Source organism: Cryptosporangium sp. NPDC048952, assembly GCF_043197895.1.
Taxonomy (GTDB): Bacteria; Actinomycetota; Actinomycetes; order Mycobacteriales; family Cryptosporangiaceae; genus Cryptosporangium.
Map to the genome: position 1 here is coordinate 1,373,647 of NZ_JBICTY010000002.1, position 113,222 is coordinate 1,486,868.

At 68.9% G+C, this 113,222-nt stretch carries 99 protein-coding genes and 6 pseudogenes (2 of these 105 only partly in view); 45 read left to right on the plus strand and 60 right to left on the minus strand.

The window, feature by feature from the left end; all coding sequences use genetic code 11:
- Together ACGFY5_RS14700 and ACGFY5_RS14705 are read right to left on the minus strand one after the other, a co-directional pair.
- Positions 1-627, minus strand: the 5' portion of a protein-coding gene (locus ACGFY5_RS14700; RefSeq protein WP_392720126.1) for a hypothetical protein. Its footprint begins 630 nt before the window's first position; the window shows 627 of its 1,257 coding nt (coding positions 1-627); the start codon lies at positions 625-627; its stop codon lies off the left edge, out of view.
- Complete coding sequence (locus ACGFY5_RS14705) at positions 624-1,208, minus strand: TetR/AcrR family transcriptional regulator (RefSeq protein WP_392720127.1); 585 nt, start codon at positions 1,206-1,208, stop codon at positions 624-626. The genes ACGFY5_RS14700 and ACGFY5_RS14705 overlap by 4 nt, the downstream gene beginning before the upstream one ends.
- Positions 1,209-1,290: 82 nt before the next feature.
- Here ACGFY5_RS14705 and ACGFY5_RS14710 point away from each other — a divergent pair, with 82 nt between their 5' ends.
- Together ACGFY5_RS14710 and ACGFY5_RS14715 are read left to right on the plus strand one after the other, a co-directional pair.
- Entirely contained in the window at positions 1,291-1,725 is a 435-nt protein-coding gene (locus tag ACGFY5_RS14710) for an anthrone oxygenase family protein (RefSeq protein WP_392720128.1), read from the plus strand.
- 68 nt (positions 1,726-1,793) lie between these two features.
- On the plus strand, positions 1,794-1,985 hold the full coding sequence (locus ACGFY5_RS14715; protein WP_392720129.1) for a hypothetical protein: 192 nt from the start codon (positions 1,794-1,796) through the stop codon (positions 1,983-1,985).
- A 12-nt stretch (positions 1,986-1,997) separates the two neighbouring features.
- Here the strand turns inward: ACGFY5_RS14715 and ACGFY5_RS14720 are convergent, their stop codons facing one another.
- Positions 1,998-2,471, minus strand: a complete 474-nt coding sequence (locus ACGFY5_RS14720) for a GNAT family N-acetyltransferase (RefSeq protein ID WP_392720130.1) — start codon at positions 2,469-2,471, stop codon at positions 1,998-2,000.
- 65 nt (positions 2,472-2,536) lie between these two features.
- Here ACGFY5_RS14720 and ACGFY5_RS14725 point away from each other — a divergent pair, with 65 nt between their 5' ends.
- Positions 2,537-3,142 carry a TetR/AcrR family transcriptional regulator gene (locus ACGFY5_RS14725; RefSeq protein WP_392720131.1) on the plus strand — a complete coding sequence of 202 codons (606 nt, stop codon included), beginning with the start codon at positions 2,537-2,539 and terminating at the stop codon, positions 3,140-3,142.
- 24 nt (positions 3,143-3,166) lie between these two features.
- Here ACGFY5_RS14725 and ACGFY5_RS14730 read toward each other — a convergent pair whose 3' ends face one another.
- Positions 3,167-4,060 (minus strand): N-acetylglucosamine kinase, encoded by an 894-nt coding sequence (locus ACGFY5_RS14730; protein ID WP_392720132.1) that lies wholly within the window; start codon positions 4,058-4,060, stop codon positions 3,167-3,169.
- 94 nt (positions 4,061-4,154) lie between these two features.
- Here ACGFY5_RS14730 and ACGFY5_RS14735 point away from each other — a divergent pair, with 94 nt between their 5' ends.
- The 8 genes and pseudogenes from ACGFY5_RS14735 to ACGFY5_RS14770 all read left to right on the plus strand — a co-directional run.
- Positions 4,155-5,066, plus strand: coding sequence for a MurR/RpiR family transcriptional regulator (locus tag ACGFY5_RS14735; protein WP_392720133.1), 912 nt, complete (start codon positions 4,155-4,157; stop codon positions 5,064-5,066).
- A 23-nt stretch (positions 5,067-5,089) separates the two neighbouring features.
- Positions 5,090-6,397, plus strand: a complete 1,308-nt coding sequence (locus ACGFY5_RS14740; RefSeq protein ID WP_392720134.1) for an ABC transporter substrate-binding protein — start codon at positions 5,090-5,092, stop codon at positions 6,395-6,397.
- Positions 6,394-7,284, plus strand: a complete 891-nt coding sequence (locus ACGFY5_RS14745; protein ID WP_392720135.1) for a carbohydrate ABC transporter permease — start codon at positions 6,394-6,396, stop codon at positions 7,282-7,284. The genes ACGFY5_RS14740 and ACGFY5_RS14745 overlap by 4 nt, the downstream gene beginning before the upstream one ends.
- Positions 7,281-8,099, plus strand: coding sequence for a carbohydrate ABC transporter permease (locus ACGFY5_RS14750; RefSeq protein WP_392720136.1), 819 nt, complete (start codon positions 7,281-7,283; stop codon positions 8,097-8,099). The genes ACGFY5_RS14745 and ACGFY5_RS14750 overlap by 4 nt, the downstream gene beginning before the upstream one ends.
- A gap of 5 nt (positions 8,100-8,104) precedes the next feature.
- Positions 8,105-9,703: a beta-N-acetylhexosaminidase gene (locus ACGFY5_RS14755; protein WP_392720137.1), complete on the plus strand. Its 1,599-nt coding sequence runs from the start codon at positions 8,105-8,107 to the stop codon at positions 9,701-9,703.
- Positions 9,704-10,037: 334 nt separating this feature from the next.
- A pseudogene (locus tag ACGFY5_RS14760) lies at positions 10,038-10,319 on the plus strand (ATP-binding cassette domain-containing protein); the annotation flags it as partial.
- A 39-nt stretch (positions 10,320-10,358) separates the two neighbouring features.
- Positions 10,359-10,844 carry an NIL domain-containing protein gene (locus ACGFY5_RS14765; RefSeq protein ID WP_392720138.1) on the plus strand — a complete coding sequence of 162 codons (486 nt, stop codon included), beginning with the start codon at positions 10,359-10,361 and terminating at the stop codon, positions 10,842-10,844.
- A 7-nt stretch (positions 10,845-10,851) separates the two neighbouring features.
- Positions 10,852-11,268: pseudogene (locus tag ACGFY5_RS14770) on the plus strand (ABC transporter permease subunit); the annotation flags it as partial.
- A gap of 22 nt (positions 11,269-11,290) precedes the next feature.
- On the opposite strand, the gene ACGFY5_RS14775 reads toward ACGFY5_RS14770, so the two are convergent.
- On the minus strand, positions 11,291-11,854 hold the full coding sequence (locus ACGFY5_RS14775; RefSeq protein WP_392720139.1) for a YbhB/YbcL family Raf kinase inhibitor-like protein: 564 nt from the start codon (positions 11,852-11,854) through the stop codon (positions 11,291-11,293).
- Between the two features lie 179 nt (positions 11,855-12,033).
- Here ACGFY5_RS14775 and ACGFY5_RS14780 point away from each other — a divergent pair, with 179 nt between their 5' ends.
- Positions 12,034-12,477, plus strand: a complete 444-nt coding sequence (locus tag ACGFY5_RS14780; RefSeq protein ID WP_392720140.1) for a MarR family winged helix-turn-helix transcriptional regulator — start codon at positions 12,034-12,036, stop codon at positions 12,475-12,477.
- 169 nt (positions 12,478-12,646) lie between these two features.
- Here ACGFY5_RS14780 and ACGFY5_RS14785 read toward each other — a convergent pair whose 3' ends face one another.
- The 4 genes from ACGFY5_RS14785 to ACGFY5_RS14800 are packed head-to-tail and all read right to left on the minus strand — an operon-like array spanning position 12,647 to position 16,777.
- Positions 12,647-13,744: a LacI family DNA-binding transcriptional regulator gene (locus ACGFY5_RS14785; RefSeq protein WP_392720142.1), complete on the minus strand. Its 1,098-nt coding sequence runs from the start codon at positions 13,742-13,744 to the stop codon at positions 12,647-12,649.
- Positions 13,745-13,752: 8 nt separating this feature from the next.
- A complete protein-coding gene (locus ACGFY5_RS14790) occupies positions 13,753-14,580 on the minus strand; it encodes a carbohydrate ABC transporter permease (RefSeq protein WP_392720143.1) in 828 nt (275 codons plus the stop codon).
- A complete protein-coding gene (locus ACGFY5_RS14795; RefSeq protein ID WP_392720144.1) occupies positions 14,577-15,485 on the minus strand; it encodes a carbohydrate ABC transporter permease in 909 nt (302 codons plus the stop codon). Before ACGFY5_RS14795 ends, ACGFY5_RS14790 begins: the two co-directional genes overlap by 4 nt.
- Complete coding sequence (locus ACGFY5_RS14800) at positions 15,482-16,777, minus strand: extracellular solute-binding protein (protein ID WP_392720145.1); 1,296 nt, start codon at positions 16,775-16,777, stop codon at positions 15,482-15,484. Before ACGFY5_RS14800 ends, ACGFY5_RS14795 begins: the two co-directional genes overlap by 4 nt.
- Positions 16,778-16,875: 98 nt before the next feature.
- Here ACGFY5_RS14800 and ACGFY5_RS14805 point away from each other — a divergent pair, with 98 nt between their 5' ends.
- The gene (locus ACGFY5_RS14805) at positions 16,876-19,095 is read left to right on the plus strand and encodes a beta-galactosidase (protein ID WP_392720146.1); all 2,220 of its coding nucleotides are present in this window, start codon (positions 16,876-16,878) and stop codon (positions 19,093-19,095) included.
- Between the two features lie 5 nt (positions 19,096-19,100).
- On the opposite strand, the gene ACGFY5_RS14810 is transcribed toward ACGFY5_RS14805, so the two are convergent.
- The 3 genes and pseudogenes from ACGFY5_RS14810 to ACGFY5_RS14820 form a co-directional block, all read right to left on the minus strand.
- Positions 19,101-20,105: a molybdopterin-dependent oxidoreductase gene (locus ACGFY5_RS14810; RefSeq protein WP_392720147.1), complete on the minus strand. Its 1,005-nt coding sequence runs from the start codon at positions 20,103-20,105 to the stop codon at positions 19,101-19,103.
- Positions 20,106-20,352: 247 nt separating this feature from the next.
- Positions 20,353-20,730: pseudogene (locus tag ACGFY5_RS14815) on the minus strand (glutamate synthase-related protein); the annotation flags it as partial.
- 5 nt (positions 20,731-20,735) lie between these two features.
- Positions 20,736-21,917, minus strand: coding sequence for an FAD-dependent monooxygenase (locus tag ACGFY5_RS14820; protein WP_392720148.1), 1,182 nt, complete (start codon positions 21,915-21,917; stop codon positions 20,736-20,738).
- A 56-nt stretch (positions 21,918-21,973) separates the two neighbouring features.
- On the opposite strand from ACGFY5_RS14820, the gene ACGFY5_RS14825 reads away from it, so the two are divergent.
- Both ACGFY5_RS14825 and ACGFY5_RS14830 read left to right on the plus strand, forming a co-directional pair.
- Positions 21,974-22,465, plus strand: a complete 492-nt coding sequence (locus tag ACGFY5_RS14825) for a MarR family winged helix-turn-helix transcriptional regulator (RefSeq protein ID WP_392720149.1) — start codon at positions 21,974-21,976, stop codon at positions 22,463-22,465.
- 32 nt (positions 22,466-22,497) lie between these two features.
- Positions 22,498-23,457 carry an endo alpha-1,4 polygalactosaminidase gene (locus ACGFY5_RS14830; protein ID WP_392720150.1) on the plus strand — a complete coding sequence of 320 codons (960 nt, stop codon included), beginning with the start codon at positions 22,498-22,500 and terminating at the stop codon, positions 23,455-23,457.
- Positions 23,458-23,496: 39 nt separating this feature from the next.
- On the opposite strand, the gene ACGFY5_RS14835 is transcribed toward ACGFY5_RS14830, so the two are convergent.
- On the minus strand, positions 23,497-24,252 hold the full coding sequence (locus ACGFY5_RS14835) for an SDR family NAD(P)-dependent oxidoreductase (protein WP_392720151.1): 756 nt from the start codon (positions 24,250-24,252) through the stop codon (positions 23,497-23,499).
- A 51-nt stretch (positions 24,253-24,303) separates the two neighbouring features.
- On the opposite strand from ACGFY5_RS14835, the gene ACGFY5_RS14840 reads away from it, so the two are divergent.
- Positions 24,304-25,428 carry a glutamate--cysteine ligase gene (locus ACGFY5_RS14840; RefSeq protein WP_392720152.1) on the plus strand — a complete coding sequence of 375 codons (1,125 nt, stop codon included), beginning with the start codon at positions 24,304-24,306 and terminating at the stop codon, positions 25,426-25,428.
- Between the two features lie 123 nt (positions 25,429-25,551).
- On the plus strand, positions 25,552-26,937 hold the full coding sequence (locus ACGFY5_RS14845; RefSeq protein ID WP_392720513.1) for a hypothetical protein: 1,386 nt from the start codon (positions 25,552-25,554) through the stop codon (positions 26,935-26,937).
- Between the two features lie 5 nt (positions 26,938-26,942).
- On the opposite strand, the gene ACGFY5_RS14850 is transcribed toward ACGFY5_RS14845, so the two are convergent.
- Positions 26,943-29,294: a glycoside hydrolase family 2 protein gene (locus ACGFY5_RS14850; protein WP_392720154.1), complete on the minus strand. Its 2,352-nt coding sequence runs from the start codon at positions 29,292-29,294 to the stop codon at positions 26,943-26,945.
- 142 nt (positions 29,295-29,436) lie between these two features.
- Here ACGFY5_RS14850 and ACGFY5_RS14855 point away from each other — a divergent pair, with 142 nt between their 5' ends.
- From ACGFY5_RS14855 to ACGFY5_RS14895, 9 genes are all read left to right on the plus strand, one after another.
- Positions 29,437-30,597 carry a DUF418 domain-containing protein gene (locus ACGFY5_RS14855; RefSeq protein ID WP_392720155.1) on the plus strand — a complete coding sequence of 387 codons (1,161 nt, stop codon included), beginning with the start codon at positions 29,437-29,439 and terminating at the stop codon, positions 30,595-30,597.
- A 53-nt stretch (positions 30,598-30,650) separates the two neighbouring features.
- Positions 30,651-31,997, plus strand: coding sequence for a diaminopimelate decarboxylase (gene lysA / locus ACGFY5_RS14860; protein WP_392720156.1), 1,347 nt, complete (start codon positions 30,651-30,653; stop codon positions 31,995-31,997).
- A gap of 144 nt (positions 31,998-32,141) precedes the next feature.
- Positions 32,142-32,888 (plus strand): 4-hydroxy-tetrahydrodipicolinate reductase, encoded by a 747-nt coding sequence (gene dapB, locus ACGFY5_RS14865; protein ID WP_392720158.1) that lies wholly within the window; start codon positions 32,142-32,144, stop codon positions 32,886-32,888.
- 98 nt (positions 32,889-32,986) lie between these two features.
- Positions 32,987-33,193 (plus strand): hypothetical protein, encoded by a 207-nt coding sequence (locus tag ACGFY5_RS14870; protein WP_392720159.1) that lies wholly within the window; start codon positions 32,987-32,989, stop codon positions 33,191-33,193.
- Positions 33,190-33,441 carry a phosphopantetheine-binding protein gene (locus ACGFY5_RS14875; RefSeq protein ID WP_392720160.1) on the plus strand — a complete coding sequence of 84 codons (252 nt, stop codon included), beginning with the start codon at positions 33,190-33,192 and terminating at the stop codon, positions 33,439-33,441. Before ACGFY5_RS14870 ends, ACGFY5_RS14875 begins: the two co-directional genes overlap by 4 nt.
- Entirely contained in the window at positions 33,438-40,568 is a 7,131-nt protein-coding gene (locus tag ACGFY5_RS14880; RefSeq protein WP_392720162.1) for an amino acid adenylation domain-containing protein, read from the plus strand. Before ACGFY5_RS14875 ends, ACGFY5_RS14880 begins: the two co-directional genes overlap by 4 nt.
- Complete coding sequence (locus ACGFY5_RS14885; RefSeq protein ID WP_392720163.1) at positions 40,565-41,422, plus strand: class I SAM-dependent methyltransferase; 858 nt, start codon at positions 40,565-40,567, stop codon at positions 41,420-41,422. The genes ACGFY5_RS14880 and ACGFY5_RS14885 overlap by 4 nt, the downstream gene beginning before the upstream one ends.
- 31 nt (positions 41,423-41,453) lie before the next feature.
- Positions 41,454-43,079 (plus strand): (2,3-dihydroxybenzoyl)adenylate synthase, encoded by a 1,626-nt coding sequence (locus ACGFY5_RS14890; RefSeq protein ID WP_392720164.1) that lies wholly within the window; start codon positions 41,454-41,456, stop codon positions 43,077-43,079.
- A gap of 4 nt (positions 43,080-43,083) precedes the next feature.
- Entirely contained in the window at positions 43,084-44,292 is a 1,209-nt protein-coding gene (locus tag ACGFY5_RS14895; RefSeq protein ID WP_392720165.1) for an FAD-dependent oxidoreductase, read from the plus strand.
- Positions 44,293-44,335: 43 nt separating this feature from the next.
- On the opposite strand, the gene ACGFY5_RS14900 is transcribed toward ACGFY5_RS14895, so the two are convergent.
- The 9 genes and pseudogenes from ACGFY5_RS14900 to ACGFY5_RS14940 form a co-directional block, all read right to left on the minus strand.
- Positions 44,336-52,648 carry an amino acid adenylation domain-containing protein gene (locus ACGFY5_RS14900; RefSeq protein ID WP_392720514.1) on the minus strand — a complete coding sequence of 2,771 codons (8,313 nt, stop codon included), beginning with the start codon at positions 52,646-52,648 and terminating at the stop codon, positions 44,336-44,338.
- Between the two features lie 3 nt (positions 52,649-52,651).
- A pseudogene (locus ACGFY5_RS14905) lies at positions 52,652-53,554 on the minus strand (condensation domain-containing protein); the annotation flags it as partial.
- Positions 53,555-53,587: 33 nt separating this feature from the next.
- Positions 53,588-55,294, minus strand: a complete 1,707-nt coding sequence (locus ACGFY5_RS14910; protein ID WP_392720166.1) for an ABC transporter ATP-binding protein — start codon at positions 55,292-55,294, stop codon at positions 53,588-53,590.
- Positions 55,291-56,994 carry an ABC transporter transmembrane domain-containing protein gene (locus ACGFY5_RS14915; protein WP_392720167.1) on the minus strand — a complete coding sequence of 568 codons (1,704 nt, stop codon included), beginning with the start codon at positions 56,992-56,994 and terminating at the stop codon, positions 55,291-55,293. The genes ACGFY5_RS14910 and ACGFY5_RS14915 overlap by 4 nt, the downstream gene beginning before the upstream one ends.
- A complete protein-coding gene (locus ACGFY5_RS14920) occupies positions 56,991-57,788 on the minus strand; it encodes an ABC transporter ATP-binding protein (protein ID WP_392720515.1) in 798 nt (265 codons plus the stop codon). The genes ACGFY5_RS14915 and ACGFY5_RS14920 overlap by 4 nt, the downstream gene beginning before the upstream one ends.
- A gap of 50 nt (positions 57,789-57,838) precedes the next feature.
- Positions 57,839-58,921, minus strand: a complete 1,083-nt coding sequence (locus ACGFY5_RS14925) for a FecCD family ABC transporter permease (protein WP_392720168.1) — start codon at positions 58,919-58,921, stop codon at positions 57,839-57,841.
- Positions 58,918-59,961 carry a FecCD family ABC transporter permease gene (locus tag ACGFY5_RS14930; protein WP_392720169.1) on the minus strand — a complete coding sequence of 348 codons (1,044 nt, stop codon included), beginning with the start codon at positions 59,959-59,961 and terminating at the stop codon, positions 58,918-58,920. The genes ACGFY5_RS14925 and ACGFY5_RS14930 overlap by 4 nt, the downstream gene beginning before the upstream one ends.
- The gene (locus tag ACGFY5_RS14935) at positions 59,961-60,947 is read right to left on the minus strand and encodes an ABC transporter substrate-binding protein (protein ID WP_392720170.1); all 987 of its coding nucleotides are present in this window, start codon (positions 60,945-60,947) and stop codon (positions 59,961-59,963) included. The genes ACGFY5_RS14930 and ACGFY5_RS14935 overlap by 1 nt, the downstream gene beginning before the upstream one ends.
- 2 nt (positions 60,948-60,949) lie before the next feature.
- Entirely contained in the window at positions 60,950-62,824 is a 1,875-nt protein-coding gene (locus tag ACGFY5_RS14940) for an SIP domain-containing protein (RefSeq protein WP_392720171.1), read from the minus strand.
- A 65-nt stretch (positions 62,825-62,889) separates the two neighbouring features.
- Between ACGFY5_RS14940 and ACGFY5_RS14945 the strand changes: the two genes are divergently transcribed.
- Genes ACGFY5_RS14945 through panD form a run of 5 tightly spaced genes read left to right on the plus strand, consistent with a single transcriptional unit; the run spans position 62,890 to position 68,105 of the window.
- On the plus strand, positions 62,890-64,425 hold the full coding sequence (locus ACGFY5_RS14945) for a helix-turn-helix domain-containing protein (RefSeq protein ID WP_392720172.1): 1,536 nt from the start codon (positions 62,890-62,892) through the stop codon (positions 64,423-64,425).
- 45 nt (positions 64,426-64,470) lie between these two features.
- Complete coding sequence (locus ACGFY5_RS14950; protein WP_392720173.1) at positions 64,471-65,949, plus strand: helix-turn-helix domain-containing protein; 1,479 nt, start codon at positions 64,471-64,473, stop codon at positions 65,947-65,949.
- A gap of 3 nt (positions 65,950-65,952) precedes the next feature.
- Positions 65,953-67,401, plus strand: a complete 1,449-nt coding sequence (gene tcuA, locus ACGFY5_RS14955; protein WP_392720174.1) for an FAD-dependent tricarballylate dehydrogenase TcuA — start codon at positions 65,953-65,955, stop codon at positions 67,399-67,401.
- Between the two features lie 57 nt (positions 67,402-67,458).
- Positions 67,459-67,680: an MbtH family protein gene (locus tag ACGFY5_RS14960; RefSeq protein ID WP_392720175.1), complete on the plus strand. Its 222-nt coding sequence runs from the start codon at positions 67,459-67,461 to the stop codon at positions 67,678-67,680.
- A gap of 11 nt (positions 67,681-67,691) precedes the next feature.
- Positions 67,692-68,105, plus strand: coding sequence for an aspartate 1-decarboxylase (gene panD / locus ACGFY5_RS14965; protein WP_392720176.1), 414 nt, complete (start codon positions 67,692-67,694; stop codon positions 68,103-68,105).
- An 8-nt stretch (positions 68,106-68,113) separates the two neighbouring features.
- Here panD and ACGFY5_RS14970 read toward each other — a convergent pair whose 3' ends face one another.
- Together ACGFY5_RS14970 and ACGFY5_RS14975 are read right to left on the minus strand one after the other, a co-directional pair.
- Positions 68,114-69,781: a Na+/H+ antiporter gene (locus ACGFY5_RS14970; protein ID WP_392720178.1), complete on the minus strand. Its 1,668-nt coding sequence runs from the start codon at positions 69,779-69,781 to the stop codon at positions 68,114-68,116.
- A 67-nt stretch (positions 69,782-69,848) separates the two neighbouring features.
- Positions 69,849-70,844, minus strand: a complete 996-nt coding sequence (locus ACGFY5_RS14975; protein ID WP_392720180.1) for an acyl-CoA desaturase — start codon at positions 70,842-70,844, stop codon at positions 69,849-69,851.
- A gap of 302 nt (positions 70,845-71,146) precedes the next feature.
- Here ACGFY5_RS14975 and ACGFY5_RS14980 point away from each other — a divergent pair, with 302 nt between their 5' ends.
- The gene (locus ACGFY5_RS14980) at positions 71,147-71,575 is read left to right on the plus strand and encodes a DUF5994 family protein (RefSeq protein WP_392720181.1); all 429 of its coding nucleotides are present in this window, start codon (positions 71,147-71,149) and stop codon (positions 71,573-71,575) included.
- Positions 71,576-71,595: 20 nt separating this feature from the next.
- On the opposite strand, the gene ACGFY5_RS14985 is transcribed toward ACGFY5_RS14980, so the two are convergent.
- The 11 genes from ACGFY5_RS14985 to ACGFY5_RS15035 form a co-directional block, all read right to left on the minus strand.
- Positions 71,596-72,039 carry a DUF5994 family protein gene (locus ACGFY5_RS14985; protein ID WP_392720182.1) on the minus strand — a complete coding sequence of 148 codons (444 nt, stop codon included), beginning with the start codon at positions 72,037-72,039 and terminating at the stop codon, positions 71,596-71,598.
- A gap of 87 nt (positions 72,040-72,126) precedes the next feature.
- Entirely contained in the window at positions 72,127-72,534 is a 408-nt protein-coding gene (locus ACGFY5_RS14990; protein ID WP_392720183.1) for a hypothetical protein, read from the minus strand.
- A 243-nt stretch (positions 72,535-72,777) separates the two neighbouring features.
- The gene (locus tag ACGFY5_RS14995) at positions 72,778-73,530 is read right to left on the minus strand and encodes a GAF and ANTAR domain-containing protein (RefSeq protein WP_392720184.1); all 753 of its coding nucleotides are present in this window, start codon (positions 73,528-73,530) and stop codon (positions 72,778-72,780) included.
- A gap of 66 nt (positions 73,531-73,596) precedes the next feature.
- Positions 73,597-74,226: a nuclear transport factor 2 family protein gene (locus ACGFY5_RS15000; RefSeq protein WP_392720185.1), complete on the minus strand. Its 630-nt coding sequence runs from the start codon at positions 74,224-74,226 to the stop codon at positions 73,597-73,599.
- Complete coding sequence (locus ACGFY5_RS15005) at positions 74,220-75,638, minus strand: aldehyde dehydrogenase family protein (protein WP_392720187.1); 1,419 nt, start codon at positions 75,636-75,638, stop codon at positions 74,220-74,222. The genes ACGFY5_RS15000 and ACGFY5_RS15005 overlap by 7 nt, the downstream gene beginning before the upstream one ends.
- Entirely contained in the window at positions 75,628-76,272 is a 645-nt protein-coding gene (locus ACGFY5_RS15010) for a 3-oxoacid CoA-transferase subunit B (protein ID WP_392720188.1), read from the minus strand. The genes ACGFY5_RS15005 and ACGFY5_RS15010 overlap by 11 nt, the downstream gene beginning before the upstream one ends.
- A complete protein-coding gene (locus tag ACGFY5_RS15015) occupies positions 76,269-76,931 on the minus strand; it encodes a 3-oxoacid CoA-transferase subunit A (RefSeq protein WP_392720190.1) in 663 nt (220 codons plus the stop codon). The genes ACGFY5_RS15010 and ACGFY5_RS15015 overlap by 4 nt, the downstream gene beginning before the upstream one ends.
- Positions 76,928-78,118 (minus strand): thiolase family protein, encoded by a 1,191-nt coding sequence (locus ACGFY5_RS15020; RefSeq protein ID WP_392720192.1) that lies wholly within the window; start codon positions 78,116-78,118, stop codon positions 76,928-76,930. The genes ACGFY5_RS15015 and ACGFY5_RS15020 overlap by 4 nt, the downstream gene beginning before the upstream one ends.
- Positions 78,115-79,161, minus strand: coding sequence for an ABC transporter substrate-binding protein (locus ACGFY5_RS15025; protein ID WP_392720193.1), 1,047 nt, complete (start codon positions 79,159-79,161; stop codon positions 78,115-78,117). Before ACGFY5_RS15025 ends, ACGFY5_RS15020 begins: the two co-directional genes overlap by 4 nt.
- 33 nt (positions 79,162-79,194) lie before the next feature.
- A complete protein-coding gene (locus ACGFY5_RS15030) occupies positions 79,195-80,046 on the minus strand; it encodes a hypothetical protein (RefSeq protein WP_392720194.1) in 852 nt (283 codons plus the stop codon).
- The gene (locus ACGFY5_RS15035; protein ID WP_392720195.1) at positions 80,043-80,939 is read right to left on the minus strand and encodes a DUF6282 family protein; all 897 of its coding nucleotides are present in this window, start codon (positions 80,937-80,939) and stop codon (positions 80,043-80,045) included. Before ACGFY5_RS15035 ends, ACGFY5_RS15030 begins: the two co-directional genes overlap by 4 nt.
- Positions 80,940-81,115: 176 nt before the next feature.
- Between ACGFY5_RS15035 and ACGFY5_RS15040 the strand changes: the two genes are divergently transcribed.
- From ACGFY5_RS15040 to ACGFY5_RS15060, 5 genes are read left to right on the plus strand one after another with little or no spacing between them, the layout of a single operon-like run.
- Positions 81,116-81,883, plus strand: coding sequence for an IclR family transcriptional regulator (locus tag ACGFY5_RS15040; RefSeq protein WP_392720196.1), 768 nt, complete (start codon positions 81,116-81,118; stop codon positions 81,881-81,883).
- A 5-nt stretch (positions 81,884-81,888) separates the two neighbouring features.
- Positions 81,889-82,671 (plus strand): ABC transporter ATP-binding protein, encoded by a 783-nt coding sequence (locus ACGFY5_RS15045; RefSeq protein ID WP_392720197.1) that lies wholly within the window; start codon positions 81,889-81,891, stop codon positions 82,669-82,671.
- Between the two features lie 8 nt (positions 82,672-82,679).
- Entirely contained in the window at positions 82,680-83,513 is an 834-nt protein-coding gene (locus ACGFY5_RS15050; protein WP_392720198.1) for an ABC transporter permease, read from the plus strand.
- Between the two features lie 3 nt (positions 83,514-83,516).
- Complete coding sequence (locus tag ACGFY5_RS15055; protein WP_392720200.1) at positions 83,517-84,278, plus strand: SDR family NAD(P)-dependent oxidoreductase; 762 nt, start codon at positions 83,517-83,519, stop codon at positions 84,276-84,278.
- Positions 84,279-84,329: 51 nt separating this feature from the next.
- Positions 84,330-84,716 (plus strand): RDD family protein, encoded by a 387-nt coding sequence (locus ACGFY5_RS15060; protein WP_392720517.1) that lies wholly within the window; start codon positions 84,330-84,332, stop codon positions 84,714-84,716.
- Positions 84,717-84,768: 52 nt separating this feature from the next.
- On the opposite strand, the gene ACGFY5_RS15065 is transcribed toward ACGFY5_RS15060, so the two are convergent.
- Positions 84,769-85,806: a LacI family DNA-binding transcriptional regulator gene (locus ACGFY5_RS15065; RefSeq protein WP_392720201.1), complete on the minus strand. Its 1,038-nt coding sequence runs from the start codon at positions 85,804-85,806 to the stop codon at positions 84,769-84,771.
- A gap of 139 nt (positions 85,807-85,945) precedes the next feature.
- On the opposite strand from ACGFY5_RS15065, the gene ACGFY5_RS15070 reads away from it, so the two are divergent.
- The 3 genes from ACGFY5_RS15070 to ACGFY5_RS15080 are packed head-to-tail and all read left to right on the plus strand — an operon-like array spanning position 85,946 to position 88,835.
- Complete coding sequence (locus ACGFY5_RS15070) at positions 85,946-87,001, plus strand: substrate-binding domain-containing protein (RefSeq protein ID WP_392720202.1); 1,056 nt, start codon at positions 85,946-85,948, stop codon at positions 86,999-87,001.
- The gene (locus ACGFY5_RS15075; RefSeq protein ID WP_392720203.1) at positions 86,998-88,020 is read left to right on the plus strand and encodes an ABC transporter permease; all 1,023 of its coding nucleotides are present in this window, start codon (positions 86,998-87,000) and stop codon (positions 88,018-88,020) included. Before ACGFY5_RS15070 ends, ACGFY5_RS15075 begins: the two co-directional genes overlap by 4 nt.
- Complete coding sequence (locus ACGFY5_RS15080) at positions 88,017-88,835, plus strand: ATP-binding cassette domain-containing protein (protein WP_392720204.1); 819 nt, start codon at positions 88,017-88,019, stop codon at positions 88,833-88,835. Before ACGFY5_RS15075 ends, ACGFY5_RS15080 begins: the two co-directional genes overlap by 4 nt.
- Before the next feature lie 60 nt (positions 88,836-88,895).
- Here ACGFY5_RS15080 and ACGFY5_RS15085 read toward each other — a convergent pair whose 3' ends face one another.
- On the minus strand, positions 88,896-89,336 hold the full coding sequence (locus ACGFY5_RS15085) for an ATP-binding protein (protein ID WP_392720205.1): 441 nt from the start codon (positions 89,334-89,336) through the stop codon (positions 88,896-88,898).
- Positions 89,337-89,521: 185 nt separating this feature from the next.
- Between ACGFY5_RS15085 and ACGFY5_RS15090 the strand changes: the two genes are divergently transcribed.
- Complete coding sequence (locus ACGFY5_RS15090) at positions 89,522-89,953, plus strand: hypothetical protein (RefSeq protein WP_392720206.1); 432 nt, start codon at positions 89,522-89,524, stop codon at positions 89,951-89,953.
- A gap of 10 nt (positions 89,954-89,963) precedes the next feature.
- Here ACGFY5_RS15090 and ACGFY5_RS15095 read toward each other — a convergent pair whose 3' ends face one another.
- The 8 genes from ACGFY5_RS15095 to ACGFY5_RS15130 all read right to left on the minus strand — a co-directional run bounded on the left by ACGFY5_RS15095 (position 89,964) and on the right by ACGFY5_RS15130 (position 98,626).
- Positions 89,964-90,392: a DUF6910 family protein gene (locus tag ACGFY5_RS15095; protein ID WP_392720207.1), complete on the minus strand. Its 429-nt coding sequence runs from the start codon at positions 90,390-90,392 to the stop codon at positions 89,964-89,966.
- Positions 90,393-90,807: 415 nt separating this feature from the next.
- Positions 90,808-92,034, minus strand: coding sequence for a TetR/AcrR family transcriptional regulator (locus ACGFY5_RS15100; protein ID WP_392720208.1), 1,227 nt, complete (start codon positions 92,032-92,034; stop codon positions 90,808-90,810).
- A gap of 81 nt (positions 92,035-92,115) precedes the next feature.
- On the minus strand, positions 92,116-92,988 hold the full coding sequence (locus tag ACGFY5_RS15105) for an SMP-30/gluconolactonase/LRE family protein (RefSeq protein WP_392720209.1): 873 nt from the start codon (positions 92,986-92,988) through the stop codon (positions 92,116-92,118).
- 17 nt (positions 92,989-93,005) lie between these two features.
- Positions 93,006-94,592, minus strand: coding sequence for an AMP-binding protein (locus ACGFY5_RS15110; RefSeq protein WP_392720210.1), 1,587 nt, complete (start codon positions 94,590-94,592; stop codon positions 93,006-93,008).
- On the minus strand, positions 94,589-95,680 hold the full coding sequence (locus ACGFY5_RS15115; protein WP_392720211.1) for an acyl-CoA dehydrogenase family protein: 1,092 nt from the start codon (positions 95,678-95,680) through the stop codon (positions 94,589-94,591). Before ACGFY5_RS15115 ends, ACGFY5_RS15110 begins: the two co-directional genes overlap by 4 nt.
- Positions 95,673-96,845: an acyl-CoA dehydrogenase family protein gene (locus tag ACGFY5_RS15120; RefSeq protein WP_392720212.1), complete on the minus strand. Its 1,173-nt coding sequence runs from the start codon at positions 96,843-96,845 to the stop codon at positions 95,673-95,675. Before ACGFY5_RS15120 ends, ACGFY5_RS15115 begins: the two co-directional genes overlap by 8 nt.
- A 9-nt stretch (positions 96,846-96,854) precedes the next feature.
- Positions 96,855-97,628 carry an enoyl-CoA hydratase-related protein gene (locus ACGFY5_RS15125; RefSeq protein ID WP_392720213.1) on the minus strand — a complete coding sequence of 258 codons (774 nt, stop codon included), beginning with the start codon at positions 97,626-97,628 and terminating at the stop codon, positions 96,855-96,857.
- Between the two features lie 26 nt (positions 97,629-97,654).
- Positions 97,655-98,626 carry an LLM class flavin-dependent oxidoreductase gene (locus ACGFY5_RS15130; protein WP_392720214.1) on the minus strand — a complete coding sequence of 324 codons (972 nt, stop codon included), beginning with the start codon at positions 98,624-98,626 and terminating at the stop codon, positions 97,655-97,657.
- 237 nt (positions 98,627-98,863) lie between these two features.
- Here ACGFY5_RS15130 and ACGFY5_RS15135 point away from each other — a divergent pair, with 237 nt between their 5' ends.
- Positions 98,864-99,157, plus strand: a complete 294-nt coding sequence (locus ACGFY5_RS15135; RefSeq protein ID WP_392720215.1) for a Dabb family protein — start codon at positions 98,864-98,866, stop codon at positions 99,155-99,157.
- 159 nt (positions 99,158-99,316) lie between these two features.
- On the opposite strand, the pseudogene ACGFY5_RS15140 reads toward ACGFY5_RS15135, so the two are convergent.
- The 5 genes and pseudogenes from ACGFY5_RS15140 to ACGFY5_RS15160 all read right to left on the minus strand — a co-directional run.
- Positions 99,317-99,577: pseudogene (locus ACGFY5_RS15140) on the minus strand (GGDEF domain-containing protein); the annotation flags it as partial.
- The gene (locus ACGFY5_RS15145; RefSeq protein ID WP_392720216.1) at positions 99,544-99,879 is read right to left on the minus strand and encodes a hypothetical protein; all 336 of its coding nucleotides are present in this window, start codon (positions 99,877-99,879) and stop codon (positions 99,544-99,546) included. The gene ACGFY5_RS15145 and the pseudogene ACGFY5_RS15140, both read right to left, overlap by 34 nt.
- Positions 99,880-100,003: 124 nt before the next feature.
- A pseudogene (locus ACGFY5_RS15150) lies at positions 100,004-100,174 on the minus strand (hypothetical protein); the annotation flags it as partial.
- Entirely contained in the window at positions 100,150-100,296 is a 147-nt protein-coding gene (locus ACGFY5_RS15155) for a hypothetical protein (protein WP_392720217.1), read from the minus strand. The gene ACGFY5_RS15155 and the pseudogene ACGFY5_RS15150, both read right to left, overlap by 25 nt.
- Before the next feature lie 92 nt (positions 100,297-100,388).
- Positions 100,389-101,039, minus strand: coding sequence for a TetR/AcrR family transcriptional regulator (locus ACGFY5_RS15160; protein WP_392720218.1), 651 nt, complete (start codon positions 101,037-101,039; stop codon positions 100,389-100,391).
- Between the two features lie 84 nt (positions 101,040-101,123).
- On the opposite strand from ACGFY5_RS15160, the gene ACGFY5_RS15165 reads away from it, so the two are divergent.
- Positions 101,124-101,810 carry a Crp/Fnr family transcriptional regulator gene (locus tag ACGFY5_RS15165; RefSeq protein WP_392720219.1) on the plus strand — a complete coding sequence of 229 codons (687 nt, stop codon included), beginning with the start codon at positions 101,124-101,126 and terminating at the stop codon, positions 101,808-101,810.
- Positions 101,811-101,891: 81 nt separating this feature from the next.
- Here ACGFY5_RS15165 and ACGFY5_RS15170 read toward each other — a convergent pair whose 3' ends face one another.
- The 9 genes from ACGFY5_RS15170 to ACGFY5_RS15210 all read right to left on the minus strand — a co-directional run bounded on the left by ACGFY5_RS15170 (position 101,892) and on the right by ACGFY5_RS15210 (position 111,245).
- On the minus strand, positions 101,892-102,491 hold the full coding sequence (locus ACGFY5_RS15170) for a TetR/AcrR family transcriptional regulator (protein ID WP_392720220.1): 600 nt from the start codon (positions 102,489-102,491) through the stop codon (positions 101,892-101,894).
- Positions 102,488-103,060, minus strand: a complete 573-nt coding sequence (locus tag ACGFY5_RS15175) for a TetR/AcrR family transcriptional regulator (RefSeq protein ID WP_392720221.1) — start codon at positions 103,058-103,060, stop codon at positions 102,488-102,490. The genes ACGFY5_RS15170 and ACGFY5_RS15175 overlap by 4 nt, the downstream gene beginning before the upstream one ends.
- Positions 103,057-104,748 (minus strand): purine-cytosine permease family protein, encoded by a 1,692-nt coding sequence (locus ACGFY5_RS15180; protein WP_392720222.1) that lies wholly within the window; start codon positions 104,746-104,748, stop codon positions 103,057-103,059. Before ACGFY5_RS15180 ends, ACGFY5_RS15175 begins: the two co-directional genes overlap by 4 nt.
- A 57-nt stretch (positions 104,749-104,805) precedes the next feature.
- Positions 104,806-105,489: an ATP-binding cassette domain-containing protein gene (locus ACGFY5_RS15185; protein WP_392720223.1), complete on the minus strand. Its 684-nt coding sequence runs from the start codon at positions 105,487-105,489 to the stop codon at positions 104,806-104,808.
- A 1-nt stretch (position 105,490) separates the two neighbouring features.
- The gene (urtD, locus tag ACGFY5_RS15190) at positions 105,491-106,264 is read right to left on the minus strand and encodes an urea ABC transporter ATP-binding protein UrtD (protein WP_392720224.1); all 774 of its coding nucleotides are present in this window, start codon (positions 106,262-106,264) and stop codon (positions 105,491-105,493) included.
- Positions 106,261-107,328 (minus strand): urea ABC transporter permease subunit UrtC, encoded by a 1,068-nt coding sequence (gene urtC / locus ACGFY5_RS15195; RefSeq protein WP_392720225.1) that lies wholly within the window; start codon positions 107,326-107,328, stop codon positions 106,261-106,263. Before urtC ends, urtD begins: the two co-directional genes overlap by 4 nt.
- On the minus strand, positions 107,325-108,209 hold the full coding sequence (gene urtB, locus ACGFY5_RS15200) for an urea ABC transporter permease subunit UrtB (RefSeq protein WP_392720227.1): 885 nt from the start codon (positions 108,207-108,209) through the stop codon (positions 107,325-107,327). The genes urtC and urtB overlap by 4 nt, the downstream gene beginning before the upstream one ends.
- Positions 108,209-109,495 carry an urea ABC transporter substrate-binding protein gene (urtA, locus tag ACGFY5_RS15205; protein ID WP_392720228.1) on the minus strand — a complete coding sequence of 429 codons (1,287 nt, stop codon included), beginning with the start codon at positions 109,493-109,495 and terminating at the stop codon, positions 108,209-108,211. Before urtA ends, urtB begins: the two co-directional genes overlap by 1 nt.
- Positions 109,496-109,787: 292 nt before the next feature.
- A complete protein-coding gene (locus tag ACGFY5_RS15210) occupies positions 109,788-111,245 on the minus strand; it encodes a hypothetical protein (protein ID WP_392720229.1) in 1,458 nt (485 codons plus the stop codon).
- Between the two features lie 194 nt (positions 111,246-111,439).
- On the opposite strand from ACGFY5_RS15210, the gene ACGFY5_RS15215 reads away from it, so the two are divergent.
- Complete coding sequence (locus ACGFY5_RS15215) at positions 111,440-112,339, plus strand: ABC transporter substrate-binding protein (protein WP_392720230.1); 900 nt, start codon at positions 111,440-111,442, stop codon at positions 112,337-112,339.
- On the plus strand, positions 112,336-113,222 hold the 5' portion of the coding sequence (locus ACGFY5_RS15220) for an amino acid ABC transporter permease (protein WP_392720232.1). Its footprint extends 1 nt past the window's final position; only the first 887 of its 888 coding nucleotides appear in the window; its start codon is at positions 112,336-112,338; the stop codon is cut by the window's right edge — 2 of its three bases fall inside, at positions 113,221-113,222. Before ACGFY5_RS15215 ends, ACGFY5_RS15220 begins: the two co-directional genes overlap by 4 nt.

Below are 113,222 nucleotides of genomic sequence, written 5' to 3' on the forward strand. Positions count from 1 at the left end.
GAGGTCGTCGAGCGCGGCGACGATTCCCACGTCGGCGGCGTCAGCCTGGTACGTTCCACCGATTTCGACGGCCAGCGTGCGGACGTAATCAGTGCCGACGTACCGGCCCCGCGCCTCGAGCGGGACGACGAACGGCACCTGCTCAGCAGGTACGCGTTCGGCTAGCAGGTCGACCTGGGCGTCGCGGAACACCAGCGCCGACACCGCCCGGAAGGCCACCACCGCGCTCGCTGCCACAGCGGCGGGAGGCGCCTCGGTCAGACGCCAGGCCGCTCCTACGAGAGCGCCGACCACCGGGCCCAGCGCCACCTTCTGCGGGCGCAGCCCGAGCGCACCCGCTGCCGTACCGGCGGCCAGGCCGACCTGGACCGGACCGGCTCCGGTGAGGCGTCCGCCGAGCCAGCCGACCGGAGCCGCCAGCGCCCCGCTCATCGCCACCCGTGACCACCACGCCGGGATCTCACCGGGCTGCTGACGCGCCCGCGCCACCGCCTCGGTGGCGGCCAGCGCCGCCGCCCCGGTCAACGCACCGACCGCCGCACCGCGCCGGCTCAGGACCGCCGCTCCGGCGAGCGCGCCCACGGCCGCAGCGAAGAGGGTCCCACCGAGCCGGTCGCGCGTCGTCATGCGCGCACGCTAGCAATCCGGTCGACGAGCAACTCCATCCGCTGCTCGGCGTACTCCGGCGGCATCCGGCCCGCGCGGGTCAGCGTCACCAGCCCGTGCAGGGCGGCCCAGAACACCTCGGTGAACAGTCCCGGATGGACACCGTCCCCCGCGACGCCCTCGAGGCTCTCCAGCAGCGCGGCGAAGGCGTCCTTCAGTGGCTCCGGAGTGTCGTCCTCGGCGAACGGCAGGCCGGCGTCGAGTTGGAACATGGCGTCGTAGACCGCCGGATTGCGTGCCGCGAAGTCGAGGTAGGCGCGGGCCAGGGCGGCAACCCGGGCGCGAGGGCCGTCCGCCGCGGACGTGGCGGCACGCAACTCCGCGGCCAGCTCGGCAGCGCCTTGCAGAGCCACTGCGCCGATGATCTCGCGCTTGCCCCGGAAATGGCTGTAGAGGACGGGTTGGCTGTACTCGATGCGCTCGGCGAGCAGCCGGGTGGTGACCGCGTCCCACCCCTGCTGCTCGGCGAGTTCCCGCGCCGTCGCGACGATGAGGCGCTCGCGCTCCGCTCGTTCGCGTTGCTTGCGTTCCTGTACCGACATGAGTCGATCCTAGCGCCGCTAGACATCCGAGCGAAAGTAGGTCTAGCGTTGAGTCATCTGCTAGCAACACTAGGAGCTTCTGATGATGGTCTTCACGGTCGTGGTCGTCGGCCTCATGGTCGGCGTGGAGTTCGCCGTTTCGTTCGTGCTCAATCCGATCCTCGACGCACTTCCCGACGACGCCGGTCAGTTGGGTCGCGCCCACGGGGGCCGGATGCTCGGCGCCCTGATGCCGTTCTGGTACGTCGGCTCGCTCATCCTGAGCGCGATCTGGGCGGTCACCGCCTGGCACGAGCCCGGGACGGGCCTCGTCGTCGTCGCCGCCGCGTTACTGGTCGTCAGCGTCATCATGTCGGTCGTGCTGCTCGTCCCGATCAACAACCGCAGCAAGACGTGGACGCCGGAGAACCGGCCCGACGATTGGAAGGAGCAGGGGAAGCGCTGGGACCGCTACCACTACGTGCGCGTCGCCGTCATCATCGCCGCCTTCGCGCTCCTGACCACCGCCCTGGCCTGATGGACTCCGGGAATGCACGCTAATGTCCACGGTGGGGCATCCGAACAGTTCACCCGCAGGAGCGTGCAATGGCTGACGACATCGAGCCGCAGGACACGCCCGAAGAGGCGGAGACGGAACAGTTCCTGAACCGGGCCGCCCGCCGGGCGAAGAACAAGGGGGGCGCTCCCTCGAGCCAGCCGACGTCCGGCGGCAGCAAGGTCGGTAACCGTGGGCCGGTCGCCGGTCAACGGCAGTGGGCGAACCGCCGCAGCGGCTGACCCCTCCGAGAATCAGAGTCGGAGCGCCCAGCGGATCTCGCCGGGCTCCCGGAAGTCGGGCAGCGCACCGGCGCCGCGGAGAAGGCTGACCGCTCGCCGGTTGTCGGGCTCGACCCACGCGACGATGTCCGCGAACCCCAGTCGTCGCGCGTAGGACACCAGACGCCAGGACATGGCACGACCGACCCCGGCGTCCTGCCAGTCGTCGTGGAGGAGCAACGACACCTCCGCCGTGCTGTCGGACACGCGCACCACGTTCGCGAATCCCACCAGTAGGCCGTCCGGATCCGCGAGCAAAAGCGTGTGCCCCAGCACGGGGTCGACCATCCGTTCCCACTCGGCGGCGGTCAGCCGGTCGCGGCCGGCGTGGTAGCGGCTGCACAGCGTCCGCACCGAACATCTGCGGTGCAGGTCGTTGACGGCGGCCAGGTCGGCAGCGGCTGCCTCCCGGACGTGCAGTGCGGGTTCGACGGCTACAGCAGTCATGAGCGCAATTTAGCGTCCGATCGTTCGGACGTCAAAGGCGAACGATCGTGCGCTAAAGTGAGCCCATGACCGGACGACGAAGCGCAGTCGACGCGCTGGAGACCCGCGCCGCCATCCTCCGGACAGCTGCCGACGTGGCCTCCGTCGAAGGTCTGGAGAACCTGTCGATCGGCCGCCTGGCGACCGAGTTGTCGATGAGCAAGTCCGGCGTGCTCGGGCAGTTCGGCAGCAAGGAAGAGCTCCAACTCGAGACCGTGCGGCTCGTGCTCGCGAACTTCGTGGCCCGCGTCTGGCAGCCCGTCCGGCACCTCGAATGGGGCCTGCCGCGGCTCTCCGGCGTCTGCGAGGCGTGGGCCCGGTACGCGATGGAACCCGGCTACCCCGGTGGATGCTGCGTGGCGACGTTCTCCCACGAGTTCGACGGCAGGCCGGGCCGGGTGCGTGACGAGCTGGCCGACGGCGTCCGCCAGTGGCGCCGGACGCTCGTCCGCGAGATCACCACCGCGATCGACGCCGGTGACCTGCCGAAAGACCTCGATCCCCAGCAGGCGGCGTTCGCCCTCGACGCGATCGCCTCCGGTATCGGGCCGGCCCGGCTCCTGCACGGCGACACCGACGCCGGAGCCTGGGCCGTGCAGGCGATGCGCACCGCACTCCGGACATCCGGCTAGCCGCACGCCGCGCTCCGGATTCCGCTAGAGCCCCAGGGCCGCGTGCAGCGCGGCCGACGTGAGCGGACTCAGCGGCCGCGCTGCCAGCCACGCCGCGCCGGCCGCCGGATCCCGGGCGGTGGACGGCTGCACACCCCGTCGATGCAGCGCGTCGAGCACCCCCTCGCGCACCGGGGTGTCACCCACCAGCAGCCCACCGGCCAGCACGACCGGCCCCTCCGCGGGCAGGTCGTCGAGGGTGCGGACCAGGTGCGCAACGGCCTCCCGGACGATCGAGGCCGCAAACCGGTCGGACGCCCGGGCCGCCGCACACACCAGCGGCGCCAGGTCGGTGATCTCGCTCAGCGGTAACGCCTGCGCCCACCGCACCAGCTCGTCGGAGGTCGCCACTCCGGCACGCGCCGCCACCTCAGCGGCGAACGGCGTCGACCAGTGACGCACCGCGACCCGGACCGCCTGCAGCCCCAACCAGCGGCCGGAGCCCTCGTCGCCCAGGAGCCAGCCCAGACCGTCCACAGTGCGGACCACGGTGTCGGCGCGCACCGCGGCGGCGATCGCCCCGGTGCCGGCAACCAGCACCGACCCGGACGGAGCCGGGCTCCCCGCGGCGAACGCGGTCACCACGTCACCGACCACCGCGACCCGGCCGGCCACGCCCAGTGCAGCCAAAGCGGACCCGAACGGCCGCACGGTCGCCGGCCCGGCAATGCCCAACGTCGCCGCGCCGACCAGCGCACCGGGGTGCTCCCCCAGCGCGTCACGCACGGCAAGGGCCACTTGAGCAGCAGCCGCCCCGGCGCCGGCGGTGAGCGGATTACCGGGCCCAGCCCGACCTCGACCGAGGATCACACCGTCGACCGTGGCCAGCACGGCCTGCGACGAGGTCCCACCCGCGTCGACGCCCACCACCAATCGCATGGCGGTGATCAGAACATGGCGAAGAGTTATTGACTAGCTGTTCTTTCGGTCGTAATTTTCACCGTCAACACCATTCAATGAAAAGGATGACGACGTGGCCGGTGAGAGTGGCGGGTTGCTCGGGCGGCTGCGCATCGAGGGACCGGGCATGCCGGAGGCGCTCGCGAAGATCGCCGAGACGATCCTCGAGGACCCCGAGAACGCGGCCCATGCGAGCATCGTCGACCTGGCCGAACGCTCGGGGACGTCGACGGCGACCGTGACGCGGTTCAGCCGCACGCTCGGTTTCAAGGGCTACGCGAACCTGCGCGTCGCCGTGGCCACTGAGACCGGCCGGGCCGAACAGGCCCGCTGGGAGACCGACATCAGCGGCGACATCGCCCACGACAGTCCCCTGACCGACGTACTCGGGGTCGTGACGACCGCCAACACCCGATCCATCCAGGACACGGCCGCCGGCATCGACGTGGCGGCCGTCGATCAGGTCGCCACCGCGATCGCAGGCGCGCGTCGCGTCGAGATCTTCGGTCTGGGCAGCAGTGGCACCTCCGCGCGCGAGTTGGCGTTCCGCCTCGAACGGATCCGGGTGCCGGTCTGGCACCGCACCGACACGCACACCGCGCTCACCAACGCCGCGCTCCTGCTGCCCGGCGACGTCGCGATCGGCCTGTCGCACTCCGGGCGTACCCGCGAGGTCATCGAGACGCTGGCCGAAGCGGCCGACCAGGGCGCGCTCACCGTGGCCATCACCAGTTTCAGCCGCTCACCGCTCGCCGAGACGGCCGACGTCGTCTTCACGACCGCGGTGCAGGAGACGACGTTCCGGCTGGCCGCGCTCTCCGCCCTGCAGTCCCAGCTGCTCGTCCTCGACCTGATCTACGTCGCGGTGGCGCAGCGCACCTACGAACGGACGGCCGAGGCGCTCGAACTGACAGTGCGAGCCGTCGACGCCCACCGACTGCCGGAGAAGGTCCCGTCCCGCAAGCGCGGGCGGACGAAGGGATGACCCCCAACCCCCGAGGAGTTCCCATGCGATCCACGGCAGTCGCCGCCCTGGGCGTCACAGCGATCCTGGCCCTGAGTGCCTGCGGTGGCGGGTCCGGTTCGTCGACCAGCGACTCCCCCACGACGGTCCCCTCCACGCAAGGCGACGGCAAGACGCTGACCGTCTGGGTCATGGACGGCGACTACACCGACGCCACGCTCGACGCCATCAACACCAGCTTCACGAAAGCGACCGGCGCGAAGGTCGACATCCAGATCCAGCAGTGGGAGGGCATCACCACGAAGATCAGCACCGCGCTCTCCAGCAAGGACACTCCGGACATCCTCGACCTCGGCAACACGCAGGTGCCCGGTTTCGCCGCCAACGGTGGCCTGCTGGACCTGACGCCCTACCGCGACGACCTGAAGCAGGGCCGCACGTGGCTGCCCGGACTGGAGGAACCGGCGACGGTGGACGGATCGCTCTACGCCGTGCCGGGCTTCGCCGGGGCCCGGGCGGTCATCTACAACAAGAAGACGTGGGCCGCGGCCGGTGTCACGAAGGCTCCGACGACCTACGCCGAGCTCACCGCCGCACTGGACAAGGTCAAGGCCGCCAATCCGGCCGCGGACTTCTCGCCGTTCTACTTACCCGGCCAGTACTGGTTCGCCGGCATGCAGTGGATCTGGGACGCCGGCGGCGAGATCGCGACGAAGGACGGCGGCACCTGGAAGGGCGGATTCTCCAGCGCCGCCGCACAGAAGGGCCTGACGGGCTTCAAGACCTTCCAGAACACCTATTCGACGCCCGCCTCGCGCACGCTCGACGTCCTCGTGCCCGACCAGACCCAGCTGTTCGCCGACGGCAAGACGTCGGCCATCCTGGCGACCGCCGGCTCGATCGGCCTGATCCAGAAGGCCAACCCGAAGATCACCGACCTGGGCACCTTCCCCTTCCCCGGCACGTCCGGCAAGAGCCAGCCGGTCATGCTCGGCGGCTCCGACTGGGGCATCGCCACCAAGAGCGACACCCCCGAACTGGCCCTGCAGTGGACCAAGATCGCCGGTAGCCCCGACATCCAGGACCAGTACGTCTTCGGCAAGGACGGTTGGATCCCCAACAGCACCGAGGCCATCAAAGCGGCCCAGACCGCCGGCCTCACCGAGCAGCAAGAGGGCTTCTTCGCCGGCGCACTGACGTCCAAGGCGACGCCGGCCGCCGCGCAGTGGCCCACCGTCGAGGGCGACAAGAGCATCAACCAGGTGTTCTCCGCGGTGGTGTCCGGAGCCAAGTCACCGGCCGACGCCGCGAAGGACTTCGACGCCCACCTCGGTTCCACGCTGGCTTCGTGAGGCGGAACCTCGCGCCGCTCTGGTTGCTCGGCCCGGCGGGCCTGGTGCTCACCGGGGTGACGCTCGCGCCGATCGGCTTCCTGGTGTTCACCTCATTCACCGACTACGACCAGCGGACGCTCTTCACCGGCAGCTACTCCGGCGTCGGGCTCGAGCACTACTCGGCGCTGCTGGTCAGCGGCGCCTTCCGGGTGTCGCTGCTGCGGACCGTGCTGTTCACCGCGGCGATGGTGGCCGGCAGCGTGCTGCTCGGCCTGGGGGTCTCCCACCTGCTGACCCGGCTCGGTCGTGGCTGGCGGTACGCGGTCACGGTGGTGCTCATCGTCGCCTGGGCCATGCCGAACGTCGCGTCGTCGCTGGTGTGGAACTGGCTCTTCCAACCCGGCTACGGCGTCGTCAACTGGCTGTTGGAGCAGTTGCGGGTCTTCGGGAACACGACCGACCTGAACTGGGCGCAGGACCCGACGCTCGCGTACGTCTCGATCTGGCTGCTCATCGTCTGGCAGGCAGTGCCGTTCCTCGCCCTGACGCTCAACGCCGCCGAGACGCAGGTGCCGCCGGACCAGCTAGAGGCGGCCCGGTTGGACGGCGCCGGCGAGTTCGCCGTCTACCGCGTGGTCACGCTGAACCATCTGCGGCCGACGTTGCTGCTGGTCAGCATCCTGTCGGTGATCTGGGACTACAACGTGTTCAACCAGATCTGGCTGATCTCGCGGGGCGGCCCCGGTGACGCCACGTCGACGCTGGGGATCTTCACGTACAAGACCGCGTTCGTCGGCTTCCACATCGGCCAGGGAGCGGCGATCTCCGTCGTGACGACGCTGATCCTGCTGGCGTTGACCGGCGTCTACATCCGCAGACTGCTCATGTCGGGAGAGGACCTGTGAGGCGCTGGGGAGTCAACACTCTGGCCGGGATCTTCTGCCTGGTGTGGGCGTTCCCGGTCTACTGGATGGTCAACACGGCCTTCAAGCCACGACCGGACGTGATGACGCCGACGCCGCAATTCGTGCCGGCGCATCCCACCGTCGACAACTTCGTCAACGCGGTCACGCAGGAGCAGTTCCTGGTGAACCTGCGCAACAGCGTGATCGTCGTCGTCGCGACCGTGCTCACTTCGATCGTGCTGGGCATCTTCGCGGCCGCCGCGCTGTCCCGGTTCCGCTTCCCGGGGCGCCGCACGATCATGGTGGTGATCCTCGCCGTGCAGATGCTGCCGAGCACCGCGCTGCTCATCCCGATGTTCACGATGTTCAGCAGCGCGGACCTGCTCGGCACCTATGCCGCGCTGGTGCTCGCCTACGTCGCCACCGTGCTGCCGTTCTCGATCTGGGTGATGCGCGGCTTCTTCCTCGTGATCCCGGTCGAGATCGAGGAGGCGGCACAGATCGACGGCGCCGGTACCTGGCGCGTGCTGGTCAGCGTCCTGTTCCCGCTGGTCGCGCCGGGTGTGATCGCCACCGGCATCTTCGCGTTCATCGCGGCCTGGAACGACTATCTGTTCGCGTACACGTTCATGCAGGATCAGAGCCGCTACACGTTGCCGGTCTGGCTCGCCTCGTTCAGCAACCCCACCACCGGGACGGACTTCGGTGGGCAGATGGCCGCGTCGGTCATCTTCTCGGTGCCGGTGGTCGTCTTCTTCCTCGTCATCCAGCGCAACCTCGTCGTCGGCTTGTCCGCCGGTGCCGTGAAGGGCTAGGCGTCTTGTTCCTCCCGCGACCCCGAAGTCTCGTCCGTGACCAGGGCGAACTCGTCCTCGACCACAGCACCACCCTCGGCGCCCCGCCCGCGTTGGCTGGTGTCCTCGCGTGGCTCCAGGGAGCACTCCGGCCGGCGACCGGGCTGCCGTTCGCCACGGCGGAGGCGGCCACGATTCAACTTTCCCTCGCCGACGAACTCGAGCCCGAGGCCTATCAGTTGTCGGTCGGTTCTCACGTCACCATTTGCGGCGGCTCGCCGGCCGGTGTCTTTTACGGCTGTCAGGCGCTCCTGCAACTGCTGCCGCCCGCGATCTACCGCCGTGCGCCGGTGTCCGGCCAGCGGTGGTCGCTGCCCGCAGTCCAGGTCGACGACGCTCCGCGCTTCGGCTGGCGCGGGGTGATGCTCGACGTCGCCCGGCACTTCCTGCCGAAGCACGACGTCCTGCGCTTCCTGGACCTGATGGCCGCGCACCGCCTCAACACCCTGCACTGGCACCTCACCGACGACCAGGGATGGCGGTGCGAGATACGGCGCTACCCACGCCTCACCGAGGTCGGCGCGTGGCGGCGCGAGAGCCAGGTCGGTGCGGGGCGCGACGCATCGGGCGACGGTCGTCCGCACGGTGGCTACTACACGCAGGACGACGTCCGTGAGATCGTCGCGTACGCCGCCGAGCGCTTCATCACTATCGTTCCGGAGATCGAGTCACCCGGCCATGTCCAGGCAGCGCTGGCGGCCTACCCCTCGCTGGGCGTCACCGGGCAGGCGCTGGAGGTCTGGACGCGCTGGGGCATCAGCCGCGACGTCCTCAACATCGAGGAGTCGACCGTCGACTTCTTCACCGGCGTGCTCGACGAGGTGCTGGAGCTGTTCCCCTCCCGCTACATCGGCGTCGGCGGCGACGAATGCCCCCGCGACCAGTGGCGCGCCGACCCGCGCACCCGGGAACGCATGGCCGAGCTCGGGACCGACGATCCGCAGTCGTGGTTCATCCGCCGCCTCGACGACCACCTCACCGCTGCCGGGCGCCGGTCGTTCGGCTGGGACGAACTGTTGGAGGGCTCACCGGGCCCGGGCACCGCGATCGCCTCCTGGCGCGGATCGACCGGAACGGTCGCCGCGGCACGCCGGGGTCACGACGTGGTGGCCTGCCCGGACGACCTCGTCTATCTCGACTACCGCCAGTCCGAGCTGCCGGACGAACCCATCCCGGTCTCGATCCCGCTGGCCGTGGCCGACGTCTACGCGTTCGACCCCGTGCCGGCGGAGCTGACGCCGGACGAGGCCCGCCACGTCCTGGGCGGCCAGGCGAACGTCTGGACCGAGCACGCCGACTCCCCCCGCACCATCGATTACCTCGTGTTTCCCCGTTTGTGCGCGGTGGCCGAGGCGCTGTGGAGCTCCGCCGAGCGGGACTTCCCGGACTTCGACCGTCGGCTGCGCCACCACCTGGCCCGGCTCGACGCCCTGGGCGTGGAGTACCGGCACGCGGACGGCCCGCGGCCCTGGCAGCGACGCCCCGGGATTCCGGGACGGCCGGAGAGCCGTGAGGAGCGGGCCGCCCACGTCGCCGGTCTGGTCGCGAACATCCAGGTTTCCTGACACGCTGACCACTGTGGAACTGGACATCGACACGTCCGTGGCACACCCCGCTCGGCGCTACAACTACTGGCTGGGCGGTAAGGGTCGTCGACCTCGGCGATGGCCTGTGCTTCCGGCCCGGGTTGCCGGACGAGGCGAATAGCATCGGCACGGAGTAGATCACCTCGACGGCGCGTGACCCCCGGCGGCGACCTGGCCTTCCGCCACCCCCGCTTCCCTAATTTTCGGCGCCTGGACACGCTGGACGCTTCGCAGACCGCCGGCGCGCTGCAGAGCCGGTTCGGGACGATCCGGCCAGCTCCAGTGCCGCGCCGTACGTCAACATCTTCACGGCCTGGAAGGCCGACGCGACGAACCAGACCTATCTGGACCTGGCTGCGCTCTACCACGACCCGACGGTGGAGAAGGGCGTGCAGAAGGCCAACAGCGGCACCGCGGTGTTCCGCACCACCCTGGCGGCCGAGCTGCAGAAGTAGCTGACGACCGTCGAACAGCAGGCCCACGACGCGAAGGCGAAGTAGTCCGTGCCGGTGCACGTGCGCTCTCCGGTGGCCAGAAGCAGCGGGTCGGGATCGCCCGCGCACTGGCGACCGAACCGTCGCTGCTGCTGGCGGACGAGGCGACCAGCGCGCTGGACCCGGAGACGACTGCGGAGGTGCTGGCGCTGCTGCGCCAGGTCAACCGCGACCTCGGCGTCACGATCGTGCTGATCACCCACGAGCTGGACGTCATCCGATCGGTCACCGATCGGGTGGCGGTCCTCGACCGTGGCCGCGTGGTGGAGAGCGGCAGCGCCTATGACGTGTTCGCGCGGCCGAAGTCCGAGGCCGCCGCGCAGTTCGTCCGTACGGCGCTACGCGATCGGCCGTCCCCGGAGACGCTGGCCCGGCTGCGCGCGCGCCACTCCGGGCGTCTTATCACGGTCCGGATCCGCGACCACGAGGGGTTCTCCACCCGGCTGGCCCGGACGTTCCTCGACCACGGTGTGGCCGCGGACATCGTCTTCGGCGGTATCAGCGAGCTGCAGGAACGGCCGTTCGGCAGCCTGACGTTCGAGCTCACCGGGGCAGATTCCTCGGTCGACGCTGCGGTGGCCGCGTTGCGCGCCGATGGCGCTGAGCTGACCGAGGAAGAGACCTAGATGGATGCTGCAGACGATCGGCACCACGATCGGCACCAACGCGGTGGCTTTCGCGCTCTCCCGGTCGGCGGCGTTCGCGATCAGCCGGATCGTCGAGCAGAACGTGCTCACCGTCGACCCCGGGGTGGTGGAGACGGCCCGAGCCGCCGGTGCCCGGCCGCTCGGGATCCTGGTCACGGTGCTGATTCCGGAGGCGCTCGGGCCGCTGATCCTCGGACACACGTTCATCTTCGTCGCGATCGTCGACATGTCCGCGCAGGCCGGGCTGTTCGGCGGTGGCGGCCTCGGCGACTACGCGATCACCTACGGATCACAGCGCTACAACTGGCCGGTCGTCTACCTCAGCGTCGCGACGATCATCGTCATCGTGCAGACCGGCCAGTTCCTGGGGAACTGGCTCGCACGGGCCGCCCTACGGCGCTAGCGCAGGAGCGGGCCGCTGATAGTTACTGGATTTCGTAGGTGCCGTCGAGGCGGGCGCGCGCGATGACATGGCCGGTCATGGCGTGGAGGGTGTCGGTGAGGGTGAACCTGTCGGGCAGCTGGAGACGCTGATCGAGGGCGAAGAGTTGGAAAACGTAGCTGTGGGGGCCGTGGGAGGCGATGGGCATGGGGCCGGCCCAGCCGCGGCGGCCGAGTGGGCCGTTCCCGTGTACGAGTCCGTTGATCGGGCTGGGCTGGACGAGAGCGTTCTCGGGGATTTCGTGTCGCCCCGGGTCGATGCCTCGGGTGAGCGCGTGGGTTGCCGGTTTCCCGAACGGTACGTCGGGGTCTTGCACGATGAGCACGAGTTCTGCGGTGTCGGCCGGCGGTGGTGTCCAGGCCAGGGCCGGCGAGATGTTGGCACCGAGCAGCCGGCCGCGGTGGCGTTCGGGGATCGGGGCGCCGTGGGCGAAGGTGGGACTGGTCAGGGTGAATGTCTCGGGTGCCTGCAGGTCGGGGTGGGCCCAGACGAGGGTGTGGTGCCCGGCGCGCCGATTGCGCAGCGCGCGTCCGAGTGGGTTGGGCATGCGTTCGGTTCCTTCGTTCAGGGTTGGCCGCGGAGTTTTCGGTCGCGGACGGAGAGAGGGGCCGCGCCACGAGAACGGTCCTTCCCTGCTCGCCTGACCGGCGATGACGGGTGATGGCACCGCGCCCCTTCGCGAACATTAGGCATACTGAAGACTTTGTTTAGGTACACTAAGCACCTATGGAGACGGAGGCAACTGACGCTCTCGACGGGGCCGCACTCGGCGGTCAGGTGCGATCAACGGTGGCGCGGCTCTATCGCCGGTTCCGCAGTGAACGCCCGGAGGGCGGCCTCGGAGACACGGCCCTCGACGTCCTCACCCGGCTCTACAAGCACGGCCCGCAGACCCTGACTCAGCTCAGCGAACACGACCACGTCGCCCCCGCCTCGATGAGTCAGAGCGTGAACCGGCTCACCTCGGCCGGCTACGCGATCCGCACGGCGGATCCGAACGACCGCCGCAAAGTGCTGTTCAGCGCCACGCCCGAAGGCGCCGAACTCGCCCACGCCGCCCGCACCCAACGCAACGCGTGGCTGGACGCCCAGTTGCACGCACTCAGCCCGGACGATCAGAAGGCGATCGCCCGGGCCTGCGTGCTGCTCGGCACCATCGCCGACTCCTAGCGCGGCCGACCGCGAGACACTCGCCGAGCCGATCGGGCTGACCCTGCTGGCGATCCTGCACTTCGTGCCCGACTCCGACCGGGCGCACGACCTGGTCGCCGAGCTGGTCGACGCGCGGTGACGGCGATCTGCCCTCGGTGTCTCTCTACGGTGCGGTCGCCCGAAAGCCCTAGCGGGTGTCGTCGAAATGGTGGCCGGTCTGCGGATCGACGCCGCGGACGGCGTCCCCAGCGCGACCTTCGGCCGGAGACGAGCTGCGCAGCACGAGCGTGGTGGGGATCGCGATCGACAGCGGTGACCGGCCGTCGATCAGCTCGACGAGAAGCCGCACCATCTCCTCGCTGATGCGCTCGTACGGCTGCCGAACGGTGCTCAGCGACGGCTCGGTGGTCGCGGCCAGCCCCGAGTCGTCGAAGCCGACCACCCGCACGTCGTCCGGCACCCGGTGCCCGGCCTCACGGAGCACCGGCAGCGCCGCCGCGGCGATGACGTCGGACGCGGCGAACACCGCGTCGATGCCGGCGCTCCGATCGAGCAGCGTGCGCATGCCGTTCGCGCCGCTGGTCCACGTCCAGTCGGCGTGCACGACGAGCTGGTCGTCCACCGCCAGGCCGTGCGTCTCGAGCGCGTCGGTGTACCCCGCCAGCCGGTCCACGCCCCCGGACGTGTCGGGAGGCCCGGTGATCGTCGCGATCCGGCGGCAGCCGACGCCGATCAGGTGCTCCACGGCCGCGCGCGCCCCGGCCCGGTCGTCCGCGGAGACCGAGCTGATCTGCGACTCCAGGCCGAGCACCCGGCCGCACGCCACGACCGGGATCTGCGCCTGCACCAGCTGCTCCATCAACGGGTCACCGGAGTGCGGCGAGACCAGCAGCACGCCGTCGACATGGCCCCCGTTGAGGTACGCGATCGTACGGGTGCGCTCCTCGGGGGTGGACGCGATCATCAGGATCAGCGTCAGCTCGCGGCCGGAGAGCGCCTCGGCGACCCCACGCAGCAGCACCGAGAAGTTGGGGTCCTCGAACAGCAGGTGCTGCGGCTCGGTGAGCAGGTACGCGATCGACCCCGACCGCCCGGTGGCCAGGGACCGGGCGGTCTGGTTGGTCGTGTAGCCGGTGCGGCTGATCGCCTCGCGGACCGCGCGCACCGACTCGGGGCTGACCCAGTCACTCCCGTTGAGTACCCGCGAGACGGTCGCGTAGGACACCCCGGCCTCGCGAGCGACGTCGCGGATGGTGGGGCGTTTGGTGCGCGACACGTTCGGCATCCTAATCGTCAGGCTTTGACGGCACCGGCAGCCAGGTCGACCTGCCAGTATCGCTGGAGCGAGAGGAAGAGCAGCACGAGCGGAACGATCGACACCAGCGCGCCGGTCACCACCGTGATGTACATGGCCGGCTGGCTGGCGCCCTGGTTGAGCAGGCTGTTCAGCCCCACGGTCAGCGGGTACAGCCGGTCGCTGCCGAGCATGATGTACGGCAGCATGAAGTTGTTCCAGATCGCCACGAACTGGAACAGGAACACGGTGACCAGCCCGGTCCGCATCATCGGCAGCGCCACCCGGAGGAACGTGCGCCAGTCGCTGGCACCGTCGATCCGGGACGCCTCGAGAATCTCGGTCGGTACCGCCGCGGCGGCGAAGATCCGGGCGAGGTAGATGCCGTACGGGCTGATGAAGCTGGGCAGCAGCACCGCCCAGTACGTGTTGGTCAGCCCCACCTTGGCCAGCAGCAGGTACTGCGGAATCGCCAGGATGACGCCGGGCACCAGCACTCCGGCCAGCATGACGTTGAAGATGAAGCTCTTGCCGGGGAAGTCGAACTTCGCCAGCGCGTACCCGAACATCGCCGAGACGAACGTGGAGACCGCGGCACCGACGCCGGCGTAGAGCACGGTGTTCGCCATCCACCGCCAGTACAGGCCACCGCGGTACGTGCTCAGGTCGACGAAATTGTCGAACAGGTGGGTGCTCGGCACCAGCGTCAGCGTGGAGAACAGCTCACCGGCGCTCTTGCTCGACGCGATCACCACCCACGCCACCGGGAACAGGCAGTACGCGGCGCCGAGCAACAGGATCGTCGTCGCCACCGGGCTACGCTTCATGACTCTTCCTGGCTGAAGGCGCGCCGTCCGACGAGCTTGAGGAAGCCGAAGGACAGCGCGAACGTGACGACCGCGATGACCACCGAGGTGGCCGCCGCGGCGTAGATGTCGTTGCGGATGAACGCGTCGCGGTAGACCTTCATCAGCGGGGTCCACGTGTACGTGATCGTGTTGCTCAGCGGCCGCAGCGTGATCGGCTCGGCGAACACCTGCAGGGTGGCGATCAGCGAGAAGACGAACGTCATGATCAGCGACGGCAGGACGATCGGGATCTTGATGCGCCAGGCGATCGCGAACTCCGACGCGCCGTCGATGCGCGCGGACTCGTACAGGCTGGTCGGAACGGCCCGCAGCGCGGTGTAGATGACGATCATGTTGAAGCCGGTGCCGCCCCAGACCGCGACGTTCGCCACCGCCCACAGCACCCACGACGACGACAGCAGCTCGGGCGCGGCGAGCCCGAACGGTTCCAGCGCGTCGGTGAGCGGGCTGACGCGGGGCAGGTACAGGAAGCCCCACAGCAGCGACGCGATGACCGCGGGGATCGCGTACGGCAGGAAGATCGAGATCCGGGCGAAGCGGGCGACCGACGGGCGGGTACGGCTCGAGTCGAGCAGCAACGCCATCAGCAGGGCCAGGCCGAGCATCGTGGGCACGACGATCAGGCTGTACCCCGCGATCCGGTAGACGCTGGGCAGGAAGTCCTGGTCGGTCAGCGAGCGCGTGTAGTTGCCCAGGCCCGCCCAGACCTCGGTTCGCGACTTCGAACCGAGGCCCAGGCCGCTGACCTTGACCTTGCGCAGGCTCAGATAGCCGGCGTAGCCGATCGGCGCCGCCAGGAACAGCGTGAACAGCACGAGTCCAGGAGCCAGAAAGCCGTACGGGGTCTTTCGTGAAGTACTCATTCGGCGACGGTGAACCCGCTGTTCTTCATGTCGTCCACAGTCGCCTTCTGCACGGTGGCGAGCGAGGACGTGAACGCAGCCGCCTTCCTCGACTCGGCGGCCTTGCCGAACGCGTCGTTGAACGCGCTGTAGGCGACGTTGACGTTCGGCCCGTACGTGAACGGCTTGGTGGCCTTCGCGGCCTCGGCGGCGAGGTCGTAGAAGTCCTTCTGGTCGGAGAAGAACGCCGGCGGCTGGTCGAGCACGGCGTCGTTCGCGGCCGGGTACACGTTGGCGGTACCGCTCAGCAGCTTGAGCGCAGCAGGATCGCTGTTGAGCCACGCGATGAACTCGGCGGCCTGCTTCTTGTGCTTGCTCTGGGCGGTGACGCTGGTCGCCGACCCACCCCAGTTGCCGGTCGCCGGGTTCGCGGCGTCCCACTGCGGCATCAGGGCGGCCTTCCACTTGCCCTTGGTGTCCTTCGCGCTGCCCTCGAGCACACCCGGCGCCCAGACCGCGGACACCCAACCGACCTGCGCACCGTCGTTCAGCGCGGTGTTCCACTCCGGCGTGTACATCGGCTTGTTGTCGATGACGCCCTTCTCGACCAGACCGCCCCAGAACGCGGCGACCTTCTGCGTGGCGGCGTCGTCGATGTCGACGGTCCAGGAGTCGCCCTTCACGCCCCACCAGGACGCACCGGCCTGTTGCACGAGTCCGACGAACAGACCGGCGTCGGTGGCCGAGAACGTGCCGAGGTACTGCTTCGGGTTCGCGCGGTGGATCTTCTCGGCGGCCGCGGCGTAGTCGTCCCACGTCTTCGGGGCCTGCAGGCCGTTCTTCTCGAAGATGTCGGCGCGGTAGTAGAACATCAGCGGCCCGGAGTCCTGCGGGACGCCGTAGAGCGCGTCACCGCCGAGCGTCACAGCGGTCCAGGCGGCTTCGGGGAACTTGCTCTCGAGATCGCCGGCCTCCGACGAGATGTCGGCGAGCGCGTCGGCGGAGACCAGCGTCGGGATCTTCTGGTACTCGGTCTGCATGACGTCCGGGGCGCCGCTGCCGGCCTTGACCGCGGTGAGCAGCTTCGTGACCGCCGGGTCCCCGCCGTCCTGCTTGTTGACCGTCACCTGGATCTTCGGATGCGTCGCGTTCCACTCGGCGACGACTTTGTCCATGTTCGGCGCCCAGGCCCAGTAGTTCAGCGAGACGTTCGCGTCGCTGGTGCTGTCGTCGTCGGAGCCACCGCTGCAGCCGGCGGTGGCCAGTAGGACTGCGGCGCTGAGAACCGCCAGTAGGCGGAGGGGCGTCTTCATTGATCCTCCCTGATGGGCCTGTGACCGGTTACAGTGACGCTCCCTCGCAGACGTGTCAAGATCTTGGATTTGATCCTGTGACCGGTTACAAATGGTCTGTGCTGGAACTGCGCCACGTGCCCTGGGAAGAACCGCTGCGCAGGCCGCGGATGAGCAACGACGAGGACGTCCGGCCCGGTGTGTCGCTGACGAGCCGGTACGTGGTCCGGCGCGGTGTCCCGGTCGTGCCCGTCTCCGGCGAGCTGCACTACAGCCGCGTGCCCCGGCGTCGCTGGGCGGAGCGCCTGCGCCAGTTGAAGGCCGGCGGCGTCACGGTGGTGTCCAGCTATCTGTTCTGGCTGCACCACTCCCCCGCGCCCGGCGAATACCACTTCGACGGCAACCTGGACGTCGCCGCGTTCGTCGACCTGGCCGACGAGACCGGTCTCGACGTGATGCTGCGGATCGGGCCGTGGGTGCACGGGGAGAGCCGCAACGGCGGTTTCCCCGACTGGGTCCGGGACGCCCCGGTCCGCCACCGCACCGACGACCCGGCGTACCTCCGGCTGGTCGAGGAGTGGTTCGCCGCGATCGGACCGCACTTCCGGCCGGTGCTGGGGATCCAGCTCGAGAACGAGCTGTACACCGAGCCCGAGCACCTGCGCACGCTCAAACGGCTCGCCCGGCAGGCCGGGATCTCCGCGCCGATCTGGGCCGCCACCGCGTGGGACAGCGCTGAACTGCCCGCCGAGGAGGTGCTCCCGCTCTACGGCGGATACGGCGACGGCTTCTGGGTCGACGCCGATGCACCCTGGGCGCCGAACTTCCGCGACCACTACTTCTTCTCGCACGTCTGGGACGACCCGGGCATCGGCGCCGACGTCCGGCGCGCGCAGAACATCGCGGCAGCCGCGTCCGGACCCCGCGCACCCTCCACCGACTTCCCACCGGTCACCTGCGAGCTCGCGGGCGGGATGGCCAGCGCGTACCACCGGCGGCCGCGGCCGACAGCGCTCGACACGGCCACGATCGCGCACTGCAAGATCGGCAACGGGTCAGCCTGGCAGGGCTACTACATGTACGCGGGCGGCACCAACCCCGGTGACGTGCAGGAATCCCACGCGACCGGCTACCCGAACGACCTGCCCCGACGGGGTTACGACTTCCGGGCCCCGATCGGCGAGGCCGGTGCGCTCGCCGAGAGCCACGCCCACCTGCGTCGGCAGCACGCGTTCCTGGCCGCGTTCGGCGACAAGCTCGCCGACATGCCGTCCAGCCTTCCCGACGTCCGGCCGGTCGACGTCGAGGACAGCACGACGCTGCGCTGGGCGCTGCGCAGCGACGGGCACAGCGGGTTCCTGTTCGTGGCCTGGCACCAGCCGCACTTCCCGCTCGACACGTTCGTCGGTGCCTGCTTCCGGTTGAGCCTCGACGACGAGCAACTGGAGTTCCCCTCCCGGCCGGTCGACGTCCCGGCGGGCACCCTGGCGCGCTGGCCGGTCAACCTGAGCCTCGGTGGCGTGCGGGTGAAGTGGGCGACCGCGTCCGCGCTCACCGTGCTGCCCGGCGAGGTCCCCACGCTCGTTCTGCTCGCCGAAGCCGGTATTCCGCCCGAGCTGGACGGTGTACCGGTCACGCCTGGGCTGACGCCGATCCGGCTCACGGCCGACGGCGGCACGCTGGACGTGCTCGTTCTCCCGGCCGACGTCGCCGACACGGTGTGGGTGCGCGAGGAGGGCGGCCGGCGGCTGCTGTTGAGCACCGACGAATTGCAGTGGAGCGCGACCGGCCCGGTCTCGGTGAAGACGACGTCGGCCGCATCGGTGCGGGAGTACCGCCCGGCGGATCGCGCCTTCGTCCACCTGCCGAGCAGTCCGCGTTCGTGCCTGACAGGTCATCCCACTCTGACCGAAATACGGTCCGCCGGTGCGGTACCCGCTGAATACGGCAAGCACGACGGCCGGGCGTCGGCCCCCGATCGGGCCGTGTTCGAGGAGCATGCCGCGGTATACCGCGTCGACCTACCGGCCTGGGCCGCCGACCCCGACGCCGACGCGCTGCTGGAGATCGACTGGGCCGGTGACGTCGGGGAACTGCGCGTCGACGGCGAGCTGGTCACCGACCGCTTCTGGGACGGCTCGCGCTGGACGGTCAACCTGGTGGACGCCGGGTACCGCCCCGGCGCCGAGGTGACGCTGCACCTGCTGCCGCTCGCCACGGTCTCCCGGATCTCGCTGCCGTCCGACGCTCGCGACCGCCTGCTCACCGCCGAAGCCCAACTGCTGGCGGTCGACGCGATCCGCGTGGTCGGACGCAGCACCGCGACGCTGCCCGGTTAGCACTGTCAGCTCAGCGGGAACACCGACTGCGCCCACGGCGGCCGGCTCGACGGCTGGATCGACGTCACCCACTTGACCCACCAGAACCCCCGCCGCCCCGGCGCCACGATCCGCACCGGAAACCCGTGCCCGGGGCTCAGATACCGACCGCCGACAGCTGTCGCCAGCCACACGTCGTCGAGCGTGTCGCCGCCGAACCACCGGGCATACCCCGTCACCGACCGCACCTCGACGCTCCGTCCGGGGTCCACACCGGCGAGGGCCAGCAGCGCGCTCAGCCGCACGCCCTCCCACTCCTGGGAGCTGTACCACCCGCTCGTGCAGTCCAGGATCGCGGTGAACCGCTCGTGCGGCAGTGCCAGGATCCGGTCCAGATCGAACTCCGTCTCACCGACCCGCAGGCTCCACTTCCCGGCGTCGACGCGCTGGATGCCGTCGTTGATCCACGACGTGACCTCCAGGTCCGCCGTGGGCACCGACCCGGTGTAACGCCGGCTCGTGGCCGCGAGTCCGTCCCACGCCGCCGTGGCCACCGCCGCACCGGCGCCCAGAACGGCCAACCGCAACAGCGCCCGCCGATCGACGTCGGTGCGCCGCGGACGCACCCAGTGACCGACGAAGTGCGCCGCCACCGCGAGAACCGCACCGACCGCCGCACCCACGTGGATCTGCATCAACGTCAGCGGGCCGACGTACTCCACCCGGCCCGTCGAGTGCAGCAACCCGCTGCCGATCGTCACCAGCACGAAGAACAGCAGCGCGAGTGACAGCGCCTTGGTCGGCCGCCGCTGCCGCGGGTTACGCAGACCCCGGCGGATCACCACGTACTTCCACGGCGCCAGCAGCAGGATCGCGAGCGCACCGGCCGCGTGCAGCTGGATGAGGTCGAGTGGCCAGTTCACCCCGATCGTGTTGGCGCCCAGCCCGGTGAGCACTCCCGCGACCAGGAGCAGACCGAGCACGAGGTCCACCCGCCGCCCGCCCTGCCTGGCCCGGAAGTCGATCCGCATGCGCCGAACGCTAATCCGCTGCCGCGTATGCTCCCAACCGTGATCCGTCGCCATGGCTGAACCAGCCTCCCGCCCGGACCACGAGGCGGCCTCCCGCCCCGACCACGGGCCGGCGGCGCGCGAGGTCGACGCGCCACGCACCGAGGTCGGCCGGCTCGAGCGGGCGATCGCCGCCGGGTCCGGCAGCTGCGCGCCGAGGCGGGCCTGACCCTCGCGGAGGCGGCGGCACGCATCGGCATGACGTCGATCCCGGGATCCAGCCGGTGCCGGCCAGCGGTACGCGCGCCATCGCGGCGGCCTCGATCGTCAGCGCACAGAGGTCCTCGGGTTCGAGGTGCTGGACGTGGGCCTTGCCGCAGGCACGGGCCAGCGTCTGCGCCTCCATCGTCAGGACGCGCAGGTAGTTGGCGAGCCGACGGCCGCCCTCCACCGGGTCGAGCCGGGCCGCCAGCGCGGGGTCCTGGGTGGTGATGCCGGCGGGGTCGCGGCCGTCCTGGAAGTCGTCGTAGAACCCTGCCGCCGACCCCAACTCCGCGTACTCGGCGGCGTAGCGCGGTGAGTTGTCGCCGAGCCCGATCAGCGCCGCGGTCCCGATCGCCACCGCGTCGGCGCCGGCGAGATGCGCTGACGCTAGGGGATCTCCGGGAGCGACCGGTCGGTCTCGGCCACCTGGGTGAGCTTCGCCGCGAGCGGCGCGAGGAGCTTGGACGTCATGACCTTGTCCGCCACCTCACGCACCGCCAGGCCGATCCGGGTCTGCGGGTACGCGAAGTGTTCGAACCCCGGCGGCAGCTTCTGCACGTCGTCGACGAGGGGACGCATCCACTCCTGGTAGCGGGCGAGCGCTGCGGCGAGGTCGTCCGGTTCCGTGGCGAGGTAGGCGGCGAGAACGTACCCGCTGGTGAGCGCGAGCGAGGCGCCACCGCCACCCATCGGGGTGACGCACCAGCCGGCGTCGCCGGCCAGGACGATCCGACCGCGGTGCCAGCTGTCCATCCGGATCTGGGTGAGGTGGTCGATGTAGACGTCGTCGGACGTGTCGAACGCGTCCAGGACCCGGTCGGCCTCCCACCCGGCGTCGGCGTACCGCTCCCGGACGCGGGCGAGGGCGTCGGCCTGGTCGAGACGGGTCAGGTCGTCGTCGCGTGCGTAGGAGAGGATCGCGCGGGTGGTGCCGTGGTTGTCGGGCCGCAGATGGATCTGGCGTCCGCCGACAGTGGTGTACCAGCGCCAGCGGTCGTCGTCGGTCGGTATGCGCGGGATCGTGCCGAACACCATGTTGATGCCCAGTTCGCGACGGTCGACCGCGTCGCCGAAGATCCGGTCGCGGGTCGTCGAGCGGACCCCCTCGGCGATGACCAGCAGGTCCGCGCGGAGTTCGCGGCCGGACCCCGTGGTGAGCGTGACGGCGTCCGGGCCGTCGTCGACGTCCTCGATCTCCTCGCCGTAGTGGATCTCGACGTGCGCGGGCAGGTGGTCGAGGATCGTGCGGGCGAAGTCGCCGCGGAGTACCTCGAGTTCGGCCGTGGCACCGTCCGGCCCGTCGGAGGGCAGCTCGGCGCGCACCGCTCCCTGCGCGTCGACGAGGACGGTTGCGGTCTCGGTCGTGTTCTGCGCCTTGACCGCGTCGAACAGCCCCATCCGGGTGAGGACGTCCCGGGCGACGCCACGCACGTCGACGTTCTGACCGCCGTCCCGGAAGCTCGGGGCGCGTTCGATCACCGTGACGGTCCAGCCGGTGCGCGCGAGCCAGTACCCGGCGGATAGCCCCGCGATGCTGGCCCCGGAAACCACTGCACGTCGTGAGCTCATGACATCCCTCTCCTAGTTGCTTTACAGTGAAGCTACTTCAGAGTGAAGGATGGCGCATGACGAGACTGGACCCCCTCACGGAGGAGTGGGCGCCGGAGCAGACCGCCGCGATGCAGGCGCTTCGCGATTGGGCGGTCCGGTTCGCGGAGCTCAACCAGCATCTGGCGGCCTGGACGAACCTGCCGGGCTCGGACGCGAATGCCCTCGGCCTCATCGTCTGGGCCGCGGAGGACGGCACGCCGTTGTCACCGGCCGAGCTGTCCCGGCAGATCGGCATGACGTCGGGCGCGGCCAGCGTGCTGCTGAACCGGCTCGAGGCGGCGGGACACATCCACCGCACCCGCGAACACACCGATCGGCGTCGCGTGACGCTCCGGCCGTCGCCGGACGCCCGGGAGCGGGCCCGCCAGTTCCTCGGCGTGGCCGGGGTCGAGGTGGCGCAGGTCCTCCAGGACACGAGCCTCGACGACCTCCGCGTCATCACCGCGTTCGTGTCCCGCCTCGCCGCAGCCGGCGCCGCCGCCAACGACCGCCTCCGCCGCCGCTGAGTCCTCTTGCGTCGCGGTCCTACCGTGCCGACATGCCTGCCGGTCGTCTCGTCCTTCGCCGCGCGGCGATGCTGTTCGCCGCCCTCGCGCTCGTCGCCGTCGGCGTGGCCGATGGCACCGGCTCGGCGGTGACGACGAAGCCGTTCCTGCCGGACGCGAAGTTCGACTACCAGATCGGCGGTGGCTATCCGCCCGCGAGCGGCGTGCGGGTCGTCAGCCGCGACGTGAAGGATGTTCCGGCCGGGCTCGGCTACGACATCTGTTACGTCAACGGATTCCAGACCCAGCCCGACGAGAACGGCGCTGACGGTCAGCCGCTCGAGGGCACCAGCACGTGGTTCGCCGCGGACGCGAGCAGGAAGCAGTTACTGCTCCCGAACCCGACGCCCGAGTACCCGACCTCCACGGAGAACCAGCGGTACTCCACGCCGTACTACGTCGATCCGGGATGGCCGGACGAGATCATCGTCGACCTCCGGACTCGCGCCAACCGCACGACCCTCGCCGCGATCGTCGGCAAGCAGATTCAGGCCTGCGCCGACAAGAAGTTCGACGCCGTCGAGGTCGACAATCTCGACAGCTTCACCCGTGCCTACGCGACCCTCGCGGACCGCACGTCGGCGCGGGAGGGCACGGAGCCCGAGGAAGGCGCTCCCACGCTGATGAGCAAGAACGACGCTCTCGCGTTCGCCGCCCTGCTCATCGCGAAGGCCCACAGCCTCGGTCTCGCGATCGCCCAGAAGAACACCGCCGAGTTGGAGGGCGAAGGCAAAGCCGCCGGCTTCGACCTGGCCGTCGTCGAGGAGTGCGGCGCGACCACGGAATGCGCCGACTACGCGGAGGTCTGGGGCGGCAACTGGGTCGACATCGAGTACACCGCGAGCGGCTTCAGCAAGGCCTGCACCAGCGTGAAGTCCACGATCTCCGTCGTCCGGCGCGACCAGGACGTGACGAAGCAGGGCTCCACCGGCTACGTCTACGCCGAGTGCTGACGCACTGAGGGGGAGCGCGATCTGGTGCCGGGTGAGGTGTCACCAGATCGTGTAGCCGCCGTCGATCACCAGGATCGAGCCGGTCATGAACGCCGACGCCGACGAGGCGAGGAACACCGCGGCGGGCGCCATCTCCTCCGGCAGTGCATACCGCTGCTGGGCGGCGTCCTCGATCCAGTACCGCCGCAGCTCGGGCCGGTCGACCGGTGCCATCTCGGTCTTCACGTACCCGGGTGCGAGCGCGTTGACCCGGATCCCGAGCGGCGCCCACTCCGCCGCCAACGACTTGGTCAGGTGGTGCACCGCGGCCTTGGATGCGTTGTAGGCAGCCTGCCACTGGGGCCGGTTCACGATGTACCCGGACATCGAGCCGACGTTGACGATCGTCCCGCCGGTGCCCTGCAGGTGCCGGGCGGCCTCCCGACTGCACCGCCACAGCGCCTTGACGTTGAGGTCGAACACGGCGTCCCACTCGTCGTCGGTGGCGTCGAGCGTGGGTTTGTGGATGCAGGCTCCGGCGTTGTTGACCAGAACGTCCAGCCCCCCGAGGACGTCCGCGGCGGCGTCGACGAGCCCCGGTCCGGACGTGAGATCCCCGGTGACCGCGGAGACGTCCAGCCCGTCGGCGCGTAGCTCCGCGACGGCCCGTTCGGCGACCGCGGCGTCCCGGCTGATGATCGCGACCGACGCCCCGGCCTCGGCCAGCCCCCGGGTCAGCGCCTTCCCGATGCCCCGACTACCCCCGGTGACGACAGCACGCTTACCGGTCAGCGAAAACGTGTCCAAAACTGCCATGGTGGGGCTCCTTCGCGCAGCGGCATCTGATCGGCTTCCTACACTCTGCCCATGGGCATCGATTTCGCCGGCTCCGAGAGATCGCGCCTGGGCATCGAGTGGGAGATCGCCTGCGTCGACCGACGCAGCGGCGAGCTGTCCCCCGCCGCGCCGGACCTCCTCGCCCGGCTCGGACCGGCCGACACGTTTCCGCACGTCACCAACGAGCTGCTCACGAACACCGTCGAGATCGTCAGCGCACCCCACCACGAGGTGGGGCACGCCGTCGCGGATCTGACCCGCCTGGTCGAGCGCGTGAGCGGCTTCGCCGAGCCGCTCGGCGTCGATCTGATGTCGTCGGGCACGCATCCGTTCAGCCAGTGGTTCCAGCAGCAGGTCACGCCGGAGAAGCCGCGCTACGACACCCTCATCGACCGCACCCGCTGGTGGGGGCGTCAGATGATGATCTGGGGCGTGCACGTCCACGTCGCCGTCGAGGACCGGCGCAAGGTGCTCCCGATCATCGACGGGTTGCTCACCTACCTCCCCCACTTCCAGGCGCTGAGCGCGTCGAGCCCGTTCTGGGCCGGGGAGAGCACCGGTTATGCGTCCAACCGCGCGTTGATGTTCCAGCAGCTGCCGACGGCCGGGCTGCCACCGCAGTTCACCGACTGGGCGCAGTACGAGGCGATGGTGGCCGACCTCCTGCACGTCGGCGTGATCGCCGAACTGAACGAACTGCGCTGGGACATCCGGCCGTCCCCCAAGTGGGGCACGATCGAGGTCCGCACGTTCGACGGCATCTCGACGGCACGCGAGATCGGCGCGATCGCCGCGCTGACCCAGTGCCTGGTCGAACACTTTTCCCGCGAACTCGACGCCGGCCGCGCGATCCCGACGATGCAGCCGTGGTTCGTCCGCGAGAACAAGTGGCGGGCCGCCCGCTACGGCATGGACGCGATCATCATCCAGAACGCCGACGGCGACGAGCGGCTCGTCACCAAGGACCTCGACGAACTGCTCCCCACGCTCGAGCCGGTCGCCGAGGCGCTCGGATGCCTGCCCGAGCTCTCCGGCGTCCGCCGCATCATCGACGAGGGGGCCAGCTACCAGCGGCAGCTCCGCGTCTCCGCGGCGAACGACGGCAGTCTGAAGGCGGTCGTCTCCGCACTGGTCCGCGAGCTGCGGGAGGGCTGATCGCGAACGGTATGAACACAATGGACGGGCCGGATGAGTGCTCCCTAGCCTCGGACCTCGCGGCGTAACGAGGCGCCGTTCAGCGCGAGGAGCCGCCCCGTGAACAAGTCCCCGCTGCGAAGGATCGTCTTCGCGATCGCGGTTGCCCTCGGAGTACTCGCGCCGGGCTCCGTGGCGCAGGCGGCCGCTCCGGCGACGGCGCCTTGCCCGACGAACCTGGCCGGTCGTGCCACCTGCTACACCGGGCAGGACGCCAACGGGGCGTACTACGCGATCGCGGTGCCCACCGGCTGGAACGGCTCCCTGGTGGTGCACGCGCACGGCGGCCCCGACCTGGGTGCCGCGTCGGATCCCGCTCGCAGCCTCGACGACCTGAACCGCTGGGCGGTACTCGTCGACCAGGGCTACGCCTGGGTCGGCTCCTCGTACCGCCGTGGCGGCTACGGCACGCGGATGGCCGCCGCCGACACCGAGAACGCGCGCCGGGTGTTCGTCGACCGGTTCGGCAAGCCGACGCGGACCCTCCTGCACGGACAGTCGTGGGGAGGCGACGTCGCCGCCAAGGTCCTGGAGACCTACGCCCACCGGCACGGCCCATACGACGGCGCGCTCCTGACCAACGGCGTCCTCGCCGGCGGCTCGCGCGGCTACGACTACCGCGTCGACCTGCGGGCCGTGTACCAGTACTACTGCCGGAACCACCCGCGGCCGAGCGAGCCCCAGTACCCGGTCTGGCAGGGACTGCGCGCGGACTCGACGATGACAGCGGCCGGACTGCGCGCGCGCCTGCGCGAATGCACCGGCTACGACGCCGCGCCGGCGAGTCGGACGGCCCTCCAGCAGCGCAACCTCACCGACATCCTTGCCGTGACCCGCGTGCCGGAGCGCACGCTGGAGTCGCATCTGACGTTCGCGACGTTCACTTTCCGCGACCTCGTCCACAACCGCCTCGGCGACCGCAATCCGTTCAGCAACCAGGGCGTGCAGTACTCCGGCTCCCACGACGACGCCGCACTGAACGCGGGAGTCGAACGGTTCGCCGCGGACCCGTCCGCGGTGCGCGACCTGTCCTACGACAGCGACCTGACCGGCCGGGTCTCCATTCCGGTACTCACCCTCCACGCGATCGACGACCCGACCGCTTTCGTCGAGCACGAGGCCGCCTACCGGGCGACGCTCGAGGGCGCCCACCGCGACCAGCATCTCGTGCAGACGTTCACCAGGGAGAGCGAGCACAGCGGGCTGAGCACCGCCGAGTACGCCAACTCCCTCACCGCCCTGGACACGTGGGTTCGTTCCGGACGGAAGCCGACTCCCCAGTCGATCGCGTCGTCGTGCGGCACGTTCGACGCCCGATACGGCACCGGCTGCTTCTACGAGCCGGGGTACCGGCCGGCGTCGTACGCCAGCCGGGTCGAGCCCAGGCCGGGCGGCCGACGCTGGCCGGCACTCAGTGCGGCCGACGAGGCTGCCGCCAGCCGCATCGAGGGCGTCGGCATCGCCCCCTGACCGGCTCAGAGCCGCAGCACCGACGCCAGATCGGTGAGAACCCACGGTGCCCTCACCGCACCGGCGTCCAGATCGATCGGCGCACGAACCCGGAACACGACGGACTCACCGGCCAGCAGCGTGACGAAACCCCGATCGGCCACCGCCTCCGGATGGATCCGATCAGCCTGCAGGAGCACGTCCCGGGCCAACCCCGCCGACTCGACGTGGACGTCGAGCCCGCCACGAACCGGCTCGACACTCACCGCCAGATCGACGTCCGGATAGGGAAAGTCTTTGTCCGGAACGCCGAACCACAACGCACGCTCACCGTCCAACCGGGCGACGAGAAAGTCGGAGGTGTCGGCGAACGGAATCGGCACCAGCTCCACCGACCGGGGCGCGACCGTGACCTCGAAGAACTGACGCTCGACGCTCAACCGGCCGCTCCACGGCTGGGCACTGTCGTTGAGTACGCCCACGACCAGCCCACCGTCGCGGGGCTGGATGGTCAGGGCCCGCTCGGCGAACAGCTCGCGCAGCGCGAAGTAGAGCGGCTTGTACCGGCCGGCGCCGTCGATCGCGGCCCAGGAGGTGACCGGCCACAAATCGTTGAGCTGCCACACGATGGAGCCGCCGGTGTGCGGCCAGTGCGAGCGCCAGTGCTCGACGCCGGTGCGAACGGCGCGGACCTGGTTGAGCTGGCTGAGGTAGTGCCAGGCTTCGACGCCGGCGGGCACCCCGAAGTGCGGAGCGAGTCCGCGCGCCAGCTTGCCGTTGCCGTCCTCGGCCTTCTGGTGGTGCAGCACACCGGGCGAGTCGGGCAGCAGCGGCTCGTCGGACACCGCGTCCCGCAGCGTGCGCCAGGCGGGAGGCGCCTGCCAGCCGAACTCGGCGACGAACCGCGGGGCCGAGTCGCGGTAGTTCCCGTAGTCCTCCCGGTTCCACACCTCCCACGAGTGGAACGTGCCGTGGTCGGGGTCGTTCGGCGGAAGGTCGCGGCTGCCGGGCCACGGGCTGCCGGCCTGGTACGGCCGGGACGGGTCGAGTTCGGCGGCGATGGCCGGCAGCGTCTCCAGGTAGTACTTCTCGCCCCAGCTCCGCTCGGACGACCAGCCCATGGCCTCGTGCAGCCACAGGTTCTCGTTGTTGCCGCTCCACGTGATCAGGCTCGGATGCGCGGCCAGCCGGACGACGTTCTCGCGCGCCTCGGCGACGACCTCGGAGGAGAGCGGCTCCTCCTCCGGGTAGCAGGCGCAGGCGAACAGGAAGTCCTGCCACACCAGCAGGCCCAGCTCGTCACAGACCTCGTAGAACGCGCGGTCCTCGTAGATGCCACCGCCCCACACCCGGATCAGGTTGACGCCGGCGTCGGCCGCTTCGCGCAGCCGCCGTTCGTAACGCGCGCGGGTCATCCGGGACGGGAAGATGTCGTCGGGGATCCAGTTGACGCCTTTGACGAGCACGGGCTCGCCGTTGATCCGGATCGTGAACCCGCCGCCGGTCCGGTCGATGTCCACCGTCCGGAAACCGGTGCGCCGGCTCCACCGGTCCAGCACGGCGTCGCCATCGAGCAGTTCGACGGTCAGCTCGTAGAGCGCCGGCTCTCCGTATCCGCGCGGACCCCACGGCGTGACATCGCCGGCGTCGACAGTGGCGCGGGCAGTGGTTTCCTCGCCGGGCAGGTCGAGGACGGCGATCTCCCGACCATCGAGCAGCACGCGGGCACGCAGGTCGCGCGCACGGGTGCGCTCCACGTCGAGGTTCAGGTCCAGCATGCCGACGCCGTCGCGAAGGGTCGCGAGGGGAACCAGAGTGGCCAGCCGCGCCGTGCTCCAGCCCTCGAGCCGCACCGGCCGCCAGATACCGGCGGTGACCAGCGTCGGGCCCCAGTCCCAGCCGAAGCTGCAGGCCATTTTGCGGATGAAGTTGAACGGCTCCGGATAGGCGTTGGGCCGCGGTCCGAGCTCCTCGCGGAGGGCCTCGGCCTCGGTGTAGGCGGACGTGAACCGCACGCGCAACGGTCGCGGCGTTGCGTCGATCGACGGCGTCACGTCGAACCGGTAGGAGCGGTGCATGTTGCGTGTCGCACCGAGCGGCACGCCGTCCAGCTCGATCGCGGCGACAGTGTCGAGCCCTTCGAAGACCAGGTCGATCCGTTCCAGCTTCGGGCCGTGCCACGCGATGTCCCGGTCGTAGGTCCAATCGGTCCGGCCGACCCAGGCCACTGCCGTCTCGTTGTCGTCGAGGAAGGGGTCGGGGATCAGGCCGGCGTCGAGCAGATCGGTGTGCACGCAGCCGGGCACTGTCGCGGCGGAGGCGGCGCCGCCGTCCGACGAGAGCGTCCACGAACCGCCGAGATCCTGCTCGGAAATCATCGAATCGTCAGTCGCGCAGGAGCTCCGGCGGTGCGGCATGCTGTCGACGCTATGACCATCCGGGGCCAATATCGACCTTGGTCGATGATTCAGCGACGAAAGCCCGCTGAAAGCCGGACGCCCCGGACGCTTGCCTGAAGGCATGACCGCCGCTAGCGACCCGGACACCCGGGCCCTCGCACCCGATCTGGCCCGGGGCGCCATGCTGCTGTGCATCGCGCTGGCCAACTCGCACTACTTCCTGCGCGGCCCGGCCGTCCTCGGTGGTTATCCCACGGACGGCTCGAGCCTCGACGCAGCCGTGACCTGGCTCCTCTCGACGTTCGTCGACGGACGGGCTTTTCCGCTGTTCGGGCTGTTGTTCGGCTACGGCGTGGCCCGGATCGCGGCCCGACAGGCTGCGCGCGGCCCCCGGGGCGTGCGCCGATTGCTGTGGCGACGCGCGCTGGGGCTGATCGGCGTCGGGTTCCTCCACGCGGTGCTGCTCTACGTCGGCGACATCCTCGCGGCGTACGGCGTCCTGCTGCTGGTCGGCGCGTGGCTCGTGCGCTGGCCGGACCGGCGGCTGCTGGTGCTGGCCGGAGTGTTCTTCGCGCTCGGCGCGCTGCCGAGCGGCGACTCGTCCGCGATCAGCACCGAGCCGCCGGGCCCGGAGATGCTGCCACCCGACCTTCCGACGATGATCGTCGGACGAGCGCCGGTCTCGGCCTTCATCGCTCTGCTCGGACCGATCGGCTTCCTGTGCCCGTACGCGCTCGGACTGTGGGCAGGGCGCCGCCGGATCCTCGAGCAGCCGGAGCGCTACCTCGGCCTCCTGCGCGCCACCGCGGCCGGCGGGCTGGCCGTCGCCGTGTTCGGCGCCCAGCCGATCGCACTCGTCCTGGCCGGGGTGATCGGACCGCCCGACCGCTCGACGCTGGAACTGCTCGGCCCGCTGCACGACGCGACGGGCGTCGCGGGCGGCTGGGGCTACGCCGCGGTGCTGTCGCTCGTCGCGCTGCGGTTCGCGAACCGTCGCGGACCTGTGATCGATGCGATCGCGGCGACCGGCCAGCGGTCGATGACGTGCTACCTGGCGCAGTCCGTGGTCTGGGCGATCACGTTCACGCCGTTCCTGCTCGACCTGTCCGGCACGCTGACCGTCGCCGGCACCGCACTGCTCGCGACGTCGACCTGGCTGGTCACTGTGGTCTCAGCCGACGTGATGCGACGGCGCGGGTGGCGCGGGCCGTTCGAAGTGCTTCTCCGACGCATCACGTACCGGCCGTTAGGCGACCCTAACCAGATTTGTGTCACAGTGTAACGGCACTGCTCCACAGAGCACGTGGAGAAGCCGACAAGATGGGATGAATCCGGATGACGTTGCCGGAGTTACTACCCTCGCTGCGGACATCACTGGCACCACGATTGGCGGCCGAGCTGTGGCCGCTGACCGCGCGGCCCGACCGACGGGGAGACCTGCGGGTCGGCGGCGTCTCGCTCATGGCGGTCGCGGAGGAGTTCGGCACCCCGACGTACGTCCTCGATGAGGCGGACGTCCGGCTCCGCTGCCGGCAGTACGTGGCAGCATTTCCCGAGGTCGCGTATGCCGCCAAGGCGCTGCTGTGTGGTGCGGTCGCGCGTTGGATCGACGAAGAGGGCCTCTCGCTGAACGTCTGCTCGGCCGGTGAGCTGGCGGTGGCCCGCGCCGTCGGATTTCCGGCGGAGCGGATCGTGCTGCACGGCAACGCCAAGACACCGGACGACCTGCGGGGAGCGACGGAATACGGCGTCGGCCGGGTCGTGATCGACTCGGTCGGGGAGGTGGACCGGCTGGTCGCGCTCTCCGACGACACGGCGCCGCAGCAGGTGCTGTTGCGCGTCATTCCCGGCGTCGACGCCGGGACGCACGCCGCGCTGACGACCGGCGTCGAGGAGCAGCAGCTCGGTCTCTCGCTGGCGACCGGCGCGGCGGCCGACGCGGCACGCCGGGTACTCGGGCAGAACGCGCTGCGGCTGACGGGTGTGCACTGCCACATCGGCTCGCAGGTCACGCGGTTCGGCGGGTACGAGCGCGCGATCGGACAACTGGTCACGTTCCTCGCCTGGATCCACCGGGAGCGTGGCACCGACGTCCCGATGGAGCTCGACCTGGGAGGCGGTCACGCGGTGCCTTACGTCGAGGGCGAGCAGGCCTTCGCGGTGGAGGCCTTCGCCACCCGCATCCGCCAGCTGCTGACCCTCGAATGCGAGCGACACCGGATCCCGGCGCCACGGCTGACCGTCGAACCGGGTCGGGCGATCGTCGCCCGGGCCGGCGTGACGCTGTACCGCGTCCTCGCGCTGAAGACGACAGCGGGCGGCCGGAGGATCGTCGCCGTCGACGGCGGCATGGGCGACAACCTGCGACCGGCGCTCTACGGCGCCCGCTACACCGTCCGGCGCATCGGCCGGCTCACCAGCGCGCCGACGAGCAACGCCACAGTGGTGGGGCGGTACTGCGAAGCCGTCGACGTGCTGGCCCACGACGTGCCGCTGCCCGAGGACATGGAGCCCGGGGACGTGCTCGCGATGCCCGGCACCGGCGCCTACCACCACTCGATGGCCAACAACTACAACCTCGTCGGACGTCCGCCGCTGGTCGTGGCGCACGACGGCGAGGCCCGGCTGGCGATCCGCCGGGAAACCACAGTGGATCTCCTCAGTCGCGACTGCAGCCTGTAGGGCTGGTGCGCGTTGCCAGCACGTCGTAACCAAGTGACAGTCTGCGCACACAATCGGAGGTAAGGCTGCCCTAATCTCATCGGCAGGCCTCTCCCCCGCCACGGGAGCACGGCGCCCGTCCCTCTACTTAGGATGGCTTACGACATGACTTCAGTTGCGGTATTGGGAGCTCGCGGACGCATGGGCGTAGCGTCGGTCCGCGCAATCAATGCCAGCTCGGACATGAGCGTGGTCTCCGAGATCGACATCGACGACGACATCCAGGACGTCGTCGACAAGAATGCCGACGTCGTGCTCGTTTTCTCGCCCCCGGACGTCGCCCACGACCACGTCCAGTGGTGCATCAAACAGGGGATCCACGTCGTGGTGGGAACATCCGGCTTCGACGAAGAATCCGTAGACCGGATCCGCACCGCTCTCGTCGGACGAGACGACGTCAACGTGTTCGTCGTTCCGAACTTTTCGGTGGGCGCGGTGCTTGCGACCCGGTTCGCGACGCTGTCGGCACCGTTCTTCGAGTCCGTCGAGATCATCGAATTCCACCATCCCGGCAAGGTGGACGCCCCGTCGGGCACGGCGTTGCGCACGGCCGAATTGATCGCTCGCGCTCGCAACGAAGCGGGGCGCTCTCCGTCGCCCGACGCCACCGTTCTCGACCCCCACGGGGTGCGCGGCGGACAGATCGAGGGAATCGGTGTCCACGCGATCCGAGTCAGTGGATTCATGTCCTCACAAGAGGTGCTGTTCGGGAACGACGGCGAGACCATGACCCTGCGGTACGACTCCGTTTCTCGCGAGTCGCTCATGCCGGGAGTTCTCAGCTCGATTCGTGCCGTCTCGAATCTCCCCGGGGTGACGGTCGGTCTCGACGTCGTGCTGGGCCTGGATTAGGTCTCGATACCGACGCTGGGAACCTCTCCCCCGCCACCCTGCGCGATGCCGCCAAGGCACGCGACTGGCTCGACATCCTGTCCCTCTCCGCAGGCCCGATGGACTCCGGCGAGCGTGGCCAGCTCGAAGTGTCCGCCCAGCTCGGGAACCGCCTCGCCGCGTACGCCGCGGTCACGAGTCCGCTGCTGGTCATCGGATTCGCCGACGACCGGATGATCCCGACCTGGCTCTGCCGGGAAGTGGCCGATGCCGTGCCGGGCGCGTCGGGAGAAGAACACACGTCCACGAAGAAGGAGTTCCGATGAAGCTGACCACCGAGCAACTGATCGCCGACGTCGCCGACGTGTTGTATCTCGATCCCGCAGAGGTCGACTACGACGTGAGCCTGAGCGACCAGGGGATGGACTCGGTGCGTCTCATGGAGCTGGTGGAGCGGTGGCGCAGCGCGGGAGTGGAACAGATCGACTTCATCACCCTCGCTGAGGACTCGAGGCTGGGTCACTGGATCGAGGTGTTCGCGAAGCTCCAGGACGGTAGCGAAGTGGCTTCATGACGGCTCTTGATCGCGTGGAGCTGACTGCGAGCCAGCGGGGTAACTGGGTGGCGCTGGGACTTGCTCCGGATTCTTCGGTGTTCTGCGCGGGTCAGGTGTTGTGGCTGAATGGTGCGGTTGACCCGGTCGTGTTCGCGTCGTCGGTGTCTGTCGTGTTCGCGGAGACCGATGCGTTGCGTGTTCGTTTCGGGGCCGACGATGGTGTTCCCTTTCAATACGTGGACGCCACGAGGACGCTCGAGACGGAGATCGTGGAGTCCGGCCTCGACGATGATCAGATTCGGGTGATGGCCCGGGAGTATCTCGCTGGGATGCCGGGCGAACCGTCGACGTTTTCGGCTCTTGTCCGTCGGGGGGACGGGACGTGGGCGTGGATTCTGGTCACGAACATTCTGCTCGTTGATGGCTACAGCGTTTCTCTGTTCGTTCGCCGGGTGGCTGAGGTTTACGCTGCGGCGCAGGCTGGTGATCCGGTGCCGAAGCGTTGGTTCGGTGGTTTGCGGGACGTTGTCGAGCGTGGCAATTCTGGGATCGACGAGGGCGTGGCTTATTGGAGTGGCGTCCTCGGAGTCGACGCCGTCGCTGCGGAGGACCTTTCCGGGGCCTTTGTCGCCTCGTCTCGGCCGGTTGTTGTTCCGGTACCTGATCACGCGTCCGCGAGTATCCAACAATGCGCGCGTGCTGCGCGGGTGTCGTGGACTGATTTCGTCATCGCTGCGTGGGGTGTGTATACCGCTCTGGTCGAGGGTCGTGACCAGGTAGCGGTTCGTGTTCCGCTGATGTTGCGTGACGGTCGTGAGTTGTTGAGGACGCCGAGTGCGATCTCGCGGACGATTCCAGTGGTTGTTCCGATCAGCCCGTATCAGACGTTCGGCGCGGTCCTGACGATCGTCGCGGAGCAGTTGAAGGCGTCGCGGCGTCACACGTCTGTTGAGGACCATGCGCTCGCTCGCTTGTGGCCGGGGGGCCAGGCGTCGTACTTGGCGTTTCCGACGATCAACATCAGGTTGTTCGAGTCGGCGCCGCAGCTGGGTGACGTGGTGGTGGTTCCGGAGACGATCAGTACCGGTCCGGTGGGGTCACTTGATCTCGCGGTCTACCGGAACGCGGAGTCCGGGATCCGTCTCGAGGTGTCCGTCGGCTCGGCCACCGGCGACGCGATCGAGCACGCCGAGCAGTTCGGTCGGTTCCTCGAGGGAGTTCTCGAGGGGCGCACACTCGCTGAGTTGAGCGCCGCTCCGGATGGTGGGCATGCGGCGCGTGGCGAGGTGCTCGATGTCCCGCCGGTGACGGTGGATGGGTTGCTGCGCCGCCAGGTGGCGGCCGGCCCGGACGCGGTCGCCCTCGTCGATGACCAGGGCATCGAACTCACCTACGCCGAGCTCGACGCGCGGATCAACGCTCTCGCGCACTCCCTCATCGACAAGGGTGTACGGATCGGAGATCGGGTCGCGGTCGTCATGCCCCGCTCAGCGGATCTGGTGGTCGCACTCGCCGGGGTGTTCCGCGCCGGAGCGGCGTACGTGCCGATCGACCCTGGCTACCCCGCCGAGCGCATCGAGCACATTCTTCAGGACGCCGCGCCTCGTGTGGTGATCACCGATCTTGAGACCGCCGACGTGCGGGTGACCGCGCCGGATTTGGCGCGGCCGTTGCACGGGTCGGATGTCGCGGTGGTGATTTTCACGTCGGGCACGACGGGCCGGCCGAAGGGCGTCGCGATTTCGCATCGTGCGCTGGTGAATCGTCTGGCGTGGGGTGAGCGCGTACTGAAGTACGGACCGGACAGTGTGGCGTTGTCGAAGAGCGGTGTGGGTTTCGTGGATGCGGTCACCGAATTGTTCGGGCCGCTGGTCGCCGGGGCTCGGGTCGTGGTGGTCCCCGGCCACGACCCGGCGAAGTTGGCGGAGACGGTTGCCCGGCACGGTGTCACGCATCTGCTGAGCGTGCCCAGCCTGGCTGACGTGCTGGTCCGCGGGCCCGCGGACTTGGCGTCGGTCCGGCATTGGGTTTCCTCCGGCGAGGCGCTCAGCCGGAACACCGCCGAGGCGATGCGAACCGCCGCCCCGCACGCGGTGCTGCACAACTTCTACGGATCCACCGAGGTCACCGGTGATGCGACCGCGGCGGTCGGCACCTCGATCGGTGTTCCGGTGGCGAACACCTCGGTGCGGGTTCTCGACAGCTGGTTGCGTCCGGCGCCGGTCGGCGAACTCTACGTCGGCGGGGTCCAGCTCGCGGATGGGTACGTGGGGCGCGCGGGCCTGACCGCTGAGCGGTTCGTGGCCGACGACCACGGCACACGCTTGTACCGCACCGGCGACATCGTGCGCTGGAACGCCCAGGGCCAGCTGGAGTACCTGGGCCGCAGCGACGACCAGGTCAAGATCCGCGGGTTCCGCATCGAGCTCGAAGAAGTCCGCGCGGTCCTCGAAGAACACCCCGCGGTGTCGAGCGCAGCGGTCATAGCCCGGGATCACCCCGCCGGCGGCACGTATCTCGCCGCCTACGTCACCGGTCACGAGCAGGTCGACCTGCGCGAGTACCTCGCCCGATCGCTGCCCGATTACATGGTGCCCGCCACGATCACGCGTCTGAACGCCTTCCCCGTCACCCCCAACGGGAAGCTCGACCGTCGAGCATTGCCCGAACCGGAACTGGCCGTTGCCGAAGGCCGGGCACCACAGACCGACACCGAGATCGCTCTCGCCCGGGTGTTCCGCGAGGTACTCCACCTCGACGCGATCGGCGTCGACAGCGACTTCTTCCGCATGGGCGGACACTCCCTGCTCGCCACCCGAGTCATCGCACGCGCGAACGCGCTCCTCGGCTCCGCCCTGACCCTGCGGGACATCTTCGACCACCCCAGCATCAGCCAACTCGCCCAGATCGCCGCTGCCACGGGGGTATCCCGGGTGCGGATCGGCGACCTGCCACGCCCTGCCGTGCTCCCCGTCTCCCACGGACAACAAGCCCTCTGGCTGATCGATCAGCTGGGCGGACCGGGCGGCCGGTACGTCGTGCCGGTGGCGCTCCGCTTGTCCGGCGACCTGGATCCTGACGCCCTGATCACGGCGGTACGGGACGTGGTTTCCCGGCACGAGTCACTGCGCACCCTCTTGGCGCAGACAGACGGCACACCACATCAGGTCGTCATCCCAGCGAAGGAAGCGATCGACCGGCTCACTCTGCTCGTCGAGGACGTCAGAGGTGTGGATGCCGCTGGCCGCGTGGCCGCTGTGGTGCGGACCGGTTTCGAGCTCGCGATCGAACTTCCGATCCGCGTCGCCCTGCTGCGCACCGGCGACGACGAGTGGGTATTCGTCGTCGCGGCACATCACCACGCGGTGGACGAATGGTCGTTCCCGTCGCTGCTGCGCGACGTGTCGACCGCCTATCGGGCGCGGGTCGCGGGCCAGGAGCCGGACTGGGCGCCACTGCCGGTGCAGTACGCGGACTACGCGATCTGGCAACGCCACGTCCTGGGCGAGGCATCGGACTCCAGCTCACTGCTCTCCCAGCACCTTGCCTACTGGTGTGACGTGCTCGCGGATGCGCCTGCGGAGTCCACGATCACTCCGGACCGGGCCCGGCCGGTGGCGCCGACCCACCGCGGTACGGATCTCCGGTTCACCGTCGATCCGCGGGTGGTGACCGGTCTGCGGCGCGCCGCGGACGCGCAGGGCGTGAGCATGTTCATGATCGCCCAGGCCGCGACCGCGTTGACCGTGTCGGCGCTGGGCGCCGGTGAGGACCTGGTGATCGGTTCACCGGTCGGTGGGCGCACCGAGGACCGCCTGGAAGACCTGGTCGGATACTTCGTGAACACGCTCCCGATCCGCCACCGGTTCCGTGCCGGTGACTCGATCGCCGACGTACTGCAGAACACCAAGCGGACGGTGCTCAACGGGTTCGAGCACCAGGCCGCGCCGTTCGAAGAAATCACTCGCGCGCTGGGCACCGAGCGATCCGTCGGCCGCAACCCGCTGTTCCAAGTCATGGTCACCCATCGCGTCGCGGAGATCCGCCGCGACGGGGGGCTGCGGCTCAGCAATGTCACGACGGCGTCGACTCCGACCTCGGTGGAAGCGGTCAAGACCGATCTCGACCTCGACATCGTCGATTCGCCAACCGATCTGAGTGGGAAGCTCTGCTACGCGACCGACCTGTTCGATGCCGCGACCGCTGAGCGGTTCGTTGCCGTTTTCACGTCGGTGCTGGAGGCGATCGCTGCTGGCCCGGAGGCGCGGATCGGTGAGCTGGACCTGGTACCCGCGCCGGAGCGGCAGCAACTCGATGGGTGGTCGCGTGGTGAGACGGTCGATGATCCCCAGGTAACGCTCGACGAATTGGTGCGCCGGCAGGTAGCGGCGAGGCCGGACGCGGTCGCAGTCACCGCTGATGACGGCACTGAGCTCCACTTCGGCGAATTCGACGCACGGGTCAACGCGCTCGCGCACCTCCTCGTCGAGAAGGGCGTGCGGGTCGGGGATCGGGTGGCAGTCGCCCTACCCCGCTCAGCCGACTTGGTGGTCGCACTCGCTGGAGTGATCCGCGCCGGAGCGGCGTACGTGCCGATCGACCCCGACTATCCCGCCGAACGCATCAACCACATCCTCGAGGACGCCACACCACGCGTGGTGATCACCGAACATTCTGCGGGCCGGCTGGCCATCGACGACGAACCCCTGCCGCAGCACCTCGATGCCGGCGGGATCGCCCCGCCCCAGTTGTCGCGTCCACTGCTCCCGGCGGATGCCGCGTACGTGATCTTCACGTCCGGCACCACCGGACGCCCCAAAGGCGTTCAGGTCACCCACCACGCGATCGTCAACCGCCTGAGGTGGATGCGGAACGACTACCAGATCGGTGAGTCGGATCGGGTCCTGTTGAAGACCCCGTTCATCTTCGACGTATCGGTGTGGGAGTTCTTCCTACCGCTGGTCACCGGCGCCACGGTGGTCGTGGCGCGGCACGGCGGACATACGGATCCGCACTACCTGCTCGACGTGATTGACCGCCGCGAAGTGACTGTCGCTCATTTCGTGCCGTCGATGCTGCAGGCCTTCCTCGCCTCGGACCCGAGCCGGACGTCGGTGAAGTCGGTGCGGCGGGTGTTCTTCTCCGGCGAGGCGTTACCCGTGTCGCCGGCGATCGGTGCCGTCGAGTTGTTCGAGCACGCGGACCTGCACAACCTCTACGGGCCGACCGAGGCGGCGGTGGACGTGACCGCTCAGCCGGTGGTGCGGGCCGAGCTCGTCGATGCGGTGGGGGTGCCGATCGGTGTTCCGGTGGCGAACACCTCGGTGCGTGTCCTCGACACGTGGTTGCGTCCGGTGCCGATCGGCGTCGCCGGTGAGCTCTACCTGGGCGGGGTGCAGCTCGCTGACGGGTACGTGGGGCGCGCGGGCCTGACCGCCGAGCGGTTCGTGGCCGATGATCAGGGTGCGCGTTTGTACCGCACCGGCGATGTCGTGCGGTGGAACGCCCAGGGCCAGCTGGAGTACCTGGGCCGCAGCGACGACCAGGTGAAGATCCGCGGCTTCCGGATCGAGCTGGAGGAGATCCGCGCGGTCCTCGAACAGCACCCCTCGGTGTCCGGCGCAGCGGTCGTCGCCCGGGATCACCCGGCCGGCGGCCAGTATCTCGCCGCCTACGTCACCGGCCACGAACCGGCCGACCTGCGCGAGCACCTCGCCCGATCGCTGCCCGATTACATGGTGCCCGCCACGTTCACGCGTCTGGACGCCTTTCCCGTTACCGCGAACGGGAAGCTCGATCGCCGTGCGCTACCCGAGCCGGAACTGGCCGTTGCCGAGGGCCGGGAACCGCAGACCGACACCGAGATCGCTCTCGCCCGCGTGTTCCACGAGGTACTTCACCTCGACGAAATCGGCGTCGACAGCGACTTCTTCCGGATGGGCGGCGACAGCATCTCCGCGACCCGGCTCGTTGCCTCCGCGCGTGAGCACGGTCTGACGTTCGGACTGCGTGATGTGTTCGTGCAGCGCACGATCAGCGCCCTCGCTGCGCTGCTCACGCCCTCGATCATTTCGGCCGAGCCGATTCTCGTTCCGACGTCCGCCGCCCTCGAACGCTTACGCGAGGCGAATCCTGCACCCGACGAGTACGTCTTCACCGAACTCATCGAGCTGCCCGCGCAGTCGACGAGCGAGTCGATCACTTCGTCTTTCCGAGCGCTCGTGGCCGACACGGACGCGCTTCGCCTCTCGGTCGACGCCACCAGCCGGCGACTCTGGTTCACCCACCTCCTCCCTCCGGGGACAGTGGAGCCCCCGACTGTGGAGTTGCCCGCCGACACGGCGATCAGGTCGGCCGCCGTTGATCTCCTCGACATGTCGGCCGGCCGTCCGGCCGCGCTCGCCTTCGCACGCACCCCCGAGCAGACGGTCGCAGTGCTCGCCGTCCACGCGGCGATCGTCGACCGGGCCTCTCTGCACCGGCTGGCGGAGGCACTTCAGCGGTCCGTGTCCGGCGCAGCGGAGGTGCCCCGCTCACCAGCGCTCGTGCCCGCGCTCGAAGCCATCGAAGCAGCCGGCGACGCGGTCGCTACGGATGGCCTCGATCGCTGGAGAGTCCTCCTCGCCCGAGCGCAGACGCCCGACGAAACCGCGTTTGTTCCGGCCGCCGTCGCCACCTTCCGCTGGGACGACGCTCTCACCGGCGACGTCGTCCACGAAGCCCTTCGCCGCGCATTCCGCGCCACGGGAGTCGCGCGACTGATCGGCGGCGCGATCGACGAAGAAGTATCGCTGACTACTCACTTCGACGCACCGTCAGTCGGTCCGTTCACCGCGGCCACCACCGTTTCCCTCGACGAGACCGAGCCGACCAGAACCGCCGAACTGGCACTGCTGCGCTACCACAACAAGACCGGACGCAGGGCATTGCGGCGAGCACCCTTCCCCGCGGTGATCATCACCCGGGTGTACGGGCCGGATGGCGACTCAGCGGCTCCAGAGGGCACCGAGCAGCTGTATCGCGCCGTCATCCGATATCGCATCGATCCGGGCGCGACAACACTCACATTCCTCGGCTTCGCCGAGCACGTGGTCACCGCTCTCCGAAAAGCCTTGCCGGATGCACGGAAAAGGATTGGCTCATGACGAGGAACGTTGCCAGCACGCCAGACAACACAGCGGTACGAACCGCGCTGTGGCGCGCCTTGCACACGCACGTCGACGAGCCCCCGCACGTCCTCGACGACGTGGTGGGCGCCCGACTCGCACAGGACGACGACGAATGGCTCGAGCGCGGCGACATGGCCCCCGCCTACAGCCGGGGGAAGCGAGCCACGATCGTCGGGCGGGCACGGCTGACCGAGGACCTGGTGGCGGAGGCCGCGAGCCGCGGCGTGGATCAGTACGTGATCCTCGGCGCCGGCTTGGACACCTACGCCCAGCGTCATCCCGATGCGGGGTCGTCCATCACCGTCTTCGAGATCGACCAGCCGGAAACACAGGCGTGGAAGCGGAACCGGTTGATCGAGCTCGGATATGACGTCCCGGAGTGGTTGCGCCTGGTGCCGGTGGACTTCGAGGCGCACGACGACTGGTGGGACCGGTTGCAGGCGGCGGGGTTCGATACCTCACGTCCCGCGGTGGTGTCCTGGTTGGGCGTCACGATGTATCTGACCGAACAGGCCACGACGGCGACGCTCGAGCGGGTGGCCAGTCTGCCCCCCGGCTCCACGCTGATCCTGACGTTCTTCCGTCCCATCGAGGATCTCGACCCCGAGGACGTACCGATCCGGAAAGCCTCCCGGGAGGGTTCCCGGCGGGCCGGCACTCCGTTCATCGGCTTCTACACCCCCGACCAGATCAGCGCGCTGGCGCGACAGGCAGGGTTCGCTGCCGTCGACCACGTCTCGGCCACCGACCTGACCCGTCGCTATTTCGCGGACCGCACCGACGGCCTCCGACCGGGCAGCGGCGAAGAAGCCCTGATCGCCACCGTCTGACCAGCAGTTGAAACAACTCGGAGGGAAAACCATGAGCATCGAACCGCTGGTCCTCGACGGCGTCGTTCCGTATCCGGCGGAGGCGGTGGCCGACTACCTCGCTCAGGGTCACTGGCGAGATCAGACGCTTCCTGAACTGTTGTTCGCCACCGCGGAGCGCTACCCGGACAAGGTCGCGGTCATCGACCGCGACACCCAGCTGACCTACGCACAGCTCACCGACGAGATCCTGCGCCTCGCCGCCGGCCTGCAGGAGTTGGGACTGCGCCGTGGGGACCGGGTGGTGGTGCATCTCCCCAATACCTACGAGTACATCGTCTTCGTCTTCGCCCTGTGGGAACTCGGCGTGGTCCCCGTCGTCGCGCCCATCGCACACCGCCGCCTGGAGATCGAGCATTTCGTTCGCATCGCGGAGGCCCGCGTCTACATCACTGTCGCCTCGGACGGCAGCACCGATCTCGCGGCGATGGCTGCCGACCTGAAGGACCGCTGGCCCCATCTGGAGCACACCGTCATCCTCAACCGTGGCGGCGGCGGTGCGGAGTACGACGCCTTGCTGTCGAAAGGATCGATCGAGCACGCGCGGCGGTGCAGCCCGCAGGACGTCGCGCTGCTGCAGATCTCCGGCGGTACGACGGGTGTTCCGAAACTGATGCCGCACACTCACCAGACGTACGGGTACGCGCTGCGGCGAAGCGTGGGCGAACGGGGCATCGTCTACCGGACGGTGCACCTGCTGGTCATCCCGATCTGCCACAGCATGTCGACGCGCTCCCCCGGCTTTCTCGGCGCGTTCAGTGTGGGCGCGACGATCGTGATCGCACCCAACGGCAGCCCCGATTCGGCGTTCCCGCTGATCGAGAAGCACCGGGTCAACCGCGTGTCGCTGGTGCCCCCGATCCTGCTGGCCTGGCTGAACTCCTCGCTCCGCAAGACCTATGACCTCTCCAGCTTGGAGGTGATCATGTGCGGCGGCGCGAAGCTGACCGAAACGGTGGCGAGTCGTGTCGAGCCGGAGTTCGGCGTGCAGCTCTCGCAGAGCTTCGGGATGGGCGAGGGCCTGGTCGTCAGCAACCCCGCCGACGTCGATCGCGCCACCAGCGTGCGGTACCAGGGCCGCCCGGCGTCGGAAGCCGACGAGATCCGGGTCGTCGACGACGAGGGCAACGACGTGCCACCCGGTGCGCCGGGTCACCTGCTGACGCGAGGACCGTCGGTGATTCTCGGGTACTACCGCAACCCCGAGCAGAACGCGCTGGCGTTCACCACCGATGGCTTCTACCGCACCGGTGACATCGTCGAGCGCGACGAACGCGGATTCATCCGGGTCGTGGGCCGGTCGAAAGACCAGATCAACCGCGGCGGCGAGAAGATCGCGCCCGAGGAACTGGAGAACGCGATCCTCGCGCACGGTGGCGTACACAATGCCTCCGCGATCGGCGTCGACGACGACGTTCTCGGAGAACGCGTCAAGGTGTACCTGATCCCCCGGTCGCCGGAGAACGCGGCCGACCTCACCCTGGGCAACCTGCGTCGGTTCCTGCGGGAACGAGGCCTCGCCACGTACAAACTCCCCGACGTCGTGGAGGTCGTCGACGAATTCCCGTACACCGCGGTCGGCAAAGTCAGCAAGCGCCTGCAGCGTGAGCAGAACTAGTCGCATGTCGCGAGTCGCCATCGTGGGCGCCGGCCCCGTCGGAATGGTGTGTGCCCTGGCGCTCAACCGACGGGGCATCCCGGTCACCGTCCTCGAGTCGGAGCCGGCACCGGTGAAGGACCAGCGGGCCGCGACCATCCATCCGAGCACGCTGGAGATGCTCGACGAGCTGGGCGTCGTCGAGAAGATCCGGGAGCACAGCCTGCTCTCGAGCACTTATCGCTTCCACGACCGGCCGACCGGAGACCTCGTGGCGGAGTTCGATCTCGGCCGGCTCGAGGACGAGATCCGGTTCCCGTACGTGCTGCAGTACGAGCAGTACAAGCTGACCGCCGCCATCGCCGCGGAGTACGCGAACGAGTCCGACTTCGACGTGCGGTTCTGCTCCACGCTGACCGGCCTGACCGAAACCGCGGACGGCATCGAGGTGGAGTACACCTCACCCGCGGGCACGGAACGCCTGCAGGCGGCGTACGTCGTCGGCTGTGACGGTGGCCGCTCGACGGTGCGCAAGCTGGCCGGCATCGAGTTCGAAGGGTTCACCTATCCGGAGCGGTTCATCAAGATCGCGACCAGCTTCGACTTCAAGACCGTCACGTCGAACCTGTCGTTCCGCAACTACTTCTCCGACCCCCACGAGTGGGCCAACCTGTTCAAGGTGCGCGGCGAGACACCCGAGGGACTCTGGCGGGTGATTCTGCCGATCAGCCACGACGAGGACGACGCCACCGCGTTGTCGACGGCGCGCGTCGAGGAGCGGCTGCAGAAGTTCTTCCCGAAGACGGGCGCGTACCAGGTCGAGTACGTCAACGTCTACGGGGTCAATCAGCGCGTCGCCGCGACGTTCCGCACGGGGCGCATCCTGCTCGCCGGGGACAGCGCCCACGTCAACAACCCGATCGGCGGCATGGGCATGAACGGCGGTATCCATGACGCCGTGAACCTCGCGGAAAAGCTCCCCCCGGTGATCCGCGGTGAGGCCGACGACGATCTGCTCGACCTGTACAGCCGCCAGCGCCGCCACGCCGCGGTGAACTACATCCAGGCCCAGACGATCGCCAACAAACGGCTGCTGGAGGAACGCGACCCCGAGGTTCGCCGGCACAACTTCGACGAGCTGCGTCGCACCGCCGAGAACTTCGACACCGCTCGCGCCTACATGCGCCGCGCGGCCCTGTTCGACAGCCTGCAGGACGCCGCCGCCATCTCCTGAAAACCGCCTACGCCCGGCTCCGTGGAGCCGGGCGTAGGCGGTTCTACTTACCCAACAGATCGGTCAGTAGCGGGCCCCACTTCGGCAGACCGGAGTCGGGCTCGAGGATGGATTGGTGGTCTTCGTTCTCCGCAACAAAGAAGGACGTACCGGTCAGATAGTCGTTCCATCCCAGTGCCTCCGCCCCCTGCGCCGAGTTCGTCGCGGCCGACGCGATCACGAGCGCTTCGATGTCGAGATGACCCCGCGTCGGAACTGACGTCAGAACCTCGCACCGACGTCCCGCCGTCTCGACGGCCTTCAGCTGCTTCACGTCGGCGAGCAACTCGTTGTACGCCTCCTCGCCGAAGGCCTCCCGCATCTCGTCGCGCACCGCTTCGGCGGATCCCTCCTCCGCATAGCGCACCTGCCCTGATTCATCCTGGACGGCAGGAAGTGCGTCCACGATCACCAGGGTTTCGACGCGCTCACCTCGGGAGACCAGCTGACGCGCCACCGCGAACATGATGTGCGCGCCGTACGACCAGCCCAGCAGTTCGTACGGTCCGGCGGGCTGCAGCCCCTGGACGACGTCGGCGTACGTGGCCGAGAGGTCCTCGAGGTCGGTGAACTCGACCTCCAGGCCGATCATCGCCGGATCGTCGATGCCGACCAGCCCGACACCCGGCGGCAGATACGTCGACAACTCCGAGTACATCGACGAGGCGCCGAACTTCGGGTGCGCGCAGAACAGGGTGCGTCCGTTCGTGGACGGGACGAGTTGGCTCGCGATCGCGGTGATCTCGACGCCGGCATCTGCCTCCGGCTGCATCTTCCCGTCGACGACCGAGCTCAGCTCACCGATGGTCGAAGCGGTGATGACGTCCCTCATCGCGATGTCCACCGGGAACGTGCGATTCATCTGGGAGGCGAGCCGCATCGCCGCGAGCGAATGCCCGCCCAGACGGAAGAAATCGTCCCCGACGCCCAGGGCCAGTTTCTCGTCGAGGTCGAGCACGTTCCGGAAGATCGCGGCCACCGCCAACTCCGTGCCCGACTCGAGGGCCCGGCCGGTACCCGCGCCGGACGCGACCACGTCGGCCGGCGGCAACGCGCGTCGATCCAACTTTCCTGTCGGGGTCAGGGGGAAGGACTCCACGGTCATGAGCGATGCCGGAACCATGTAGTCCGGCAGGTACGTGGCCAGGTGGGTGCGCAGCGGCTCGGTGATGTCGCGGTCGGTGGAAACGCTGTAGTAGGCAGCCAGCTGCAGGCCGGTGGGATGCTCGAACGCGACCACTTCCGCGCGCGTCACCCCGGGGAATTCCTGCAGGACGTCCCGGATCTCGTCCGGCTCGATGCGGTAACCACGAATCTTGATCTGCTCGTCGGCGCGCCCGAGGTAGTCGATCATCCCGTCGTCGTTCCACCGGGCGAGATCTCCGGTGCGGTACATCCGTTCCGCGGTCTCCCACGGGCAGGCGACGAAACGTTCGGCGGTCATCGCCGCTTGGCCCCAGTATCCGCGTGCGATCCCGTCACCGGCGAGATAGAGCTCGCCGGCGACACCGGGAAGGGTGGGTTGCAGGTTCTCGTCGAGGATGTACGCCCGGGTGTTGAAGATCGGCGTTCCCACACTCGACGTGGTGCTGTCGGCCAGATCGGCGCCGAGCGCGTTGATCGTGTACTCGGTGGGCCCGTAGAGGTTGTACGACTCGACGCCGGGTGCGTCGCGCAGCTGCTTCCACAACCGGTCGGGGACGGCCTCACCGCCGAGAGAGACGAAGACGACGCCGGCCGCATCGGCAGTCACCGACCGACCGACCGGCCGGTCTCGCTCGAGCAGGCCTTCTTCGACCAGCAGTTGCCCGTAGGACGGCGTCACGTCGAATCCGTCGATGCACATCGTGTCGTAGTGGGCCAGCAGCCGCTGCGGGTCGCGTCGCAGCTCCTCGTCGATGACGTGGACCTCGTGCCCGTTCAGCAGCCAGAACAGCTGCTCCCAGGAGGCATCGAACGAGAAGGACGTCGTGTGCGCGATCCGCAACCGGCGCCCACGCTGGTGGCTCACCACACGGTCGAAGATCTTCTCGACGTGGTTGACGTACATGTTCGTCAGCCCTCGGTAGCCAACGGCGACGCCTTTGGGCCGTCCGGTCGTTCCCGAGGTGAAGATGATGTACGCGAGGTTGTCCAGCGAGACGTGCCCACCGCTGACCGGATCCGTGTCGAACCGCGCGAGGCGATCCCTCGTCGCCGCTGCATCGAGGTTGAGCACCGACCCGGGAGTGTCGGTGGCGTCGAGCCGAGAAAAGTCGCCGTCGGTGACCAGAGTGACTGTCGGTTCGGCGGCCCCGAGCATGTAGCCGATCCGTTCGTCGGGCAGCTCGTTGTCCACGGGGACGTAGGCGGCTCCGACGGCGAACACCGCGAACATCGCGATGACCATGCGCTCGTCGCGCGGCAGCAGAAGCGCGACCCGATGCTCCGGGCGTACCCCCGCCTCGAGGAGCAGCCGGGCGTAGCGATTCACCTCGGCGGAAAACTCGTCGAAGGTGAACGCACGATCCCCGGCGACGAGCGCCGTTTCCGATCCGGACAGCCGCACCTGCCGGTCCAGCAATTCGGCGACCGTGACCGGTTCGATGTCGCGGACGAGATCAGCGGCGATACCCGTGTGGGGGACGGTCTCGTCCGGCAACAGCGCGGACACCGTGCCAACGGGTTCGTCGAGCCGGCGGACGAGAGAGCCGAGCACCTGTACGTAGCGGTTGAGCAACGTCTCTGCGGCCGGGGCGTCGAAGGCGTCCCGGCGGTAGGACAGGCGTACGTGCACGGTGGCCTCTCCACCGCGCTCCTCCGGGTCGACAGCGAACGTCACCGGGTAGTGCGTCGCGTCGTCGACCTTTGCACCGACGACCTGCAACCCGGCCGTGTCGGGCCCCGCGGTCTTGTCGAGTGGCACGTTCTGCACCACGAACAGCGTGTCGAACAGAACGGGAACGCCGACGTTGGCCTGGATCTGCGTCAGCGAAGCGTGCGGATGGTCGATGACGAGCAGGTGCTCGGATTGGACCCGGGCGAGCAGTTGTCGATTCGACTCGAACGGGGGCAGGCTCACCCGCATCGGGACCGTGTTGAACAGCAGCCCGATGATCCGATCGGCGTCGGGCAGCGACGGCGGCCGACCCGAGACCGTGTTACCGAACACGACGTCATTGCTGCCGGTGAGCCGGCTGAGCGCGATCCCCCAGGCAGTCTGCAGCAACGTCCCGACTGTCACGCCGGCGTCCCGGGCGGCGTCGAAGACCCTCGCGGCCTCGGCCGAGGTGAGGTCGAGGTGGAGTTCACCGGTCTGGCTCTGTCCGTCACCGAGGCCGGGGCGCAGCAGCGTCGGACCGGCCAGGTCCGCGAGATAGCCGTTCCAGGCGCGATAGGCGGCTTCGGGATCCTGGTCGTCGACCCAGTCCAGGTACGAGCGGTACGACGACGGCCGGACCCGCTCGACGTATCCGGGGTCGGCATAGATGCGAAGGATCTCGGCGAACAGCGCGTTGATCGACCAGCCATCCAGCAGGATGTGCTCGAAACTCATCACCAGCGTCCACGTTTCGTGGCCGTGTTCGAGCAGCGTGAAACGGATCAGCGGCGGGACTTCGAAGTCGAACGGCTCACCGCGCTCGGCCGCCAGGAACTGCTCCACCTCGACCCCGAGGCCACTCCACTCGTCCAGTCGAATCGCCCGCACCGGAACTTCGACGCCGGACGGGATCACCTGGACGTCCCCGGGCGGGACGAACGCTGCCCGGAGGTTGGGATACCGATCCATGGCACTGGCAATGGACGTCGTCATCCGCTCGGGGTCGAGGTTCCCGACGATCTGTCGGGTCACCTGCGCGACGTAGGTGTTGCGGTCGTCGGATTCCTGGGATCGCAGTAGGTGATAGAACAGTCCGCGCTGCAGGGGGGAAAGCGGAAGGATTTGGGCGTCGTGCCCGTAGCGGGCTCGGATGGATTCTTCTTCGGCTGCCGTCACCGCGACGCGGTCAGCACGACGCAGAGTGAAGATCTCTGGACGCTCGCCGCCGGGGACTCCATCGATCTCTTCGGTGATGGCGGCGGCCAGCGCGTTCGTGTCGACATCAATCGTGCGCGCTGCGGCCACCCGGACGCGGACGTCACCACCCGCGACGAAGACCTGGATGTCGAGTCCGCTCTCCGGTGCAGCAGGATCGGCGACCAACTCCGCTCGGCTGCGGAACACACCTACTCGTATCCGTGGGCTCGGAAGATCGTCGAAGAAGCGGCTGAAGCGGGGATGTCCGACCAGCGAGGTGTATTCGGCCACTCGCTCCGGGCTCAGGCCGATGGCTCCCGCGGAGAGCAGTACGGGGTGTCGACGCGTGCTGACAGGACCGTCGGGCTCGTGGAACTCCACGAGCAGATCCCCGTCAGCGATCCCGACCAGGGCGTTGGCGACGGCCGTCAGTGCGACGGACCCCAGGGATGTTTCGGCGGCATTCGAAGCCACTCGTCCGGTCGTGGCACTCGATTCAACCGAGTCGCCTCCCTCCGGCAGTACCGTGGCCGCATCGGCGAGCTGATCTACCCAGTCCTCCCAGAACGGATCGTCGAGGATCGCCGTCAGCTCGTCGTCACTGTATTCAGCCGGGTCCGGACCAGAAGCGACGACGACCATCGGAGTGTCTGCCTGGTAGGCGGTGACCAGCTCGGTGAGCTTCTCCCCCACCGTGTCCAGCATCTCCGGGTTGCTGGTCTCGGCGACCAGTTCGCCGGCGCCGCTGTCGCGGATCGCCAATCGCAGCGTGGAGCTCTCTCCCCACAGGGCGCGCCCGACGTGGTCGATCGCCGCCCGCCAGAGCGGAGCCACAGCGATGTCGAAGTCCTCGAGCGGCAGCCGGAAGAGGCGAGCGTCGACGACGGCCTGGGTCCAGCCGTCGCCGCCTGCGTGAACGATCTGAGCGAGCAGCGTGACCGGCAGATCCGGGTGCCGCGAACCCAGTGCGAGGAACCGCGCTGTCTTCTCCAGCAACCGGACCGTGGTTTCCGCCGAGAACAACTCGCGAGCCGCGTTCAGATTCATTCCGAACGATCCGCCGGCGAGTCGCTCGATGCTCGACACGAGATCGAACAGCGCGGGCTGGGATTCCAGCGGGCCATCCGCAGCGGTCGAGGCGTAGTGGGTCAGCGGCGAGGCTCCGCCCGCATCTCCACGGTTACCCAGGTAGGCGGCCATCACCTGGAAGAGCGGACTGATCCCGACCCGCCGCGGCGGGTTCACCGCCTCGACGACGTGCTCGAACGGAACGAGCTTGTGGTCAGTGGCCTCGAGCATCCGATCGCGGCAACGCAACAGCGCCTGGGCGAACCCGGCTCCGGCGTCGATGTCGGTGCGCACCACGACGGTGTTCACGAAGTAGCCGATGAGGTCGTGCAACTCCGGCTGGTCACGCAAGCTGGCCGGGGTGCCGATGGGCACGGTGCTACCGGCGCCCTCGTCCCACAGCGTCAACGACAGCGCCGCGATCAACGCCTGGAGCGGCGTTGCCCGGTGCTCGACGAGTAGCTCGTCGAGCCTGGCTGTCTCCTCGCCGGAGAGCGACGTGGTCGCGGGCCGAATGGTTCGTTCGTCGGATTGGTCGCGTGAGTGGTCGAGGGGTAGCGGGGTCTCCGTCGGCAGATCGGACAGTACGTCCTGCCAGTACTGAAGACCCTCTCGATAGCGGGACTCCGGATCGCTCCGGTCTCCGAGCACGTGTCGCTGCCAGACCGCGAAGTCGGCGTATTGGGTCGGCAGCGGCTCGGCCTCGATCGAATTGCCCGCGGCCGCTTCGGCATAGAACCTGTTCAGTTCGGCGATGAGGGTCCCGAAGGAATCCGCGTCGGTCACCATGTGGTGCCCGTACGCGATGAGCACATCGCCGTCGGGGTGGCGCAGTACGTGGAACTTCAGCCCGAACTCGGACGTGAAGTCGAGCGGCAGCGCGCAGACCTGAGCGATTTTGTCGCTGAGCGGCTCGGGGCCGAGGTGCTCGACCTCCAGAACCGTGGTGTCCTCGGCGGGTGCTCCGTGGATGACTTGGCGGAGCGATGAGGTGTCCTCGTCCGGTACGAGGATCGTGCGAAGGATCTCGTGACGAGCGATGATGCGGCGAATTGCCGTTGCCAGAGCGTCGAGGTCGAGGCGTGTATCTGCTCGCAGCACGACCTCGGTGCGGTAGATCTGACGCCCGGCGATCTGCTCCGTGAACCAGAGGGCTTGTTGCCCGTGGGAGACGGGGAGCACGGCTGGGCGTGGCAGGTCACCGACGCGTATCCCGGCCGGTCCGGCGACAGAGTTGTCAGCGACCTGAGCGAGTTCGCTGATGCGGGGATGCTCGAAGATGTCCCGCAGCGTGAGGGCGGAGCCGAGGAGCGCGTTCGCGCGTGCGACGACCCGGGTGGCGAGCAGGGAGTGTCCGCCCATGCGGAAGAAGTCGCTGTCGACGCCGATCTCGTCGAGGTGGAGGACCTCGCGGAACACCCGGGCGAGAGCGATCTCGGTGTCGGTCTGTGGTGCCCGGCCCTCCGCGACGGCCAGATCCGGCTCGGGCAATGCTCGGCGGTCCAGCTTGCCGTTCGGGGTGATCGGGAACGCGTCCAGGTGCGTGAACGTGGCCGGCACCATGTAATCGGGCAGCGATCGTGCGAGGTACTCGCGCAGGTCGGCCGGTTGGTGGCCGGTGACGTAGGCGGCGAGATACGTGCCGCCGGCCGGGTGATCCCGGGCGACGACCGCTGCGCTCGACACCGAGGGGTGTTCTTCGAGGACCGCGCGGACTTCTTCGAGCTCGATGCGGAACCCGCGGATCTTGACCTGGTCGTCGCTGCGGCCGAGGTACTCCAGCTGGCCCTGGGCGTTCCAGCGCACGATGTCGCCGGTGCGGTACAAGCGTGTGCCGTGGTCGTCGGCCACGAACCGCTCAGCGGTCAAAGCTGCGCGGCCCACGTACCCATCCGCCAGCTGGACCCCGCCGACGTAGAGTTCGCCGACCGGTGCTGGACGCAACCAGCTGTCGAGAACCCGCACCGAGGTGTTTGCCACCGGAACACCGATCGAGGTGCCGACCGCTGCGGTGGCATCACCGGTGACCTCGGTGGATCCGTAGAAGTTGTGCAGCACCGCATGCGGGGCGGCGGTTCGCATCGCATCAGCGGTGTTCCGGCTGAGCGCCTCGCCCGAGGAAACCCAATGCCGGACCGACGCCAAGTCCGCGGGCCCACGAACCAGCACGTCAGCCAGACTGGGCACAGTCAACAGATGCGTGACACCGTGCCGGGCAACCGTCTCCGCCAACTTCGCCGGGTCCTGGGCGGGCACCACCACGACCCGAGCCCCGGCCACCAGCGGCCCGAACAATTCGGTCACCGCATCCACGAAACCCACACCGCTCTTCGACAACGCCACACTGTCGGCGGCGTACTCCAGTACGCGCTCACCCCACATCAGCCGGTTGACCAAGGCACGATGCGAAATCGCGACGCCCTTCGGCCGGCCCGTCGTTCCCGACGTGAAGATCACCACCGCAGCACCCGATCCGTGCACAACCGGCGCGGGCACGCGGTCCCGCACCTCAACGGTGCGGAGGTCGGTGATCACCACACGAGGCGCGGCGTCCTCGAGAATGTGCTCGATACGTTCGGCGGGATAGGCGGGGTCGACCGGCACGTACGCCGCCCCCACCCGCCAAACCCCGGCCAGCGCGACCACCAGATCCACCGAACGCGGCATGACGACCGCGACCCGATCCCCGGCCCGCACTCCCTTCTCCTCGAGGCGATGCGCAAACGCGTCGACCCGCGCATCGAAGTCGCCATAGGTGAGTTCACTACCGTCCTCAGCGACGAGAGCGACAGCGTCCGGCGTCGCCGCCACCTGCCGGCGCACCCACTCGTCCACCGTCAAATCGGGAACATCGAGCGCTTCCCCCTGCGCCGTACCCCCGGCACCGTTGGTGCTCAACTGGTACAGGGTGCGAGCAGACTCATCCAGAAGATCCTCGAGAAACCGACCGAACTGCGCGGCATGCAGCAGCGCATCGCCCGTGGCAGCGCCGACGGACACCTCCAGACGGATCCCGGACTCCGCGTTCCGGTAGACCGCGAGATCAAGTGACCCCACCGGACCGGTACTGATCGTCTCCGGAACCACCACCACGTCACCCAGCCGCGGCGCCGACTCGAACAACCTGATGTTGATCGTCGGAAACGCCAAGTACGACGCCTGGCCCCCCGGCCACAAGCGAGCGAGCGCGTGATCCTCAACAGACGTGTAACGCCGCGATGCCTTCAGCTGCTCCGCGACAATCGAAAGCACACCGGCGAACGTGGAATGGGGACTGACCGGCACGACAACGGGAGTCGCCCGAGAGACGGCGCTCGGAGTCCTCAGCAATTTCCGGCCGTCACGCAACATCAGCGGAACACGAACCGCCACGTAGTCACGACCGTCGACCAGAGCGGTATACGTGCCCCACGCAGCAATCAGGAAATCGGTCCACGACACCCGCGCAGCACGCGCAAGTCGCTGCACCCGCAGATAGACATCGTCAGCCACCGGAACGACAACCGGCTCGGACGAGGACACGAAGGCCCCAGAAAGATTCTCCGGAGACTCAAAGCCAGCGTCGTCCATTTCGAGGACGCCACGCCAATACGCCACACCCTCGTCGGCCCCGGAGCCGCCGCGCTCGACGACGTCCCGCAGTCCGCCGAACCAACGCTCCGGCACCGGATCACCGACCCGCGCCGCAGCGTAAACCTCAGCCACCCGGCGAACGAACAGAGAAACGCTGTAGCCATCAACGAGCAGAATGTTCGTGACCAGAATCCACGCCCACGTCCCATCCCGACGACGGGCGAGAGTCGAAGACGTCGAGGGCGAGGCGGGCATCCCGGCGAGATACTCCCGGGCCAGCACCCGAATCTGATCATCATCCCGGCCGGAATCAACGATCGTCGTCTCGAGCGTCGTCGTGGCGTCCACGTACTGAAAAGGGACACCATCGTCATCGCCGAAACGAACACGCAACGCCTCGGTCTCCGCGAACACGACAGACACCGACGACGCGAACACGACCGGGTCAACCGCACCATTGAGCCACAGCACCTGACCCGCAGAGAATGCTGACGGCTCGAGAGCAAGTCCCTGCGCCACCCAGTTACCCCGCTGGCTCGCGGTCAACTCCACACGATCAATAGTCGTCAACGGAGGCACATCCATTTCTCTTGAGATCAGCCGAGCGGAAACCGCTCATTAGGCACGCCGACCGGAGTCCCACGCCTCCCACAGGCGTGCATAGGCGCCCTGCGCCGCGACGAGCTCCCCGTGGGTGCCCGCCTCGATGATCCGGCCGTGCTCCATCACCACGACCCGGTCGCAGGCGGCGGCTTGAGAAAGTCGGTGAGCGATCACCAGTCCGGTCCGGCCCGCCAGCGCGGCATCGGCTGCGCGGTCGAGGAGACCGGCGTGGGTGGAGCCGGCTTCGGCGGTCGCTTCGTCGAGAATCGCCAAGTCCGGGGTGGCGAGCAGCAGGCGGGCGAGCGCGAGCTGTTGGGCCTGGCCGTCGGTGAGTGGATGCCCGCCGGAGCCGACGAGGGTGTCCAATCCGTCGGGCACCAGGTCGAGGACCGCGGTGCCGCCGGTGGCGTCGAGTGCCGTGTGGAGGTCTCGGTCGGTGGCCGCGGGCGCGGCGAGGGTGAGGTTGTCGCGTAGCGTCCCGGCGAATACGTGCACCTCCTGGGTGATGACAGCGGTGCGTTCGGGGCGGCCCACCGTTCCCCTCGCCGGCGGGTGGATGCCGGCGATCACGGCGGCGAGCGTGGTCTTGCCGGCCCCCGACGCACCGACAACGGCGACGTGCTGACCGGCGGGAATGTCGAGGGTGATCTCGTCGAGCACGAGGGGGCCGTCGCCGTAGCGGAACGCGACGTCGCGGATCCGTACTGCGGCGTCCGTCGGTCCATCCGGTGTGTCCGGAGCGGTGGCCGGCACGATGGCGACGCCGATCATGCGGCTCAGCGAGGCGAGGGCGGCCTGGAGGTCGTCGATGACGAACATGACCTGGTTGACCGGCCCGAGCAGGCGCAGGACGAGCAGCATGGCGGTGGTGGCTCCACCGACGGTGGAGGCCCCGCGATCGATGAGAACGAAGCCGACGACCAGCACGGCGGCCAGCGCCAGGCATTCGCCGAAGTTCAAGCGGGTGTTGAACATGCTCTGCACCGTGCGGGCCCGCAGCGCCTGCACCGTGACGCCCCAGGAGCCCTTCATCACGGCGTCGTGCCGCTGCTCCGCGAGTCCGAAGCCGAGCACGGTGGTGTAACCGCGCTGGGACTCGACGATCTGCTGCGCGCGGGTACTCATCGCCGCGCGCTCGGCGCGGTACACCGTCGGCCCGGTGCGCAGATACCAGCCCATGGCGAGTACGTAGACGGGCAGCACGACGACGAACGCGGCGGCGTAGGGCCATTCGAGTGCCGCGAGCCCGCCCAGCGACACGACGATCGTGAATGCGGCGACCGTGAGGGCCGGGATGACCGCCGGGGCGGCATCCGCCACGGCGGTCACGTCGTCGCTGGACCGGGAGATCAGGTCCCCGGTGCCGGCGCGCTCGACGTCGTGCTGTGCCAGCGTCAGGCCACGTTCCACCAGCCGCTCCCGCAGCGCGGCCAGGATGCTGTTGAGGACACGCGTCGCCAGGACGATCGTCACCGCGCTGCCGGCGGCCGCGAGGACCGCCGAGAGCATCATGGCCGCGGTGAGCGTCAGCACGGTGCCGAGATCGGCGGTTCCCGCCTGCACCCGGTCGACGAGGTATCCGATCGCGACGGGCACGATCAGGTCGACGGCCGTGCCGACAATTCCCACCACCCCGACGGCGACGAGCCGGAGCCGATGCCCACGGCTGGCCCGCCACATCTCTCGCGCGGTTTCCCGGCCGGTCGCGACGGGGAGCGTCATGGGGCCACCATCCGGTCCGGTAACAGATCGACGATCCGGTCGCACGCCGCCAGCAGCGCCGGGGAGGAAGCGATCAGCAGCGTCGAGCGGCCGGCGCGGAAGGTGCGCAGCCGCCCCGCAATCGTCTGCTCGGTCACCGAGTCGACTGCGGTGGTCGGCTCGTGCAGCACCAGCACCGGCGCATCAGTTGCCAGAGCCCGCGCGAGGGCGACGCGCTGCCGCTGGCCGCCGGAGAGCCGGTTGCCGTCCTCGCCGACCGGGTCGTCGAGATCGGCGGCGAAGTCGTCACAGGCCGCCGCGCGCACCGCGGCTTCCCCCCTCACCGGGGTCGCGGCCGGAGTGAGGACGTTGTCGCGGATCGAGCCGGTGAACAGGGTCACCCGGTGCGGTGCGACGGTGACCCGGGAGTGGTACTCGGCCGGGCTCACCGCGTGTGCCGGGAGCCCGTCGAGGCGCACCTGGATGCCGTTGTCGGGCGTCGGGCCCAGCAGTGCCTCGACGATGCGTGCGGCGGTCGGGTCGTCTGCCCGCACTCCGACGAGCTCACCGGGCTCGACCTGGACGTCCACGCCGTCACCGACCACCTCCAGCGTGCACGGCGCCGACGGTGACGGGCTGCCGCTGGCCGGGCCAGAGGCCGAGCCGTGGGGTAGTACCTCGAGGAGGCGTCTGGAGGACGCGCGGGCATAGGCGAGGTTGGGAATGGAGAGGCTCGCGATCTGCTGCATCTGCGGCAGCAAGGCCTGGGAGAGGCCGACCGCGGCGATCAACCCGCCGACGCTCAGCCGCCCGTCCACGGCGAACCAGCCCGCCAGTCCGGCCACCGCGACGATGAACACGCCGTTGACGACGCCCGAGCCCACGAGGAACCGCCCGAGCAGGCTCGCGTTGCGCTGCGCGCCGACCAGGGCCTCCCGGCTGGCTCGCCGGTACCGGCGGGTGGCTTCGGCTTCGGCGCCCACACCCTTGAGCACCCGGTAGCCGGAGACCAGATCGGTCGCCTGCCCGACCGTGGAGGCCAGCAGCGCCTGGTACTCACCGGTGTCCCGGGAAAGCCGCTCGCTGAGCACGCCCATCAACCAGACCGCGATCGGCGCTCCGAGCAGCACCACGATTCCGAGCAGCCAGTGCGTCGCCAGTAGCGAGACCGCGATGAATCCGATGGCCGTGATCCTCGAGATCGGGATGATCACCAGCATCACGGCGTTGGACAGGCGCGCGACGTCGTTCGTCATCACCGAGACCACGCTGCCGTCCGGCGCACGGACGGTTCCGCCGGCCGGATGCAGTACGCCGGTCGACAGGGTGCCGAGGAGCCGTTGCTGCAGCAGCTGCACCGCGTAGGCGGCCAGCCGCAGCGAGCCTCCGGCCGCTGCCGTCAACGCGACGTACAGCGCGACAAGCACGCCGAGCCACCGCCCCAGCGCGCCCGCGTCCCCGGTCGCGAGGGCCCGATCGATCGCGAGGCCCATCACCACCGGCACTGCCGCCTCGCCGACCTGCCACACGATCGCCAGCAGCGTGGCGGGGACGGTGATCCGAGGGAGCGAGAAGATGACGCGGGCCACGAACCGGCCGGGACGGTCGCCGTCCCTGACCTCGAACGGCCGGACGTCGGGAGGTTCGGCCGACGCCTGCCCCAGCACCGGCAGCCACCGCGTCAGTGGCCCTCGTCCCAGTCCTGCCGGATCGGCGTTCATGCCGTGCGCTCCCGGCCCAGCGGCACCACGTGCGGTGTGCCGGTCACGGGATCGGGGACGACGAGGCAGCGCAACCCGAAAACCTCCTCGACGAGCTCGGCCGTGACGATGTGTGCGGGGGCGCCTTCGGCGACGACCCGGCCGTCCTTCATGGCGATCAGGTGGGTGCCGAAGCGCGCGGCCTGGTTGAGGTCGTGCAGTACGGCGACCAGCGTGTGGCCGACCTGGTTCAGATCGGTGAACAGCTCCAGCAGCTCGATCTGGTGGGTGATGTCGAGGAAGGTCGTGGGCTCGTCGAGTAGCAGGATGTCGGTGCGCTGCGCGAGCGCCATCGCCACCCACACCCGCTGCCGCTGTCCGCCGGAGAGCTCGTCGACGAGACGGCCCGAGAGCTCGGTGACAGCGGCGGCGTCCATCGCCATCGACACGGCCTCCTCGTCGTCCTCGGTCCACTGCCGCAGAAAGCCTTGATGCGGATACCGGCCCCGAGCGACCAGGTCGGCCACGGTGATGCCGTCGGGGGCGATCGAGGCTTGCGGCAGCAGCCCGACCCGCCGCGCCACCTCCTTCGTCTTGAAGGAGGTAATGTCGGCGCCGTCGAGGACGACCCGCCCGGCGGACGGTTTCAACAGCCGCGACAGGCCGCGCAGCAGGGTGGACTTACCGCACGCGTTCGGACCGACGATGACCGTGAACGACTCGTCGGGGATCGCCACCGACAGCTCGCGGGAGATGACGCGCTTGTCGTAGCCGATCGTCGCCGACTCCACCTGGAGCCGTGAGCCGGTGGCCACGGGCGTGTCTTCGGCTGCTTCGAGACCGGTGACGGCGCTGGTACGAGTGTTCACAGGCGCTTCCTGGCTTCGGTGAGGAGCAGCCAGCCGAGGTAGCCGCCGCCGAGAATGACGGTGATGATCCCGACCGGCAGCGGGGTCGGCGCGACGTGCTGGGCGACGTAGTCCGCCGCCAGGCACAGCAGCGCGCCGACGAAGGCGGACGGCGCGAGAGTGATTCCCGCGGTACGGGTGAGCCGACGGGCGATCTGCGGTGCGACCAGGGAAACGAACGTGATCGGCCCCGACGCCGCGGTGACCGTCGCCGTCAACGCCACGCCCACGACGACCAGGCCGAGGCGCGCCGCCGTGACGCGCACCCCCAGGGATGCGGCGGCATCGTCACCCAGCTCCATCTGCCGCATCGACCGGCTCAACGCCCCCGCCAGCAGCAGGAGCACGAGAATTCCGACGCCGCCGGTGACCACTTGATTCCAGGACACGCCGTTGAGCGACCCGGAGCTCCACGCCGCCGCCGACAGGGCCTTGTCCAGGTCGGCTTTGAGGATCAGCCACGTGTTCAGCGACTCCAGCATCGCCGACACGCCGATGCCGACGACGATCAGGCGGAACCCCTGCACCCCTCGTCGGTAGGCGAGCGCGTACACGGCGACGGCAGTAGCCATCCCGCCGAGTAACGCCCCGCCGGCCAATTCCACGTAGGTGCCGTCGACGACGAGAATCACGATCAGCGCTCCGGTGTAGGAGCCCTGGGTGAACCCGATGACGCTGGGGTCCGCGAGCGGGTTGCGCAACAGCGACTGGAAAATCGCCCCGCTGACCCCCAGCGCGGCGCCGAACATCAGCGCCGCGGCCACCCGCGGCAGCCGCCACTCGACCACGATGTCGTGCACCAGCCCGGTCTCCCCGCCGGTCAGCGCGGAGATCACCTGCCCGGGGCCGAGCGAGTAGGAGCCGCTCATCAGTGCGAGCACCGCCAGGCAAGCGGCCACGACCGCGAGCACGGTGCAGACGACGACCGAGCGCCACTCGAGCCGCACCGCGACTCTCCGGCGCCGCAACGTCAGCACCCGCCGTCCGAAGTCCACGGTCCCGCCCGTCGGACGAGTACGCGACGGAACTCCCACGCTCATATCCCGCTCGCCTTCTTGCGCCGCACCAGCGCGACGAGAACGGGCGCGCCGACGAAGGCGGTGACGACACCCACGGAGATCTCACCGGGCCGCATCACGACCCGCCCGAGGATGTCGGAGACCAGCAGCAGGATCGGGCCGAGAAGGATGCTGTAGCCGAAGATCCACCTCTGGCGCGGGCCGACGATCCACCTGGCCACGTGCGGAACCATGAGACCGACGAAGATGATCGGCCCGGCGATGGCCGTCGCGCCCCCGGCGAGCAGGGTGAGCGCCAGGATCGCGAGGACGCGGGTGCGTGCCACACTGACGCCCTGGGAAACCGCCAGTTCGTCACCCAGGGCCATTGCGTTGAGCGGGCCGGCCACGACGAAGGCCAGCACGAGAGCCAACGCGAGGAACGGCAGGATCGGCCACACCACCTCCAGCGGGCGGCCACTGATCGAACCGGCGTTCCACGACCGCAACGTGTCGAAGGCGTCGGGGTTGGTCAGCTGGAGCCCGTCCCGGGCGCCTCCGAGCACCGCGCTGACGCAGAGCCCGACGAGCACCATGACCACGGCCGAGGAGCCCTGCCGCGTCGAGGAGAGTGCGAACACGATCAGGGTGACGACCAGCGCCCCCGCGAACGCGAACCACATGTAGCCCTCGACTTCGCGGATGCCGAGCAGCCCCACGGCGACCGTCACCGCGAAGGATGCACCGGCATGAACGCCGAAGATGCCCGGATCGGCCAGGGGGTTACGGGTGAGCGCCTGGATCAACGAGCCCGCCAGGCCGAGTGCGGCGCCGACGACCAGACCCACGATCGTGCGCGGCAGCCGGTAGTCGCGGATCGCGAGCTGGTCGATGCCGGCCGATGAGTGGACCAGCCCGTCCCACACCGCTGACGGCGGGATCGACGTCGACCCGATCATGATGCTCAGCACCAGCAGGACCGCCAGCACTACCAGCGCGACGACCAGGCCGAGCAGGCGGCGACGCGGTCCGGGCACCGCCGTGGTGCCCGGACCGTCCTGCCGCAGGGCGAGGGTTGTCACTACGTGGCGGGGAGTGTCGCCAGCGCGCTGTCGAGCGAGTCCAGGTACCGGTCGACGGATCCGTACGAGTTGTTGCCGGGGCAGAAGATTCCGAGTGCGCGACCGGACTTCACCGCAGGCAGCGCCTTCCAGGTACTGGTCGCGACCACCGGCGCGAAGGGCTCGGTCGGCTGGCCCTTGTCGTCGACCGGGTAGGTGACCACGTCGTACTTGGACAGGCTGCTGATTTGCTCGAACGGCAAGGCCGTCCAGGCCAGGGGATCCTTGCCCTCGGGTGACTCGGGGAAGTTCATGCCCACGTCGTCCCGGGCGATCTCGGAGCAGCCGATGTCCGCGATGGCGAACGTGCCGGGGTCGGACGAATCCCAGCGAATGACGTCGACGAACGAGGACTTGGCGATGATCGCGCCGTAGGTCTTCTTGATCTTCGCGACTTTGCCCTCGAACTCCGCCTTCTGCTTGCCGAACTTGTCCGTCTGGTTGCCGGCCTCCGCGAGTCCGTCGGCGAGGCCCTTCCACTCGGTGTCAAGCCCGAAGAAAACGGTCGGGGCGATCGCCGTCAGCTGCTTCTCGATCCCCTTGAACTCCTCATCGGGGATTTGGACCAGGATGAGGTCGGGCGTGAGGCTGGCGAGCTTCTCCATGTCGACCTGGTCGGCGCTGGGCGCGAGAATCGTCGCCGACTTGTACGTCGCCTGCTGGTCCGCGGGCAGTTGCTTCACGTCGGAGTCCGACTCCGCCGTGACGCCGACCGGTTTCCCGCCGATGTCGATGAACGGCAGCGTCGTGTTGCCGATCGTGGCTACCCGCTTGGGGTCGGCGGGGACCTCGATCGTGCCGTTGCCGGCCTTGATGCTGCGGGTCTCGGCGGCGGCGTCGCCGGTGTCGTCGCTGTTGCCGCTGTCGCCGCCGCAGGCGGTGAGGACGAGCGCTGCGCTCAGGAGTGCGGCGGCGAGGGCTGCGCCGCGCAGTCTCAGGAGAGTCATTGTCACTTTTTCTCTTCGTTGTGGAGCTGAACAAGCTCGTGGACGGTGGTTCCCCACCCGACGGTGTGCGTGGCGCTCCGTTCGAGGCCCGCGCGGGAAATGACGGCGTCGAGCTCGGCTGCGGTGCGCAGACCCGAGCCGTGCACGGTGAGGGCGAGCAGGTCGGCTTCGCCGTCGTGCTCGTCGAGGTCGTCGGTGTCGAAGAGGTCTTCGACCAGCAGTACCCGGCCGCCGGGGAGGAGGTTCTCGGTTGCTCGCCGCAGGGCATGCGCGGCGTCGGCGTCGGCCAAGGTCTTGAAGGCGCGGATGACGAACACGGCGTCGGCCGGCGGGCTGGGCTCGAAGACGGACTGCTCGACCACGCTGACGCGCGCACGCTGCTGCTCGTCGGGGATGCTGTCGAGCAGGTCGCGGCGCAGCCAGTCCGCCTGCGCGGGTAACGCGCAGATCGTCACCCGCAGGTTCTCGTGGGCGGCGACGAACTCGCGGGCCTGGGCGCCCGCGCCGCCGGAGTGGAGCACGAGGTGCCGGACGCCCTTGAGGATGTCGGACGTGGCGATCGGCTCGGCCAGCCCGGCCTGGAACCTCGCCAGTCGTTCCAGGTAGCGGTCCTCGTAGTCCTGTTCGGCCCGTACCTCGGCATAGGTCTGCCCGGTGACCGAGCTGTACGACTGCCGGCCGGTGCGGATCGACTCGGTGAGCCCGTAAATGCCGAGCATCTCGCGCCCCGCCACTCCGGCGGGGTGCAGGAAGCCGATCATGAAGTCGACGGTCAGGACCTCCCCCACCGACGTCAGGTCGTAGTGGCCCGGTTCGGTCTCGGTCAGGATGTCCAGGGTGTGCAGGTAGCGCAGCAACTTGCCCAGCGCCCGTTCGTCGGCGTCCGCCTTGATGGCCAGGTCCTTCACGGCGGTCACGCCGCGGGAGATCAGCTCGGGAACGCCCAGCTCGACGGCGGTGCGGATCGCCACCGGTGGAATCAGCTCGGTCAGATCGTGGATCTTCTCCATCGGGGTCTTCGACTTCGCGGGGTCGGGCACCGCTCCGTCGGTCGCCAGCGCGACGACCTCGCCGCGACGCCAGTACCCGCTGAAGTCGACGTCCTCCTTGGGCACTCCCCGGTCCTCGACCAGGTGACGCCGGAGGTTCCGCACCGTCGCCTGTTCTCCGGCGAGCCACGCGAACGGCTTGCCGTCCCACCAGCTGCAGTTCCGAACCGCATCCACCAGCTGGGTGGTGGTGCCGGCCTCGGCGCCGTCGCGCACGAGCCAGGTCACCTCGACGCCGGGCAACTCCCGTAACGTCTCACGGTGTTCTTCCTCGGCGACCTCGAGGAACACCTGCGCCCTCGCGTCCTCGGGCAGCTCCTCGAGCAGGCGGGCGATCGCCGGAACCGTCGTGTCGTCTCCGACGGCCAGCAGCCAGTCCGCGTCCTGCGGGAGCGCCCGCGACGAGCTCGGACCGAAGAAGTGGATGCGATCGCCGACCTGGGCACGGTAGGCCCAGGTGGTGCCGACGCCGATGCCGTGCTTGACGAAGTCGACGTCGAGCTCACCGGTCGTGGGCTCCCAGCGACGCACGGTGTAGAGCCTCGTCAACGGCCGGGGATCCCTCGGCAGGTCCAGGCCCTTCTCCTTCTGCACCGGCAGCACCGGCTGGTCCTGGCCGGGATAGGAGAACACCAGACGGATGTCGTCGTCGAAGCCCGTCGACTCGAAGGGCGGCTGAGCGAAGCCGTTCGCCGAGGTGAACGCGCGGAGTTGCTCCCCGGCCAACGTGATCCGCCGCATCCCCGGCGTCAGGTCGTGCACACGCACGACTTCGACCTCTCGCAAGGTCAGCGGGTGCACGGTGATCCGGCGTGAGGTCTTGGGCACGGGTGTAACGTTAGGCAATCCTTACTTCGCATGGTGTGCGTAGATCGCCATATAGTTAGGACTGGATGGCAGTGGATCGACCGCCGCACATTCCCCGCGTACAGGCGAGCGGCTTGTGGGATCAGCCCGAGCATCTCCTGCTCTGGGTCCGCACCGGTTCGGCCTGCGTCCGGATGGAGGGCAATCCAGAGTTCCGGCTCGCCGCCGGCGAGGGCGTCTGGATTCCGGCAGACCGGGGCAACCAGTGGACGGTCGTCACCGAGCCGGGCACTGTCGCCTTCCCGTTGTTGACGCATCCGAGCATCACCGTCGAGAGCATGCCCGAGCCGAGGCGGTTCGGAATTCCCGACGGCTGGCAGGACTGGCTGATCCAGGCCTTCAACTTCGGAGTCACGCCGCTGACCGGCCACGGATACTCGCAGGACGCGCTCGTCGATCTTCTCCGCGGCTCCGGTCGGCGACCGCCGACCCGGACGCCCGCAGTCGATCCGCCGGCGATGCCGCGAGCCGGCGGGGCCCGGGAAGTCGCCGACGAACTGCTCCGCAATCCCGCGCTCGACCTCACCGTCGCCGAGTGGGCAACCCGGGTGCTGTCCAGCCCGCGCACCCTGCTCCGCGACTTCCGCAGTGACACCGGGCTGACCTTCGAGCAGTGGCGGCTGCGCTGCCGGTTGAGCGCGGCGGTCGAGTACATCGCGGCCGGCTACGGCGTGGATCACGTGGCGACACGAGTGGGTTTCGCTACTCACAACGGGTTCACCCGCGCGTTCAAGCAGCAGGTCGGGCTGACCCCCTACGAGTTCAGCCGGGCCGTCTCGGCCCGGCCCGTCGCGAGCGGGCCGACGCAGGCCGAGAACCTGATGCGCATGATGCGCGCGGAGGACACCCCCGCTGCGCCGGACATGCTGCCCGAGGCACGCACGCCGTCGCACACGAACAACGTCCACGTGCTCGTCTGGACGTACCGCGGCAGCGGATACCTGGACATCGGCGATCAGCGTTACGAACAGGAGCGGGGCGTCGCGACCTGGATCCCCGCGGGCTCGGAGCACACGATGGGCGTCCGCGAGAACTCGATCTCCCTGCCGCTCGGCAACGCCGGCACCGGCGATCTCCAACTGACCGAGCCGCTGCAGGTCCAGTTCTCGCCCGCCTGGGACGACTACCTGATGTTCTGCTCCATCAGCGCCCGCACCCCCGTTCGTCCGGACGACTACGACGCCAGCCACGTCCTCGATCTGTTCGCCGATCAGGTCGCCGCGCAGCGAGCGCTCTCGCTACCGATGCCGACCGACTCGCGGGCACGGTCAGCCGGCATGGACTACCTGCGTCGTATCGGTACGCCCGGCGGGTCGGGGTTCGACGTACCCGCCGACATCCACCGGGCGTTCTCCGAACAGACCGGCATGAGCTTCGCCCGGTGGTGCTACGCCGCCCGCATGCGGATCGCTCGGGGCATGCTCGCCGGTGGCGCCAAGCCCAGCGCCGTCTTCCGCCGCGTCGGTTACGCCCACTTACCGACCTTCAGCGCAGCCTTCACCCGTTTCCACGGAATGTCACCGCGCGACTACCAGGAGCGCGAAACGGCGCTCAGAAGTTAGGTAAGCCTCACCTCCAGGAGGCGTAAACCGTCGTACAGTCAGGACATGCCGGGCACCTTCTCGACTTTCCACAGCCGGAGCGGCCCGCCGCCGATACCGGGTGCACGGTCGGACTCGACGGGACATCCCCGCCGTCCGCTGCTGATCTGGGTCCGCACCGGCACGGCGCACGTGTGCATCGATCACGCCGTGACGTTTCGTCTCACCGCCGGCGAGGGCGCCTGGATTCCCGCAGACGGGTGGGACCACCGCGCGATCGTGACCGAGCCCGGCACCGTCGCTTTCCCACTGTGGCCCCGGCCAGGCGCCGGGTCGCTGTCGGAGCCGACGCGACTCGCGGTCCCCGACGGCTGGCAGGACTGGCTGATCCAGCTCTTCAATCTGCAGGTGACGCCGCTGACCGGTCAGGGCTACTCCCCCGACGGACTCGTCGATCTCCTTCATCACTCCGGTTCGCGCTCGTTCGTGCCGCCGATGCCGAAGGCCCGGGGTGCCAGGTCGGTGGCCGAGGAGTTGGTTCGCGACCCTTCGCTCGATCTCACCGTCGAACAGTGGGCGACACGGGTGCTCTCCAGCCCGCGGACCCTGCGCCGTGACTTCCTCGCCGGCAGCGGGCTCACCTTCGAGCAGTGGCGGCGGCAGCTCCGGCTGAGCGCGGGCGTCGACTTCCTGGCATCGGGGTACGACGTCGACCGGGTGGCAGCACGGGTCGGCTTCGCCAGCCGCAACGGATTCACCCGCGCGTTCAAGGAGCGGCTCGGACTGACTCCGAACGAGTTCAGCCGGAAGCACTCCGTCAGCACCGCGCGACCGGTCACGCCACCCAACCTGCTGCGCGCGAGCACGCCTCCGCACACCAATCCCCACCACGTGCTCAGCTGGATGTACCGCGGCAGCGGATTCCTCGACATCGGCGATCACCGCTACGAACGACAACGGGGTGTCGCGACCTGGATACCCGCCGACGTGGAGCACACCACCGGCATCCACGAGAATTCGATCTCGCTGCCGCTCGGGGACGCCGACCCGACCGACCTGCGCCTGACCGAGCCGATGCAGGTGCAGTTCTCCCCGGCCTGGGACGACTACCTGATGTACTGCTCCATCAGCGCGCGGTCCATCCTGCGCCCGGACGACTACGACCCGCGCCACATCGTCGACCTGTTCGCCGAGCAGGTCGCCGCGCAGCAGGCGCTGTCGGTGCCGATGCCCATGGGTCTCCGCGCGCGTGCGGCAGCGATCGAATATCTGCGCCGCATCGGCGCGTCCGACGAATCAGCCGCGCACGACGTGCCCGCCGAGGTCCAGCGAGCCTTCCGCGACGAGATCGGCATGACCTTCTCCCGTTGGCGTTACGCGGCCCGCATGCGCATCGCGCGTGATCTGCTCGTCGGCGGCACGAAGCCCAGCGCCGTCGCCCGCCGCATCGGCTACCGCCACCCACCGACGTTCAGCGCCGCTTTCTCCCGTTTCCACGGCGTCTCCCCCCGCGAGTACCAGGAACGCGAAATCGGAAAGGCCTGACCCATGCGCAGTGCGGATGTAGTGGTGGTGGGCGGAGGAAACGCCGGCTTTTGCGCGGCTCACGCGGCGGCCGAACGTGGGCGACGCGTGGTGCTGCTGGACAAGGCACCGCGGGCGCATGCCGGCGGAAACAGCTACTACACCATCGGTTCGCTCCGGTTCGTGCACGACGGGCTCGACGACCTGCTCGAAATCCTCGAGCCTGACGAGCGTCACGCGCGTAGCGAGGTCCCGCCGTACTCGGCGGCAGACTTTCTGGCCGACCTGAAGCGGGTCACCGAGGGGCGGGGCGATGCGGAACTCGCCGAGGCCGTCGTCGAAGGCTCGCGCGACACGGTCCGCTGGCTGCACGGATTGGGACTGCGTTTCCAGCTGATGTACGAGCGGCAAGCTCACGAGCGTCCCGATGGGGCCTTTCTGTTCTGGGGTGAATCCCACGTGTCCACCGTCGACGGTGGACCCGGGCTGATGTCGGACCACCTGCGCGTCGCGTCCCGGCTCGGAGTCGACGTGCACCACGGTTGCGCGGTCACGGGGTTGCTGACCGACGGCGGATCGGTCGTCGGCGTCCGGGTGGGAGACCAGGAATTACGTGCGGAGTCCGTGGTGATCGCCAGTGGCGGTTTCGAGGCGAATCCGCAGTGGCGCCAGCGCTACCTGGGGGACGGGTGGCAGCACGCGAAAGTGCGTGGCACGCCGTACAACACCGGTGACCTGATCGGTGCGGCCCTGGAGTTGGGCGCGGATCGCGGAGGTGACTGGTCCACCTGCCACAGCGTTCCGTGGGACGCCTCTTTTCCCGAGAACGAGAGCAATCGCGCCTTGACGAACCGGCTCAGCCGCTACGGCTATCCCCTCGGGATTCTCGTCAATCGCCGAGGCGAACGGTTCCTCGACGAAGGTGCGGACTTCCGCAACTACACGTATGCGAAGTACGGCAAGGTGATCCTCGAGCAGCCCGGTTCGGTGGCGTTCCAGATCTTCGACGCCACGACGCGATCGATGCTCACGGCGTACGAGTACGAGATGCCCGGGATCCTTCCGGTCGTTGCCGACAGCGTCGACGAGCTCGCCGCGGCCGCGGGCATCGACGTTGATGGACTCGTGCGGACGGTTCGGACGTTCAACGCGTCGATCGACACCGCCCGCCCGCTCGATTCGACGATCAAGGACGGCCGCAGCGCGTCGGCGGAGCCCGTCAAGAGCAACTGGGCATCGGCGATCGAGTCGCCGCCGTACTACGCCTATCCGGTGACCTGCGGAATCAGTTTCACCTTCGGCGGTCTCCGCGGTGACGTCGACGGCCGGGTGCTCGACCCCTCCGCCGCACCCGTCCCCGGGCTCTTCGCGTGCGGCGAGGCGCTGGGTGGCCTGTTCAGCGGCAACTACCCGACCGGCGCCGGCCTGACTGCGGGCATGGTGATCGGACGACACGCAGGCTTACTCGCATGAATGGTTAGGCTTACCTAAGTTCGAGATGCTATCGTCGCCCACTATGGAGCGTGAGCCATGACCAAAAATCCTTTCGATGACGACAACGGCTCCTTCTACGCGCTGATGAACCGCGAGGAGCAACACTCGCTGTGGCCGACGTTCAAGCCGGTCCCGGGCGGGTGGAGCATCGTGTACGGCGGCCCCGAGGGCCGACCGCGCCAAGAGGTACTCGACTGGATCGGCGATCACTGGACCGACATTCGCCCGAAGTCCCTACGCGATCACGTTTCCGAGTAGAGGAACTGCACATGCTTCGCGAAGTTCTCGGTGGGAAAGTTCACCGCGCCACTGTCACCCAGGCGGATCTGCACTACGTGGGTTCACTGACGCTCGACGAGGACCTCGCGCGGGCCGCGGGTTTTGCCGAGGGCGAGAAGGTGCAGGTCGTCGACATCACCAACGGCGCCCGTCTCGAGACGTACATCATCAACGGACCCGCTGGTGGTGGCGGTATCTGCATCAACGGCGCCGCGGCGCACCTGATCCACCCGGGCGACCTGGTGATCATCATGTCCTTCCTGCTCGCCGACGACTCCGAGCTGGAGGGCTACCAGCCCCGGGTCGTGCACGTCGATGCGGACAACCGCATCGTCGCTCTGGGCAACGACCTCGCCGAGCCGGTCCCGGGGGCGGACGACCAGGTTTCCGCACGCGCGGTGTGAGTCGTTCGTCAGTGGGCGTGGCGGTCCGGCGTCACGCGTTCCTCGTGGTCGAGCTCTCTTTCGAGGACGCGTAGGCTCTCGTCGGGCAGGCGCCCGGCATCACGCCAGCGCAGCAACTCCTCGCGCTGAGCGTCGATCGTGGCGCGGCGCACCCGCAGGGCGGACTCGTGCCCCGCGGACGCCGGAACTTCGTCGGGGTGGGCGTCGCGGAGCACATCCAGACGATCCTGATACCGAATCACCCGCGCGCGCAGACGTGCACGGGTCGCAGCGACCGAGGCGAGATCGGAGTCCGGCTCCTCGTTCTCGAGCTCGTCCAGTCTGACCAGGGCTGCGTGAGCGGAAGCCTCGCGAGCCTCGTTTCGCACGCGCGCCTGGTCGGTTTCACCGGCACGGAGTCCGAGGGCACGAACCACGAAGCCGAAGGTCAGTCCCTGCCCGAGCAAGGTGACCAGTACTGCGATCAACGTGCAGAACACCAGCAGGTCGCGGACGGGGAACGGCGCACCGGAGTCCGTGGACGTCGGCAGCGTGAAGATCGCGGCCAGGCTGATCACACCGCGGGTGCCGGCCCAGCTCAGCGCCACGACCTCCCGACCGGTGAGCCGGTCGGCGATCCATCGGGAGCCTCGCGAGACCGTCGCGTCCTCATCGACGACGGGTTCGGCACCGAACTGCATGTGCAGCGACCGCGGCAGCGATTGCGTCACGATCAACCAGACCGGTCGGAGCAGGAGGACGACGCCCACCGTGATCAGCACCGCCGGCGCGACGACGCTCATGGGGTAGTCGCGCAGCCCGTCCAGGATGATCGGAACCTGCTGGCCGATCAGCAGGAAGACGAACCCCTCGAGGAGGAAGTCCACGAGCCTCCAGACAGCGCCGGTCTGCAGCCGGCTCTCCCCCGACGCGAACCTCGGGGCGTCATGGCCGACGACGAGGCCGGTGACCACGACCGCCAGAACTCCGGACACGTGGACGTTCTCCGCGATCAGGTAGGCGACGAACGGAGTGGCCAGCGAGAGCGCATTCGCGGTCAGCGGGTCCCTGGCGACCCGTCGCAGCAGACGGATCCCGTAAGCGATCACCACACCGACGAGAAGTCCGCCCGCGGCCGCCAGCACGAACTGGCCCACCGCCACGGGTGCCGAGAAACCGCCGCCGGCCGCAGCAGCCACCGCGACGCTGAGCAGGGTCAGCGCGGTCGCATCGTTGAGTAGTCCCTCGCCGCGGATGAGCGTGACCAACTTGACCGGCATCCCGACCGTACGCGCCACGCCCAGCGCCGCAACCGGATCCGGCGGTGCGACGGCGGCACCCACCGCGATGCCCACGGCCAGCGTCGCGCCCTCGACGAACCACTCGAACCCGATGCCGATGGTCAACGCAGTGGCGAGTACCAACGCCACCGACAGGCTGACCACGGTGGGCAGATTGCGTCTGATCGCAGTCAGCGAGGAGTCCAACGCCGCGCTGTAGAGGAGCGGCGGAAGCACGAACGTCAGCACGACCTCGGGATCCAGGGCGACGTTCGGGCCCGGCAGGAACGCATAGCCGATACCGGCCACCGTCAGCAGCGCAGCCGCCGGCAGACCGGTACGGTCAGCGACCCACCGGACGACCAGCACCACCGCGAGCCCGGCCAGGACGAACAGAAGTGCGGCTTGAACCGTCACGGGCTGCGCCGAGGGACTTCAGGCACTCGTGCGACCTCCTCGGGAGCGCGCTGGGCAGAGGTCGTGATCAGGTGCGTGCCACGCTGCGTTTGTTCGCGAGCCGGACCGGGTCGGGCCACCGGACGTCCCACGCCCAGCCGAATCGCTCGAAAAGCCAGATCAGCCGAGCCGACGGATCGATCTGCCCACGCAGCACCCCGTGCCGCGCACCAGTCGGGTCGGCGTGATGAGAGTTGTGCCAACTCTCCCCGAACGACACCACCGCCAGCGGCCAGAAATTCGTCGCCCGATCAGAAACCCTGCTGACGAACGGCCGGCTCCCCACCACGTGACACACCGAATTTACCGACCACGTCACATGATGCAACAACGCCATCCGCACCAGACCACCCCAGAACAGACCGGTCAAGGCACCCGTCCACGACCACGTGACAACGCCACCGATCACCGCAGGAGTGAGCAGAGAAACCACGATCAGCAGACCGAACATCCGGTCCACCACCCGTAAGCCGCGATCAGCGAGCAGATCCGGCGCGAAACGCTCCCGGTTGGTCGTCGCCCCCCGATCGAAGAACCATCCGCAGTGCGCGTAAACCATGCCTTTGGCCAGCGCCGCAGGACCGGTCCCGTACCGCCACGGCGAGTGCGGATCACCCTCCCGATCGGTGAACGCGTGATGACGCCGGTGGTCGGCGACCCACTGAATGACCGACCCCTCCACCGCCAGCGAACCAGCGACCGCCAACGCCACCCGGACCGACCGACGCGCCTTGAACGAACCATGGGTGAAATAGCGGTGGAAACCCACAGTCACTCCGAAACCCGTAACCACATACGCCACCACCGCCACCGAAGCATCAAGCGCCGTCAGGCCCCACCCCCACGCGATCGGCACCGCGGCGACCAACGCAACAAACGGCAACGCCACGAACGTCCACAGCGTGATCAGCGAAAACAGAGACGTATCCCCGTCCACCACGATCGGCTTCGGCTGACGCAGGCGTTGACGGGGGCGTTGACGGGGGCTCGGTGCGGGTCGGGTCCGGGTGGTGTCAGTGCTCATGCAATGGCTCCTCGGCGCACCGGCAGCTCAACTCGCGGAAACGAATGATGCCGGGCGGGCGTAGCAACGAAAGCTGGACAGGCCGCGGAGTCCGGACGGCCGACCGTCGTGGACGCATCCACACGACTGGGCAACCAAGGACTACCCCCGATCGGCCGCAAATAGTCTCCGCGGATTTCGCACAACCGGTCAGAACGATCTACGATTGAGTCACCGAGGTCATTTCGAGCGTTGGCATTCGCGTCGGCGTCGCCCTAGGCGAACTGCAATCACCGGTCATCCACCGGGGACAGGCCGATGTCATGGGCACCGAAACCCCACCGGTACGACTCCATCTCGATCCAGCTCTCGCCGGGCGCGGCATGCTCGACGGCGGGTGGTGGCCCTACGGCACCGACCCTCTCGCGGAGCTACCCGCCCTGATCGCGGCGCTGGACGCGCAGGTCGGCACCGTCTACCGGATCACGTTGAACGGCGAGCTCTGGCAGAGCACACCCCGGCGCATCGCCGTGTCCGGGCGCGCCGTGCGGCTGGGATGGCACGGCCCGAGCGACGTTCACGAAATCAGCGTCTCCGGCGCCGGCCGAGACCGGCTCGATCTCCTCGTCGTTCCTCCGAGCACCAGCGAAGACTCCGCGCTGGCCGCCATGGCCACCGCGGCGCGCGGCGACAACGGTTCGCACGCGACCGCGATCCTCGACGACGGCATCCGGTCCGCGTCGGCCACGTAGGTGCCGTCGCGGTCCGCTGATCACCCGACGCCGCCGCGCAGCACTCCATGATTGGCGAGCACCACGGAGCCGCGAGCTGCGCTGGTGCCGCGGCTGGCGGCAGCCATCGCTGCCAGAGCAGCGATCGGCGCGGCGGCGGGCGGTATCAGCAGAAGATCCAGCACGAGGTCGTTCTTCGCCAGAACTTCGACCTCGTGCGGGTCATTGGGGCTGAACCAGCAGACGTCGACCCGGTGCCGGTCGAACGGCACCGCCCGCGGAGTGGTGAGCCACCCGGATCCGCTGAGCGACATGCGCTCCACCTCACCGATGACGGCGATCACTTCCGCCATCAGCAGTGGGAATTCGACCAGCGGATTGCGGGTGCGTGGCCACCACGCCCCGTCGAGGACGCAGTCCCCGGCGCGTTGCTCACTGAGTACCAGCCGTATCCTGCCGTCGTCAGGTTCGGTGTCAGCAGCCATGCCAGTCTCCGATCCGGTGCAGTCACTCCAGGACGGCGCCCTGCTGTTCCGGCGGAACGTGGATGAACGCCACCATGGTCACACTGGTCAACGCACGTCCGTGTCGGCTACCTGTTCGGCGAGCCAGTGCTCGGCCTCCAGCAGGCCGGGCGGCAGCGCGAGTCCGCGGTGTTCCAACGCGCTGCAGTAGTTCCGCGCCGCTTCGGAGTACCGCTGACGCACCTCGTCCCGTGGGACACCGGGTGCGTCCGACGCGCTCAGCGCGTACTCCTGTTGCGCGGTGAGCAGAGCGGCCGCCAGACGATGCAATTCCGGATCGGTCGTGGACAGGTGCGGCGCCAGGGCGGCGGTCAGCGCCCGCACGGTGCCACCCGGAGCTTTCGCCTGCTCCCGTCGGCCGCGGTGGTCGACGGCGGCAGTAATCCGCTCCGACCGACGCCGCAGCGGCGCGACGTTGTCGGGCGTTCCGGGCTCGCGTGGGGACGGCGTTGTCATGACGCGCTCCGATCCGTGTCGTCGGCGATCGGTACGGCAGCCAGCGTTGCGCGGGTTTGCCGACGGCGAGGCGAAAGTGGGGTCACAGCGTCGGCCTGTCCCCGGCCGTGGCCGGCGGTTGCGGTTCGCCCAGGACGACGTCGACGAAGCTGTCAACGCTCGAAGTGACCTCGGTACGTCCACGCTAGTCCGGTCTGACCGTCAAAAACGGATTCGGCGCGAGTTTCTCGTCATGAGGAAGTTTCAGCCGTCGTATCGCACCACGGCGCTTGCGGCAGACGGCTGCTGCGGACGCTGCCCGGTGACCCGCGAGATGACGTCGGCCGCGACGTCGCTGAGTTTGCGGTTACGGTGCTGGGCGGCCTCTCTCAGCAGTTGGAACGCTCTCGTATCGGTGCACAGCTGCTGACCCATGAGGATGCCGAGCGCCTGGTCGACGATGCTGCGGGAGGCCAGCGCGGCGTTCTGCTGCTCCTGGACCTGAGACGGTGCGGCGTACCGCAGCGCGAGCGCGAGAGCGGCGGTGCACTGAGCGGCGGACACCTCCGCGAGCTGCCGCGCCGGTGCGGTGAAGGCGCAGGCCTGAGGCGAGTAGAGAGTCAATGCTGCGACCGTGTGGCCGTCCGCGCGCAAGGGCAGAGACAGCGAACTGGCGACGCCGTGGGCGAGGGCGGGCATGCGGTAGCGGGGCCACCGTGGGTCGGTGGCCAGGTCGTCGACGTGGATGGTCCGGCCCGTGCTCAGGGCCTCCAAGCAGGGCCCCTCGTCGACGTCGTACTGGACTTCATCGGCCCGCGCGGCCAACTCCGCACTGGTGGCCGCGGTGAACGGCTGATCGTCGCGGTGAATGGTCAGACTGCAGGCCGCCGCCGGATCGACGACGTGGGAGGCGAGCACGACGACGCGCTCCAAGTACTCCCTCAGAGCGGGAGCTTCGGTCGCGAGGGAAAATGCCGAGGAGACGTCGGCCAACGGAGCGGGAGACGTGGGATTCATCGAAGCCGGTTTCCTGAAGCATCGCTTCGGTTTTCGTGCCGCCGAGGACGACGAAGCCTTGAGCGGCTACGCGCGGGGAATCACCGGTACCCCAACCGTACCGGCGAGCCACGCGGTCTCGCCCCGGTGGAACGCGTCGAGCTCGGCCGGCCGGTCGTCACCGAGCAGGTCCTGACTCACCGTCACGCCCCGGGTCGACTGGATCCAGGTGAGGAACCGGTACGACCGCCGAAGGCCGGCGAGCCGGCCCCCGTCCACCGGGAGCACAGCACCCGCGTAGACGGGCCGCAGCTCGTCGCGCTCCAGCAGCACCTCGAAGCTCATCAGCTTCCACCGTCCCCCGACCCGAACGGCACGCGAGAAGAACCGGCAGTAGGCATGGAAGTCGACCTCCACCCCCTCCACAGTGGTCCGGTTGAAGATCTTCGCCGGGCTCTCGACGGTGGCCCGGTCGCCCTGGACCCGTGCGTAGGCGGGGAAGACCCAGTGCTTGCTGTTCCCGGTCCGCGCCATCCACGCCTTCGTCGCCTCGACGTAGGCGTCGCCGCCGCGTCCCTCGTACCACGTGGTGCGGACGTAGGCGTCGTCGTGGAAGCAGTCGCGCATCACGTCGAAGAGCCGCTGGTCGCGGGCGAAGCGTTCCCGCCGCACCAGGTCGAAGAGCTCCTCCCGGTTCAAGAAATCGGCGTTCACCACCCGATCACCGCCTTGACCTCGAGGTACTCCTCGAACCCGAACCGCCCGAACTCCCGTCCGTTCCCCGACTGCTTGTAGCCGCCGAACGGCAGGCTGCGGTCGAACGGAGCGCCGTTCAGGTAGACGCGACCCGCACGGATCCGGTTGGCGACCCGGCGGGCACGGTCGGGATCCTTTGATTGCACGAAGCCCGCCAGCCCGAACGGCGTGTCGTTCGCGATCTCGACGGCCTCGTCCTCGGTGTCGTAGAGCAGGATCGAGAGCACGGGGCCGAAGATCTCCTCGCGGGCGATCCGCATCTGCGGTGTGACGTCGCCGAACACGGTCGGACGGACGTAGAACCCGCCGTCCAGCCCGTCGGGGCGCTCCGGGCCGCCGACCACGAGCGTCGCGCCCTCGTCGATCCCGGACTGCACGAGCGCGGTGACCTTCTCCCACTGAGCCTGGCTGACCACGGGCCCCATCGTGGTCGACGGATCGAGCGGGTCCCCCAGACGGACCTCCCCGACCGCCCGTCGCGCGGCGGCGTACACCTCGTCGCGCTGCGAGCGGTGCACCAGCATCCGCGTGGGCGACTGACAGTTCTGACCGGCGTTGGTGAAGCACGAGTGCACCCCGGCGACGACCGCGGTCTCCAGGTCCGCGTCGGGCAGGACGATGTTCGCCGACTTGCCACCGAGTTCGAGTGCGACGCGCTTCACCGTGTCGGCCGCGAGCTGGGAGACCCTGATGCCGGCCCCGGTCGAGCCGGTGAGCGAGACCATGTCGACTCCCGCGTGCGCCGCGATGGCCTCACCGACCGTCGGACCGTCACCGTTGACGAGGTTGAACACGCCCGGCGGTACCCCGGCGTCGTGGATGACCTCGGCGAGCACCATGGCGGACAGCGGCGCGATCTCGCTCGGCTTGAGGACCACCGTGCATCCCGTGGCCAGCGCTGGGGCCACCTTCGACGCGACCTGGTTCAACGGCCAGTTCCACGGCGTGATGAGGCCGCAGACGCCGATCGGCTCGCGCCGCACGATTCCGGCCGCCATCTCCTCCTCGAAGCGGTAGTCCGCGAGCACGCGGGCCGCCTCCTCGAAGTGGAACAGCGCCACCGTGGCTTGGCGTTCCGTCGAGAACGTGATCGGTGACCCCATCTCCCGCGTCATCGTCCGGGCAATCTCGGGCAGCCGGGCCCGGAAGCCGGAGCTGATCCGCTCGAGGTACTCCAGCCGTTGCTCCACGCTGACCTGGGAGTACACCGGGAAGGCCGCCCGCGCCGCCGACACTGCGCGGTCGACGTCCTCGGGTGTCCCGAGGCTGATCGTCGCGAACGTCTTCTCGGTCGCGGGGTCGAGGACGCCCAGGGTCCGCGGCGCGGCCGGGTCGACCCACCTACCCCCGATGTAGAACCGCTCAGTGGACATGTCGCTCCAATGGGACGTCGACGCGTGAGCACAGCTCGGAGAACGAGATCCCCCACGTCTCGCGGACGAGGACCCGCTCCCCGCCGGTGATCTCGAAGGTGGCGACGTCGGTGTAGACCCGGTCCACGCACCGCAGCGCGGTGAGCGGATAGGTGCACTCCCGAACGAGCTTCGACTCACCGGTCCTGGTGAACAACGACATCAGTACGTAGACCTGCTTGGCACCCACGGCGAGGTCCATCGCCCCACCGACCGCCGGGATCGCGTCGGGCTCGCCGGTGTGCCAGTTGGCGAGATCCCCCGCTGCCGAGACCTGGTAGGCGCCGAGGACGCACAGGTCGAGGTGGCCGCCCCGCATCATGGCGAACGAGTCGGCGTGGTGGAAGTACGAGGCGCCGGGCAGCTCGGTCACCGGGGACTTGCCGGCATTGATCAGGTCGGGATCGATCGCGTCGCCCGTCGCTGCGGGTCCCATGCCGAGCATGCCGTTCTCGGTGTGGAGGATGACTCCCGACTCCGGCGGGAGGTGGTCGCCGACGGTCGTCGGCTGACCGATGCCGAGGTTGACGTACGCCCCGCGGGGAATGTCGCGCGCGACCACCCGGGCCATCTCGTCCCGTCCGAGCGGACTCATGACGTCACCCGCACGATTCGATCGACGTAGATGCCCGGAGTCACCACGGCCTCCGGATCCAGCCCGCCCGGCTCGACGACGTGCTGCACCTGCACGACGGTGGTCGTCGCGGCCGTCGCCATGACCGGAGCGAAGTTGCGTGCCGTCTTGCGGTAGACGAGGTTCCCGAGGGTGTCCGCGGTGTGGGCGCTGATGAGCGCGACGTCGGCGGCGAGGGGCCACTCGAGGACGTACGTCCGGCCGTCGATCTCGCGGGTCTCCTTTCCCTGCGCGAGGAGCGTCCCGACTCCGGTGCGGGTGTAGAACCCGCCGATCCCGGCTCCGGCGGCGCGCATGCGCTCGGCCAGGTTCCCCTGCGGCGCGACCTCGAGCTCGATCTTCCCGTTGCGGTACAGCTCGTCGAAGATCCAGGAGTCCGTCTGCCGGGGAAACGAGCACACGATCTTGCGCACCTGCCCGGCCGCGAGCAGCGCCGCGAGTCCGGTGTCCGCGTTGCCCGCGTTGTTCGACACGACGGTGAGGTCCCGCGCTCCCTGCCGGATCAACGCGTCGATCAGATGGAACGGCATGCCGGCCGTGCCGAAGCCGCCGACGAGCACCGTCGAGCCGTCGGTGATGCCGCTGACCGCCTCGTCGGCAGAGGCACAGAGCAGAGTCATGCGACGACGTTCTCGAGCACGACCGCCAAACCTTGACCCACGCCGATGCAGATGGCTGCCACGCCCCATCGGTCACCGGACTCCACGAGCCGCGCCGCGAGGGTCCCGAGAATGCGGCCGCCCGAGGCACCCAGTGGGTGCCCGATGGCGATCGCCCCGCCTTTGGCGTTGACGACCTCGGCGTCCCGCAGCCCGAGCTCGAGCCAGGCGTCGACACAAGCGATCGACTGGACGGCGAACGCCTCGTTCAGCTCGACGGCGCCGACGTCCTCCCAGGTGATGCCCGCCCGCTGGAGTGCGTCGTCGGCGGCATCGACCGGGGCGTAGCCGAACTGCTGCGGCGACAATGCCGCCCAGCCGCGACCGGCGATCCGCGCGACCGGGTCCCGGCCGATGGTCGCGGCCGCGCGCTCCGAGCCCAGCAGCACCGCGCTCGCGCCGTCGTTCAACGGTGAGCAGTTGCCGGCGGTGATCGTCCCGTCGGGCCGGAACGCCGGCTTGAGCCCCGCCAGCGCCTCCAGCGAGGTACCTTCCCGGATGCTCTCGTCCCGGCCCAAACCGGCGACCGGCACCACGAGGTCGTCGTAGAACCCCTTCTCCCACGCCTCCGCCGCGAGGCGGTGCGAGCGAGCGCCGAACTCGTCCTGCCGCTCGCGTGAGATCGAGAACTTCTCCTGCAGCTGCTCGTTGCACTCGCCCAGCGAGACCGTCCACTCCGCGGGCATCCGCTCGTTCACCAGACGCCAGCCCAGCGTCGTGGAGACGGCGGTCACGTCGCCTGCCGGGAACCGACGCGACGGCTTCGGCAGGACCCACGGCGCCCGTGTCATCGACTCCACGCCGCCGGCGATCGCGATCTCCGCGTCGTCGACCTCGATCATGCGGGAAGCCATCATGGCGGCGTCCAGCGACGAGCCGCAGAGCCGGTTCACGGTGGTGGCGGTCACCGAGACGGGCATGCCCGCCAGCAGGACCGCCATCCGGCCGACGTTGCGGTTGTCCTCGCCGGCGCCGTTGGCGTTGCCCCAGAGCACGTCGTCGACCAGGCCGGGATCCAGACCCGGCAAGCGCTCGAGAAGTCCCGTTAACGCTGTCGCGGCCAGATCGTCGGTCCTCGTGTCGGCCAGGGCTCCGCCGAACCGGCCGAACGGGGTCCGGGCCGACGCGTAGACGTAGGAGCTGCTCATTTCTCTGCTTTTTTGACGACGTCGTCGTAGGAGAAGTCGTTGATCGCCGTGAACATCTCGTCGGTGTAGACGTCCTTCGCCGGGAACTTCTTGATCAGTCCGGCCGAGGCCAGGAAGTCGAGCGAACGAGTGAACGCAGCCTCGTCGATCCGGCCCAGGCTCTTGTCGCCGAAGCCCTGTCCGTCCAGGCGGACCTGGAGAACCTTGATCGCGTCAGCCAGCGCCTTCTTCTCCGGGTCGGATCCGCGGGTCTCCGGGTGGAGCTTCCACAGGTCGCGGATCGCGGCCTCGGGATTGGCCTGGGAGAAGACGAACGCCTTCGCCACCGCACGACCGAACCGTTCGTAGACGTCCTTCTTGGCCTCGAGGTTCTTCCGCGTCGTCGCGAAGCCGCCGCCCCACGCGTCCGCGGTCTCCGCGACCGGAAGCGGAGTCAGAGTGACGCCGGCGTTCTTGACGGCCTGGTACTGGATGTCCCAGAGCGCCAACGCATCGACCTGGCCACTCTTGATGGCGTTGATCTGCTGGGCGCCGGCACCGATCGGTACCAGGCTGGCGTCCTTCTCGTTCATTCCGTTGAGCTTCATCGCGGTGCGGGCGAACGTCGCGCCGGAGCTCGCGACGGCGGTGACGCCGATCTTCTTGCCCTTCAGGTCGGCGATGCTCTTCACGTCCGAACCGTCCGGCACCTGCAGGCTGTAGATCCACTTCGGCCAGTAGGAGTCGAAGTACGCCAGGTTCAGATCCTTGTCGTGCCCGATGGCGACGGGCTCGACCGTCATGAGGCCGAGGTCGGCCCCGCCGCCGGCGACCTGCTGCGCTGCCTGGGTGGCCGACGGGAACAGGTTGGTCGTGACCTTCAGACCCTCCTCCCCGTAGAAGCCTTCGGCTTCCACGACGGCCATGACCGCGAAGCCTGCGTTCCAGCTCGGGGACGCCATCGCGAAGCGCACAGGCGTCAGATCGCCGGCATCGGCCGAGTCGTCCGATCCGCACGCGCTCAGCGTCGCGGCTGCACACAAGACGGCGACCGCAAGCTTCATTGCTCGTCTGGTCTTCACGAGGGACCCTTCTCTTTACTGGCTGGGAAGCGGGTAGGTGTCTTCGTTGAGCACTCGGCCGGGCGTCCGGGAGAAGTCCAGACGCGGCGGACAGAAGATGTCGATCAGCTGGTTGGTCTCCGGGCCCACGGCCTCGCTGGTGTGGATCATGGGCGGCGGGATCACGGCCACCGACGGACTGCCGCACCGCAGGTGCTGGTCCTCGCGCCACTCGCTGCGCCGCTTCGACCACGGGGTCCGCAGGTGGTGGACGTACTCCCCCTCCACGGCGAGCGAGCACTGCTCGAAGTCGTCGTGGTCGTGCGGCGAGAGGCTGTCCGGATCACGCGGTCCGATCCTGGGCGCCAGGAAGTTGACCATGAAGGTGCTGCACCGCACGATCTGGCCCGGGCGGACGGCGTCCTGCGTCACCGTCAGATCGGCCAGTCGGTAGGGCCGGATGCGATGTCCCTCCGGCGGGTCCGGCCATGGCTCGAACGCGCGGGTGTTCGGGTGCGGCTCCGCGTACGAGCCCCGGTTGCGCGCCTTGTCCAGCAGGTCGGTGGACCGCGAGCTGAAAAGCCGAACGACAGTGCAGCTTTCGACGCCGACGAGCGCACTGCTGCCCGGCGGGACCATCACCACCGCTTTGCCGGAGACCGCCGCGACCTCCCTCGACGCTCGAACCTCGACGCTGCACTCCTCGTAGGGGAGGATCACGACGTACTCGTCCGGCTGGTCATCCCGCTCCAGGACGTCGCCGGCGACCAGCGTCGTGTGGGCGAGGACGAAGTTGTGTCCGCGGAAGTACCACGTCGACGATCCGCCCGGGGTCGTCTCGTCGGGATCGCCGGTACCGAGGTCGGAGAATTCCACGTCGGGGGTCATCGCCTGTCCTCCAGACCGAGCAGGAACGCCGGGTTGTCGCAGAAGATCTGCCGCAGCGACCTCTCGTCCAGGCCGAGGTCCAGCAGCGCGGTCGCGACGCGGATGTACGAGTCCACCGGCAGCGGGCGGTCCCTCTGACCGAGGTCGGAGGCGATCACTGTGTGCTCCGGGCCGATCTTCCCGATCCAGTCCAGGAGGACCTTCGGGTCCCATTTCTTGGTGCCCTCGGGGTCGTAGAAGCCGGTCTCGTGCTCGATGAACGCGCCATAGCCGACGAGCTCACGGCATTTCGCCTCGTCCGCGCCGATGACGTAGTCGGGATGGTTGAGCAGCATCCGGGTGATGCCCTTGTCCTTGGCCGCGGCGAACAGCTGGGTGATCGACTCGGTCTCCATGTGACCGCCGGTCACCATCGCGCCGGTTTCCTTCACCAGGTCGAGCACCTCGTGGACCTGCGGGATGAGCTCGCCGTTCGCCTGGTGGACGTCGACCCGGGAGGACGGCACCTCGACGCTCGCCGTGGGGAAGCCCACGCCCTCCGGATGGCAGTCGATGTGCCGGCCGGCCGAGAACGTCGGGAACCACACGGCCCTGCCCCCCATGCGCAGTGACATGGCCACCGCCTGCGGATTGATGCCGCCGACCATGCTGTTCAGGGTGATGCCGCCGAAGACCGGGGTGCTGATCGTCGCCAGCCGGTCCTTCATCGAGAGCAGGTCCATGACGGTGTTGTGATGGTGGGACTTCACCAGCACGCCCCGCATGCCGAGCCGCTCACCGTCCTTTCCGGCCTCGGCATGGTCGATGCGTCGGGGGAACGGGTTCGGGCCGGAATGGCAGTGCAGGTCAACGCAACCGTTCAGGAGCTTGATGATCGCGGGTGTGGCAGTCATATGGCCTCCAGGCGTTCGCATCACAGACTCGGAGTTCGTCATCCGGTCTGTCAAGAGTGGATCGTGATTGCGAATCCCCAGGCAAGTCTTGCCCGAGTCGTAGAACGCGCCTAGTCTCCGTCCGTACTGCGAACGACAAGCGCGCTTTGTGGACGCTCAACGAATGGGTAAAGCCAATGACGGAGGACCAGGCCGACAAGCAGGACATCCAGGCGGTGAGCCGAACCGCACAGATCCTCGGACTGTTCGGTCCGGAGACTCCGGAGCTCTCCGTCGCGGAGGCCACCCGCCGGCTCGGTCTGAAGCGGACCACCGTGCACCGCTACTTCAGCTCGATGATCAGCTCCGGCCTGCTCGAGCGCGTGGACGACTCCGCACTCGTCCGTCCCGGTCGGTCGATCCTGCAGCTGGGCAGCTTCATGCTGGGACAGCAGCGCATCATGCAGATGGCACCGGCCTACCTGCGCGAGCTCGCGCTCGAGATCAAGGTCAGCACCGTGCTGTCGCTGTGGGGCGCCTCCGGCCCGGTGGTCTCGCTGGTGGAGGAAGCCGACCATCCGACGCTGGTGACGGTGCGCGTCGGCTCGCAGCTCGCCCTGAACTCCTCACAGGCCAAGGTCTTCCTGGCCTTCCTCCCCGACCAGTTCCACGCCGACCGACTCACCGGCAGCCTCCCCGAACCCCAGCGCACCGAGACCCGCGCTCGTATCGAGGCGATCCGACAGGACGCCATGAGCAGCGACGTCAACCACCGCGGCATCTGCATCCTCGCGGCGCCGGTGTTCGCGGCGTCCGGGATCTGCGCCACGATCGCGGCCGTCGGCACCGAGCGGATGCTGCCGGCGGCGCTGGACTCCCGGGAGGCCACGGCGTTGAAGGCCGCCTGCAAGCGACTGACCAAGGAGATGGGCGGCACGTGGCCCGAAACGACCGGTGAGGAGTGACGGAAATGCTTACCAGCACCGACGACGTGATCCGCCTGGATTCGCTGTCCATGCTCTACCCGACGAAGTCCGGCGGCACCGTCCAGGCTCTCGACGACGTCTCCCTGCGCGTCCGAGCCGGTGAGTTCATCTCCATCGTCGGCCCCAGCGGCTGCGGCAAGAGCACGCTGCTGCGGATCATCATGGGCCTGTCCCGTCAGACCTCCGGACAGGTCACCTTCTCCCCGTCGGAGGACACCCACCGCAACCAGCTCGGGATGGTCTTCCAGCAGCCGCTGCTGCTGCCCTGGCGCACCGTGCGCAAGAACCTGCTGACGTCGCCGGACCTCCACCACGCCCGGGACGCCGCGACCCACGCGAAGGCCGACGAGCTGCTGGTGATGCTCGGCCTGGAGGAGTTCGGCGACCGGTACCCCAACGAGCTGTCCGGCGGGATGCAGCAGCGGGTCGGGATCGGCCGAGCCCTGATGCACGACCCGCGCATCCTGCTCATGGACGAGCCGTTCGGCGCCCTCGACGCGATGACCCGCGACCAGATGGGACTGGACCTGCTGGAGATCTGGGATCAAGACCGCAAGACCGTGCTGTTCGTGACCCACAGCATCCCCGAGGCGGTGCTCCTCGCCGACCGCGTCGTGGTCATGACACCGCGCCCCGGCCGGTTGGCGGACGTCGTCGACGTCCCGCTCCCCCGACCGCGACGGCTCGAGAACATCAACACGCCAGAGTTCGGCGAGATCGTCCTGAAGATTCGCAAGCTGCTCGACTCCGAGCACAGCGCCCACTAGGAGATCTGATGTCCACGCACGTTTTGGAAGCGCCCACGACCTCGGACACCCCGGTCCGTCGCCGCCGCCGCGTCCCGGAGATCACCTACAGCGTGCTCGTGTTCGTCGGGCTGTTGGTCGTCTGGCAGGTCGTCGTGAAGGTGTTCGACGTCTCGAACATCCTCGTCCCGGCGCCCACGGCCGTCGCCGACTCCCTGGTCGACGGCTTCCGGGACGGCAGCCTGATCACCCACTCGGTCGTCACCCTCAAGGAGATCCTGATCGGGTTCGGCATCGCGGTCGGCTCGGCACTGGTCTCCGCGGTACTCATCACCCAGTTCCGGCCGGTGGAGCGCGTGCTCTTCCCGCTGCTCATCCTGACCCAGACCATCCCGAAGGTCGCCATGGCCCCGCTGCTGATCGTCTGGTTCGGCGTCGGCATCAGCTCGAAGGTGCTGACCGTGGCCCTGATCGCGTTCTTTCCCCTCCTCATCAACGCCGTGCTGGGATTCCGGTCCGCCGCCTACGAGCAGGTCGAGATGCTCCGGTCGTTCGGCGCGTCCCGCATGCAGGTCATGCGACACCTGCAGATCCCGTCGGCGCTCCCGCACATCTTCGCGGGGCTGGAGGTCGCCGTCATCCTGTCCGTGACCGGCGCCGTCGTCGCGGAGTTCGTGGGCAGCTCCGAAGGCCTGGGCTACCTGATCCAGGCGACCAACTTCACCCTGGACGTGGCCAGGACCTTCGCGGTGATCGTCGTGCTGTCGGCCATCGGCATCGCGCTGCACGCGGTCGTCGTGCAGGTCGGCAAGCGGCTGGTCTTCTGGACCACCACCCCCACCGACACCGCCAGCGAGATCTGAGCCGTGACACGCGTCGCCATCGTGACGGGCTCGAGTTCCGGCATCGGAGAAGGGATCGCCCGCGCGCTCGCGGCCGACGGCTTCACCGTCGTGGTGACCTCAACGACGTCGGTCGACGCCGGTGAGCGGCTCGCGGCCGAGCTCCCGGGGGCGAGCTACGTCCGAGCCGACATCGCCGATCCCGCCGACGCCGTGCGCCTGGTCGCGACGACCATGGAGCGGCACGGCCGGCTCGACCTGCTGGTGAACAACGCCGGGGTGTCGCGACCCGTCCCCCACACCGACCTCGATGCGATCACCGGTGACGACTGGCACCGGATCCTCGGGGTCAACGTGGTCGGGACGTGGCAGGTCTCCGTCGCCGCCGTGAAGGTCATGGAGCCTGGCGGTCTGATCGTCAACATCACCTCGGTGGGCGGCTCGCGCCCCCTCGGCAGCTCGATCCCCTACTCCGTCAGCAAGGCCGCACTCGACCACCTGACGAGGCTGCTGGCCAAGGCCGTGGGGCCGGACATCCGGGTGAACGCGATCGCCCCCGGGCCGGTCGAGACCCGACTGACCTCGGACAGCCTCGCCACGCGGGCGGCGCGCACGAGGGCAGTGACGCCGCTGGGCCGGCTCGGGCAACCCTCCGACGTCGCAGCGATGGTCCTGGCGCTGGTCAAGGTCCCCTTCGTCACCGGTGAGGTGATCCACGTCGACGGCGGCATCAACCTCGTCACCCACGTCGACGTGCCTCGACCACGCGACCGACTCGACGGGTGACCCCATAAAGGATCTCGATACCCCGTCAGGCTCCAACTCATCGATGCGGCACTGTGGTATTCGCTCTTCATGCTGACCGATGTGCCGAGTCGGCTGATCGACGACCTGGAGGCCGCGGCCGGTGCGGTTCCCGCGTGGATCGTCAGCCTTTGGGTGCCCCTGACTGCGGTTCTGTATTCCGTGGTTTCACTCGTCCTTTACCGCGGGATGACACTCGGCAAGTGGCTCCTGGGTCTGCGGGTCGTTTCGGTCAGCGGCGGTCCGGTCGGGTTCGGGCGCGCGCTGGGCCGTGAAGCCTTTTTCGTCTTCAGCGTCCTCGTGCCAATTCTGGGGCTGGTCAACACGCTGTGGTCGCTGTGGGACCGGCCCCACGGGCAGTGCCTGCACGACAAGGCCGCCGGAACCCACGTGGTACGCCGCGTTCGCGCCTCTGTCTGACGACGGCTGCTCTGCCGCCGACGGGCGGGACACCGACCGGCACCCGCGCGAGTTACGGCCGGACGCTCGGACGGATCTCGCCGGAACCGCGCGCGACCAGCCGGGTCGGAATGGTGTGAACCGCGGGCTCCCAGAAGTCGCCGTCGAGCCGGCGGAAGATCAGCGACGCGGCGAGCTCCCCCATCGCCGACGGATCCTGCGCGACCACCGTGACCCCTGGTTCGAGCAGGTCAGCCAAGGGAAAGTCGTCGAATCCGATGAGCGCGACCGACCGTTGGCGGCCTAGCGTCCGTAGCGCGCGGATGGCGCCGATCGTTACCAGATTCTGCGCGGTGAAAAGCGCGGTCGGTGGCGTTGCGGAGGCGAACAGCCGGTGGACCGCCTGTTCCGCAGCGCCCGCGGAGTGCAGGTCCTCGACCACGTGGTCCGAACGGAGGCGGATGCCCGCGTCGGCGAGCGCGTCCCGGTAACCCTGCAGACGGTCCTGCGCCGTGGCGATCGATCGCAGGTCGCCGAGGTAGGCGATCGCACGGTGGTCGGCTTCGACCAGGTGCCGCACCGCCTGCCGCGCGCCGACGCGGTTGTCGATCAGCACCGCGTCGGCCCGCACGCCGACCGGCGGGCGGTCGACGAAGATCACCGGCGTACCGCGGAGGAGCTCGGTGGCCAGGTAGGCCTGGTTGTCGCTGGCCGGAGCGATCACCAGGCCATCCACCTGACGGCCGACGAACGCCCGGATCAACGCCCGTTCCCGCTCCGGATCCTCGTCGACGCTGCCGGTCAGAATCGAGACACCGCGTATGCGGGCGACGTCTTCCATCGCCCGGTGCAGCGCAGCGGAGAACGGGTTCGCCACGTCTTCGAGCACGACGCCGATGGTCGCGGTGCGGCCGTCGGCGCGACGAAGTGCGCTGGCCGTGACGTTGGGGCGGTAGCCGAGCTTCTCGATCGCCACGGTCACCGCAGCGATCTTCGCGGCGGTGACGCCCGGCTCGTGGTTGACCACGCGGGAGACGGTTTTCGGGCTGACGGCGGCGAGCCGTGCCACGTCCCGCAGCGTCGCTTTGCGGTGGGGCGGGGCAGGCTCCATGGCCGCCGAATATGACCCAGGCCGACATCGTTGTCAACACTGTGGACAGCCGCTCGATCCAATCCGGACCTGCGTCTTGACTCCACCGATTCAGTAAGTCGACACTCGCCGACAACGTTGTCAGGCGAAAGGGCAGACAATGTACCGACGTGCTTTTGGTGTACTCACGGCGGTCGCAATCGCCGTGGCTGCCGCCGGTTGCGGAGACAGCGGCGGCGACGGCGATTCGGTGTCGGTCTCGCTGATCACGAAGAATTCGACGAACCCGTTCTTCGTCACGATGCAGCAGGGCGCCAAGGATACGGCGAAGACCGAGGGCGTCGAGCTCACGCTGGCTGCCGGCAAGGAGGACGGCGACGAACAGACTCAGGTACAGGCCATCGAGGACGCCATCGCACGGGGCGACAAAGGCATCCTGATCACGACGAACGGTCCCGGCGTCAATCCGGCGATCAAGAAAGCCCGGGACGCCGGGCTGTACGTGATCGCGCTGGACACTCCCCCCGATCCGCCGGACACCGTCGACATCACGTTCGCCACCGATAATTTCCAGGCCGGCGAACTGATCGGCAAATGGACCGCCTCGCAGCTGGCGGGTAAGCCCGCCGCGATCGCGATGCTCGACCTGTTCAACGACAAGATCGTCTCGGTGGACTACAACCGCGATCAGGGCTTCCTGACCGGCATGGGCATCCCGACCGGTGACAAGAAGAAGAACGGCGACGAAGCCAAGGCCGGCAGCTATTCCGGTGGCGCCTATCAGATCGTGTGCAACGAACCGACGACCGGCGCCGAGGACGGCGGCCGGACCGCGATGGAACGGTGCCTGGCGAAAAATCCGGCGATCAACGTCGTCTACACGATCAACGAGCCGGCCGCCGTCGGCGCGCACAAGGCCCTGGAGGCCGCGGGCGTCAAGGACGCCCTGATCGTGTCGATCGACGGCGGGTGCGATGGGGTGCAGCAGGTCAAGGACGGCGTGATCGCCGCCACCTCGCAGCAGTACCCGGTCAAGATGGCCGAGCTCGGGGTCAAGGCGATCAAGGAGCTGGCCACCGGCGGGAAGAAGCCGGCGGTCACCGACGGCAAGGACTTCTTCGACACCGGGGTGGCGCTCGTCACGGACAAGACGGCGACCGGCGTCGAGAGCATCGACAGCACCAAGGGCGCGGAACTCTGCTGGGGTAAGTCGTGACGGCAACGGTCCAGACGGCGGCGGAGCAGTTCGCGCTCCGCCGCCGGTCACCGCTCCAGCGCGTCCAGCAACTCCTGCACGCGCACCCCGCCGTCAGCCCGCTCGTCGTCCTCGTCCTCGCGTTCGCGGTGTTCTCGGCGCTCAACCCCCGCTTCGCCCAGCCCGCGTCGCTGTCCCTGCTCCTGCAGCAGGTCGCGGTCATCGGGGCGCTCGCGGTCGGGCAGACGCTGATCATCCTCACGGCAGGCATCGACCTGTCGGTCGGCGCCGTGACGATCCTCGCGATGATGGTCGGCGCCAAGCTCGCGGAGGGCAACGGCATCCCCGGCATCGTGGCCGTACTGGTCGCGATCGGGCTCGGGGTGGTGGCCGGGCTGGTCAACGGCGTGCTGGTGACAAGGATCGCGTTGCCGCCGTTCATCGTCACGCTGGGGACGCTCAGCGTCTTCACCGCGATCGGGCTGCTCTACACCAGCGGGCAGAGCGTCCAGGCCGGCGACATTCCCGCGCTGCTGAACTGGACCGGCGAGTCGTTCGGAGTCGGGCGCTGGCGCATCACCTGGGGCGTCGTCATCGTCCTGCTGCTGTACCTCGGCGTCGGCTTCGCGCTGGCCAACACCGCCTGGGGCCGACACGTGTACGCCGTCGGTGACGACAAGGAAGCCGCGCACCTCGCCGGCATCCGCGTCAACCGGGTCCTGCTCAGCGTCTACCTCGTCGCCGGGGCGATCTACGGCCTGACCGCCTGGATCCTGATCGGCCGGGCCGGGGCGGCGAGCCCCAACGCGATCGTGGACGCGAACCTGGAAAGCATCACTGCCGTCGTCATCGGCGGCACCAGCCTGTTCGGCGGACGCGGGGCGCTGCTGGGCACGCTGCTCGGCGCGCTGATCGTCGGCGCCTTCCGCAGTGGCCTGTCGCTGGCCGGTGTCGATGACCAGTGGCGTGTACTCGCCGTCGGCCTGCTGGTGATCACGGCCGTGGCGGTCGACCAATGGATCCGGAAGGTGAAGGTATGAGCCCGGAACCGGTTCTGTCCGCCCGCGGGCTGGTGAAGACATTCGGACGCGTCGTCGGTCTGGACGGCGTCGACCTCGATCTCTACCCGGGCGAGATCCTGGCGATCATCGGCGACAACGGTGCGGGCAAGTCGACGCTGATCAAATGTCTGACCGGCGCGCTCGTTCCCGATGCCGGCGAGATTCGCGTCGATGGGCAGGCGGTGCAGTTCCGCGGCCCGCTGGACGCTCGCGCGGCCGGTATCGAGACCGTCTACCAGACCCTCGCCGTCGCGCCGGCCCTCGACATCGCGAGCAACCTCTTCCTCGGCCGGGAACGCCGCCGGCCGGGCGTGCTCGGCAGCGTGTTCCGCATGCTCGACAAGAAGGGCATGCGCGACGAGGCTGCCACGGCGCTGGGCGACCTCGGCATCGGGACGCTCCAGAACATGGCGCAGCCGGTGGAGACGCTCTCCGGCGGTCAGCGGCAGGCGGTGTCCGTGGCGCGGGCCGCCGCGTTCGGCAGCAAGGTCCTCGTCCTGGACGAACCGACCGCCGCGCTGGGGGTCCGCGAGTCCGGGCAGGTGCTGCGGATGATCGAGGAGGTCCGCTCCCGCGGCCTTCCGACGATCCTGATCAGCCACAACATGCCCCACGTATTCGAAGTCGCCGACCGCATCCACATCCAGCGGCTGGGCCGGCGCGCGGGAGTGATCACACCCGGCTCGCACACGATGGCCGAAGCGGTGGCGATCATGACCGGCGCGGTGACCCTGTCGTCAGACGATCGTGCACCCGCCGTCCACGACGAGGGCCGAACCGGTCAGGAACGCTGATGCGGGAGACACCCGGAGGCCGCTGCCGGAGCCTGAACCTCGGTACTCGCGGCGGCGCAATCACACGGCGGGGAACTGCGCCCAGACGTGTTTGACCGGTCCGGCGCCGGCGTCGTCGACATACCAACCGAGGTCCGCGGCTAGATCGCGGGCCAGTTTGAGCCCTAGACCACCGGCGCCGGGCGGGCGCCTCTCGGCGTATTCGGGAACGAGTTGCGGAGCGTGGTCGGCGACGTCCAGCACGTACGACTCGGCGGTGCGGAACAGCGTCACGATGGTCGGCGGCAAGCCGTGCCGTAGCGCGTTGGTGGCCAACTCGGAGGCGACCAGCATCATCTTCTCCGGAACGTCGTCCAACCCGGTGTCGGCCGGCAACTCCCTGCCGGTCACGGCGGAATAGACACCTCGCCGCAGCTGCTGGAGTTCGGCCTCGTCGCTCAGCACCCAACGTCGCAGCGGGGCATGGGAGGCAGGCAACGATGCGGCGGTCAGCGGGGGCATGCCTTCGTCATGCCCTGACCTCGACCACCTCTCACCGTCGAACACCATTCAATCTGCGGGTCCGCCCCGGTCAACACTCGTTCCCACCAGACAGTGCGGGTTCCCTGCGTCGGAGTCGGGCGAGAGTGGGTATTGCCGTCTCACTGTCGCCGCCTACGGATGCCCGGGAAACAGAGTCGCCCGCGATGACCAACCACCACCTCGACGTGCCCACGCCCCCGGAAGGCATCCGCTTGCCGCTGGGGCATTCCTACGACGAGATACACGCCGCGAACGGGGACCTTCTGCTCGCTGCCTACACCCGTGTGGACGCGGGGACGCACCGCGCCGTCCTGCAGCTCCTCGGGGAGATCGACGCGCTGAGCATCGTCTGGTTCCGCGACCGGCTGACCGCCACCGTCACCGAAGTCACCACGGTGGGGCAACGCCCCACGATCCACCTCGATCTGCACTCCGTGGGCTTCTTCAGCGCCTCCGCCGCCGGTCTCCTGGCGGGCCTCACCGCGGCCGGCACCGACCTGGTCGTCCACCGGCCCTCGCGCATCGTCTCCCGCGTGCTGACCCTCACCCGTACCACCTCGCAGCTACGCGTCGACCCCACCGAACCACCTCTGTGAGTAATCAGCCTCACCAGAGCACGCGGAGCGCCAACCGAATCGAGGGCGTCTCCGGATCGTCCGCGTCAACGACAGCCCACAGCCGGACCCCGTCCGATGTCGCAGCTGCAGCGCTCACGACCACGCGGCCGTCGGCGAGAGCCACCGCGTCAGTGACGGCCAGCCCCGCGCCCTCCAGGTTGAGCTGACCGTCGCCGACACCGAGCGCGTCAGCCACCACGCGATACACGGGGGCCAGGTCGGCGACGGTGAACGCACCGGACGGCGTCACCAGCGACGCCCGCGTCCGACCGGCGGCCGAACCGGAGCCGAGCAGCAACACACCTTCCCCGCCAACCGCGCACGCCGCCTCGAAATCCGGCTTCACATGTTTCGTTCCGGCCGCGGAGCTGAAGAACTCGAGACCATTCACCGGTTCGACGACACGCACCGCGGTCACCGCGGCGCCACGCCGACGCCCCGGCGCAACCCACGCGGTTAAGCATTCGACTCACTCGACCGCGAGGCGTAACGTCAATCACCAGAGCGTCGGGTTGACCCCCGGCGACGTCCTCGTTGCGCGCGATACCGGCCGACCGGCGCCGGTATGCCCGAGGCCGGATCGATCCCGATCCCCAGCACCTCTGACGGCACCGTCCTGTCGTACATGCGTCCGAAGCCCTGGGAGGCTCTGATGTCCACGTCCACGCTCGTTTCGATGCCCCGAACCACCTCGTCCGGTTCACGCGTTCCACGGCCGGCGCAGCTTTCCACCCCGTCCCCCGAGCGAGGAGGCCGCACACCCTCCGACTGTGCGCCGGACTGCGACTACTGCTGCGGGCCGGAAACCGACTGAGGCGACCGCGCAGGACCGCTCACTGACCGGGCGGTACGGTCCGCGCGATACCGAGGCTCGCCAGCACCACATTCGTCAGTTCGCGCCCGAGATCGGGGTGACGACGCAGGTGCGGAATCCGCGCGCAGTCGTGGATGATCGTCCTCGCCGCACGGGCGAGAACTGCCGCCGCCGCTTCGCCGACGTCAGGCCGCGCCACCCGTAGCCACCGTTCCCACTCCGCGTTCTGATCGGCCTGGACCCGGTCGAATCGATCGCGGACCGCGTCCGGCAGGTGTGGCCGCTCGGTCAGGGAAACCGCGAGCAGATCGGTCGCCTCGAGGGCGACGCGGACGTAGCCGCGCGCCAGCTCGGCCAGCACGCCGTCGTCCGGGCCCGGTGCGCGCATGGCGCGATAGGCCTCGAGGGCTGTCCACTCGTCGAAGCGGTTGACCGCCGCCACGAGGATCTCGGCCTTGTTGTCGTGGTACCGGTACAACGCGGGTCCGACGAATCCGACCTGCGCCCCGATGTCGTCGACGCTGACCCCGCCGAATCCTCGCTCGCGGAAAGCCTTCGCCGCCGCGTCGATGAGCTGGTCACGGCGAGACAGCGGGGCTCGTTCGGTTGCCGCAGTGCGTTCGACCGGGGCGCCGGGCCCCGCGGGCAGGTCGATCACGCGTCGGCTGGAGGCAACCAGCTCACGATCGAGGTGCGGTCGCGGAAGAGCCGGTTCGTGCAGGCCCGAACTGGTGAGGATGCTGACGACACCCCAAATCCTGACCTCGGCGGTTTCGGCGTCGAGACCCGGCCGGCCGGTGTCGATGAGCAGCGCGGTGAACTGCTTGGCCATCGAGCGGGTGCGGTCGCGGACACGTTCGTACGCGTCGGCGTCGAGATGGCGGGCTTCGCGCTGCCACAGGGGAGACAGCTGACGGCTCTCGATCGCGGCGTCGGCGATGGCCCGCAGCGTCGAGTCGAGGTCCCGTTCCTCCGCGGGCGAGGCGGTCAGCCGAGTGAGCGTGTCGATGAGCCGTTGCTGGTCGTTGAGCACGACGTGAGCGAGAAGTGCCTGCTTGCTCGAGTAGTGGCGGTAGAGCACACGGGCGGTGACGCCGCTCGCCTCGGCGATGTCGTCCATGCGGACGGCGTGGAACCCGCGCGCCGCGAACAGTTCGCCGGCGTTCCGCGCGATCTCGTCGCGCCGTTCTCGGGACCGGGACGAGGAGGGCTCCGCGGCCGGCAGACTCGAGGCGGCGGGGCTCAAGCGGGCGGCCCTCCTCGTGGGGTTTCTGCGATCGTAGGCCAGTATCGTAGGCCAGAGCCGAGGACCGCTCGCCCTCGGCGCTCAGCCGCCGGCCGACCCGGGCGCTCCCGCGCGGCCGACCGAGGCCGTGGCGATCGTCGCGCTGGACTTGCCCTGAACGAAGTCGGCGAGGGTCGTGGCGTTGCAGGCCAGGTACAAGGTGGCGAGATCGTCGCCACCGAAGGCGCAGGCGATGGCTTGCGCATCGGGAACCGGGACCTTGTCCGTGATCTCGCCGCCTTCGACGACCCGGTAGAAGCCGCTGTCGTCACCCTCGACGAGTGCGTTGCCGAACCAGATCCCCCCGTCGCTGTCCAGCGCGATGCCGTCGGGGTTGTAGGACTCCCCGAGTTGCGCCCACACCTGCTGGTTGGACAGCGTTCCGTCCGCGCCGACGTCGAAGCTGGTGATCCGGTGCCGGAAGGTCTCGGCGAGCAACAACTTGCCGTCCGGCGTGATCGCCATGCCGTTGGGGAAGAGGACGTCGCCCTCGACTGCGGTCAGGGTGCCCTGCGGATCGATGTGTCCGAGGGACGTGGGCTTCGGATCCTCCGCTCCGATCGCGAAACCGAAGTTGCCGACGTAGATGTGCCCCTCATGGGTCACGAGCATGTCGTTACCGGGGCCGCCGGCGATCGTGCCGAACTCGGCGAAAGTGCTGAGGGTGCCGTCCGACTCGATCCGTTCGACGGTGGCGCCGGCCTGGGAGACGACAAGCGGGGTGCCGTCGGGGAGAAAGCCCAGGCCGGACGGTGCGCCGTCGACGACGGCCACCGTGGTGGCGCTGCCGTCCGCCGCGAACGTCAGAACCTCCCTGCTGAAGAAGTCGCTCGCCCACAGTCGGCCGTCGTGCCAGCGCAGGCCTTCCAGGAACTGATGCCCCGAAGCGAACTCGGTGCGGTCGTGCTGCTGCATGGGTGCCCCCTTGGTCGTCATGCGTTCGTTGCCTTGCTCGCCAGTTCGCGGAGCAGGAATTTTTGGACCTTGCCGCTGGCATTGCGGGGCAGTTCGTTCACGAGCAGGAGCCGTTCGGGCAACTTCTGCCGGGCCATTCGCCGTGCCTCGAGCCACCCGACGAGCTCGCCGAGCGTCACGCTCCGACCGGGTCGGGGAACGACCACGGCACACACGCGTTCGCCGACCACGGGATCGGGCGACGAGACGATTGCGACCTCGGCGACCTGCGGGTGCTCGAAGAGTTGGTCCTCGATCTCTTTGGCGCTGATGTTCTCGCCCGAACGGATGATGATGTCCTTCTTGCGGCCGGTGATCTCGACGTAGCCGTCGGCGTCGATGCGGGCGAGGTCGCCGGTGCGGAACCACCCGTCGGCTGTGAACGCGTCGTCGTTGAGGGAACTGTCGAGGTAGCCGAGGAACAGCTCGGGTCCTCGGACGTGGAGCTCACCGTCATCGGCGATGCGTACCTCTGCGTCCCCGATCCGACGGCCGTCCGTCATGGCCCGTTTGGCGAGGTCGTCGGAGTCGTTGCACGCGCTCGCGGTGGGGAACTCGGTCGACCCGTAGCCCCGGCTCACCATGCACCTCAACGCGGTGGTGGCGCTCCGTATCAACTCCGGCGGAACGTCCGCACCGCCGCAGGCGAACACGCGCAACGAGCTGATGTCGTGGTCGGTCAGCGCCGGGTGCTGGACGAGGCCGAGCAGGAACGGCGTCGCGGCCACCACGAAGCTGCACGCGTGCTGCTCGATGAGTTCGAGGGCCCTGCCCGGCTCCCAGACGTCGAGCAGGACGACAGTCGTACCGAGCATGAACGGCAGCTGCAGGCCGTACAGAACTCCGATGATGTGACCGACCGGCGAGGGCATGAACACCACGTCGGACCCGGTGAGACCGAAGAAGTCGATGATGCTGCGGTTCTCGTAGTCGAGGGTGTTGTGGTTGTGGAGGGCGCCTTTCGGAGCCGCCACCGTGCCGGAGGTGTACAGCAGCAGGGCGATGTCGTCGGCGTCCCGCGAGCTGCGGCGCAACGCCTCAGGGTCTCCCCCGGCGAGGAACGACTCGAATGCGAGGTGACCCTCGTGGGTGGGCTCGCCGACCACCACGACGGTCGTGAGGTCGGGAAGCTCGGCCCGGATCTCCTCGACCATCGCCGGGTAGTCGAACCTCCGGAAGACGCCGGGCACGACGAGCACTGTGGTCCGTGCCTGCCGGAGAATGAACGCGGTCTCGCGGTGACGGTAGATCGGGATGATGGGGTTGCTGACCGCGCCGATCCGGAGCGCGGCGAGGTGCACGACGATGGCCTCGGCCCAGTTGGGGAGGATCCACGACACCACCTCTCCGGCGACGACGCCCTGCGCCTGCAGCGCGGCGGCGAACCGGTTGACCGCACGGTCGAGGTCGGCGTAGCTCCAGGACCGGTCCCGGTCGATCACCGCTACCCGACCCGGTGTGGCCGTCGCGGCGGCGGCCAGGTGGGAGTCGACGAGAGTTCCGGTCCAGACGCCGGACTGCGTGTGTTCGAGACGGCGGTGCGGGTCCAGTCGGGTCGGCTTCATGCGAGGGTCTCCGTCGCGCGGTCCAGCAGGGCGGCGCCGATCCTGCGGTGGAGTTCCTGTTCATCGCCGTACCAAGCACGCAGCGCCACCGCGCGCTTGTAATACCAACTGACGTCACTCTCCGTGGTGAAACCCATCCCGCCGTGCAATTGGATCGCGTCCTCGCAGATTCGAACGGCCGTCCCCGCAGCGTGGGCCTTGGCCGACACGGCCACGAGTTCGAGCTCAGCGACGTCGGTCGCGTCGCCGGCGTCGGCGAGCGCGGCCAAACAGAGGCTGTGCAGTCCGGACGACGCGGTGTGCATGTCGGCGGCGATGTGCGCGAGCGCCTGAAACGCCCCGATCGGTCTGCCGAACTGCTCGCGGGTCTTCAGGTGCTGGACCGTTCGGTCGAGGCTGCTACGGGCGAGCCCGTCGAGTTCGCACGCCAGGAACAGCCGCGCCCACGCTCTGATCCGCGTGATCAGCTCGGTGTCGTCCCGGCCGACGACCGCGTCGACGTGGACGCCGGTGAGGTCGACGCGGCCGAACGACACGGCGGGATCAGCGCTACGCAGTGCTGAGATCCGCACGCCGTCCGCGCGGGGATCGACCAGGCAGAGAACGCTGCCTGCGACGACGGCCAACAGGCTCGCGTGCTGAGCGAACCTGGCCGCAGCGACGCTGCCGTGCAGTCGGCCGCCGGTGAGCGAGACCGACCCGAGGTCGGTGGAGCAGTCGTCGGAGACGCCCGGGTCGACCAGCGCGACAGGCACACCGGTCCGGACCGCAGCCGCGAGGGCGTCCGACCCTTCCCCGTCGCCGGAGCGTTGCAGCAGCGCAGGCAGGAGCGTGTTCTCGAGCAGCGGTCCGATCAGCAGGTGGCGCCCGGCCTGCATGAACATCCCGCCGAGGTCGGACAGCGGAACACCGAGTCCGTCCTCGGCTTCGGGCACGGCGAGCGAGTACCAGCCGAGGTCAGCCAGCTCGGCGGCCAGCGGCGCGTCGAATCCTCCGGCGCCCAGCAGGGCACGGCGCCTGTCGACGGTGTAGTGCCGCACGAGGTACTCGTCGACGGCCTGGTCGAAGCGGGCGAAGTCGTCAGCCACGGGGCAACCCCAGGAGTTTCTCGGCCACGATCGTGCGTTGGATCTGCGAGGACCCGCCGTAGATGGACGCGGCACGGGAGTACAGGTGCTCGCGGGCCCAGCGCCCACTGGGCAGCCCGAGAGGCTGTGCGTCGGGGACCGCGCGCAGCGGGCCCAACAGCTGCGCGAGGTCACCGAAAACGAGCTGCTCCACGTGTGTGAGCAGTAGCTTGTCGACGGAGTCGACAGGTGTGGGTCCGACCCCGTCGACCAAACGGGTCGTGGTCCGCCGGGTCTGGCCGTCGAGCGTCCGCAGCGCGGCGTAGCACCGACCGAGGGTCGCGGTGATCCGCTGCCGCCGTTCGGACGACTCGGGAACGGCCGCCAGATGGGTGCGCAGCTCGGTGATCGCCTCGCCGAGAGCTACCTCGCACTCGACGCGGCGGCGGACCGCCGCTGACGCCCGTTCGCTTCCCAGCGTGTGCGATGCGATCGCCCACCCCTCGTTGACCGCACCGAGCAGCCTGCTGCTCGGTACGCGAACGTCGTCGAAGAAGACCTCGCAGAACTCGCGGTCTCCGGTCATCTGCTCGATGCGCCGCGTCGTGATGCCCGGACTGCTCATGTCGACGAGCAGGTAGCTGATTCCGGACTGCTTGCGCACCGTGGTGTCGGTACGGACGAGCAACGCGCACCAGTGGGCCTCGTGCGCCCAACTGGTCCAGATCTTCTGGCCCGAGACCACGAAATCGTCGCCGTCGACGACGGCCCGGGTTCGGAGTGAGGCGAGGTCGGAGCCGGCGCCCGGCTCGGAGAAACCCTGGCACCAGATGTCGTCGCCGGACAGTAGCCGGGGCAGCAGCTCGGACCGCTGCGCATCGGTGCCGTAGCGGTCGATCGAAGGGCCGACCACCTCCAGGCCGATGAGGCCGATCGGTGACGGTGCGCCTGCGCGGGCCAGCTCCTCGGCGAACACGAGCCGGTGGAGCGGACCACGGCCCGGCCCGCCCGGGTCGGTCGACCAGCCGATGCCGAGCCATCCCGCGTCGTAGAGGGTCTTCTGCCACCGCCGCAGCACCGTGAAACGGGCGTCGAGGTCCTCGTCGACCACGGGGATGTCGGAGCCTGCGAGCCAGGCCCGTGCGCGAGCTCTGAACTGCTCGATGGATTCGGTTTCGCTGTGCATCCCGGCCCCTCAGCGTCCGGTGTAGACCGGCGGGCGACGCTCCAGGAACGCGTTCACGGCTTCCTTGGCGTCGTCGTATCCGGACAGCTGCCGGGTCAGGCCCTGCTCGAACTCGTAGCCCGGCTTGAGGGCCAGGTACTCGATGCCGTTGAGGCTCTGCTTCGCGAGGCGGAGGGCGACCGGACTGTGCCGGGCGATCGAGCGCGCCAGCTTCCGGCTCTCCTCGAGCAGCTGGTCGGCGGGGACGACGCTGACGATGCCGCCGTAGGCCTGGAGTTGCTCGGCCGGATACAGGTCACCGGTGAAGTGCATGAGCCGCACGACGCCCTGCGGCACCAACCGTGAGAGGTGTTTCGCGCCGCCGAGGACACCCACGTTGACCTCCGGGGTGGCGAATCGCGCACCCTTCGCGGCAATGACCAGATCGCACGAGGCGGCGATGGCCAGCCCCGACCCGACTGCGACGCCGTGAACAGCGGCGATCACCGGCGTCGGCGAGTCGTAGATCGCCCAGAACGCTTCCCGGGCGGTCCGCAGCCGCTCGGGCGCGTTGGCGGGATCCATGGTCTGGAACTCGGCCAGGTCGTTGCCCGCGCAGAAGTGCGGTCCCCGGCCGGCGAGGACGATGGCCCTGGCGTCCGGCAGGTAGTCGTCCACGTGGCTGAAGACGTGGTGGATCTCGTCGTACAACTGCTTGTCGGTGGCGTTGACGGGGGGACGGTTCAGCCAAACCGTCGCGATCGGCCCGTCCGGCTCGAGCTCGATGAAGCGCAGGTCGCGCATCGGCGTCAGAGATCCTCTCGGGTTGCTCAGCTGTTGAAGACGGTGGCGACGGCTTCGAGCTCGCGTGGGATGTCGGAACCGGCCGGCTGGTAGTGCAGGTAGGAGACGCCCGCCTCTTCGAACTGGTCGATGCGCGCTCGCCAGTCCTTCGCCGTCAACGCCGCCCCGGACGCGGTCACGACCGCGCCGTTGACGAACGGCATGTCGATGTCATTGACACCGACGACGTGCCGATCGTGCATGGCCAGGTGGCGGACGTCCTTCGGGATGTGGTCGTACGCGGCCGCCCACACGTGCCCGGCCTCACCGAGCAGTGCATCGATCTGGTTGTGCTCGACCGCCCAGTGCAGGAACAGGGCCGCGTACCCACCGGCCGCATCGATCACCCGCGGCGAGCCGGGGTCTTCACCCTCGTCGAGCACGGTGCCCGACACGATCATCATCTGGTCGTCGAAACCCGGCTCGGGCGCGCTGATCCGGAACAACTCGGCGCCGACCTCGCGGGCGACCCGGGTGCCCATCGGGCCTTCGCCCGCGACCCCCCACGCCACCGACACCGGACCGGGACCGAAACGCTCGTCGGGATGGATGACCTGCATGATCGCGCCCTCCCACTCGACGCGTTCGCCGCGCAGCAGAGCCTGGACGACCTCGATGTAGTGCTTGACCTCCGCCCACCGCATCGCCGGTTTGCCCATCGCCATCCGGCCGGTGAAGCCGCTCCCCACGCCGACCATCACCCGGTCCTCACCGACCGCACTGATCAACGTGGTGATCGCGGACGCGGTGACCATCGGATGACGCAGCGCGGGAATCAGGACGCCAGTCCCGAGCACGATGCGATCGGTCAGCTCCGCGGCCCGGTAGAGCGCCATCCAGACGTCGGGGTACAGGGCGGGCGAGTCGTAGCACAGCGCTCGCTCGTAGCCGAGCTCTTCCGCGATGCGGATGTGCTCGGGGGTCTCCAACGACGTCGCAAACGAGCATCCCAGTTTCATCGTCACTCCTCTGTGCGCGATGGAAGAGCCCGGCTGCACGTTCCGGTGCCGGCCGTCAGAACGTAAGCGCGACAGGTCGCAGGTGTCAATGAGTACTAACTCGCGAATGCTGGGCCCTTGGACGCAATAGGCGCTTATCCGTGGTTGATGGCCCCCGGTGTCAATGGATGCTCACTTCTTCGGCATTGACAGCGCGGTGCTCGATGGGGAGTCTGAGCGGTCTAAGGAGGTCGACGCATGCTCATTCACTGCCTGACCCTGGTGTTCAAGGACTCCGCCACGAGCGCCGACGTCGAAGCGTTCCGAACCGCGCTCGCGGAGCTTCCGGCCCGGCTGCCCTTCGCTATCCGGACTCGGCAGGGGGCCGATCTCGGCGTCCGTCCGACGAACGCCGACTACGCCGTCGTGACGGAGTTCGAGCACGCGGAAGACTTCGGTGCCTACCTCGTTCACCCTGCTCACCTCGCCGTACCGAAGGAACACGTGGCGTCGGTGCAGAGTGTGCAGTTCGAGCTCGACGAGCCCTTCTGACGACGGCGACGCGCATCCAGAGCTCACGTCGCGCAGGAATCGGGCCCCGGCTACGGAGTAGTCACGAGCTCCGCCGGCGATGCGGTCTCCACGCGTCGTCACCCGCAGGGTCCCGTCGTCGACCACGAACCGGCGCGCGGCCACCCGCTCCCGGAGTGCCTCGACCCTCGCGCGGCCCTCGTCGGTGGTGGTGCCCGGATACACCAGCACGAACTCCTCCCCGCCGTTCCGCGCCACCACGACACCCGGCGGCTGCCCCTCCGCCAGCTCCCGGGCGATGCCGACCAGCACGTCGTCACCGACCGCGTGTCCCCAGGTGTCGTTGACCCGCTTGAAGTGGTCGATGTCCACCAGCGCGACGCAGGTCGGCTCGCCCGAACGCAGTTTCAGTGCGTCGGTGAGGTAGCGGCGGTTGTGCAGCCCTCGATCCGGACGTCGCGCCGCTGGGCGAGGTCCGGGCCGAGGCGCACGAGCAGCTGCCGGGCCGGCCGGTTGAAGTCCCGGACGTATCCGGCCCGGTCGACGATGCAGAAATAGTCGGAGAGCTCGTCGATCACCTGTTCGCGCGCCACCGGCAGCAGGTCGAACGAATGGCGATCGAGCGCGACCCGGAGCACCACGACCGTGGACGCCATACCGATCAGCGTCAGCTCGACGCCGAGCGGAACCACCTCCAGCGCGACGACGTTCACCACGATCGGCGGCAGCGCGATCGCGATCATCCAGCCCAGCTGCCGCTTCTTCTTCTGCGAGGCCGCGGGGTCGGCCAGGTGCGTTGAGCGCGACCGGGCCGAAGAACAGGTGGTGCCATCCGTCGGTGGCCGCGAGCACCGTGGCGACGACCGGCTCGACCGACAGCAGCGCGATCCGCCGCCGGGTCGTCCAGGACGGGTCACCGATCGTCCAGACCAGCACCGCGTAGGAGGTGATCAACGACCCCTGGGCGACGATGCCGACGGTCGCGAGGACCCGCAGTGTCGTCGCGTCGGAGGTCAGCGTGGACGCGCACGCGAGCACGGCCCACAGCCGCCGGCCAGGCCGCCCAGGGGCCGGGCACCGGTGCGGCGGGTGCGTCCGTGCCATGCCGCCACCACGGTGTGGGCGCCGATCGACGCGACCACGCCGTAGGCAAGCGTCATCAGCTGCGCCAATGCATTGTGACTCACGTATCGGCAGCCACGGGTCCGAACTGAGCGGGGTCCGTCAGTCGTCGCGGATCCACCGACACCGGTCAATATCCGAGCGCGCGCCGGATCGTCGACTCGGCCTCGGTCATCGAGACGCCACCCGGCACCACCAGCACCGCGACCGGCTCGTTCCGGGACGCCGGATCGAACGTTCCCCGCACCTCCGCCAGCGCGGTCTCGACCTCCGCCTGCGGATCGACGCTCTCCCCCCGCAGCCACCGGCGCAGCACGTGGTTGTGCGCCGCGACAACCGCCGCCGAGGCCAGCTCGGCCCGCAGCTCCGCGGGCTCCGAACCGTCGCCCCCGCGACTGAGGAACTGGCGGAACAGCCGCTGGTACCGCGCGCCGCTGATCAGCTCGCGGTCGCGCAGCGCCTGAACGGCCGAGGTCAGCCGGTAGCGCTCGCGGGCCCGCTCCCCCTCGGCGACGTAGTGGAACAGCACGACCTTGACCGCCTCGGTCACCGCTTTCAGCGCGGAGTCGGCGGTGGTGGAACGCAGCCGCTCCTCGACGCGGCGCAGGAGCTCGTCGTGGTCGGGGAAGATCACCGCTTCCTTCGAGCCGTAGGCCCGGAAGAACGTGCTCCGGCTGACGCCGGCGGCCGCCGCGATGTCCTCGACCGAGGTGTCCTCGTAGCCGCGCGTCGCGAACAGCCCGAACGCCGCCTCGGCGATCGTGTCCCGCCCTGTCCCCATCAGCCGTCCCCTCGTCGTACCGCTAGACATTCTGCTGTCTGAAACCTAGTCTCAAATATTGACACTGAGGTTCAGGAGGTCGCCATGGACGAGGCACTCGCGAGGTGTGGGCTCTTCCAAAACGTCGAATCGCAGGCCGCGGAGGCGCTGGCGTCGAACCTGAAGTACCTCGACCTGTTTAAACGGGAGGTGATCTTCACCGAGGGCGAGGTCGGCGACTCGCTGTACGTCGTCCTCGAAGGCAAGGTCAAACTCAGCCGGCTCGCGCCCGACGGGCGGGAGAGTCTGCTCGCGGTACTGGGGCCGTCCGACCTGCTCGGCGAGCTCGCCGTGTTCGACCCCGGCCCGCGTACCGCCAGCGCGGTGGTCGTCGCCGACGCCCGGCTCGCCCAGATGCGCCGCGACCAGCTCCGGCCCTGGCTCGCCGAACGACCCGAGATCGGGCCGCACCTCCTGCGCGTACTCGCGCGGCGGTTACGCCGCACCGGCGATCAGCAGGCCGACCTGATCTTCACCGACGTCGCCGGACGGCTCGCCAAGGCACTGCTCGACCTGGCTCACCGCTTCGGCACGCCCGAACGGTCGGGGGCCGAGCATGCCATCCGGCTCAATCACGAGCTGACTCAGGACGAGCTCGCCCAGCTGGTCGGGTCGTCGCGCGAGACCGTCAACAAGGCGCTGTCCGGCTTCGCGACGCGCGGCTGGATCCGGCTCGACGGGAGGTCGATCCTGCTCCTCAACCGCGACCGCCTCGCCCAGCGCGTGCGCTGAGCCGCCGGAACTCCGCGCGTCCGCGGCGAACGTGACACCCGAAGCGGACCCCGCATCCGCCAGGGAGGCGCCGGCGGTCCGCTACGGCGCGACGCGGTCGCGGATGGTGTCGAGCACCGCCTCCGCCGCCCACGCGGCGGCGTCGGCGATGTCACGCGCGTCCATGCCGAACTCGCGGCGGAACGTCACCCAGGTGCCGGCGGAGTCGAGGTGCGACAGCGCCGCGATGACCGCTCTGCGCTGCGCCGCGTCCAGAGACGGCACCTCGGCGTCCAGCAGCCGCTCGAGCTGCGCCCGGCCGGGCGACGGCGCCGCGCCGCTCACGCCGCGCATCGCGGTCTCGGCGACGACGTGCGCGAGCTCCGGCCGCGCGTCGTACCGCTGCATCGCGTCGCGGATCGCGAGGGGGATGTCGAAGATCGAGTCCGACTCCTCGCGGGCGAACAGCGTCGCCTCGATCCACGCCGCGGTCGCCAGAAGCAGGTCGACGCGCGTGGGGTAGTTGCGGAACACCGTGCGCTCGCCGATGCCGGCCCGGCGCGCGATGACCCGGTACGACACGTCGTCGCTGCCGACCTCCTCGATCAGCTCCGCGTAGGCGGCCAGGATCGCCGCCTGCGTGCCGCTCAGCGTCGGCCCCGCGGTCACACGCTCGGCGCCGCCGTGACCGGAGGCGGTCACGGCTCTGCCCGCGTCGCGTCCGGCAGCCGCGCGAGCACTGTGCCCACGGCGCGGTCGAACGCGTCGCAGATCTCGCCGGCGTCCAGGTCGAAGCCCGTGCGCAGCCGCGCCCAGAACATCGCCGACGAGAAGTAGCGCAGGGATGCCGCGACCCGCCGCCGATCCCGCCGGTTGAGCGTCGGCGCCGCCACGTCGAGCATCGCCTCGATCGCCCGCGTGATGTAGGCCGGCCCGGCTGCGTCGAGCGTCGGCGAGATCGCGGACGCCCGCGCGCCGACGTACGCGTACGCGGGCAACGCGTCGAAGGCGCGGAAGCGGTCGTGTACGGCGGCGCAGAAGTCGGAGACGGTCACGAACGGCGGCAGCGGAAAGCAGGTCTGCTCGATCCAGTTCGACAGCGCGGCGAGCAGGTGCGCGCGCGTGGGGTACTGACGGTAGATCGTGCGCTCCGAGATGCCGACCTCGTCGGCGAGGGCACGATAGGAGATGTCGTCGAACGTCCGCTCGCGCAGCAGCACTGCGGCGCTCGCGAGAATCGCGGTCGCGGTGTCGACCGGCTCGTCGCTCACGATCCCTCCCCTCGGTCGGCTGCCCAGTGGGCGACCGCCCAGCGCGGGGGCCCGGTGACTTCCGCGGGGAGCACGTGTCGATCGGAATCGTCGAGCGTGAGCGCCAGCGACGAGACGTACTGCACCTCGCCGTGCGGTCCCCTCTCGGCCGAGGCCAGCATATCCGGCCGCTCGAACAAGTACCCCGTGACATGGCAGCGGAGCCGCTCACCCGAGGGGTTGCCGTCGGCGTCGAACCGTGGGGAGTCGATGCCGTCGGAGCGACGGCGCAGGTAGTAGCGTCCCCGCGTGGCGAGGGCCGTGACCGGTGTGGCGACGAGCGCGACGCCGATCGCGATGAGCACCGAGAACGGCTCGAGGCCCGGACCGAGCAGCCCGGCGAACGCGAGCAGCGACAGCACCGAGGCGAGGCCCACCGACACGAGCCCGACCGGGTTCCAGTCGTGCAGCATGCCGCGGCGGAATTCCGGGAAGCGCGGCGAGATGCGCAGCAGCCACTTGTTGATGGCGATGTCGGCGGCAATCGTCACGAGCCACGCCATGACGACGTTCGCGTAGAGGCTCAGCACGAACGAGATGAGCGTGAAGACGTCCAGCATCATGAGCGCGTAGGCGATGACGAGGTTGAACAGCACGAAGATCGTGCGCCCCGGGTAGTGCTTCGCCAGCCGGGTGAAGACGTTCGACCACGCGAGCGAGCCCGAGTACGCGTTCGTCACGTTGATCTTCACCTGCGCCACCACGATGAGCACGAGGGCGAGAACGATCGCGAGCCAGTCGGGAACGAGGGTCTGGTACATGACGACGAACTGCTTGACCGGCTCGGTCGCGCGGTGCCCGAGGCCGGGTTCGACCTTCACCAGGAGATAGACAGCGAGGAACACCCCGATCACCTGTTTGGTGCCGCTGAAGATGACCCATCCGGGGCCGGCGAACGCGAACGACGTCCACCACGAGCGGGTGTTCGACGCCGTGCGCGGCGGCATGGCACGGAGGTAGTCGATCTGCTCCGCCAGCTGCGGGCTGAGGGCGAAGCACACGGCGGCACTCGAGACCACGGCACCGAACTTGATCGAGCCGTCGGAGTTGCCGGTGAACGACGTGAAGGCGTGGACCACCTCGGGGTCGGAGACGAGGATCCACAGCAGCGGTAGCAGGGCGAGGGCGAGCCACAGCGGTGTGGTCCAGAACTGCAGGCGCTCCAGCGCGCGCATGCCGTAGATGACGATCGGGATCACGACGACGGTCGAGAGGAGATAGCCGAGCCACAGCGGCATCCCCGTCGCCACCTGCAGTCCCTGCGCCATGATGGCGCCCTCCAGGGCGAAGAAGATGCAGGTGAAGCCCGCGAAGATCATGGTGGTGATCATCGAGCCGTAGTAGCCGAATCCCGAGCCACGGGCGATGAGGTCGAGATCGAGGTTGTAGCGGGCGCCGTAGTAGGCGACGGGCACACCCACGATGACGATGACGACCGACGCGAACAGGATGCCGAGCACGGCGTTGGCGGTGCCGTGATCGATGCCGATGCTCGCGCCGATCGAGAAATCGGCGAGGAACGCGATGGACCCGAGGGCGGTGGCGCCGACGGAGGCTGCGCTCCAGCGCCGGAAGGTGCGCGGTACGTAGCGGAAGGCGTAGTCCTCGAGGCTGTCCTCCGCGGCCGCGCGCGCGTTGTCCGTCGACACAGTGGCGCCCCCTCGCGGGGTATCTTCCCCGCCCGGTGTTTCGACCGCGTTGCGGACTCAAATCGCCATGGCGGCTCGCACGGTGGACGTGGCGGCCGCGCCGCCGTCTCCGGTCTGGGAGACGCGGCCGGAGGCGAGCACGACGTAGCGCTCGGCGGCCTCCAGGGCGAAGCCGATGTGCTGCTCGACGAGCAGCACGTTGATGCCCTCCTCGGCCAGCTGGATGATCGTCTGCTCGATCTCGGCCACGATCGTGGGCTGGATGCCCTCGGTCGGCTCGTCGAGGATGAGCAGCTTCGGTGAGGTGATGAGGGCACGGGCGATCGCGAGTTGCTGGCGCTGCCCGCCCGAGAGCAGACCCGCCTTCCGGGCGGCGAACTGCTCCAGTGCGGGGAAGCGAGCCAGCTGGGCGTCGATGAGGGCCTTGCCGCCCCGGCGCCCGTCGGCCACCAGCTGCAGGTTCTCGAGTGTCGAGAGCTGGCCGAAGGCTTGCTGGCCCTGCGGTACGTACGCCATGCCGCGAGCGATCCGCTGATTGGGGGCGAGCGACGTGACGTCCTCGCCGTCGAACATCACGCGTCCCCGCGACGGCTTGATGAGGCCGATCGCGAGACGCAGCAGCGTCGTCTTGCCGGCGCCGTTGTGACCGAGCACGGCCACGACCTTGCCGGTCGGCACCGTCACACCGTGCAGCACCCGGGTGCGCCCGTAGCCGGCCTCGACGTCGGTGAGGTCGAGCACGTCAGTCCTCCTTCGGTTCCGCTACGGCCGCCATGGCGGCTGTGGTCGCAGCTCCCGCGGTACCCAGGTAGACCTCCTGCACCTTCGGATCGGCCTGCACCTCGGCCACCGTGCCCTCCGAGAGCACCGTGCCCTGGTGTAGCACCGTCACGCGCGTGGCGAATCGGCGCATGAAGTCCATGTCGTGCTCGACCACGAGCACGATGTGGTCCGCCGCGACGCGCTGCAGGAGCTCACCGGTCGCGGTGCGCTCGTCCTGGCTCATGCCGGCCACGGGTTCATCGAGCAGCAGCACTTTCGCGTCCTGCACGAGCAGCATCGCGATCTCCAGCCACTGCTTCTGGCCGTGCGACAGGATGCCGGCCGGAGTCGCGAGCTCGCCCGTGAGTCCGGTCTGCTCCATCGCCCGCTCGATCGACGGATCGACGCCCGGCCGGGCCCGCAGCAGCGAGGCCGAGGAACGGTGGCGTCCGGCGGCGATGTCGAGGTTCTGCAGCACCGAGAGCTCGTCGAAGACGCTCGCGGTCTGGAACGTGCGGCCGACCCCGAGGCGCACGATCTTGTGCACCTGCTTGCCGAGCAGCTCGCTCTCGCCGAGCCTCGCCGACCCGGTGCCCTTGGTCAGCCCCGTGATGGCGTCGATGCAGGTCGTCTTACCGGCGCCGTTCGGGCCGATGAGGAACCGGACCTCGCCGGGGTGCGCGTCGAAGGAGACGCCGCCGACTGCGACGAAGCCCGAGAACTCGACGCGGAGGTCCGTGACGACGAGGCTCATGACCTCACCTCTTCGAGCTCCACGGGCGCGGCCACCGGGCGTGCGTCAGGGCGCGCCACGGTGCGCTTGAGTGACGACAGGCCCTTCGGCAGGAACAGGATGACGACGACGAACAGCAGACCGAGGACGTAGGGCCAGCCGTCGGGCCAGGTCGAACCGAGGCTCGATTGCCCCCACCCGACCGCCATCGCACCGAGCGCGGGACCGAACAGCGACGCGCGGCCGCCGAGTGCGACACCCGCGATCATCAAGATCGACGCGGAGGCTCCGATCTCGGCCGGAGTGATGATGCCGACGATAGGCACGAACATCGCTCCGCCGATGCTCGCCATCAGCGCGGAGACGACGAAGGCGACGAGCTTGATCGTGCCCGGGTCGTAGCCGAGGAAGCGGACGCGTTCCTCGGCGTCCCGGGTGGCGACGAGGAGCTCACCGAAGCGGCTGCGGTAGAGCTGCCGCACCGCGAGCAGGCACACGACGAGAAGCGCGGCTGCGATGAGGTACACCATGACCTTGTTCGCGGGGTCGTTCAGCACGTAGCCGAAGAAGTACTTGAAGTCGCTGAGCCCGGTGTCGCCGCCGGTCTGGCGGATCGTGGAGCTGATCAGGGTGGCCAGCGCGATGGCGAGCGCCTGCGTCAGGATCGCGAAGTACGCGCCCTTGACGCCACGCTTGAACAGCGCGTAGCCGAGGATGCCGGCCACGACCACCGGAAGCAGCACGATCGCCAGCAGGGTGAACCCCGCGCTGCGGAACGGCTCCCAGAACACCGGGAGCGGCGCGAGGGGGTCGTAGAGCACCATGAACCCCGGGATCCGGTCCCCCGCGGTCTCCAACGTGAGGTGCATGGCCATCGAGTAGGCCCCGAGGGCGAAGAACACCCCCTGCCCCAGCACGAGCATCCCGCCTCGGCCCCACGCGAGGCCGATTCCGACGGCCGCGATGGCCCAGCAGCAGTACTTGCCGAGATTGTTGAGCCAGTGGTCGCTGAGCACGAGCGGAGCAACCGCGAGGAGCAGGACAGCCAACACCCCGATGCCGACCAGGGAGCGCCATTTGGTCATGCCAGGCTCCTCGTTCGCACCGTGAACAGTCCCTGCGGGCGCAGCTGCAGGAAGACGATCACGAGGATGAAGGCGAGCACCTGCGCCAAGCTGCCGGTCGTCCAGTCAGCGAAGTACGCGAGGGCGACGCCCACCGCCCACGCGGCGATGATCGTGCCCTTGAGCTGCCCGATGCCACCGGCGACGACGACGAGGAACGCCGGGATGATGTACTGCGTGCCCATCTGGGAGTTCGTGCCTCCGATGAGCGACGCGGCCACGCCGGCGATCCCCGCCAGACCGGACCCGGCGAAGAACGTCAAGCGGTCGACGGTGCGGGTGGAGATCCCCGACGTCTCGGCGAGGTCCCGGTTCTGCACTGTCGCCCGGATGCGTCGGCCGAACGAGGTGTACCTGAGCCAGGCCGCCAGCGCGGCAACGCAGACGGTCGCGAGCACGATGGTGAACAGCTGCCGGAGCGGCCACTCGTAGCCGAGGACGTTCAGCTGCCCGTCGAGCCAGCCGGGCTTCTCCACCGGGACGCCCTGGGACGGGAAGATCTGCAGTGCCGCCTGCTGCAGGACCAGGCTGACCCCGACCGTGACCAGCAAGGTGTCGAGTGGCCTGCGGTACATCCACTGGATGATGGCGACCTCCAGCAGGAGGCCGAACAGACCGGCGACGACGAACGCGACCGGCAGCGCGACCGGGATCGACAGATCACTGGAACTGATGACCTGCTGGACGAGGTACGCGGTGAAGGCGCCGATCATGAGGAACTCGCCGTGGGCCATGTTGATCACGCCCATCTGACCGAAGGTGAGCGACAGGCCCAGCGCGGCGAGCAGGAGCAGCCCGCCTTGTGCGCTGCCGTTGAGCAGCGGTGTGATCACGGCGTCCATCAGCCGGCTGCATCCGTGAGCTGCTTGCGGATGTCCGCCGGGAACCAGTCGTAGCCCTCGAGGTAGGGGTCGGGCTCGATGAACTTGTCCGAGGCCCAGACGACGTTGAACTGGTTCTGAGCGTTGATCTGTCCGATGTGGCCCGGCTTGGAAATGTGGTGGTTCTCGCCATCGAGCGTGACCGTGCCCTCAGGGGCGTCGAACGTGATCTTGTTTTTCTTCGCCGCGTCGTTCACCGCGTCGACGTCGAACGAGCCGGCCTTCTCGACGAGAGCCTTGTACAGGTACAGCGAGATGTAGGCGGCCTCCATCGGGTCGGAGGTGACGCCGCTGGAATTCGGGTACGCCTTCCAGTCCGTGATGAACTTCGGGTTGGTGGGCGTCTTGAGCGACTGGAAGTAGTTCCAGGACGCGTAGTGTCCGGTGACCTCGTGGCCCATCGCCGGCGCCTCCTCCTCGGCGATCGACACCGAGATGATCGGCGTCTTCGCGGCGGTGAGGCCGGCGTCGTAGTACGCCTTGACGAAGCCGACGTTCGACGAGCCGTTGATCGTGTTGAAGATGAAGTCGGGCTTGGCCTTGACGATCTTGGCCACCTGGTTGGTCCAGTCGTCCTTGTCGAGGGGTACGTACTCCTCACCGACGATCTGGATGCCGAGCTCCTTCGCGTACAGCTTGATGATCGCGTTCGCGGTACGCGGGAAGACGTAGTCGCTACCGGCGAGGAACAGCTTCTTCACCCCGCGGGACTTGAGGAAATCCATCGCCGGGATGATCTGCTGGTTCGTCGTCGCACCGGTGTAGTAGATGTTCTTCGACGACTCGAGGCCCTCGTACTGCACCGGGTAGAAGAACAAGCCGTTGTTCTTCTCGACGACCGGCTTGACGGCCTTGCGCGATGACGACGTCCAGCCGCCGAAGATCGCGGCGACGCAGTCCTGGGTGAGCAGCTTCTCGGTCTTCTCCGCGAAGGTGGGCCAGTCGGTGGCGCCGTCCTCCTGGACGTATTCGATCTTCTTCCCGAGGATGCCGCCGCCCGCGTTGATCTCGTCGGCGGCCATGTGCAGCACGTTGGAGACGGTCTTCTCGGAGATCGCCATGCCGCCGGTGAGTGAGTTGAGGAAGCCGAGCTTGATCGTGGCGCCGGAGGCGTCGACGCAGCTGGCGGCCGGAGCCGATCCCTGAGCAGCCGTGTCGTCGCCGGCTCGGGAGCCGCAGCCGGCGAGCACGAGGACCACGGTCATCCCGGCTACAAGCGCGCGCAGTCGCTTGCTGGTGATGGACATAGGTAAGAGCTCCGTTCCTGGGAAGGGCCAGGTGCAGCTCGCTGCTGCAGGTGAAAGCAGATTGACTGCGCGTCATTGCTCTGACATTTCTTGGCTGTTCCAAACCTGTAGATGTCCTGCCGCGCGCTCGACGTGAATCCCCTGGAATACGCGTATTTCCAGCAGATCCGGATGTCAAAGTCCTGCCACGGTCCGAGGAGCCGCGGAGGGCATGGCGCATTTCTGACACCCGAGAGGGGTGCTGCTCAGGTCGCCGCACGACCGAGGCGAGTGATGAGCGATCGATGGACGGCTACGCGGCCGGGGTCGCCAGCCGTCCGGTGGGCTCGACCGGACGCCCGAGTTGCGTCGACACGGCATCGGCGAGACGAAGGACCGCCGCTTCGAGTTCCGTCAGCCGCGGCCGAATGGTCTCGGTCGCGCCCACGATGCAGGCGGCCGCGACGACGAGTCCGCTCGCGTCACGGACGGGTGCCGAGACGGCGATCTGCCCGGCCTCCTCGGCGGATCCCTTGGACAGAACCCCGTTCTGGCTGACCGTGCGTACCCGCTCGAGCAGTTCGGCGGCCTCGTTCTCCAGGGCGTCGGGCAGCAGCGGCGGGATCTCGTCGATCTCAAAATCCATGAGCAGTGTGGGCCCGCCGTCGGCGTGGACGATCCGGCACGGCCGGCCGAGCCACGGAGTGAGCGCCAGCCCTTCCCCCGGCCCCTCGAGCACCTCGACCACGGTCAAGCTGCGCATACCGCGCAGCACCGTGAGGAACGAGCACTGCCCGGTGCGGCGGGCCGTCCGGACGACGAGCTCGGCGCACTCCCCCGTCAGGGACGACTCGGTCGCTGCGCGGTGCCACGCGTGCACGGCCCAGCCGAGTCCGACGTCGGTGCCGTCGCTGCGATCGAGAAGTGCGGCGCACGCGTCGACCAGGCGCTGCGTCCGATCGACGCGGAATCCGAGCGCGCGCGAGATCTCGGCGATCGAGGAGCGACCGGCGGCGAGGTGCTCGATCACCCGGGCGGCACCCTCGATCGAGGTGACGGATGCCGCGGTGTCGGTGCGATCTCCGACCGGCCCGGGGTCGGCGAACGCGGCCCCGAGGTCTCCGAACGGCCGCGGGTCGGCCAGCGCGGCCTCGATCTGACGACGCGCGGCCTCGACGGCGCGACGCGCGCGGGCCGCGCCCGAGCGCAGTCGATTGCTGGGCAACCGCACCACGACCACCGCGACGGTCTCCCCCGTCGCCCCCCGCACCGGCGCGGCGATCTCGGCGCGCATGCCGATCGTCGACTCGAACGTCCGCGGCTCCGCACGCCCCACGACGGCCTGATCGGCCCGCAGTACCGCGCTCCGCGGATCGTCGACGGGCTCACCGACCTCCGCCGGGGCGTAGAGCGTCCACGCCGACTCGACGGCGGCCACCACCCGCATGCGCGGACCCGACCGGGCCGCCAGGCATGCCGTCTCTCCCGTCTGCTGGGAAGCCCGGGTGAGGGCGAGGCGGACCGTCTGCGCGTACGGGGCCGCGGCCCGGCCCGAGAGGCGGACGGCGCGCGCGCCGAGCCGGTAGCTCCCGTAGTCCTCGGCCCGCTCCAGCAGCCCGGTGTGCTCCACGTCGGCGCAGAGGCGCGACGCCCGGCTCAGCGACATCCCGAGCCGGGCGGCGATCGTACCGACGGCGATCGCCGCGCGCGGATCGCGGCGCTCGGCCACGATGCGGACCGCGTCCATCGCCGCCTCGACCCGTCTGCTCATCGGCCGATCATCCTCCCGAGGCGGACGTCGGTATACCGGAGATCGCAATTTGGTCGGCGTCGAGTTGCGGCTGGTGCGCGCGTCGGTGAGCGGGTCTCGCGGGCGTCCCTATATTTGCCCGAACTCGTGGGGCACCGTTCGCCCCGGCCTTCACTTCGCCGCTCAACCCCCATTTCGTAGCCGAAGGAACGCCCATGAACCACAACCGCGCCGCCTTCTCCTTTCTCCTCGTCGCAGCGTTACTCGCCGGGTGCTCGAACGAGACCTCGCCCGACGCGAGTCCATCCGACAGCGATTTGTACGACGCGACGATCGCCGCCACGCTCCCCGCCGACGTCAAATCCGCCGGCGTCATCCACGTCGCGAGCGGACCGGGCTACCCGCCGATCCTCGACGTCGGCGAGGACGGCAAGACCCTGTCGGGCTCTCAGCCGGAGGAGGTCCGGCTCATCGGCCAGGTGCTCGGCCTCAAGATCGTTTTCGACGACATCAAATTCGACGCGCTGTTCCCGGCACTCCAGTCGAAGAAGACGGATGCCGCGGCCGCGGCGCTCGGCGTCACCGCGGAGCGACTGCAGACGGTCGACTTCGTCACCGACTACCAGGGCGGCACCACGCTGATCGTGGCCGGCGGCAATCCGGAGAAGCTCTCGCTCGAGACGGTCTGCGGTCACTCCGTCGGCATCCTCAAGGGGTCGGCCGAGGCCGAGGTCGTGCTGCCGGTCTGGCAGAAGAACTGCACCGACGCCGGCAAGCCCGAGATGGTGATCTCGACGTTCACCACCGCCGCGGACGCCGTGCTCGCCACGAGCTCGAAGCGCGTCGACGCGACGATCAGCGCGCTGCCGCCTGCCGTCTACCAGGCCAAGCAGTCGAACGGCGCGCTCGAAGCACTCGACATCAACTTCGACCCGTCGCCGTGGGGCATCGCCTTCCCGAAGGGCTCCGAGCTCGCCGGCCCGTTCCAGGCCGCGCTCAACAAGCTCATCGCGAACGGTGAGTACACGAAGAACCTCGAGAAGTTCGGGGTGCAGGTGGGCGCGGTCGACAAGTCGGAGATCTACACCTCCGCCGACCAGCTCCCGACCAAGTGACGTCCCCGGGCCCGCTCCGGGTCGTCCCCGTCCGGCGGTACGGGCAGTGGATCGCGACGCTCGTCATCCTGGTCGCCGCGGCGATGCTGATCACCTCGGTGATCACGAACCCGCGCTTCCAGTGGGGAACCGTCTTCAGTTACCTCTCCAACGACAACATCCTGGACGGTCTGCTGACCACGCTCATGCTGACCGTCGTCGCGATGGTGGTCGGATGCGTCATCGGCGTGATCATGGCCGTGGGGCGGCAGTCGCGTAATCCGGTGGTCGCCGCGGCCGCGGGCGCGTACATCTGGTTCTTCCGCGGCACACCCCTGCTCGTTCAGCTGATCTTCTGGTTCAACCTCGCGGCGCTCTATCCGCGCATCACTCTCGGCTTCTTCCAGGCCGAAACCAACGAGTTCATCACGCCCATGTTCGCCGCCATTCTGGGTCTCGGACTCAACGAAGGCGCCTACATGTCGGAGATCGTCCGCGCCGGCCTGCTCTCGGTGGATCCCGGCCAGACCGACGCCGCGGAGGCGCTCGGCATGAAACGCCGGCAGGTCTTCCGGCGCATCGTGCTGCCGCAGGCCATGCGCGTGATCATCCCGCCGACCGGCAACGAGACCATCTCGATGCTCAAGACGACCTCGCTGGTGAGCGTGATCGCGATCCCCGACATCCTCTTCGCGGTTCAGACGATCTACTCGAAGAACTTCCTGGTGATCCCGTTGTTGATCACGGTGAGCCTCTGGTACTTGATCGTGACGACGGTCCTCAGCATCGGTCAGTACTTCCTCGAGCGGCGCTTCAAACGCGGCGACCGCGCGCGCGAGCACACGATCCTGACGACGATGCTGCTCGGTCTGCTGCCACGCCATGCCGAGGGGGTGTCCCGATG

Excerpts from the sequence above, each read along its gene's own strand:
- ACGFY5_RS14705 (WP_392720127.1), bottom strand. The coding sequence starts at position 1,208 with ATGTCGGTACAGGAACGCAAGCAACGCGAACGAGCGGAGCGCGAGCGC.
- ACGFY5_RS14710 (WP_392720128.1), top strand. The coding sequence starts at position 1,291 with ATGATGGTCTTCACGGTCGTGGTCGTCGGCCTCATGGTCGGCGTGGAG.
- ACGFY5_RS14715 (WP_392720129.1), top strand. The coding sequence starts at position 1,794 with ATGGCTGACGACATCGAGCCGCAGGACACGCCCGAAGAGGCGGAGACG.
- ACGFY5_RS14720 (WP_392720130.1), bottom strand. The coding sequence starts at position 2,471 with ATGACTGCTGTAGCCGTCGAACCCGCACTGCACGTCCGGGAGGCAGCC.
- ACGFY5_RS14725 (WP_392720131.1), top strand. The coding sequence starts at position 2,537 with ATGACCGGACGACGAAGCGCAGTCGACGCGCTGGAGACCCGCGCCGCC.
- ACGFY5_RS14730 (WP_392720132.1), bottom strand. The coding sequence starts at position 4,060 with ATGCGATTGGTGGTGGGCGTCGACGCGGGTGGGACCTCGTCGCAGGCC.
- ACGFY5_RS14740 (WP_392720134.1), top strand. The coding sequence starts at position 5,090 with ATGCGATCCACGGCAGTCGCCGCCCTGGGCGTCACAGCGATCCTGGCC.
- ACGFY5_RS14775 (WP_392720139.1), bottom strand. The coding sequence starts at position 11,854 with ATGCCCAACCCACTCGGACGCGCGCTGCGCAATCGGCGCGCCGGGCAC.
- ACGFY5_RS14780 (WP_392720140.1), top strand. The coding sequence starts at position 12,034 with ATGGAGACGGAGGCAACTGACGCTCTCGACGGGGCCGCACTCGGCGGT.
- ACGFY5_RS14785 (WP_392720142.1), bottom strand. The coding sequence starts at position 13,744 with ATGCCGAACGTGTCGCGCACCAAACGCCCCACCATCCGCGACGTCGCT.
- ACGFY5_RS14790 (WP_392720143.1), bottom strand. The coding sequence starts at position 14,580 with ATGAAGCGTAGCCCGGTGGCGACGACGATCCTGTTGCTCGGCGCCGCG.
- ACGFY5_RS14795 (WP_392720144.1), bottom strand. The coding sequence starts at position 15,485 with ATGAGTACTTCACGAAAGACCCCGTACGGCTTTCTGGCTCCTGGACTC.
- ACGFY5_RS14800 (WP_392720145.1), bottom strand. The coding sequence starts at position 16,777 with ATGAAGACGCCCCTCCGCCTACTGGCGGTTCTCAGCGCCGCAGTCCTA.
- ACGFY5_RS14810 (WP_392720147.1), bottom strand. The coding sequence starts at position 20,105 with ATGCGGATCGACTTCCGGGCCAGGCAGGGCGGGCGGCGGGTGGACCTC.
- ACGFY5_RS14820 (WP_392720148.1), bottom strand. The coding sequence starts at position 21,917 with ATGAGCTCACGACGTGCAGTGGTTTCCGGGGCCAGCATCGCGGGGCTA.
- ACGFY5_RS14825 (WP_392720149.1), top strand. The coding sequence starts at position 21,974 with ATGACGAGACTGGACCCCCTCACGGAGGAGTGGGCGCCGGAGCAGACC.
- ACGFY5_RS14830 (WP_392720150.1), top strand. The coding sequence starts at position 22,498 with ATGCCTGCCGGTCGTCTCGTCCTTCGCCGCGCGGCGATGCTGTTCGCC.
- ACGFY5_RS14835 (WP_392720151.1), bottom strand. The coding sequence starts at position 24,252 with ATGGCAGTTTTGGACACGTTTTCGCTGACCGGTAAGCGTGCTGTCGTC.
- ACGFY5_RS14840 (WP_392720152.1), top strand. The coding sequence starts at position 24,304 with ATGGGCATCGATTTCGCCGGCTCCGAGAGATCGCGCCTGGGCATCGAG.
- ACGFY5_RS14850 (WP_392720154.1), bottom strand. The coding sequence starts at position 29,294 with ATGATTTCCGAGCAGGATCTCGGCGGTTCGTGGACGCTCTCGTCGGAC.
- ACGFY5_RS14855 (WP_392720155.1), top strand. The coding sequence starts at position 29,437 with ATGACCGCCGCTAGCGACCCGGACACCCGGGCCCTCGCACCCGATCTG.
- lysA (WP_392720156.1), top strand. The coding sequence starts at position 30,651 with ATGACGTTGCCGGAGTTACTACCCTCGCTGCGGACATCACTGGCACCA.
- dapB (WP_392720158.1), top strand. The coding sequence starts at position 32,142 with ATGACTTCAGTTGCGGTATTGGGAGCTCGCGGACGCATGGGCGTAGCG.
- ACGFY5_RS14870 (WP_392720159.1), top strand. The coding sequence starts at position 32,987 with ATGGACTCCGGCGAGCGTGGCCAGCTCGAAGTGTCCGCCCAGCTCGGG.
- ACGFY5_RS14875 (WP_392720160.1), top strand. The coding sequence starts at position 33,190 with ATGAAGCTGACCACCGAGCAACTGATCGCCGACGTCGCCGACGTGTTG.
- ACGFY5_RS14880 (WP_392720162.1), top strand. The coding sequence starts at position 33,438 with ATGACGGCTCTTGATCGCGTGGAGCTGACTGCGAGCCAGCGGGGTAAC.
- ACGFY5_RS14885 (WP_392720163.1), top strand. The coding sequence starts at position 40,565 with ATGACGAGGAACGTTGCCAGCACGCCAGACAACACAGCGGTACGAACC.
- ACGFY5_RS14890 (WP_392720164.1), top strand. The coding sequence starts at position 41,454 with ATGAGCATCGAACCGCTGGTCCTCGACGGCGTCGTTCCGTATCCGGCG.
- ACGFY5_RS14895 (WP_392720165.1), top strand. The coding sequence starts at position 43,084 with ATGTCGCGAGTCGCCATCGTGGGCGCCGGCCCCGTCGGAATGGTGTGT.
- ACGFY5_RS14910 (WP_392720166.1), bottom strand. The coding sequence starts at position 55,294 with ATGACGCTCCCCGTCGCGACCGGCCGGGAAACCGCGCGAGAGATGTGG.
- ACGFY5_RS14915 (WP_392720167.1), bottom strand. The coding sequence starts at position 56,994 with ATGAACGCCGATCCGGCAGGACTGGGACGAGGGCCACTGACGCGGTGG.
- ACGFY5_RS14925 (WP_392720168.1), bottom strand. The coding sequence starts at position 58,921 with ATGAGCGTGGGAGTTCCGTCGCGTACTCGTCCGACGGGCGGGACCGTG.
- ACGFY5_RS14935 (WP_392720170.1), bottom strand. The coding sequence starts at position 60,947 with ATGACTCTCCTGAGACTGCGCGGCGCAGCCCTCGCCGCCGCACTCCTG.
- ACGFY5_RS14945 (WP_392720172.1), top strand. The coding sequence starts at position 62,890 with ATGGCAGTGGATCGACCGCCGCACATTCCCCGCGTACAGGCGAGCGGC.
- ACGFY5_RS14950 (WP_392720173.1), top strand. The coding sequence starts at position 64,471 with ATGCCGGGCACCTTCTCGACTTTCCACAGCCGGAGCGGCCCGCCGCCG.
- tcuA (WP_392720174.1), top strand. The coding sequence starts at position 65,953 with ATGCGCAGTGCGGATGTAGTGGTGGTGGGCGGAGGAAACGCCGGCTTT.
- ACGFY5_RS14960 (WP_392720175.1), top strand. The coding sequence starts at position 67,459 with ATGACCAAAAATCCTTTCGATGACGACAACGGCTCCTTCTACGCGCTG.
- panD (WP_392720176.1), top strand. The coding sequence starts at position 67,692 with ATGCTTCGCGAAGTTCTCGGTGGGAAAGTTCACCGCGCCACTGTCACC.
- ACGFY5_RS14975 (WP_392720180.1), bottom strand. The coding sequence starts at position 70,844 with ATGAGCACTGACACCACCCGGACCCGACCCGCACCGAGCCCCCGTCAA.
- ACGFY5_RS14980 (WP_392720181.1), top strand. The coding sequence starts at position 71,147 with ATGGGCACCGAAACCCCACCGGTACGACTCCATCTCGATCCAGCTCTC.
- ACGFY5_RS14985 (WP_392720182.1), bottom strand. The coding sequence starts at position 72,039 with ATGGCTGCTGACACCGAACCTGACGACGGCAGGATACGGCTGGTACTC.
- ACGFY5_RS14990 (WP_392720183.1), bottom strand. The coding sequence starts at position 72,534 with ATGACAACGCCGTCCCCACGCGAGCCCGGAACGCCCGACAACGTCGCG.
- ACGFY5_RS14995 (WP_392720184.1), bottom strand. The coding sequence starts at position 73,530 with ATGAATCCCACGTCTCCCGCTCCGTTGGCCGACGTCTCCTCGGCATTT.
- ACGFY5_RS15005 (WP_392720187.1), bottom strand. The coding sequence starts at position 75,638 with ATGTCCACTGAGCGGTTCTACATCGGGGGTAGGTGGGTCGACCCGGCC.
- ACGFY5_RS15010 (WP_392720188.1), bottom strand. The coding sequence starts at position 76,272 with ATGAGTCCGCTCGGACGGGACGAGATGGCCCGGGTGGTCGCGCGCGAC.
- ACGFY5_RS15015 (WP_392720190.1), bottom strand. The coding sequence starts at position 76,931 with ATGACTCTGCTCTGTGCCTCTGCCGACGAGGCGGTCAGCGGCATCACC.
- ACGFY5_RS15020 (WP_392720192.1), bottom strand. The coding sequence starts at position 78,118 with ATGAGCAGCTCCTACGTCTACGCGTCGGCCCGGACCCCGTTCGGCCGG.
- ACGFY5_RS15025 (WP_392720193.1), bottom strand. The coding sequence starts at position 79,161 with ATGAAGCTTGCGGTCGCCGTCTTGTGTGCAGCCGCGACGCTGAGCGCG.
- ACGFY5_RS15030 (WP_392720194.1), bottom strand. The coding sequence starts at position 80,046 with ATGACCCCCGACGTGGAATTCTCCGACCTCGGTACCGGCGATCCCGAC.
- ACGFY5_RS15035 (WP_392720195.1), bottom strand. The coding sequence starts at position 80,939 with ATGACTGCCACACCCGCGATCATCAAGCTCCTGAACGGTTGCGTTGAC.
- ACGFY5_RS15040 (WP_392720196.1), top strand. The coding sequence starts at position 81,116 with ATGACGGAGGACCAGGCCGACAAGCAGGACATCCAGGCGGTGAGCCGA.
- ACGFY5_RS15045 (WP_392720197.1), top strand. The coding sequence starts at position 81,889 with ATGCTTACCAGCACCGACGACGTGATCCGCCTGGATTCGCTGTCCATG.
- ACGFY5_RS15050 (WP_392720198.1), top strand. The coding sequence starts at position 82,680 with ATGTCCACGCACGTTTTGGAAGCGCCCACGACCTCGGACACCCCGGTC.
- ACGFY5_RS15065 (WP_392720201.1), bottom strand. The coding sequence starts at position 85,806 with ATGGAGCCTGCCCCGCCCCACCGCAAAGCGACGCTGCGGGACGTGGCA.
- ACGFY5_RS15070 (WP_392720202.1), top strand. The coding sequence starts at position 85,946 with ATGTACCGACGTGCTTTTGGTGTACTCACGGCGGTCGCAATCGCCGTG.
- ACGFY5_RS15080 (WP_392720204.1), top strand. The coding sequence starts at position 88,017 with ATGAGCCCGGAACCGGTTCTGTCCGCCCGCGGGCTGGTGAAGACATTC.
- ACGFY5_RS15085 (WP_392720205.1), bottom strand. The coding sequence starts at position 89,336 with ATGCCCCCGCTGACCGCCGCATCGTTGCCTGCCTCCCATGCCCCGCTG.
- ACGFY5_RS15090 (WP_392720206.1), top strand. The coding sequence starts at position 89,522 with ATGACCAACCACCACCTCGACGTGCCCACGCCCCCGGAAGGCATCCGC.
- ACGFY5_RS15105 (WP_392720209.1), bottom strand. The coding sequence starts at position 92,988 with ATGCAGCAGCACGACCGCACCGAGTTCGCTTCGGGGCATCAGTTCCTG.
- ACGFY5_RS15110 (WP_392720210.1), bottom strand. The coding sequence starts at position 94,592 with ATGAAGCCGACCCGACTGGACCCGCACCGCCGTCTCGAACACACGCAG.
- ACGFY5_RS15120 (WP_392720212.1), bottom strand. The coding sequence starts at position 96,845 with ATGCACAGCGAAACCGAATCCATCGAGCAGTTCAGAGCTCGCGCACGG.
- ACGFY5_RS15125 (WP_392720213.1), bottom strand. The coding sequence starts at position 97,628 with ATGCGCGACCTGCGCTTCATCGAGCTCGAGCCGGACGGGCCGATCGCG.
- ACGFY5_RS15130 (WP_392720214.1), bottom strand. The coding sequence starts at position 98,626 with ATGAAACTGGGATGCTCGTTTGCGACGTCGTTGGAGACCCCCGAGCAC.
- ACGFY5_RS15135 (WP_392720215.1), top strand. The coding sequence starts at position 98,864 with ATGCTCATTCACTGCCTGACCCTGGTGTTCAAGGACTCCGCCACGAGC.
- ACGFY5_RS15145 (WP_392720216.1), bottom strand. The coding sequence starts at position 99,879 with ATGATCGCGATCGCGCTGCCGCCGATCGTGGTGAACGTCGTCGCGCTG.
- ACGFY5_RS15155 (WP_392720217.1), bottom strand. The coding sequence starts at position 100,296 with ATGACGCTTGCCTACGGCGTGGTCGCGTCGATCGGCGCCCACACCGTG.
- ACGFY5_RS15160 (WP_392720218.1), bottom strand. The coding sequence starts at position 101,039 with ATGGGGACAGGGCGGGACACGATCGCCGAGGCGGCGTTCGGGCTGTTC.
- ACGFY5_RS15165 (WP_392720219.1), top strand. The coding sequence starts at position 101,124 with ATGGACGAGGCACTCGCGAGGTGTGGGCTCTTCCAAAACGTCGAATCG.
- urtD (WP_392720224.1), bottom strand. The coding sequence starts at position 106,264 with ATGAGCCTCGTCGTCACGGACCTCCGCGTCGAGTTCTCGGGCTTCGTC.
- urtC (WP_392720225.1), bottom strand. The coding sequence starts at position 107,328 with ATGACCAAATGGCGCTCCCTGGTCGGCATCGGGGTGTTGGCTGTCCTG.
- urtB (WP_392720227.1), bottom strand. The coding sequence starts at position 108,209 with ATGGACGCCGTGATCACACCGCTGCTCAACGGCAGCGCACAAGGCGGG.
- urtA (WP_392720228.1), bottom strand. The coding sequence starts at position 109,495 with ATGTCCATCACCAGCAAGCGACTGCGCGCGCTTGTAGCCGGGATGACC.
- ACGFY5_RS15210 (WP_392720229.1), bottom strand. The coding sequence starts at position 111,245 with ATGAGCAGACGGGTCGAGGCGGCGATGGACGCGGTCCGCATCGTGGCC.
- ACGFY5_RS15215 (WP_392720230.1), top strand. The coding sequence starts at position 111,440 with ATGAACCACAACCGCGCCGCCTTCTCCTTTCTCCTCGTCGCAGCGTTA.